The following is a 115,343-nucleotide window of genomic DNA, read 5'->3' as shown; positions in this document are numbered from 1 at the left end:
CAATTTCCTCTGAACAGACGGTGTCCACCGATTCGCAACAGTTCGTGGCGTCGCGACACGTGGTTCACTATAAGGCAGAACACCTCTTCACCCAGGAAGACCGCACCGAAACCGACGGCATCACCCAGTTGGCAACGGTAGAAGCCAGCACCAACCGAGCTAGTTGGGCTGGACTACCTCCCGAGGTGCGCAGCCGTTGCGACAAAGCCGAACGCTACATAGTGGTTTCCACCATCACCAAGCCAGAAACCCACACGTTCACCTTCGATGTCACCGAGGCCGAGAAGTACGGGTGCGACTCGTGCTTGGGTGGAACCTGGGTGCTCGACAATGAAACTTTCGCTAACGCCATTAATCAGCTGGTGGCGGCGGAAGGCTTGCCACCAGGAGCCTCAGCGCGAATGGAACTGATTGGCGACTATTTCTATCGTTTCGACGGTGCCGGTAGTGCTATTGCCTGGCGGGACAATTATGAAATTCGTAACCACGTTTCAGCCTCGGGCATGAACATGACCCTCAGTGTGTTTGTCGATTCGATCGAAACGTCACAGTACGGGGCTGATGGTGAACGCTTCACTGCTTGGGATGCTGTGACCGTAGATTATTTGTCACGGATGGAGATGCCCGGCATGGGTATCGGGGTGGCCGTGTCGCCAGATGAAAGCGTAATTTCCGCTTTTGGGGGAACCTTTTCTGGCCCTGGCGGTGGGCTCGACCCGGCTCAGCGTGCCGGTGGCACCTACACCTGTACAAAACAAAGCTTAGAGCTGGTGCTCGACGCATTTGCCGACGCTCCAATTCGCTTCACCCGCGTGGCAGCGCCACCAGAACCACCGGTTGTCCTCGCCCCATAGCAACAGCACCTAGTGCGCTAATAACCCAAGGTGACAGGCTTTTGTGCCGATACTGTCATAGCTTCATCGTAGAATGGGTTGAAGCTAGAACCTTAGGAGGACGAATGGTCACAGTTATTGAATTCGACGAAAAAATGGCTGAAATCAAGGCTATCGTTGTGAAAAACGGGCTAACGCTGGAGCGGTTCGCCGAACTGGGGGCTGCTGATGAGCTGGACAACCCGGTACTGCGCGAATTATGGCTCGCTTGGGATTATCTCTTCGATAATTCTGACGACAAGTAGTCCATGCCAGCAGTCCTAGCTGAATTAGCGGAATCGCTTAAGGCCGAGCTTGCTTCATTAGTTGAGTTAGCTATCGGCATCAAAGATGCGTTTGCTTTGGAGAGCGTCGCCGGGCGGGCTGATTATGTAGATTTACGAACGCGCAATGCTAAGAGCTCCAGCAGCAACCTGCGGGATTATTTGCCTTTGAGCAGAAAAGAAGACGAAAACTCGGGTCCGTATTTATTTCTAAAAGCGTCTTACAAATTGAGCATGGATGATGAAGGCGAACATCTCATGGTCGAAACGTCGAGTTTTGGGTTATGGACGACACTCCGCAAGAAGAACCAGCCCGTGCCTGTTTTCCGAGTTGAATATGACCGGCGTGCAAGACAGAAACCGAATTCGCATGTGCATATTCATGCGGAATCCGTAGAACTTGGTTGGGTATACGGTAGCGCCGGTCTGCCGCTTCGTAGACATGAGGAGATCCATTTTCCTCTTGGGGGTCATCGTTTCCGACCAACCTTTGAGGAACTTTTATTATTTTTAGACCGTGAAGATTTGTTTCGGGACTGGTCCAGCAAAGACTGGAAAGCACATGTCCAAGAATCACTAGAACGCTTTCGGGCTAACCAAGCAAAGGCAACGGTCCGGCGATATACAGATGAGGCGATCGAGGTACTTAGAAGCGCTGGCTATAAGGTGACTGACCCTGCATCACAGCCTTAGAAAACGACCGGAAACGAGAACCTGCTAGCTGTGTAAACCAAGCGACATTTAACGGTCGGCTCCATTGTTGCTGAATACGCTCATTCGCATCTAGGGATTCTCAACCTTCGTCTATGAGATGGTGCCTTTTCATTTGCAGTGTTTCGTACCAAGCGAACACGGTAACCGCGGTCGGCATGTCACAGGGCGGGGGCATAATTGGTTGATAGTAAGGTACGGGCCAAAGCATAGGAAGTGCAGTGGTTTTGGGGTTTAACCAGAAGCGAACCATTCCAACAAAGCGGCACCGTCGGCCACTAGTGGCCTTGGCCACCTTGTTGGCCGCCATTTTGGCAGTGCTTAGCGCCAGCCCGGCCAGCTTCGCCGACACCGACGACAGCCCAATTAACGCCGACACCGGAAACGATCCGGCTTCCTCACCGAACGTCCCCACCTTCACAAACTCCATGGTGCCCATGGCCGACGGCGCACCCACCCTGGTAATCCCCGACGTGCGCTTCGTTCCGACCTCACGCCGTCAGGTTTCCCTTGGTGTGGAGCACGTGCATTTCGCCCGGGCCGCACCCGCCGCGCAAGTAGATGTGGCCATAATCAGCCCCGAAGCTCGCAGTCGCCTAAGGGTGATGACCGCCCGCAACCAAGTAGCGGGCTGGCGTGAAACCGTAACCTCAATGTGCGCCCGCATCTCATGTTCGGTCGCCATCAACGGTGACTATTGGGATTCACAAAACCGCCCCAGCGGTGGCGTTGTAGTCGACGGCGAGCTGTATCAATCACCCCCACCAAACCACGCCTATTTCACCATCGACCAAGCTGGCACCCCCAGCACCAACGCCTTCACCTGGACCGTGCAGTTAGCACTTGAAGGCGGCCAAATCATCCCCATCGATGCCGTGAACCGACCAGCCGACCCGGGCCAAGTAGTGCTTTACACCGCTCGACGGGGTTCCACCACCAAAACACCCGACGATACCCGTGAACTGGTGTTACAGATTCTGGAACAGCACTCTAGCGGAAGCTACCGGGTGAAAATTGTCGATCAGCGTACCACCGGCAACCTGGGCATTCCCCCCGGCATGCTAATTCTGGCTGGCCGAGACAGCGCCGACGCCGTTCTTCAAGAACTAGGCACCCAAGCTGCTCTCGGCAACGACACCGGTACCATCACCATTGACATTGGCACCACCGAATACGCCCTTGGTGGCTCACCCCGACTAATCCAGAACGGCTTCTACGACTTCCCCCATCTCGACCCCGCCGCCATTGGCCGCCACCCACGCTCAGCGGTGGGATTCACCGCCACTGGCGAAGTGCTGCTGGTCACCGTTGATGGGCGCCAACCCAACCGCTCACTCGGCCTGGGTTACCCCGAACTCGCCGAATTGTTGGCACACCTTGGTGCCGTTGAAGCCATTGCCCTTGATGGGGGAGGCAGCACCACCTTCGTGGTGGAAGCCCAGATGGCGAATCGCCCGAGCGACGCCTCACCCCGCGCCGTGGTCAATGCCCTGGTGGTCGACCCACCAACGGTTGGTTCGGCCCGCCTTTCGGGTGCTAACCGCTACGCCACCTCGGTGGTCGCTTCCCAAGCGGCTTTCCCCAACGGTTCACCAGGGGTGATCATCGCCAGTGGTGACAACTTCCCCGACGCTCTAGCCGGGGCCGCCGTCGCGGGTGCCACCAACATGCCGGTCCTGTTAGTAAGCAGTAACTCCATACCGGCCGAGGTGACCAACGAAATCCGACGCCTTGGTGCCCACTCAGCCATAATTCTCGGTGGTAATGCCGCTATTAGCCCACAGGTTGAAACTCAGGTGCGGTCGATGTTGCCCTTCGTGGAACGGGTTTCTGGTTCGGGGCGGGTTGAAACCGCGGTGGCACTTTCAAAGATGGTTTACCCCAACGGCGCACCCGTGGTTTACCTGGCCACCGCCAACACCTTCCCCGACGCCCTGTCGGCTGGGGTTGGGGCTGCTACCGAAGGGGGGCCCGTGCTTCTGGTTTCAGGCGACACCTTGGCACCGGCCGTGGCAAACGAACTGGCCCGCTTGGCCCCAAGCCGCATTGTGATTGTGGGTGGTACCCAAGCCATTTCAAACACCATCTTGAACCAAGCCAGCGCTATTGCCTCCACCAAACGAGTTTCGGGGGCTAACCGCTACGCCACCTCGGCCGCCCTGAACCAGTTTCTGTATGGTTCGGGCGGAGTTGTGGGCGCAATGGCTGGAAACAGCCAAGCCGTTGTGGCCACCGGCGCCGATTTTCCCGACGCGCTAAGCGGTGCCTGGCTGGCAGGTCAACGTCAACAACCATTGTTGCTGGTAGAGCCCACCTGTACCCCCGAACCTGCCTTGCGGGCCGCCGATACATTGGGGGTGAACACCATTACAATTATGGGCGGTCGTGCTGCGATAGGTGCGCCCGTTGAGCGCTTGGCCGTATGTGCGAAGTAGTTCGAAAATGGAAGTAGATAACGAATAGATGTCGCGGGTGGCAGTATTTTCCCAACGTCAAAGGTTGGGTTGGAAGGATAATTGTGAAGAAGTTTTTGGCGGCCCTATTTGCTGTCACCTTGGTCTTCGGTGCCGCCGCCTGTGGCAGCAGCGACGACAAAGATTCAGAAACCACCACCTCCGAAGCCGAAACTGAAAGCCCTAGCACCACCGATGCTGACGATGGGCCGGGGCGGGCCGTAGTAAATGGCAATTCGGGCGACGACGATTCAGACGACAATGGCAACAACTCCGGTGGCAACTCGGGCAATTCCGGTGGTGTGGAAACCGTTTCACCCGACCCGAATATGAAGCCCACCGAATCTGAAATCCCCATGTACGAGGGTTAATTTGCGCTGGCCGCGCCTCCTAACGCCATTAGCAGTCTTGCTATTGGCGCACCTGGTGTCGGCCCTCATAATTAAAGGCCCGGTAGCAGTACCCGACGTGACCGGCTACCTGGCCTATGCCCAATGGCCAGCCGGAGGGCTAGCCCCCTCTAGCCAACTGGGGTTCTTCCCCGCCTATGGGTTGTTGTTAGCCCCCGTAGCCATTGTGGCCAGCTGGTTTGGCACACCGGTGAACGAATCATCGGGGCTGTTGCAAACCTCGGCTTTGGTGCTAAACGCATTAGCCGCGGTTGGCGCGGCTGGGCTGGCCCTATGGTTGTGGCATGGGCTAAGTGAGCCAACAAAAGAGCGGCCACAACCCCGTGAACCGAGCGGTGACAAGCACCTGCCACAGGTTGCGGCAACCGAAAAACACGTGGGTGGGCATAGCGGCTCGAACGAGATTGGCGAAGGCACTGCCGCCCCATGCGATCTGGCTGCTAGCCGCTGGTCAGGGTCACCGTGGTGGTTTGGCGTTGTGGCGGTGTTGGTCGCGTTGCACCCCTCGCTTAGTGTGGCCTCGAAAATTGCCTGGCCCGAAGTTTTGCTGGCCGCGTTTGTTTTAGGCCTATCGCTGCTAATGGCTCGACTCGATCGGCGCTGGCCAGCGTGGTTCATCGCAGGGTTCTTAGCTGCCATAGCCACCGGGTTTCACCCCCGAGCAGCGGTGTTAACACTTGGAGTGTTGGCAGCGGTTCTTCTCAAACCGCCACCTAAACGCGGTGAAACTATGGCGGCAGTGGTTGGTATCGGCGCAGCCGTGGTGGTGGTGGTTTTGATGTTGGCCACCCTGTACCAAGGCGAATCGCCATTCGGTCGACTATGGGCCATTGTCACTGGCAGTGGAACCGGTGGTGCTACCGCGTCATCGTCCGCCTTGGTGAACGGGCGTAGCGGCGTTACCTGGTACTCAGCTTCTGGTGGCCAGATATTGGCGCTCGCCACAAGCACATTCGGTTTAGCGCTCGTTGGCCTCATCGCTGGGGCCAAAGAAACGCTGAGCGCCACTCGAAGCCGTCTATCGCCAATGTTGCGTGGCCGCCGTGACCAAACCAATCTTCATGGCGAAACCGGTTCACCACACCAAGACGACGCCAGTAACCGGGTGGGAATATTCCTGTTCGTCTCGGCCCTAGCGGCTCTCGTTTTAGCCTCGCTTTCTCTTCAAGGCTCGAACCGTGCCGACGTGTGGGCCTATGGCCGCTACCTCGACCCCTACGCTGTAGCGCTCGCCATCTACGGATTGTACGCACTGACCCGCCAACGCTCACGCCTCTGGCTGCTTGTGGGCGCAGCAGGCACCCTCGGTGTGGCGACCATGGCTTCGGTTGCCACAGTTGACGCCGCTAGGCGGTCACCGCTTCGCATTATGGGATTAGGCAACGACCAGTGGTGGACGATAGCTAACCGGCAGGCCCCAACGGCCCTCATTGTTTTGACCGTAGTGGCGGGCGTGGGGTTAGTACTCTTGGTGGCAGCCAACCTTTTGGGTAGGTCGCGGTACCGAGGGCTGGTTTGGGCGGTGTTTACTCTGGGGTTGGCAGCGTCTGTTGGCTGGGCGAATCTAGGTGGACTTCGCCATGTGCATTCCGTGGGTGAGGTGGCTACCCGCCAATACAGCACTGCCGCCGTGGTGGCAGAACGTGCGAAGAACGATCCGGCCATCACATGTTTGGCCCATGACACCTACGAAGTGCGTAGCTATGCCCGTTGGATGTATCAACTAGCGCTACCTAGCCTGCGCCACCAAAGAATTTCGCTAGATGACCAAAGCCAAACCCCATGTTCTGCGCTGATAATCGCCACCACCAAAGGTGACCACATGGTTAAACATCAAGCCGAGCTTATTGGTAAAGAACCCGGTGCGAGCTGGGGCCTTTGGCGACTGCCTGCACCCCACTGAGCCGTTTCACAGGGGCTAAACCTTTGAAGCGTAAATCTCGTTTCAGAGGCTTAGACACGGTTGGCTACCGAGCGAGAACACGGCGTTGTTGAGCTGATTTGAGAGTGCTCTTACGGTGAACTGGGGTTGGTGCCACCCGGTAAATAATGTCGAGGTGTAATACCGGCTTCTATTTCTAAACGGCGGGCGTGTTCTAGCACTTTCTGGCTAACAGCACGATGGGAAGCAATCAGATCAGCCAAAATGGCCAGCACCGCCATCAAGAACGCCACAATCACAAAAATGGCCCCTAACACCACCGACTGTAAGTGACCGGAACGGCTGCCGTTCACCAGCCAATCCCAGGTGAAGGGGGTAAAAGCGGCTGCGGCACAAAGCACAAAAACTATGGTCAATACACCAAAAAATTTAATTGGTTGGTAAGCCGCGAACACTCGAATAATCGTTAGAGCATTACGCCTTATATAACTCCAGTTGCTGCTAAACAACCGAGAATCACGAGTCTTCGGATTTGTTTCAACTGGAACGTGTGTGATTGCTAAACGAGAAGCCCCGGCTTGGATGATCGACTCGATGGTGTAGGTGTAGTGGGTGATCACAATGAGCGACAATGCGGCCTCACGAGAATAGGCCCGAAACCCAGAGGTGGCATCGGGAATGTTGGTGCCCGACACGATGCGCACCACCCAACTGCCTAAAACCTGCAAACGTCGTTTCAACCACGAAAACTCGGCCACCGAACGCACATCACGATCGCCCACCACAATGTCGGCTTGACGCGCCACGATAGGCGCCACCAAATCGTGGATACTGGCACCGCAATACTGGTTGTCAGCGTCGGTGTTAACCACCACATCGGCCCCCAGTTTTAACGCGGCGTCTAGTCCGGCTTGAAACGCGAAGGCCAAGCCCCGGTTTCGGGGGAGCGACACAATGTGGTGCACGCCTAGTGAGCGAGCCACCTCAACGGTGTTGTCGCTCGATCCGTCGTCGATCACCAAGAACTCAACCGTGTCGAACCCCTCCACCTGAGTGGGTAGATCAGCCAGGGTAGCTGGCAGCTGTTTTTCTTCGTTCAAACAGGGTATTTGGATGATTAACTTCACAAATAAAGGGGTTTCTACCGGGGGAACTTAGTGATTTAGCCATCAGTCGGTGTTTGCTACGAACACCGACTGGCACTTGGAACGTTCGACACGTATTACTCAGCTGGCCTCACGATAACACTTAGCCGAAGGGGCTCTTGGCCAGGTTCGCTAAACCAACGGAAACCTTCTTGTAACATTTCAAGTCCAAGAACGTACTCGCCCGGAGGCAAGGGCTCACCATGGTCGTTAATGGCGTAAATAGCAACTGGTAAGACTTCCGAATCCCCAGCCCACATATAGTGGGGTATCGGTACCCGGTACGGTGCCTCAAAGAGTAGAGCGCTAGAACCTTCAGTATAGGTTTGTGAAGATAGCCATCGAAGTCCCATGCGGATAACCCCGGGTGCAGGCCATGTGGAATCTGCAGGCCAGGCAAAATGGGTGTCGGAGTTGGTAACTTGAACGCATAAACCCACCCAGCCACCGCTTGTTACTTCAATGATTTGGGGTGGGGACTCTCCTCTAGCAGGTTGCGAACAATCGATAGGTGCTACAACGGTGGGTTCGCCAGCCCAAGCAGGTGATGATCCTGAGCCGAATGACGATATCACGCTAATTTCAGCCATCATGTTGTCGAGTGGACGCTCTGTCATCCAACCCTTTGGCAATAGTGCACCTTCTTGTGCCAATTGTTCATATATTGGCCCTGGTCTCACCCATACTGCCTGGTTGTTTAACCCGTCTAATGCCACTACAGCAGAGTCCACCCATTCGTCAGCCTGCTCATTGTGGAATGGCACGACATCTGGTTTAGCTATCGCCAAATCTACGTCATACGCTGCTTCTGGCCCGCGTATTCGTTTGCTGAGCACAACTTTAGGTATCCAATAACCATAGGAATATTCGGCCTGGTGTGATAATTCAAAGCTATCCACCCCAATAACCTTTACCTGGGTGGTATCTACGGCACGTTCTAATTCAGGAATGAAATGCCAGTTATTATATACTGATGCAGTAAAATGTTCTAGAGGTTGAACTGTTAATAGTCCAAAAGCAATAAATAAAACAATGATTAGTGAACTTGCAAGAGTGTAAGCCCCGTGTGTTATTAGGATATACAGCGATATAAGCACTGCTATTGATAGTAACACTGCACCAATAACGATAACTTGGCTTCCAAACAGCCAAAAATGCGGATATAGGGATAAGACCATGTTCCAAACGATCTCCCCTTTGAACAGGTTGGTGCCGCGGGCTGCTATTAACGCTACATTTAAAAAAATACTACAGATAATAGTTGCGATTAGAAGTGTGCGTTGTGCTGATTTTATCGCGAACAGTGTGGCTATTCCAATAGCAACTAGGATAGGTACAAATGATTCGTTATACCTACCATAAATAAGGGTGTCGGTTCTTGGATTGTTGGTCACAAATGATAGGACTGAAGTGGTGAATAACGCTGATAAACCAATAAAGATAGTCGTAAGTGTTAAGCGTCTTCTGCTGCTCAAGGGTGTCTCTCGGTGAAGGATCAACCAAAGAATTGCCAGACCCCCAACTGTGGCTAATCCCAATGAGCCAATTGTGAGATACCAGCCTTGGCCCACCATGCCTGCCCCGGTTTTAGGTAGATAGGACGGTGTAATAAGCCGGTGAATTAGTTCCTTGCTGGTTCCTTCGTCAGCATTTTTGTCGGGCCATCGTGCGGCTACTACCCACGCACTAATTAAACGGCTTCCAAACCAGCCCAATAGCAAACCCGCTATACCAAGGGTGGCAACTCGTTTGGTAACCCACCCGAAACCTGCTGCTACTACAAAACCGACTATACAAAGTACTAGAACAACTAGATAACGAGGGTGGGCAGCGTGAAGAAATAGGGTGGTAGGCACTATTGCTAATCGTTGCCAAATTGGCCGCTCTTGTTCATCTAGGGTTAGCCATACTGTGATGGCCCACCAAATGGTAAGAGGAATCAAAAGATTCTCTGACCAGGCAGAACCTGAGGTAACGAGGATTGATGGATAGAGCGCGCTGATTACAGCACCTTGTAGTGACGGCTTTGAACCAAAACCCAAAACCCTATGTAGTAGTAGCCATGCTAGAGGTAAAACAGCAGCCATCAAAAATGCATTTAAAACCTGAGCTCCCTGAAACAGCGCGGCTGGATTGTTTCGTACAATCCAAGCAATTGGTGCCAATAGAAGTGAGTAGCCCCAGGCGTATACTGGGCCAGCTAACATTTCATCTGCTGGCCGAAAACCTGCCAGAAAACTGGCGTTACCTAGGTATCCGGTTTCATCCGGTGTGACGATTGGTCCAGGTATATTCCTGGCAAACCACAGGTGAACTCCTATCAAGAGTACAAATCCTACGGATAGCCAAACGGCAGGATTAGGCTGGCTGCTTGCGTATGGGGCTAAGTCTTTATCTGGCAGGCCTCTCATAGCAGGCTTTTCACAAATATAGAGGTGACCCTCCTCGCCGCTGCGCTTGTTCATAGTCGGCAAAGCCTAGTGGCAAATGATGTGGCCTAGATACTCAGGGCGAACGTGTTGGCGTAGTATCAAACAGGGCCACTTCATTGGCCTAATTTTGTCATGCACTTTCTTGCCGAGCCCTCCGCCGAGACAGAAACCGCCCCATCGCTGGGCCCCACCGCGCCTGCCCCTACCAAGATTGAACGCAATCTAAACATTGCGGCTTGGGTTTTGTTGGGTGCGGTAACGGCTTGGGTTTCTTGGCAAAGCCTGAAACACGACTTCCGCACCGAAGCGCTAGTAGGCGACCAAGCTTCGTTCTACCTACAAATCTTAAGCTTGGCCCACGACGGCCACGACCTTTCCTACAACGCTCTCGACTACGCCCGCTGGCAAGTTGTGGAATGGCGCCCTGTTCCCTACGGCCTTTACTTCCAGGCCTTCAGCGGAGGATGGGCCTTCGCCAAACCTTACGGCTATTCCGTCCTAGCAGCTCCCTTCTATCGCTTGTTGGGCCCCATCGTGGGCGTGGCTTTCACCAACACGGCACTAATTTGGGCACTTTTAGGTACCAGCATTGCCATTTTGCGCCAATGGTTACGAGGTGCTGTGGTGCCGTTGGTAACCCTGGCCTTCGTGTTCGCGTCGAATGCTTATCTCTACGCCTACCCGGTGGGAACCGACCTGTTCTTACCCGCCTTGGTGGGTGTGTGCGCCTATCTGGTGGTGTATGGAACGAAACACAACCAGTGGTGGCCCGTTGCTTTAGCCGCCGGGGTTCTAGCGTTTTTGGTGGCTGAAAAGACCACCATGTTGGTGGCCTTATTGCCCTTGGTTGGTTATGGCTTTTGGCAGGTTCGCAGCTGGCAAAAACGGGTGATGGTGGCGCTCGGCTTTGTTATGGTACTGGCAGTTTCGATTGTGCCGTATCTGCATTATTCCGATGGGAAGTCGTGGAACGCCTACGGCGGCGATCGTTATTACGGGCGAGTGCAAGTACCGTTTCAACCCCTCGAACCAGGTGAAGAAATGGTGCTCGATCCGGTGGCCACCGACGAAAATTTCACGGTTACCTACATCACCAACTCGATACGACACAACATTCCCGAAGCTTTGAAGTCGGCCTTCTATTTTCTCTTCGGACGCCATGTTGGCCTGCTTGTTATTTACCCAATAGCGCTTTTTGGGATTGGTCTAGCGCTGTGGCGAGCAAAAACCATGTCACCCGAAGCCATTGCTGCCCTGGTCGGCATCATCCTTTACGTTGGTCTTTACCTGGTTCTCTTCCCCGACAACTTTTGGGGCGGCGGCCAAGCCATCGGCAACCGTTATTTCCTCCAAATTGCACCCTTAGCGCTGGTAGTCATTGCAGGCACCAAAATTCCCTCGCGATGGTTGGGTGGCGCAGCCGTATTAGCAGTGGCGTGCAGCCTGACTTTTCAGTGGCACGCCCACCAACACCCTTCAGAAACCATGTACAAGCTGTGGCACCAAAGCCCGGCTCAAGCGTGGTTACCGTTCGAAACTAACCAAGACGGCCGGAATTATTGGAACTGCGGTGCCTACATCTGTGACGACAACAACCCCAAGTTGGCCGAAGAAGAATATAAGGCCTGGTTGTTAACCCAAGAAGACTCTAAATCCCAAGAAGACTCGAAATAATGCGGAATCGAAAGCTGCTGGTCACGGCTTTTGGCACGCTGGTGGGTCTGGTAGCAGCAGCTTTTGTGGTGCGCACCCTATTGGTGGAATGGGATGGCACCAAAGAGGCGTTATCGGGTGCCTCTTGGTCTTGGATGTTTCTGAGCCTCATACTGGCGACGGCAGCCATGGTGGCCGTGGCCTGGGTTTGGGCTGATGTTGTTGCTGCTCTGGAATCACGCCACCACAACCGAGGCGATTTCGTTGCACGCTACTTTGTCGGCGAACTCGGCAAGTATCTTCCCGGTGGAATTTGGACGGTAGTCGGCCGAGCCGAACTGGCCCGGCGAATTGGAATACGCCGCAGCGTGGCCTACGGCAGCGTGGCGCTTTCTCTCATCACCTTATATTTAGCCGCGGCGGGCCTAGCCACCGCCTTGTTGCCCTTCAGTCTGGCCAGCTCAAATAGTGAAGGCAGCGATCTACGGGCCATCTTCGGTATAGGAATTGTTTTAATCGGCGGGCTAGTGGTGCTTCACCCCAAGACGTTGAACTATGTGGTGGGCATTGCGGAGCGAATTGGTAAACGCCCCATAAACGTGGCTATTCCGCCCGGGCGGACCATGACCATATTGGTGTTGCGTTATGTGCCAGCGTGGTTGGGTATCGCGGCATCTAGCTATGCCGTGGCCAGGGCCTTAACTCCCGAAGTTTCCATGCCCAAAGTGGCCTTAGCTACCCTGGCCTCATGGATCGCCGGGTTTATTGCCGTGCCTGTACCCGCTGGCGGAGGGGTACGCGAAGCGGTATTCCTAGCATTGTGTGGTCTACCAGCCGGTATAGGGGCCGCGGTGGCCTTAATTTCCCGTCTATTATTTGTAGTGGTTGACGCCATCGGCGCCGGTGCCGGTTCGCTTATGTTGCGCCGTAGCACCACACCCAGCCCGCTATCAACGGAGCAGTTTTGACTAGTCGTATTGAGCCCCCAGACGCCACAGCGCAGCTGCCACGGCGTGAGGTAGCCGTGTTGTTACCTTCCTACAACGAAGCCAACAACCTGGTAGAAGTGGTGCCCGAAACTTTGGCCATCTTGGAAGCAGCCGGACTCGACTACGAGGTGGTAGTGGTTGACGACGGCTCGACTGACGGCACCCGTACCGTAATGAAACCCATGATCTCGCCACGCACTCGTTATCTACGGCTGCGGCGAAACTCGGGTAAGTCGGAAGCTCTTCGAGCCGGGCTCTCGATGATCGACGCCGAGTTTGTGGTTTTGATGGACGCCGACGGCCAAGATGACGCCACCCAAATCCCCGCTTTGGTGGAACGCTTGCGTAACGGTGAAGCAGACCTGATCACCGGACGCCGAGCGCTGCGCAACGACCGTTTCATCAAACGCAACACCTCGAAGATTTATAACGCCGCCACCGCCAAAGTTACCGGTGTGGAAGGCCGTGATTTCAACAGTGGTCTCAAGGCCATGACCGGAGATTTAGCTGAATCGCTAGAGCTTTATGGCGAACTACACCGTTACATTCCGGTGTTGGCTCACTGGAGCGGTTTTCGCACCTTAGAAGTGGATGTTGACCATCACCCACGTCGCCATGGCACCACCAAGTTCGGCAAAGCCCGGTTTTGGCGAGGTTTCCTCGATCTCATCACGGTGAAATTCCTGACCACCTACACAGCCCGGCCCTTCCATCTCTTTGGGGCGCTGGGAGTGGTGTTAGGTGGGGTAGGTTCGGCGCTGTTGGCGTGGATGCTGGTTTTAAGAATCCAAGGCAACACCGTAGGCGACCGGCCCGCCCTATTAGCGGGAGTGTTGTTAGTGATGGTGGGGGTGCAGATGGTGAGTTTGGGCTTAATCGGTGAGCTAATTGTGCATTTACGTCGGAATCGTCAACTCGATCGGGAATCACTAATCGAGGTGCGCCAATGAGCGACGATGAAGCCCACGGTGGCGGGCCAAAGAGCACGGCGGCTGGTGGTGGGGATGGAATAAAGCCAGCCAGAGAAGCACGGCGAACCATTGGCTTAGCCCCAGGCGCGCCCGAGGCGGCCGCTGGACAAGACGCCAAGAAATATTCGACCTCAAACCCAGTGGTGCTACGCCTATTCAACTCGTGGGCCAAAGATTTGATCAATGCCCTCGACCTCGACTCGACCAAACCCGACGTGGTGGTTGATGTTGGAGTAGGTGAAGGTTTGGCCCTAGAGCGCGTTATTGGCACCAACCAGCCAATAATCGGCGTGGAATACCGCCTCGACAAACTAAGTCTCGCCACCAGACGCTTACCGGCCCTAGCAGGTGTGGTGGCTGATGCCGGCATGGTGCCCTTAGCCGACCACAGCGTTGATCTGGTGAGCTCAATTGAGGTGCTTGAACACCTAACGCACCCTGAATTGGCGGTGGCTGAATTCGCGCGTTTGGTGAAGTCGCGAACGGGTCGGGTGGTGGTTTCAGTCCCGTGGGAACCGTGGTTTCGGCTAGGAAACCTAGGTCGAGGCAAAAATATTGCCCGCTTTGGGAACGACCCCGAACACGTTCAACAATTCAACCCCAAGCGTCTGGGCTCATTGCTGCAGGCTGACTTCGAACAGGTGCAGGTGAAACCATCGTTTCCTTGGTTAATCGCGGTGGCCACCAAACCGCTACATTAAACGCGGCGTGGCCAACCAAGGCAGTGTGTTGGGTACCAGGCCTTATACCTCGCTGGGGTGCTAGAAAATTTAGTTAGTGTCGGTGTTGGTTTTCTTACGCCCAAACCAGCTGGCACCACCGAGAAACACTAGCTCAAAGGCGAAATCCCAAGCCCGTAACAATACCGCCAGTGCCGCGGCATCTCCAATACCAAAGCGGTCAGCCAAGACAGTGGCAATTACCCCTTCACGAATTCCGATTCCGGCTGGCGTTATGCCAATCATCCCAGCTATGACGCCGGTAAAGCTGGCACCGAGAAGAAGCGGAATGTCTTGCCAACGCATAGGCATTAGTGCCGCTGCAAGGGCCAACATCTGAGCAGAGCGCAGAACGGTGTTTAGGCAGAACAGGGCGGTTGCTTCAAGCAGTACGCCTTCTTGTAGAGGGTAGTCGGCTAGAGCTCTGAACCCCGGAATCCGCTTTGTGGCGAAGCCCATAAGCCAAGGCAGACCCACCAGGCCGATCGCTGCGCCAATGCCAAGTATTAGACGGATTAAACCGGGAACCACCGAAGATGGAATGAAGATGGCACCAAAGAGTGTTGTCCACCCAAGTAACAACACTGCCTCTAGCACAAACGAAGCGCCGGCCACGCTGCGAGGAACCCCTTCCGCAGCTGACAGTGACAAGCGCGACGCAACTGCCATGGCCCCGGTGGGTAGATAGCGGGTGGCTTGCGACAAGAACCAGGCCCGAATAGCCCGTCTGGCATTAACCTCCCAGCCATAGGCCAGCAACAGGCCTCGCCAAGCCATAGGCAGAACCAACCCGGCAGCTACGGTAAAGACCGCCGCCGGAATCAGCCACAACGGCCGAAGATGCAGGTCAACCTGGCGCAGTTCGCTGGCTTGGCCAGACCCAACTTTCACCAACATGGCCACCGTGGCAATGCCCACCAACCAGCGCAATGCCATAAAAAGCTGGGAGCGCCAACCTTTCTTGGCTGCCCTTGCCGTAGCCGCAGCCGAACTGGTGGCACCATGCGCATCGCTAGTACCAGCTGTAGCGGCTTTACTGGTCGCATCAGCTGCACCAGCCGACTCAGCAGCATTGGCCCCATTAGACCTGGGTGTGTTGGAGGAAGCTTCTAAGCCCATACCAGCCATAGGTTTGTTCGTCGAAGCATCACCCGCCATAGCGTAGTGTTCAGCGGGCCGCATCTGGCAATGTCACTTGGCGCGTCTAACCTGTACCAGCGTGGCAAGCAGCTCTAGTGATGAACTCACCGAAATCTCTCGTCGTCCAAACCCCTTCCAGCGGGCGGCCTTGGTATGGGAGTACCGAGAACTGCTCGTAAACCTGACCCGCAAAGACTTGAAGGTTCGTTACAAAGACTCATTCCTAGGCTTTTTGTGGTCGTTGCTTAACCCTATTTTGTATCTAGTAATTTTCTCGCTGGTTTTTGCAGAAATTCTGCGGGTAAACATTCCAGATTTCGGGATTTTCTTGTTGTCAGGGCTATTGGCCTGGAACTTTTTTACTGGTGGGCTTAATGGTGGGGCAGCGTCGATCGTGGGCAATGCCGCCCTGGTACAAAAAGTGTGGTTCCCCCGCGAGATTCTGCCACTAGCAGCCATTGGTTCAGCGCTTGTGCATTTTGTGTTGCAGCTTTCGGTGCTAGTGGGCGCCTTGTTGATCATGTGGCACGAACCCGACTGGTCGGCCCTGGTAGCGGCACCGTTCGCGCTCTTGGCGCTCTTGTTGCTCACCACCTCGTTAGGCATTGCATTTTCAGCCATCAATGTTTATCTGCGTGACACCCAACACCTCTTGGAACTGGTGACCTTGGCTTGGTTCTGGCTTTCGGCGGTGGTTTACAACTACCAATTGGTGGCGGCACGGCTGGGAAACAAGGCCTTCTTACTGCTTTTGAACCCCATGATTCCGATCATCACCACCTTTCAACGCATCATTTACAACCCACCAGAATGTGGCGACTTGCCCGTCGAACAGTGCTCGCAAATTTTGGCCCCTAACGCCAGTGTGGGCTGGTACATCCGCAACCTCACGTTTGTTTCGGTGGCCTCGGTGGTGCTGTTGATTGTGGCGCTGTGGATCTTTGGTCGCCTCGAAGACGACTTCGCCGAGGAGATCTGAAATGGCTGGTAAACGGGTAATCGAAGTTGAAAACGTTTCTAAAAGTTTCAAGCTCTACGCAGCTAAACCCACTTCGCTAAAAGAGCGTGTAATTGGCCTCGGCCGCACCCCCTATGAAGAGTTCCACGCCCTAACCGACATTTCACTTCATTTGGAAGAAGGCGAAACGCTGGGCCTTGTTGGCCACAATGGTTCTGGGAAATCGACGCTGTTGAAATGCATTACGGGAACCTTGCGACCAACCTCGGGAACAATTCGAACCCGAGGCAGGGTAGTGGCGTTGCTAGAGCTGGGGGCAGGTTTCCATCCCGATTTAACCGGACGAGAAAATGTGTATCTGAACGGCTCGATATTGGGGCTCTCCACCCGGGAAATCGACAATGTTTTCGATGACATTGTGGAGTTCAGCGAACTAGCACCCTTCATCGATAACCAGGTCAAGCACTATTCATCGGGTATGTACGCCCGGCTGGGTTTCGCGGTGGCCGTAAACGTTGACCCCGACATTTTGTTGGTTGACGAAGTGCTTTCGGTGGGTGACGAAGCCTTTCAACGCAAGTGTCTTGATCGCATAAAATTGTTCCAGCGTGAAGGTCGTTCCATCATGTTGGTTTCCCACGCCGCCGATCTGGTGCGACAGATCTGCGACCGTGCCGCGGTGCTAGACCAAGGCCAGATGATCACGATTGGCGACACCTCAAGTGCTGTTCGCACGTATCGCGAAACCTTGGCGGCACGAGGCATTGAGCTAGCGGCGGCCAACTTCCGCGAACTCACCCATGACATACGCATTAGTCATGTGAAAATGGACAAGCCAGACCCAGGCCGTGACTGGTTGAAACCAGGTGAACCCCTAACCATTCGGGTTGGCTATGAAACGACCGAAGCGGTGGAGGAACCGGTCTTTGCCATGGAAATTCACGATCGTGAAGGCAACCGACTGCTGGGAGTGAATACGGAAATACTGGGCCTCGACCTGGGCACCCTTGCCGGTAGTGGTGAAGTTTCATTCAACTTCGGTTACGTGCCGCTGCTCGACGGGGTGTTCGCCGTGAGTATCGGAATCCACTCGGTTGGTTCGTTGGTGGAGTACGACCATCGAGACCAACTTGACCACTTTTCGGTCGCTAGCCAAAGCGAAACTCAAGGCATTGTCGACTTCAATCTCACCGCTTCGCACAAGCCTGCCTAACCTCGGCTTTCTTGGGGGTGAAACTCACGCTGGAGGATTTTGGTGGCTGGCTTACTTTGCTAAGTACTGCTAGAGATCTGGGTTACGGGTTATATGTCCCGAAAGTTCGTATTGGAGCTGTTTAACTAGCACGACGAATGAGGGAGCTACCACATGATTGTGATTTGCGGCCGCACTTGCGTATTGGATGATAGGGCCATCAACCGAACTCGCTAGTTCCCATAGGATATTTAAGGCGTCGGTAGATATTTTGCGGGCATACGGATCGGCTAAGTGAGAGTTGAATCCAGCGACTAGTTGCGGTGTCTCGATTGCTTGTAATAACCGAAACAAGTCAAGTGAATCCTTTTCTCTTAGCCGGTCTAGATTTCGCCGGGCTTGCTCTCGACGCTCACTTATCTTGATGACTTTCGCGGTTATCAATGCGGCTGGACCAGCTACCCGCATCTTAAAGCTTCTGTTATCGGGACCATCTAATGCCCGTATCACAACTAGTTGGTTATCGATAAGCGCAGGTTCTAGCCCTCGAGTGATTCGAGCTGTTGATATGTGGTGAGGTGGTATTCGTGCAGCTCGAGCTCCTATTTTGGTGGTTCCGGATTGATGAGGTGCAACCATCAAATCCACAGCAACAGCATCTGCACTTAACCAACTGCCAGGGTTTGCTCCCGGTAGAAATCCGACATCTCGAAGGAGTTGCGAAATTTCGGGGCTTTGTGGAAGCTTTTCGGTATCTATGGCGACATCAGCGTCCGTAGTCGAGAGGGCCACATTTAGTTCAGTTTCGCCGGTGTGATGGTATACGGCTTGGGCACCAACCAGAATTAGGTGGTTGATGTGGCCTTGAAGCGCTGATAGAGCGTCTAACAGTACGCGACGTGCAGTGATATATTCGGGTGCGGTCATTGTCGGGTTCCCCAGGCGGGATCATGTTCGGCGAGCACCTTTATCAACTGGTCTGCCTCTGCGTCACCACGGCCAGGTAACGTGAGAAGGTCGACCAGGATTGACGCCACCGGAGCATTCTCCTCGTCTAAAATGTTGCTGTCTTGAGGGGAGGCAATCACGACGTTCGCTGTAGCAGCGTCAGTTAAAATTAAGTTTAGCGTTGTCGCGGTCTCTACAGGTGATTCAGCATAAAGAGCTAGCAGCCGCATGGGAAGAACGGGCGTTACATGGCCCGGTAACAACTGGCGTGCGGCGGCTGAGCCAGTGGCGGTAACCGGTATGTCGAAGTTGGCAATTTGGTCTTGGAGCCTTGCAAGGCCTCGTGGGGCTAGACAAAAAGTAACGGAACGATTTGTTTTTGTGAACGAGTAGTCCTGAACCCAACGTTCAATTAAAGCTTTACGATTTACCCGAACCACCCGACCCCGGTGGCCGCGGTCGATAATACCTTCGGCTGCCAATGTAGGTAGCAGTTTCGAGACGGAACCGGGAGATACCCGTGCCCAGCCCGCGAGTTCACGAACCCCAAATGGTGTGTTTCTGGTGCAAAGGGTGTTAATAATTCGGTTGGCTGCAACTCCGTTCAAGCGCTCGACGGTCTCCGACCTGCGTGAGGCCGGTGCGCGTATTGCTCCCTCGGTACTCAAAAGGATGAGTGGCGATTCTGAGACTAGCGATACCCATCCCGTGGTATCTGTAAAGCTGATTGCTGCGTCTGTAAGGGCCGAACGCAATGTGGGGCCGATGTATTCAGATATAAATAGCTGGGGTAACCGCCGACCTGCTGAACGATCCCGCAGTATTGCAAGCAGCGTTCTAACCGGTGTTCCAACTGGTCGATAAGTAACAGCAAAATCGGCTCTGTCGCCCATAGGGCCGATAATTGAAGCTGTCATATGTGGTTGATGTTTAGTATCGGATGCGCTTGCCGATGTTTCTAAGTGCCACGTTGAAGGAAGCAGAGCTGCAACATTGTTAAGTGCTGTCTGTACGCAGTCCGTTTCTGTTAATCGTTTGTTTCCCATGAAGAGAAACATCATAATTATCGAAACACACGAGTTCAAGGGGTGTAAGACAGTGCCATCCCTATGTCTAAAGACCGCGAAAAATTCTGGTTGACACCGCTAATTTCATAATTTGGCGCGCCGCGCGGTCGATATATGTAACAACCTGGGGCATAATATTGCCCGGGTGGGAGTGCCAGCCGTGTTTCGGCACGGCTCAACTCATGGAATTGCAACCAAGGACGTTTCCTGTGGCCAAAAATCCACCCGTCTCTGATGAGAAACCAGGTCTTAGCCGCCGCGCTTTTCTTGCCTCTGGCGGTAGCGCTTTAGCTTGGGTGTTGGTCTCAGGCTTGCCTCTGGCACCCCGAGGCTCGCAAATCCCCGGTCTCGAATCAGCCCGGTTGGCATTAATAGACCCCGTGGTCGGTTTTGCTGGTGGCAATTCGCCCACGGTAGGGCCCGGCTGGAGTACCCGGGTTGCGCTGCCCATCCCCGGCCAAATGGTTACCTTCCAATGGGAAGGCGCCTCGGCAGCCCGCTTGGCGATTCGCTCACACAAGGCCTCTGGGGGCTGGAGCGAATGGGTTATGGCTGACACCCACGACGATGAAGGCCCCGATCTCGACGGACGAGCGGCCTTTGGCGGGCACGGAATCGGCCCTATTTGGGTTGGTGAAGGCACCGACGAGATTGAAGTTCGAATTGAAGAGGGCCAACTGACTGGTCTCGAACTTGATACCTTGCGTGCCGAAGAACCTAACAACGGTGGGCTGTTTGGAATGGCCGCCGCCGGTGCTATTGGGTCACCCAATATTCAGCCCCGCTCCGCCTGGGGTGGAGGAGCGTGGGAACCCGGCAACCCTACTTGCACCGCTCAACCGGTGTTGGCCGATCGGCTGCGTTTCATCGTGGTGCATCACACCGTTTCCACCAACTCTTACACTGTGGCCGAGGGCAAGAAACTCATCCAGGGCGTTTACCACTTCCATGTGAACACCCAAAAATGGTGTGATGTTGCCTACAACTTCTTTATCGACAAATACGGCAACGTTTACGAAGGCCGCACCGGAAGTGGTGCTGGCCCGGTGGTGGGCGGGCATTCCGCTGGTTTCAACACCAACAGCACCGGCATTGCCCTTTTAGGCCAATATCACGCCGGAGCTTCACCTGCCGCTAGCTCGGTTAGCGTGGCCCAACAAAACGCGTTGCGAGAACTTATTATTTGGCTTTGTGGGGAATATGGCATCGACCCGCAAGCCAAGATCAATGTTGTTAGCCGCGGTTCAACCTCAATTCCTGAAGGGCAAGCCGTAAATTTAAGCACGGTGGCCATGCATCGTGACGTGGGTCAAACCTCCTGCCCTGGTTCCTATGCCGTACCCCTGTTACCCACCTTGCGTCGCCAAGCAGCGGAAACAGTGGGCTTTAATGCGCCTGCCAAGTCGCGCTGGGTCGGACAAAAAACTGGTCCGGCCATGATGACCCTCGATGTTTTTGGCGGATTACACCCCGCTGGCACCAGCCCCGCCATGCGATCACCTAGCCCCTATTGGAAAGGCTGGAAAATCGTGCGGGGCATGATGTTAAACGCCGATGGCACCGGTTATGTGGCCGACGCTTACGGAGGTGTTCACCCCTTTGGCGGTGCGCCTCGGGTCAATGTTTCCAAATATTTCTCGGGACAAGATTTAGCTCGGGGCATAACCACCGGGCCGCGACCGGGCAGCGGCTATGTGCTAGATCGAAGCGGTGAACTTCACCATTTTGGTGGTGCGCCAGCCACCAAAGTTTCATCAACTTGGCCCGGCCCATGGGATGTTGCCATTGCCGCGGTTTCAAACTCAAGTGGCACTGGCGGCTACGTGCTAGACGCTTTCGGTGCGCCTCATGCTTGGGGCGATGCCCCTAAAGCCACTGGGGTTAGTGGCTACTGGCCTGGCTGGCGCATCGCACGTTCAATCGCGCTACGACCCAATGGCACCTCGGGCTGGGTACTTGACGCCTACGGCGGGTTGCATCCTTTTGGAGGAGCGCCCCGGGTAAACATGCCGGCCTACACCCCAGGCGTTGATCGTTTTCGCCATGTGGTGGCCGACGCCAGCGGCAACGGCGGTTGGGTGTTGGCGCGTGACGGAGAAATTTATTCATTCGGTGGTGCACCTCAAGTAACGCACCTATCAACCTTTACCGGCCTTGGTATCGCAAGAACCTTTGCCGTAAGTCCTACAGACAGAGGAGCGGTGGCATGACAGCCAAACCCAAGTTGGCTTCCTTGGGCCGAATTATTCTGATAGCGCTGATCGCCTTGGCGATGATAGCGGCGTTGGTGTTACCAGCTGTGGCTGCAGAGGCACAAACAAACACCCCAACTGCTGATGAAACACCAGCTACTGCTATTGCTACCAACGAAATTGTGCCCATGTCTGGTGCTACAACCGAACTAGATGTGAAAGGCCGCGGTTGGGGTCACGGCATTGGTATGGGCCAATACGGTGCCTACGGCTACGCCACCCGCTACAGCTGGGATTACCGCCAAATTTTGGGCCATTTCTACGGCGGTACCACCATCGGCAACCGTGCCAATTCCGAAATGACCGTGCGACTAGTGGCGCACGACAATTCGTACACCTCGCTTTACCTGCAAGAGGGCCAAATGGTGATCACCACTTTGGCCGGGGACCCGATTGATGCTGGGGCAGGCCAAGCTATTCGGTTCCGTCGCATCGCCCCCGATACCTTTGCGGTTTGGGATGCTCCAACCTGTGCCGGACCTTGGACTCAACGCGACGGCGTGGAAATTAAGACCTCGACAATTAAGGTCAACCCGTCAATTCCAAACGGCACCAACGCACAGTCCTTGGCGGTGTGTTCAGGAACCTCAACCATGCGCTGGTATCGGGGTGAAATACGTGCCGTTGCCGACCCCCAAGGGATTCAACGCACCGTAAATGCGTTACCCCTCGAGAGCTACTTGCGCGGTGTCGTGCCCCGAGAATCGCCTGCTAGCTGGGGTAACGTCGCTGGTGGTATCAACGCCTTGAAATCACAAGCGGTGGCGGCCAGAACCTATGCGGTCGCTGAAAATCGTTACGCCTATGCTCGCACCTGCGATACCGACGCTTGCCAGGTGTACTCGGGCCGTTACTTCCGCCAAAACGGCAGTGATTCTTCCATGGAATACGCCAACACCGACCGGGCTATTGCCGAAACGGCGGGTGAAATTTTAGTGCGCGGCTCGTCGCCGGTTTACGCCATGTATTCCTCATCAACGGGTGGACATACAGTATTTTCCTCGTCAGCTGGTTTCCCGCCGGTGCCCGACTTGGGTGATGTGGTCAGCCCTCGCCATACCTGGACGACCAAAGTCACCAAAGCCGCTCTCGAAGCAAAATATGGCCGTGGTGAGCTTCAAAGCGTGGAAATCACGCAGCGAAACGGTCTTGGCGAAGACGGTGGCCGAGTACTGAATGTGCGGCTGACCTTTGCCAACGGGGTCGTGAATCGCACCGGTAATGAATTCCGCCGCGACTTCAATCTCTTTTCCGACTGGTTTACCGTGTCAGCATATTCAAATCCCACCGGACCGCCGGTCACGCCTCCGGTGCGTGAAAGCCTAAAAGAGCTGTGGAGCGCCGGTTGTATAGCCCCAGGTCAAGGCGACATTCAGCGTTTGTACACCGCCTTCTTCCTACGCTTGCCGGAAACCAACGGGTGGAACCATTGGGTGGCCGCCAAAGCCGGTGGACAGAGCCTCAGCTCCATCGCAGGTTACTTTGCTGGCTCAGCCGAGTTCGTCGGCAACTACGGCAACCTCACCAACGCACAATACGTAGACATGCTGTATCGAAACGTGTTTGGTCGAGCGGCTGAATCGGGTTCTGGTCCTGCTTATTGGCGTAACTTGTTAGACACCAAAGCCCAGGGTCGCGGGTCGGTGATGCTGAACTTCTCGAACTCGGCTGAATACCGTTCCTATACCGGAAACTGCAGCTAATCGCCAGCATTTTCGCCGGGCTCTAGTCAACTTTCGGGCGGTCCTTCTCAGGAGCACCGGCCTATTCAGAAGCACTCGGCTATTCAAAAGCACAAGTCTATTCAGGAGTACGAGCAATCACGGCGTACTCCTGGGGGCCAAAGAGCACCTGATTCAACCGTTCCAAAGCCGGATTGATGGCTTCGGCCACCCCGGCGGTTTCGCCTTCGGTCGGCACTAGATCGAGTTGATAGTCGGTGGCCGGTGCCCCATACAGTAATTCCACCGAGCGGAACCCGGCGCGTTCACACAAGAACGTGAAGAGCGACGGGTGAAGCGGCCAAACATGGGTTGGGTCCATGATGTACGAGTTGCCAAGCACCAACAGCGTGGCCGGATTAGGTGTTTCCGCAATAAAGAGACCGCCTGGTCGTAACCGTGACACCGACAACTCTAGGAACTCGACCAGGTCGTTGAGCTCAAGATGCTCAACCACATGGGTTGAAATAATGGCCCCCAGGCTGGCTTGGTCTTGGCGGCGTAAGTATTCGATGGCATCACCATGATGGGCGTCGAGACCCCGGCCTTTGGCTTCGGCGGCCATGCCCGAATCGAGATCAACACCAACTGCGGCGATGCCTTCATCGGCTAACATTTGCAGTAGCTCACCGCGTCCGCAGCCCACATCGAGTACCGGTTGATGTGGCCTCAACAATTCGAGGTAACGCTGGCGGACAATTTCCAAAATAACGGCCGGATCGCCCCGAAAACGCTGTTCAAAACCCACGTAATCAAAACCTGAACCACTACTGGTCTGTTCGCCATCGAGACGGCTATTAATGGCGTCATCTGGGTTGGAATTGTGTGCAGTTTCTCGAATGTCAGCGGTGGCCGTTAAGAGTTTGGCGTTGGTTTGGGCTAATTGGCGGACCCTGCGGTCAATGGCATTAACCCTTTCGCGCAGCTCGGCCATTCTGGGGCTGGCCCCCACTAAACCCGCCCCCGGGGCAATAGCGAAACCCAGCTGTTCAATGCGTTCAGAAACACCGCGCACTTCGCCCTTGATCAGCTCTAAGTTGGTGGCTAGTTCGGTGATTTTGTGGTCGAGGCCAGCAGCGCCCAAGGCATCGACCCGTAATCCCATCGACAGTACTTCGGAGCGCAACAATTCCATGGTGGCAAAGCGGCGATCAAGCTCGTCGTCACGCCGCCAAAGCCTTGCCATCACGTTGCGGGGATTAAAACGCTGCCATAGCCGCAGAGTTTTCCGTTTGTAAGGTGACAAGCGGCGTCGCGCTGAAGCGTTCAGCCCTACGACAGAATCACGCGACAGTAACTGGCGCACCGACTCACGCCCTGGGGCGCTAGCTGTGGAGGCCATAGACGTATCGGCGCTGGCCGTGGCCGGTGTTTGGGCATCATTGGCCGCCTGGTCGGGTGCGTCAGTCTCACCGGCACCTTGGGCCTTGACAGCCCTATCCCCGGCCGAAGGGCTTGCGCTTTGATCGAGTAGTTGACGCAGAGCCTGTCCACGTTCTGGGGTGAGATTCGGGTCGCTCATTACAGGCCTCCTGCCTGGATTTGCATGTGCAGCCCCCGCATTCGAGCTTCAAACTGCGATTCAATGGGGTGACCAGGCGGCGTGCCCAATTCACCCAGGCGAGCCGAGAAACGAGCGTTCACAGCGCTTGGCCACATAGAAGCCACCATTAATCCAAAGTGTTCCACCATGGCTTTGGCCACGGAGCGGGGTTGGCTGGCCTTGATCAGTTGACGTGCGGTCGTACCCAAAAGCGCTGTTTGGTTGCGGGGCTGGCCTTGGCTAGCGGGCCTGGTCTGACCAGTGCGTTTAGTTTGGTTGGCAAGTACTTCGGCCACGGTGTTCATCTCATGGGCTTCAGCTACCAAAACATGCTTATTGTGGGTCGCACCCAGCGCATTGGCAGTCGAAGCGTCGGTTACAACCGGTGCTGCTAATGCCATAGCCCGTGCCACAACATCACCCGAGGCCACCACCACACTGGCTACCCGCAGCGCTGTTTCAAGCTCGGCTCCACCCCAATTCGGTGCGCCCGGCCGACCCACCGAAATCACCAATGTTTCAGGTAAACCAAAGCGTTTCCGCAATGCTTCGCGCTGCGGTACCGACACCGGTAAGGGAAGTGGTTCTGGCAACGGGTTAGGGCTCAACCACAATACCTTCACCGCCGGTTGCACGGCTGCGGTATGGGTGTGCGCCAGCCCACTTTCTGGCCGCTCATCTTCGGGCTTCGCATCTTCTGGCATCTTATTTTCTGGCCAGTTGGCGCTTGGACGTCCGGTAGCAGCGAGTGTTATTAGCAGCCTTGCTGCCTGGGCGATTTCATGTTCCAAGTCATCTTGGTGGTGGATGACAACCGCCGCTGGCACCTCGGGGTGATCAAGCACCAGATGCGCGGTTGGGGCATGAACCGACGACACTAAACGTCCCTGCACTACCTGGTTGGCCTCGGGTGCAACCGGAGTTGCAAATTCGGCCAAAGCCTGCACCAGCGGGGCCAATTTGGTGCTCGAAGCGGCATCCATGCACAGGCCAATGGCCGGTTTGTGCTGGGCCGAGGTTATGGCGTGAAAACTCATTGCCAGCTTGGCCTTATTGCTCGCCGACTAGGGCCGCTACCACGTTCGACCATGACAGTGTGGCTACCTTGGCTTTGCCGGCTTGGCCCATGCGGTAGGCCATCTCGGGGTCAGCTGCCAAACGATTAGCGGCTTCGGCAATAGCGTGGGGAGATCCGTCGGTCACGAAACCGTTCACGCCGTCTTCCACCCACTCCAACACTCCGCCCGAGTCGACCGCAGTAATCACCGGCTTACCAGCACGAAAAGCTTGCAGCGTTACGTAGCCGTAATCTTCATCGTGTGGCGTGTAAATAACGCCGAGCGCCCCGGCGTATTCCTCAATCAGCTGTTCATCACTAACAAAACCCAGCAACCCCAACCGGTCAGATTCCCCCAAATCACTAGCACGAGCTGCTAATTGATCATGAAGTGAACCTTTGCCCGCAATGCGAACCGATAAGCCACTATCTAGGTGCGGAAGCGCTTCCACCATCAGCTCGGGCCGTTTGTTAGTTTCAAGGCGGGTCGGACAAAACAAATAGTGGCCGAAGGAACCTTCTACCAAACGATCGGCCAAAGGTTCAGGATGATAAAGCGGAGTCGCCGAGAGCCCATTGAAGCGTGCTAAACGGTTGGCCACCACGCCCGAGGTGGAGTAACGGCGCTTGGCTTCGCTAAGAGCCACAATGTCCCATTCGGTTAACAGCCGCTGAGCCTCAAGAGAAGCTTCATCATCGCCAAAATCGCTCCAAGCCGAACCGGCACCGTCATAGGCGGCCCGGTGTTGGTGCGCCAACCACACCACCTTGTTGGGGTGGCGTACGAAGTAGGAAGGAAAGTTGAGCGCAATCACCATGTCGGCATCCATGGGCACCAAACGCCAAGCCATAGCAGCATCGAAAATTCGGGTTTTATCCCAAGTCGAGGGCAGGCGAGCAATGTCTACGGTGTGGCCCGCTTCACGCAGGGCATTGGCCAAATTTTCGTAATGTAGCTCTACGCCACCCGACATAAAGGGCACTTGAACGCCGCAAACACAGATATTCATTAGCCACGAATCTAGCGGAGAGAACCCGGCGACTACGATTAGTTGAATGCTACGTTCGGGAACGATTGGGCTGGTGCCCCCGCGATACGGCGACGAAGTAATTGGCGGTGCTGAGGCGGTAATGGCCGAAATCGCCCATGGCTTGGCAGCTCGAGGCTGGCAGGTAGAGATCATCACCACCTGTGCCAAAGACCATTTCACCTGGGCCAACGAATATCCGGCGGGGGTGAGCCAAGATGGGGCCGTAACAATCCGCCGCTTCCCCGCTGAAATCACCACACCCCGAGCTGAGCGTGCCGAGCTGGGCGCTGCGATTCACCGTGGCGACCCGGTTGATATCACCGCTCAGCAGCGTTGGATGAACGACGATCTGCGCTCTTCAGAAATGTTTCATTATCTGCTCGACCACGCTTCGGAATATCGAGCCTTAGTGTTCGCTCCCTACCTGTTTTGGACCACCTTTGCCTGTGGTCAACTGGCACCTGAACGCACCATTTTAATGCCTTGCTTACACGACGAACCCGAAGCAGCTCTCGAACTTTTTCAACCGTTGTTTGAAGGGGCACGGGGAATATGGTTCCTTTCCGAACCCGAAGCCGAACTGGCGACCCGGCTGTTTAATCTGCCCGTCCAACAAGCCGTGGTGGGTGCTGGCATTGCCCCGGTGGGTGAACTTGATCCGCTGCAGCTGGCCGAGGTTCGGGAACGCCTGGGAATTAAAGAGCGTTACGTGCTGTACGCCGGGCGTCGAGAAGGCGGGAAACAGTGGCCCTGGTTGCTAAATGCTTTCGCGCGGATCCACACCGAATTACCACTCGACATGAAGCTGGTAACCATGGGAACTGGTGCTGTGGAAGTGCCCGAAGCGTTGACCGATAGGGTGGTTGACCTGGGGTTTGTTTCAGCTGATGACCACCCTTATGTGTTCGCCGGTGCCGACGCCTATCTGCAACCATCACCATATGAAAGCTTCTCGCGCAGCATTATGGAGGCCTGGCAGGTGGGTACCCTGGTCATAGCCAACGCTCGTTCCGAGGTGGTGAAGTGGCACACCGAACGAAGCGGTGCCGGGTTGGTCTATCGAGATATCCACGAGTTGGAACGGGCATTACGGTTCGTGGACAGCCAACCCGACCAAGCACGGCAACTTGCAGCCAGTGGCGCTGACTATGTGGCACGCCACTACAACCCCGAAGCCGTGCTTGACCACATTGAAGCCACGCTTGAGGAATGGTTGCCGCTAACCACTTCGAACCAAGGCGGTGCCCAATGAAAATTTTGATGGTCACGCCTTACCCGCCAATTCGTGATGGTATTGCTTCTTATGCCTTACAGCAGGTGAAAGCGTTACGGGCTGAAGGCCACGAAGTGCATGTGCTCTCGCCGCAGCCATCGGCGGCGCATTTCCACCTCAACCTATACAGTCCGAAAGGGCCACTGGCGCTACTTAAACGGGCCCGCAAGTACGACAAGGTAATAATCCAGTTTCACCCCGATGTTTTCTATGACCTCGGCTTTAACGCCGCGGAACGACTGCGAACTACGGCGGCCTTAGGGGTGTTGGCTCGCTCGATTCACAACCTAGAAATTGTGGCGCACGAAGTTAATTACGAAGCTGCGGCGCGCAAAAGTGCCGAGGGTTGGCTAACCAAATACTTTTGGCGCAACGTTGATCACATCATGGTGCACACCGCTGCCGAGCGGGCCCGAATGGCGGCCGCTTTGGGGTTGCCACTGGAACGAATTGAACTGTTAGACCATGGATCAAGCTTTTTACGGCGGGTTTATGTGGGCCAAAGCGAAGCCCGGCACCGCTTAGGACTTCCCGAGACCGGGCATGTGTTTTTGTCGATTGGTTTCGTACAGGAGCACAAAGGTTTCGATCGGGCGGTGAAAGCTTTTGCCAAACTTGGTGAAGCTTCGGCGGCTTCGATGTATGTGGTGGGTTCGGTACGGGTTGAAGAACCGCATCACCTGCAATATGTGGAAGACCTGCGCCATCTGGTGGAAACCACCCCCGGTGCCCACCTGAGGGAAAGTTATGTGAGCGACGAGCTTTTCGATCTGTGGTTAGTGGCAGCTGACACGGTTGTGCTGCCGTATCGCCACATTTGGTCATCTAGTGTGCTTGAGCGATCAGCGCTCTATGATCGCCAAGTGATTGCAACCCGCGTTGGTGGACTTGAGGCCCAAGCCCCATCTGGAACCATCTTTGTAGACTCCGACGCTGAGCTGGCCACGGCCATGCAGCACCGCATTTTGGGCACCGCAATCGACGCCGTAACACGTGCTCCGGCGGCTGAGCTTCTGGCCAGTGAATGGACCGAACTGCAGGGTGACCAGGTTGATCGTGAAGGTGTGATGGCGGCGGTAGTAGGTCAGGCAACACAGCGCCGAGGTCACGAAATTGTTGGCTTTGAAGACGAAATTGAAGGCACGACGCGCATTCGCCAGAGCCGCAGCGTTCGAAACGCTAAGAACGCTTTGGCCCGTTTCCAACCCCTAGAGCTACCACCGCCACGATCAACGCGGCCCGGGGTGGGGTTCGTGAAGCGAGGTGTGAGCAAGTTGACCAATTGGCAGCTGCGACCAATCGTGGAGCGAATCAACGACCTAACCCGTGCCACCGCCGAGGCTTTGGACGAATAACTATCGCCAAGAGGAAATGCCCGGATACGGTGCGGGAGGTGTTGTGTGGGTACAGAGCGTTCCTGGGCTCTCAACCGTTGTGCGGCTACGGCTACAGAGCGTTTCGTAACTGAAGAAGCACCAGGTCGGAAACCGCTTTGGTACCTCCAATGGCCACAATCTGGTTTGGCTTCAACCGTTTGATTTCCGCCAAAACCGAGGCCGGAGTGCTGTTAGGTTCCACCAACAAAACCGGGCTATTGGTGATGGTACCGAGTGGGCCAAAGGCCAAGGCGTCGGGGAAGTCTTGGCTGGTGGCCACATAAACCGTGTTCACCCCAGGTAAGAAATTGGCGGCCGAGAGGGCGACGGCCGTCTCGTGTCTTGTCTCACCTGAAATTCGCTGCACCGATGCCATGGTGGCCAACTCAGTGGCCACTTCAGGGCTGATAGCTTTAGCGCCGCCCAACACCACAATGTTGTTTGGAGCTAGTCGTTCCAGCTCGGCTCGGGTAGCGGCGGGCAACTTGTTTGCTTCTGCAAGTAAGACCGGGGCTTTCGATGATCCGGCCGGTGAGCCTGCCGCCACAGCGTCGGGGAAATTGGTGCCCAGTGCTACATAAACGGTCGTGGCACCAGCTGGAAAAGCTTGTTCCGACAACGCAGCGGCGGTGGCATAACGGTCAGGCCCGAAAACACGAGTGGCGTTCACCCCAGCAGCGCTTGACGCGGCGGCCATGGTGGTGTTGTCGATCGCCATTTCACCGCCTACCACGATGAGGTTCGTCACGTTCAACTGCGTTAGAGCGGCTTTGGTGGCGGAGGGTAGAGCATTGGGTTCGGTAAGTAGCACCACTCCGTTACTGGCACCAGCCGTGGCTGAGGCTGCCAGAGCATCGGGGAAGTTACTGCCCGTGGCTAGGTAGACAGTCAGCGCCGAGCCGCCGGATTGTGTGGCGATAAGGTTGGCCGTTTCTCTGGCAATGGCGGCGGCTGTTTCCCACCGGGTTGCTCCCGAGATTCGGGTGATGTTGCTGCTTGACAAAGTGTTGTCAACAATCCAATTTGAATGGGCGGCAACCCGGGTCATAACACCGGCAGTTGTGCCGCACTGGCGGTGACCCCGGCTGATAATACCGGCCAGAATGGTGTTGCCATTGCGGTCGGTGGCGTACATCGGTCCGCCGCTATCACCGTTACAAATACCGGTTCCTACCTCGCCGGCGCACAGGTCAAAACCTGGTTGGTACGACGACCCTATTTGGGCCAGACAGTTGGCATCGCTCAAGACGTTGACCGTTAGCTGCTGCAGAATCGAGGCGGGCGTGTTGGGCCCCGAGGTGTAGCCCCACCCTTGAAGTACGGCGGTTGGATTGGTAGACCAATTCGGTTCCGAAGCAGTAATGGCCAGCGGAACGGGTGCCACGAGGTTGGTTGGACGCTCTAGGTATAGAAGAGCCAGGTCGTTGTGGAGCAACGGTGAACCTGACCAGTCGGGGTGGATCCGCATAGTGCGAACGGGGATCAATTCGCCGCCGCTCTGGCTTAGGTTGGTGCGGCCAATGAGCACCATTAGGCCCTCAATGTCCTCGTCGTATCCGTTCTGTTCGCCACAGTGTGCTGCGGTGATTACCACATCGCGGGCAATCAGCGTACCAGCGCAAAACTGTCTCATCTCCGAGCCGTCGTTGGCCACCAATGCCACCGTGGCCGGGTACGCACCTGGTGTCGCTGGAACTCCGCCCAGCATGTAGGGAACAATGAAGCTGCCCTGTTCGTTGGGCGCCTGGTCGGTGCCACTTGGAGTATCGATGCCACTTGGATCGTCAACGCCGCTGAGGACGTCTGCGCGATCTGGAGTATCGCTGCCACCCAGCGGGTTCGCAGCGTCGATCGGGCCTGGGCTCATCTGGCGGTGTAACGCAGCGGCCGAGGCGGGTGATGCTAGTGAACCGACCAAAACCATGGCTGTGATGGCAACGGTGCCGAGCCAGAAACGTGACGAGTGAGAGCGCTTAGATTGAGAGGAGCGATTTAGTTCGGTCGACATGTTCCTGCGTCTTAATGGCCCGTGGGTGGATTGGGTGGGTTGGGTGGGCTGCCTGCGGATCCGTCAGACTCATGACCCCGGTAAGGATTGGGTGAGTTGCCAATGGGGTGATTGGTATTAAATTTGGTCTGACGCAGAATGGCATCAGCCCCTGAAGCGGGGGTTATTTCACCAGCTACCACTTGTTCCTCCACCTTGGCAATCGCTTCTTGTATAGCTTCGGTAGAAAGCAACCGGCTCATTAGCTCTTCGCGGATTTCGCTCCACATCCACGCCCGAGCCTGATCGGCCCGATGACGATCACGGTATCCGCTTGCGTGTGCCGAGGTGGCCATTTCGACGATGGCTTCCCAAACCTCAGCAATACCCACTCCTTCTAGCGCTGAAGCCAACAACACTTTGGCGGTATCGCCATCCCAACGGGGCCGCATCAGATGCAACGCATGGCCATAATCACTAGCGGTGCGACGGGCCACTTTCGCCATGTCACCGTCGGCTTTGTTCACAACCACCAAGTCGGCCAGTTCCATAATGCCGCGCTTAATACCCTGTAGGTCATCGCCACCGCCAGGGGGCACCAGCAACAAAAATAGATCGACCAGCTCGGCCACTGCGGTTTCCGACTGTCCAACCCCCACCGTTTCCACGATGATGACATCGAAACCGGCCGCCTCACACAACAGCAAAGCTTCTCGAGTGCGTCGGGCCAAACCACCAAGAGTTCCGCCTGAAGGTGATGGACGAATAAAAGCTTCCGGGGCGCGGCTTAGCTCTTCCATACGGGTCTTGTCACCCAAAATAGAACCGCCACTACGTTGGCTGGAAGGGTCGATCGCCAAAATTGCCGGCCGGTGACCTTGGCGAATAATTTCCAGGCCAAAAGCTTCAATGAAGGTCGATTTGCCAACCCCCGGCGGGCCGCTAATCCCAATCCGAATGCTGTTACCCGTTGCTGGCAACAGCTCTTCCACCAGCGCCACCGCCGCTTCACGGTGATCGGCACGGGTTGATTCGGCCAGGGTAATGCCCCTGGCCAAACCCCTACGGTTACCGGCTCTTATATCATCTGCTAAATCGCTCACACCAGCGTTTGAACCTGGGCCTTAGGCAGCTGGAGGAGTTGAGGTTAACAATCGCAGTACTTCACGGGCGGCAACTGGAATATTGGTACCGGGCCCGAAAATGGCGGCCACGCCAGCGCTACGCAAGGCCTCGTAATCTTGTGGGGGTATTACACCTCCGCAAACCACCAAAATATCGCTGGCACCCTGCGCTTTTAGTTCTTCAATCAGCTGCGGTACCAAGGTTTTGTGACCAGCGGCTTGGCTAGAAACACCGACTATGTGCACGTCGTTCTCGATGGCGTCACGGGCGGCTTCGGCGGGTGTTTGGAAGAGCGGACCCATATCGACATCGAAACCGATGTCGGCGAAAGCCGTGGCGATAACCTTGGCACCACGGTCGTGGCCATCTTGACCCATCTTCACCACCAGCATGCGTGGGCGGCGACCTTCAGCCTCGGCGAAGGTGTTGATTTCGGCCTGAATAGCCGCGAAATCGTCGTCGCCTTGATATGCAGAACCGTACACACCAGAAATACTACGCACTTCGGCCCGGTGTCGTCCGAAGACGGCTTCCATAGCGTCGGAAATTTCGCCCACCGTGGCCCTAGCTCGGGCTGCTTCTACACAAAGTTCTAGGAGGTTGGCGTTGCCTTTAGCACCCTCGGTCAAACGTTCTAAGGCCGCCTGGCACGCTGCTTCGTCACGGGCGGCTTTCATGGCTTCAAGCTTGGAGATTTGTTGCCGCCGAACTTCGGTGTTGTCGATGTCGAGCACTTCCACGGTTTCAACATCTGCCGGTTGATACTTGTTCACACCGACCACAACCTCTTCGCCCCGGTCAACCCGGGCCTGGCGCTTCGCCGCCGACTCTTCGATGCGAAGTTTTGGCATACCCGACTCGACGGCCTTGGTCATCCCGCCCAGCTCTTCAACCTCTTCAATGAGCGCCCAAGCTTTTTCGGCCAGATCGTTGGTCAAGGCTTCGATGTAATACGAGCCGCCGAGTGGGTCAACCACCTTCGGAATACCGGTTTCTTCAGCAATAATTAGTTGCGTATTGCGGGCGATTCGGGCCGAGAAATCGGTGGGCAGGCCGAGCGCTTCATCGAAAGCGTTGGTATGCAAGCTTTGTGTTCCACCTAAGACCGCGGCCATAGCCTCAACGGCGGTGCGAACCACGTTGTTGTACGGGTCTTGCTCGGTGAGCGACACCCCCGAGGTTTGGCAATGCGTACGCAACATAAGCGAAGTTTGGTTTTGCGGGTTGAACTGGCCCATTACTCGTGCCCACAACAAACGTGCTGCTCGCAACTTGGCGATTTCCATAAAGAAGTTCATGCCAATGGCGAAAAAGAAACTTAGGCGTGGAGCAAAAGCGTCGACATCGAGGCCTTGGCTCATCGCGGCACGCACGTATTCCAAACCGTCAGCGATGGTGAAAGCCAGCTCTTGTTCGGCGGTGGCCCCGGCTTCTTGCATGTGGTAACCGGAGATCGAAATGGAGTTGAACTTGGGCATGTTGGCCGAGGTGTAGGCGATGATATCGGCCACAATGCGCATAGAAGGTTCGGGCGGATAGATATAGGTGTTCCGCACCATGAACTCTTTGAGAATGTCGTTTTGGATGGTGCCCGCCAAGAGCGACTTGTCGACACCTTGCTCTTCACCAGCCACGATAAACGCTGCGAGCACCGGTAGCACCGCGCCGTTCATGGTCATCGACACGCTCATCTTGTCGAGCGGGATGCCATCGAAGAGCACCTTCATGTCTTCCACCGAGTCGATAGCCACACCAGCTTTACCGACGTCGCCCACCACACGGGGATGATCAGAATCGTAACCACGGTGGGTGGCCAGATCGAAAGCTACCGACACGCCCTGTTGGCCAGCGGCCAGGTTACGGCGATAAAAAGCATTCGATTCTTCGGCGGTTGAAAAACCTGCGTACTGACGAATTGTCCATGCCCGGTTGGCGTACATAGTGCCGCGTACACCGCGCACGAAGGGTTTAAAGCCTGGCAACGAGTTGAGGGTGTCGATATCTTCAAGGTCGGCCGCCGTGTACAGCGGCTTCACGGGGATACCCTCGGGCGTATCCCAAATAAGGTCGTCTGGGTCGCGCCCCTTCAGCTCTTTGGCAGCTAGGGCTTTCCAATCGTCGAGGCCTGGTTGGTCGCTCATGTATCACATGCTATGCGTGCCCTATGACACTCGTGAACTTTTTGGCTAAATGCTGGGGTCTTAAAGGCTTTCGTTTCTAGTCGCCATACCAATCCGGCGGGCGATTTCCCCCAAGACCGGGCGCGGGGTGGCCATAGCAATGCGAACAAAACCTTCTAGGCCGTCACCCAAATCAGTGCCCTCGTTCAGATATAGATTGACTTTTTCGGCTAATGCGGCCGCTGGCGCGTCGCCTAAACCGCAGTCACGTAGGTCAATCCAGCCGATATAGGTGGCATCAGGCACTCGCATCTTCGCAGCTGGGGCATGAATGGCCAGTTCGTCGACAAAATACTGGCAAGCACTTTGGAGGTACGCCAGAACCTCGTCAAGCCACGGCTCGCCTTCCTCATAGGCTACGGTGTGAGCAACAACACCCAGATTTGCCGTTCCCCGCGTGGCTTTGGTCGGCAACGTCTCCCACTTGGCCTGATCAGCGTGGTTCGTGACAATGGCTTGGGCGCATTTCAGACCCGGCAAGTTCCAACCCTTAGAAGCCGAAACCCCGGTGATGGAATGATTGGCGGCAATATCGCTGATTGAGGCGTAGGGGACATGGCGACGACCGCCGTAGATCATGGGCGCATGGATTTCATCGGCGAAAACCCGGGCCCCAGCGGCTTCTACCACCTCGGAAACGCCTCGAAGTTCTTCCTCGTTGAAACTAACGCCCAACGGGTTCGAAGGGTTACACAAAATGAGTAGACCGCCACCTTTTGCGAAGGCTTGTGCAAGCCCATCCAGGTCGAAACGGTAGGTCTGGCCATCTTGAATCATCGGTACTTGGATGACCTCACGCCCTAGCTGCGGCGGCACCGATAAAAAGGGCATGTAGGCAGGCGTGGGCACTACAACCGCGCTTTGTGGCGCTGAGAAATATTCGATGGCGACCATCATCACCGAAATCACATCGGGCATCTGGTGTACGAAATCGGGATCAATTTCCCAGCCATAGCGGCGCTTCGACCAGTCTGCGGTAGCGACTTTCATCCGCTCAACCCAAGGGGCAGGCAGATAACCGAAAATACCGGCATCAACCGCTTTGTGCAGGGCTTCGGTGATCACCGGCGCCGGGCCAAAATCCATCTCGGCTACAAAAGCCCCTAACGCACCGGGATGTTTCGTCCATTTCACGCCAGCTGCTGCCAGCTGTAAATCACGGATTGAAGGAGCGTCGAATCGATGGTCAAATTGCACAAAACCACCCTAACGCGCCTCGGTGACATTGAGCAGAGGTAACTTTCGCCCGCCTGTAATAACAGGTACTAAGGCGGGTCGCATAGTTGGAGCGTGTGCCAGGTGGCCAATGGCGGGTTAGTCTCGCAACATGGCCAAACGTATGGTGATAATTGGTGCCGGACCAGGTGGGAGCGAGGCCGCGACGCTAGCCGCACGGCTCGGTGCCGAAGTGATCCTGATTGAGCGGGACATCGTTGGCGGTGCCGCCAATCTTTGGGACTGCATCCCCTCGAAGGCCATGATCGCCTCGGGCGGGGCACTGCGTTCAATGCGACAGTCGTATCAAATGGGTCTCGGCGAGGCGCAGGTTTCTCTCGATCACCAGGCGCTGGCCGACCGGGTTAGCCGAATCGAAAGCCAGCTTCACGCCAGCTTGCGTGAACTTTTGGTCAGCCAGGGCGTGCAAATTGTGAACGGGTTTGGCCGCATGGTCGACGCCCACACTGTGGTAGCCGAAACCGACTACGGCGAGCGACGTTTCGAGGCCGATATTGTGGTGCTCGCCACCGGAAGTAACCCTAGGGTTCCGTCGTGGGCGCCGATTGATGGGCGCAGAGTGCTAACCACCCGTGATGCCTATCCGCCGCCCGAGTTCCCTTCACACTTGGTAGTGGTCGGCTCGGGCGTTACCGGAGTTGAGTTCGTCAATATGTTCACCAGTTTCGGCAGCAAAGTTTCGCTGGTGGTGAGTCGCCAACAGGTACTTCCTCAAAAAGACCCCGAAGTGGCGGCGGTACTCGAAACCGACTTTTTGGAACGGGGAGTGCGCCTGTTGAAAGGTGCCCGCGCTGAGCGAATCGAGGTCTCGCAAAGCGGCGAGGCCGTAACCGTATTTTGCGATGACGGCCGGTCGGCCACCGGATCACACGCCTTATTGGCTATTGGTTCCGTACCGAATTCCGCTGGTCTCGGACTAGAAGAGGCCGGCGTAGAAGTGGACGAGGGCGGATATGTGGTCGTGAACCACAATATGCAGTCGTCGCAACCGCATATCTACGTGGCGGGCGACTTATCGGGCAAGTTGCCGCTGGCGTCAGTGGCCTCGATGCAGGGCCGCAAAATTGCCGAGCATGCGCTAGGGCTTCACCAGCGTCCACACCGACACATCGACTACAACAAGGCCGCCTCGGCAATTTTCACCGATCCAGAAATTGCTGATGTCGGCTTGGCCGAGGCCGATGCCTTTGCCGAAGGACGCAAGATTCAGGTGATTAAGGTACCGTTCTCGTCTAGTGCTAAGGCCCTAATCAACGACGATTCACGAGGTTTCGTGAAGCTGATTTCTGACCCGGCCACTGGTGTGGTGTTGGGAGGATCGATCGTCGGAGCACACGCTGCTGAGCTGATCTCGGTGATCGCGTTAGCCGTGAATGCTCGCCTAACGGTGACCGACATCGCCGAGAGTGTGTTGGTGCATCCGTCATTGGCTGAGGCTCTAACCTACGCCGCCCGCTGACCCTGCGCCTGGCTAGGCCGCTCGCCGACCCCATGCCTGGTCACGCCGCCCGCTGACCCCGTGCTGGTCACGCCGCCCGCTGACCCTGCGCCTGGCCTTCGACTGTCGCGCTGCGGCCGGCCTCATCCCGATCTTGTTATGAGTTTTGTGCGGTAATCGGAGAAAACTCATATCAAGATCACAGGCAGCTTCGAAGATGCACAATTCACCCACACGCTTTCGTACTTGGTGTCGGTAGATGGTTGTGCACAGCGCAAAGCCGCTGCTCTGATCTAGTTTTGCGCTATGGACCACAGCGCAGCTTCTCTCACCAAGTCTGCCAGGCAGCACGTAGCCGACAGTCATGATCTAATCCGGGTGCAGGGCGCTCGGGAAAACAATCTCAAAAACATAAGTGTCGAAATACCAAAACGCCGCCTCACCGTGTTCACCGGTGTTTCCGGCTCGGGCAAGAGCTCGCTGGTTTTTGGCACAATTGCTGCCGAGTCGCAACGGATGATCAACGAAACCTACAGCTCATTCGTGCAAGGTTTCATGCCAACTCTGGCACGACCCGATGTTGATGTTCTTGAAGGTCTCACTACCGCAATAATCGTGGACCAAGAACAAATGGGTGCCAACGTTCGCTCTACCGTGGGCACCGCCACCGACGCCAATGCCATGTTGCGCATTCTCTTTAGTCGGTTGGGAAAACCTTATATCGGCAGTTCACAAGCCTTTTCATTCAACGTTGCTTCGATTAGCGGCGCCGGTGCCGTGAAATTTGAGCGTGCCGGGAAAGCAGTACGAGAACGGCGCCAGTTCACGATTACGGGTGGAATGTGCCCACGCTGCGATGGCCTTGGTCGTATCAGCGACTTCGACCTGACCGCCTTATACGACGATGAAAAATCGCTCAACGAAGGTGCCATCACGGTTCCCGGTTACAGCATGGAAGGCTGGTATGGACGCATCTACCGGGGTTGTGGCTTCTTCGACCCTGATAAACCGATACGCAAGTTCACCAAAACTGAGCTGAACGACCTGCTTTACAAAGAACCTACCCGCCTAAAAATCGAGGGCGTGAACCTTACTTTCACCGGTCTTATTCCTCAGATCGAAAAGTCATTCCTGAGCAAAGACCGCGAGGCTATGCAGCCTCACGTTCGTGCCTTTGTCGATCGGGCGATTACTTTCCAGGTATGCCCGGAATGTGACGGCACTCGCCTCACCGAAGCAGCTCGTTCCTCCAAGATTAACGGGCTCAGTATTGCCGACGTTTCGGCCATGCAAATAAGCGACGCCGCTGAATGGGTTAGCACTCTAGAAGACCCGTCGGTAGCGCCGCTTCTCGCCACCCTGCGGCATACGCTCAACTCGTTTGTGGAAATTGGTCTTGGCTATCTCTCGCTCGATAGACCCGCCGGAACGCTCTCAGGTGGTGAGGCGCAGCGCACCAAGATGATCCGGCACCTTGGTTCGTCGCTGACCGATGTGACCTATGTCTTTGATGAACCAACCATCGGTCTGCACCCCCATGACATTGAACGAATGAACAACCTGCTGCTGCAGCTTCGTGACAAGGGCAACACTGTGTTGGTGGTGGAGCACAAGCCCGAGACCATCGCCATTGCCGACCATGTAATCGACCTCGGACCTGGTGCTGGCTCGGCGGGAGGCGCTGTGTGTTTTGAAGGCACGGTTGAGGATCTTCGGGCTTCCGACACGCTCACCGGGCGACATCTAGACGATCGCGCCACGCTTAAAGCAGAGGTTCGTTCGGCTAACGCCATGCTGCCCATTCGTGATGCGTCCACCAACAACCTCCAAGCAGTCAATGTGGACATACCCCTGGGAGTGCTGGTGGTAATCACTGGCGTGGCGGGTTCTGGCAAGAGTTCACTAATCCAGGGCTCGGTGGAAGGCCAAGAAGGTGTGGTGTCGATTGGTCAAGATGCGATTCGAGGCTCACGGCGCAGCAACCCTGCCACCTACACCGGCCTACTCGATCCGATCCGCAAAGCATTCGCCAAGGGCAATGGGGTGAAGCCCGGCCTTTTCAGCGCTAACTCGGATGGAGCGTGCCCCAACTGCAAAGGCGCCGGCGTGATCTACACCGATTTGGCCATGATGGCCGGCGTGGCAATTCCATGCGAGCAATGTGAAGGCAAACGATTTCAGCCTGCGGTGCTCGACTACCACTTGGGCGGGCGTGATATCAGCGAGGTGCTCGCCATGTCGGTGGATGAGGCCGAAACTTTCTTCAGCGACGGTGAGGCACGAATACCCGCGGCTCATAAGATTCTACAGCGACTTAGTGATGTCGGCCTGGGCTACCTGAGTTTGGGCCAGCCTCTAACCACGCTCTCGGGTGGTGAACGCCAACGGCTTAAACTAGCGACCCATCTAGGCGAAAAGGGCGGCATCTTTATTCTCGATGAACCGACCACGGGGCTTCACTTGGCCGATGTGGAACATCTGCTCGGCCTGCTTGACCGGATTGTCGACTCGGGCAAGTCGGTGATCGTGATCGAGCATCACCAGGCCGTAATGGCGCACGCTGATTGGATCATCGATTTGGGCCCCGGTGCTGGTCATGATGGCGGCCGAGTGGTGTTTGAAGGCCCGCCCGCTCAGCTGGTCGAAGCGCAATCTACGCTAACCGGTCAATATCTCGCAGCCTATGTGTCCCAGGGTTAGGCATTAACACCACTCCCGATCTTGTTATGAGTTTCAATCGGTATCCGAAGAAAACTCATAACAAGATCGCTCACGGCCAATCAGCCGCCGGCACCCATGGCGGAATCACATAGTATTTGACATACTTTCATGTATGGGCAGATGGCATCGACTGGATGTGGTTTCTAAAGCACTCGCCACGGATGGCGTCTTAAGCGTGAAGCAAGCCCACGACCACGGCTTGTCTCAATCGCAGGTCCAACGTTTGGTCGAGACAGGTCTCTTCGAACGTCCTGCACGAGGCGTGTTGCGTCTTAGCGGGTCGGAATCGACGTTCAAACAGGCATTACGCATAGCGGCGCTTCGTGTTGGTGAGCCCGTCATGGTCTCGCACAGCGCAGCGGCCTTTGTCTGGGAACTGGACGGTTTCGAGCGGCCCAAGATTGAGCTAACCGTGCCACGACGGAATCAAGTGCAGCTCAGTTCAGCGATCATCCACCGAACGCAGCGGTGGCGGGGTAGTGATGCCCGGCGAAAAGCCGGACTGCTGATTACTACACCAGAACGGACCTTGATTGATGTTGCGTATCAGGTGGGAGAAGATCGTCTGGAGATTGCACTGGACGATGCGCTTCGCCGACGCCTTACCACCACCGCACGGCTTGAACGCCTTTGTGGGGAGCTGCAAGGACGTGGGTTCCGAGGTCCCGGGCGAATGGCCGAACTAATGAATCGACGGCACGATATTGACGGGCAGACCGATTCAACCTTCGAAACGTTGTTGTTGCGGGAGCTCCGCAAGCGAAAGTTAGCGGTGCCGGTGATTCAGCATCGCATTGTCGAACCAAATGGCGAGTTCATCATGAGAACTGATTTCGCTTATCCATCGAAAATGATTGCCATTGAAGCTGACAGTGAGCGTTGGCATATGAATCGTGCAAAGTTCAACAGTGATCGGTACAAGCGGGCCAAAGCCGAGTCAATTGGCTGGCGAGTACTAGCGTTCACCTTTTCGCAGCTGAAACAATCGCCAGAGGTGGTTGTTGCGATCATCGAGAGTGCTCTGACCCATGGCACGCGAACGATGCTTCCCTAATGATGTGACGCTGATGTTGTCGCAAGGACGGCACGCGAACGATCTTGTTATGAGTTTCAATCGGTATCCGGAGAAAACTCATAACAAGATCGGGAAGGCGCGTGCCTAGTGACCGAATCGCCGGCCGAACGGCTTGCTAGTCGATTTCGGCCACGATGTCGCCGCTGCCCACCGAGTCGCCCACCGCTACCTTCACTGAGGTCACGGTCCCGGCCTTCTCGGCGGTGATGTTGTTCTCCATCTTCATGGCTTCCAACACCACGATCGTGTCACCAACCTCTACGGTCTGGCCTTCTTCCACCTTCACCTGCACGATGGTGCCCTGCATTGGCACGGTGACCTGGCCAGCATTGGCACTAGCGGCTGCTGCTTTGGCGGCCGAGGAACGACGTGGCCGTGATGACCCGTTCGCTTTGGTGCTAGCACCAACGGCAACCGAAATTTGGCTCTCGGGTACGAATACCTTCACCGAGAAGCGGCGGCCGTTCACCTCAACGTCGACGTCTCGCTGAACTTTGGCTTCTGGTGTGCCGTCGTCGCCATCAATACTGGTGCCTGCCACCGTAGCTGGGTCGGCCGCTACGTCGGAGAGGTCGAGCACCTCTTCCACCCATTTTGTGGAGTGTTTGGTTTCAGCGAAATCCGGATGCGACAAGATAGCTATGTCGGCTGGCACTGTAGTGGCGATGCCCTCGATTTGCAGTTCACGCAAAGCCCGCAGCATCCGTAAACGTGCCGTCTCGCGGTCGCTGCCCCAGACACAAAGCTTGCCCACCAGGTTGTCGTAATATTGGCTAACTTCGTCACCTGATTCGTAGCCGCCATCCCAACGCACACCGAACCCTTGGGGAACTTTGATTGACGTCAAACGCCCTGGTGAAGGTAGGAATTTACCGCCGGCTGGGTCTTCAGCGTTGATACGGCATTCAATAGCGTGACCGTTAATTACGATGTCATCTTGGGTGAAGCTCAGTGGCAATCCGGAAGCGACCCGAATCTGTTCGCGTACCAGGTCGAGGCTTGAAACTAGTTCGGTTACAGGGTGCTCAACCTGCAAGCGAGTGTTCATTTCTAGGTAATAGAACTCGCCGTCTTGGAACAGGAACTCTACCGTGCCTGCGTTTACATAGCCGCAGCCCTTGGCCACCGCCACGGCCGCTTCGCCCATGGCCCGTCGCACATCGTCGGGGAAGTCTGGTGCCGGGGCTTCTTCAACCAGCTTTTGGTGTCGTCGCTGGGAGGAACAGTCGCGTTCGCCAATCCACACGCAGTTACCGTGACTATCGGCAATAATCTGCATCTCGATGTGCCGAGGCCAGGTGAGGTAGCGCTCGAGATAGATTTCGTCACGGCCAAAGTAAGCGAGTGCCTCGCGCTGGGCCGATTCGATGGCGGCTTCAACCTCGTCGGGGCCTTGAACAACTTTCATGCCTCGACCGCCGCCGCCATAAGCAGCTTTAATAGCAACTGGCCAGCCGTGTTCGGCGCCAAAGTCGAAAACCTGTTGTGAATTTGTCACCAACTCGGTCGACCCGGGGACACCAGCTACACCTACCTTTTCGGCGGCTTCACGAGCAGAAATTTTGTCGCCCATGACGTCAATAGCTTCGGGTGGTGGACCAATCCACGCCACTGTGCCCGAGTCGATGATGGCACGAGCGAAGTCGGCGTTTTCCGAGAAGAATCCGTAACCGGGATGCACGCCATCAGCGCCACTTCGACGTACCGCGTCGAGAATGGCCTCGGTATTGAGATAGCTTTCGGCGGCGGTCTGGCCGCCTAAGGCGTAGGCCTCATCGGCTAGGCGCACGTGCAGCGCATCACGGTCTAGTTCGGAATAAACCGCTACGGTTGCGATGCCGAGTTCTTGGCAAGCACGGATAACACGAACGGCGATTTCGCCGCGATTAGCAATCAAAATCTTGGTGAGCACAACATAATGGATACAGCCAAGCGGGGTGAACATGCCACCCAAGCACTAAAAGGTTCTCGTTTCCGAGAGGTTCGTTGGGTGGAAACTGTTGGTTCAACCAACACCGATCTCATGGCCAAAGCGGTTTCAGGGGAAGCTGGTGGGCTGGTGTTAGTAGCCGATTACCAAACCAGTGGGCGTGGTCGGAGGGAGCGCGTTTGGGAAGCTCCACCGGGAGCATCTCTGCTGTTTTCAATGCTGTTGCGACCCGAGAATTTAACAGAACATGCGGCCTTGGTGACGATGGCGGCGGGCGTGGCTTCGGTTGAAGCTTGCCGTGCGGTAACTGGGGTGGTGCCGAGGTTGAAATGGCCCAACGACATGCTGGTCGAGGGCAAGAAGCTCTCGGGTATGCTCTCAGAAACCGTGGTGGCTGGCACCGAGATCACGGCACTGGTTATTGGCATTGGAATCAACACAAATTGGCCCCCCGACTTACCGGTGGAGCTAGCCGAAACAGCGACCTCGCTGAACTTTCACTTGCCAAGTGAGGCATCTCAGCTGCCCCGTGATCAGCTGCCCCGTGAGGCGGGAAAGTTTGGACGTGAGAAGCTGTTCGCGGAGGCTTCACCCAGTCGTGAGGCTGAACCCAATCGTGAGACTGAGAACCTCGAGTTCCTCGCGATGGATCGCCAGAATGAGGAAAAAGAGCCGGTTGATCGAGTGGCCCTGTTAGTGGCCCTGTTGCGCAGCATGGATGAACTGGTGCAGCTGATCGAAACTGAAGTTGGCCGAGCGGAATTGTTGGACCGCTACAAATCGCACCTAGGCACGCTGGGTCGTGAGGTGCGGGTTGTGCTGGCCGACAGCAGTTTCACCGGCACCGCGCTTGACGTTGATTCCGCGGGGAGCTTGTTAGTGCGGAACGATGAGCAGGAACGATGGGTTTCAGTGGCTGATGTGGTGCATCTGCGTTAGAGCCGTCTTTGTGCGCCAGGCTAAAAGCTGATGTGGCGCGTCTGTTCGGGCGAGACCTAGGCAGAAGCGAGTTACCCAGCGTGGGTGCCGCGAATAGCGGCCGGGGCGGCCAGAGGGTGATTGCCGAAGTGCAGTTACGGGTCGCTGGTTTGAGCCTCGAGTCGGGCCAGCGCATCGGCTGCCGCCTTGGTGAGCGGACCGGGTGCTAAATCGAAGACGTGGTCGTCAACGGCGCTAATGGCCTGCACATCGCGAATAGAGGAACTGAGGAACGCCTCATCGGCTTCGAAGAGCGCTTCGAGTGGCAGATCTTCTTCCACCACGTCCACCACTTCTAAAATCAGCTCGCGAGTTATACCACCAAGCGGTCCGGCCGACAGTGGCGGGGTTACGAGGCGGCCGTCGATGCCGACAAAGATGTTCGAGCCGGTACCCTCGCAGAGGTTGCCCACCGTGTTGGCAAAAATTGCCTCCGAGGCATGGCGTTCGTGGGCGTAGGCCAACGCCAAAACGTTCTCGGCGTAAGACGTCGACTTGATGCCAGTCATGGCCCCTCGCTCGTTTCGAGTCCACGGCACGGTTACGACTTTGGTCACACCGCTATAGAGGTGAAGCTCGGAAACCGCCACCAACAAGGTCGGTTCGGTCTGATCACGGTTCGACCCTAATGGACCTAAACCGCCGGTCAGGGTGATGCGCAGACGTGCGTCCACTGCCTGGTTGGCCTCAAGCACGCTCGACACCGCTTCTCGCACCCGATCTAAGTTCGGTGCGGCTAGACCCAGACCTGTGGCCGAGGTGTGCAACCGGCGCAGGTGTCGACTGATGGCGAAAGGCTCTCCGCCAATCACTTTCAAGGTTTCAAACACTCCGTCGCCCACCGTTAGGCCATGGTCGAAGGGCGAAATGCGGGCGCTGTCGAGGTCGACCAAGGCACCGTCTAACCAGAGTTGGTTGAACCTTGCGGGGCCGGTACCGCGTGATGATGGCGAGCCTGGCGCGGTTGAAGCTTGCGAGCCTGGCGAGGATGATCCTTGCGAGGTTGATGCTGGCGAGGTTGAAGCTGGTGCCATCTTCGAAGCGGATGTTGGCATAGCTTTTGACGACGCTTTTGATACGGAGTTTGAAGGTTCGGCCGAAGAGCTCACGGCGCGAGCATACTACTCGACCCGATCTCCAGTGGAGCGGGCGTTTCGCTAGACTTATGGCGTGTCTCGTACGTCTGCTTCGACGCGATGGCGTCGAAGTTGGACCCAGCGTCTGGTGTTATTTATCAATGTCTCCTTGGCCCTGGTGGCATTCGTAGTGGCGGCTTCGCTCAGCTATGGCTACGAAAAGGTGGGCCACCTACCACGGGCATCGCTTAGTGCGGGCATCTTGACGAGCGCCGATCCGGCTATTTCAGACGAACCTCTAAACGTGCTGCTCGTGGGTACCGACTCGTCCATCAACCTTGATCCAGACGACCCCATCAACGTGGGCCGTGACCCCGGCAGCGACTTAGCCGATGTGCTGATGGTGTTGCGCCTTGAGCCAGCGACAGGCGAAGTTGCGATTCTGTCGATTCCTCGTGACTTGTGGGTGCCAATTTCAGGCACCAACATGCAAAACAAGATCAATGCTTCCTATGCCATTGGTGGCGCTCCGGCATTGATTTCCACCATCCAGGACTACCTGGAAATTCCGATCCATCATTTCGTGGCGGTGGATTTCGCCGGTTTCAAGAAAATGGTTGAAGTGATAGGTGGGGTCGACGTGTACTTCCCTTACCCGGCACGCGATGCTGGTTCGGGGCTTAATATCACCGAGGCTGGCTGCAACCACTTAAACGCTGACACCGCGTTGCAATATGTGCGTTCTCGAAAGCTGCAGGAAAATATCGACGGGCGTTGGAAAAGTGACGGGCAAAGCGATTTTGGTCGCATGCGCCGCCAGAGGGAGTTCATGCAACAGGCGGTTTCAACCGCTATTGAGCGGGGTGCTCGTAATCCGGCCACCCTCAACGCTCTGATAAATGCCGTCACTGACGCGGTGGTGGTTGATGATTTGCTGACCCCTGGTGGAATGTTTGACATCGGCAATGCTTTTCGCATGTTTAACCCTGATGACCTGCTGCAATACAGCTTTCAACGCTATGTTTCCGACGACTGGCGTGGTGGTCAGATGGTACTAATTCTGAACCACAATCGCTCCGATGAGTTGCTCGACCCTTTCCGAGGCCTGGCACCGCTAAATGCTGGCGCGATTGCGAGCGCTGACGGCGGAAACACCGGCTCGACTAACGGCAGTTCAGGATCAAATAGCAGCGGCGCAGGTGCGATTGGTGAAAATGAAAGTGGGGTCGGAGCAGAGGGTGCTACCGGGGGTAGCTCAGCCACGTCCTCGGTCGTAACCAGCAGCACCATTTCTGACGACGGCAACATAGCGACGAAGGCATGTTAGGAACGATCTAAAAGTTGTGAGACAGACGGCGAGCGGAATTGTGCCGCTTAGTTGAAATAGCTGGCGGAGCGTAGGGTAGTGCCACCGCTAAATGTGTGAATAGCACGGGAAATGTGAGCAGAAGCAATCTGAATAGCGCGGGAAATCTGAACAGCAAGGTATTAGAGACGATGGGTAAACCGGTAAATCACAATCACCACCGAGGCACCACGCTATGAGCACCATTGCGGTAATTGGAACCGGTTATGTGGGTCTCACCACTGGGGCTTGTTTTGCCTCGCTCGGTCATGATGTCATCTGCGCCGACATCGACGAAGACAAGATTGCGGCGCTGAATCGAGGCGAAATTCCGATTCTGGAAGAAGGCCTGGATCGACTGGTTTCAGAAGGGGTTCGTGCTGGTCGTTTGAGTTTCGTGGTGGGTGCCACAACTGCGGCTGCCAAGGCCGAATTTGCCTATTTGTGTGTGCCGACTCCGCAAGACTCCGACGGTTCGGCCGACTTGTCATACATTGAAGCGGCCGCTCGCGAGATAGGCCCGGTGTTAGAAGCTGAAGCCGTGGTGGTAAACAAATCTACGGTTCCGGTGGGCTCAACCCGAGTCGTGGAACGAGCGCTGGGACGAAGCGACGTGTTCGTGGTTTCGAACCCCGAGTTCCTGCGAGAAGGCAGTGCGGTTAGTGACTTCCTGAAGCCCGATCGCATTGTGATCGGTGCCGACAGCCAGGCGGCTGCCATTCGAGTAGCGGCACTTTATGTTGGCATTCCATCACCCATCATGGTGACTGACCCGGCTTCGGCCGAAACCATCAAGTACGCAGCCAACGCCTTTTTGGCCACCAAATTGTCATTTGTGAACGCCGTGGCCGCCATTTGTGAAGCCGTCGGTGCCGATGTGAACGACGTGATGTTGGGCATCGGCTACGACAAACGTATCGGCCAAGAATTCTTGAAGCCTGGCCCTGGTTGGGGCGGTTCGTGCTTTCCTAAAGACACGCGGGCGCTGGCAAACATTGCCGAAGAAGCGGGCTACGATTTCCGGCTATTAAAGGGCGTTCTGCAGGTCAATGACGAACAGTTTGATCGGGTGGCCGCAAAAATCGCCCGCTTGGTAGGTGGGTCGCTTGAGGGGCGCCGTGTAGCGGTTTGGGGTCTCACCTTCAAGGCTCGTACCGATGATTTGCGTGAATCACCCTCGCTCGAGATCATTGATCGTTTGGTGCGGGCGGGTGCCACCGTCGTTGGGTACGATCCGGCCATCTTCAAAGCACCAGCTGGAGTTGAGCTAGCCTCTGATGCCTACGGTGCGGTTGAAGGTGCCGACGTGTTGGCGGTATTGACTGAATGGGACGAGTTTCGCTGGCTCGACTTCGATAAGGTCTACGAGCTGATGGCCACTCCGGCCATTTTAGACGGTCGAAATCTGCTTGATCGGGCGGCGTTGAAGCGTCGTGGTTTTGCCTATGACGGGATTGGTCGCAGCTAAAAGCAGTTTTGGTGGTTAGTGCAAGAGTGGTTCTCCGGCATCGATTGAAGTAGTCCGGCGTCGAATGAAATAGACAGGCAGATGGCACGAGTAGTGATCACCGGCGGTGCCGGATTAATAGGCTCTACCATAATTAAACGGTTACTTGACCAGGGCGATCAGGTGGTTTGTGTCGACAATCTGGTGACTGGCTCGTGGGACAACATTGCGGCGTGGGTTGAAGCTGGCGACATCGAATTCATAAACCACGACGTTTCGAAACCGTTTTATCTTAATAGTGCCGTCGATGTAGTTATGCACTTCGCCAGTCCGGCTTCGCCCAAAGATTTCTCCGAGCTGCCCATACAAATCATGAAAGTTGGCGGACTGGGCACGCACAATACCTTGGGTTTGGCCCGCGCTAACAACGCGCGCTATCTGCTGGCTTCCACCAGTGAAGTTTACGGTGACCCGTTAGTTCATCCGCAGGTGGAAACTTATTGGGGGAACGTGAACCCGATCGGACCACGTGGCGTGTACGACGAAGCTAAGCGTTTTGCCGAAGCGTTAACGATGGCCTATCACCGCCACCACGGCCTTGACGTGCGCATCGCCCGTATTTTCAACACTTATGGTCCGTCGATGCGGCTTCTTGATGGGCGGGTGGTGTCCAATTTCCTGGTTCAGGCCCTCCAAGGCAAACCGTTAACGGTCTACGGCGACGGTCAACAGACCCGTAGTTTTTGTTATGTCGATGATGAGGTGGACGGTCTCCTACGTCTGTTGGACTCGGACTATGTGGGGCCCGTGAACATTGGCAATCCGGTGGAATTTACCATGTTGGAACTGGCGCAAGAGGTAAATGAAGTGACCGGTGCCGATGTTCCTGTGGTGTTTCAACCGCTACCCGTTGACGACCCGGCCCAGCGCCAACCCGACATTACGCTGGCAAAAACTTTGCTTGGTTGGGAGCCGAAAACCCGGTTACGTGACGGGCTAAGCCTAACGGCAGAGGCCTTTGCTAAACGCTTAGTCCGATAGCTGCGAGCTGACAGATGCTAGCGGTTGCGGTGAACAAGACCGTTGATAACGGTGTCGAATTCGGGCAGGGTGGCAGCATCGCAATAGCTGGTTTCAAAAGCGTGGCGCGCCGCTTGAGCTAAATGCTCGCGATAAGCCACGTCGGTGCTTAGCTGCTTCACCGCGGCCACTAATCCTTCAACATCGCCGTTACGAAGCGACACGCCACAGCCATGACGTTGGATAGCCTCGTCAACATTGGTACCCGTTGGGCCCACGTAGATAATGGGCAGACCTGCCGCCAGAGCCGAATGCAACTTGGAGGGGCTCATCAACCCCCAGGCGCGATCATCAAGGGTGATCAGCGATGCCATGGCTCCGGCGAACACGCTCGGTACTTGCTCGCGACTCACGTAATCGTAAAGCACAATGGGAGCACCACGGCCCTCGGCCAGAGCCAATGCTGCGGTTTCTAAGGTTGGCCGTCGTACCCCGCCTCCCACAAATAAGAACGCCGCATTTTGGTGGGCCAATCTACCGGCGGCCTGGATGACCGTGTCGAAACTATGACCAGTCCCGGTGTTCCCCAAATACGCCACCACATCACGGTTGGCTAGTTGCGGGTTGGTGGAATATTCCGCCCAAATCTCAAACGCCGTGCTCGTGCCAGGTGCTTCGCTGTGAGTCGCTGGATTAGGAAAGCTAGCCAGCGGTTCCCAATTGGGAATAATGGTGGTAGGGGGACGATCTGTCGACCCATATTGTCTTTGTAGAACTTCGCCCATGGCCGAATCGAGCACCACCAAATGATCCAAACGAGGATAAATCCAGGTGTTGATGCGACGTAGCAGTTTCGATACCAATGAACCGCGGCCAAGCTGGTCGAAAGCTTCGGCGGTGTCGGGATAAACGTCCATGCTCCAAAGCACAATCTTGGTGCGCCGATGAAGAAGGCGATGCAAGAAGGCAGCCAGCACAATATAAGGCGGAGTGGTCATCGAAACGATGACATCTTGTCGAGGTAGCAGTGCCAAGCGAAGCCACGCGCCAGCGGTGAAACCGCCATAGCCACCTAAGCGGCTGCGAAGCGAGGATTTGCCCCCTCCAGGAATAGCCAAGCGTATGACGCGAACCTCGCGCTGGGATTTAGTAGCCAGCCTTCCCCTCGACGACGCCGAGTTCCGGGTCCTGTAGGATGAGGCGCTGGTCGCCGCTTCGGATCTCTCGCCACTTAGATCCGAGGAATCTTCGCTTTGGCCAACGACTTCATTCCAGCGGGGTGATTCCACGTAGCCAGCGTTGCTCGTTACTACGGTGACTTCGTCACCTTCGCCAGCACGGTGGTTGGCCAGCGAGGCGGCCAAGTGTGCGGTCGGTGACAGATCGGGCAGATAGAACTGGTTAATAATCGTGATTCGCACGGGCTTGGGCAACAACCTGATCTTAGTTATTTAGCAACTCGGTGCTGCAGAATCGGGCATTGTGTCGAGGCGGGCAATAGCAGCATCAACCATTTCATCCACAATTTCACCCAGGCTGTATTTCTGTTTCCAATCTGGAAAATGGGCACGAAACTTCGACATATCGGTGTAATAACAAATGTGGTCACCAATTCGAGCTTCATCGTTGAAACTAAGGGTTGGACGACGCCCGCACCGATTGGCAATCAGCTCCACACACTCTAGGTTGCTTGCAGCATTAGCCTTGCCGCCACCAAGGTTGTAGGCCTCACCGGGCCGTGGATTTTGAGCGAAAGCCCAAAAGGCCGAAATTACGTCATGAGAATGAATTTGGTCACGGACTTGCTTACCTCCGTAGCCGATCATCGTGTATGGACCTTCGGTGACAGCCTGGTGAACCAAATAACTTAAGAAACCATGCAGCTCAACCCCCGAGTGGTGGGGCCCGGTCAAACAGCCACCTCGAAAGACACCAGTCTTCAAACCGAAGTAGCGGCCGTATTCTTGCACCATCAAATCGGCAGCCGCTTTCGAAACACCAAACAGCGAATGAAGGCAGTTGTCGAGCGACATTTCTTCGGTAATGCCGAGCTCACTCAGACCCATCGGGGTTTCGCCCGGGGTGTAGTCGTAACGAGTTTCGAGTTCGACCAGAGGCAACCGGTTGGGGTTATCGCCGTAAACTTTATTGGTGCTCATATAGATGAACACCGCTTCAGGGGTATGGGCTCTGGCGGCTTCCAAAAGCGCCAAGGTGCCACCGGCGTTTACATCGAAATCGTCGAAAGGCCTGGAAGCGGCTAGGTCGTGGCTCGGTTGGGCAGCGGCGTGAATGATGAGCTCGGGCCGAAGCTGTGCGAAAAGCGCATCCACCGCTTCGCGGTCGCGGATGTCCAGGCTGTGATGGGTGTATTTAGGGTACCTGGCACTCAGGCGGTCACGATTCCAGGTGGTGTCACCCTGTGGACCGAAAAAATCCTGGCGCATGTTGTTGTCGATGCCGGTAACTGCAAACCCCATTTCGCTAAAGAATTCCACGGCTTCAGAACCAATGAGCCCGGCACTACCAGTGACAAGAACGCGCATGAACAACAACACTACCCCGGCCTGCTTCCCCCATGGCAGCCGCCACATGCGAGACTAGAAGATATGCGCGTTGCCGTAACTTTGGAACAGTGCTGGCATCGAGTGCCCGGCGGAATTGCTAAGGCCGCTATCGAACAGGTGAAGGCGGTTGAAACCCACGGCGGAGTGGAACAAATTGGCGTAGCAGCCAGGCATCGTCATGAACCCGAAGCTGCATGGCAACCACCAATACCAGTGCGCCATCTGCCGGTTTCCCGCCTAGCAATGTACGAGGGTTGGCACTATTTGGGTTGGCCCAAGGTTGAACAGGCCACCGGCCCCATCGATGTGATCCACGCTACTGGCACTGCGGTTCCGCCACGCTCGGTACCGCTGGTAGTTACCGTGCATGACCTGGCCGTACTACACAATCCCGAGCGATTTACCAGGCGTGGCGTGAGCTTCATTCGACGTGCCCTCAAACTGACAGCCGAACGGGCAGATTTGGTGTTGTGTTCGAGTGAAGCCACCTTGAGTGACTGTGAGGTAGAAGGTTTTGACCCCGAACGGCTTCGTTTGGTGCCGCTCGGGGTGGACCAGAGCAAAGCCACCGCCGAAGACGTTGATGAGGTGCGCCGCAGGTACGGGCTAGACGGACGTTACGTGCTTTTTGTAGGCACCTTAGAGCCACGAAAAAACCTGCCTGGTTTGGTGCGAGCCTTTGGCCACCTAATGGCCGAGCATCGATACCACGACGTGCGGCTAGTGCTGGCCGGGCCCGATGGCTGGGGAGAAGAAATCGAAGGCCTTTTGGCACCACTGGGTGACACCGTGCAGAAACTCGGTTTCGTGCCCGAAGCCGACTTACGGGCGCTTTATGCAGGCGCTGAAGTGTTTTGTTATCCCAGCTTGTTAGAGGGTTTCGGCTTACCGGTGCTTGAGGCCATGGTACAGGGCACCCCGGTGGTTACTTCGGCGGGAACAGCTACCGAAGAATTGGTGCGCCACGGTGGCGGCATTGCTGTTTCGCCCCGCGATTATCGTGCCATCGCCGAAGCGCTGGCCGAAGTGCTTGATGACTCGGAGCACGCAGGAGCTATGGGGGCCACTGGTGCCGCGGTGGCGGCCGATTACACCTGGCAACATACCGCTGAGCTGTGTGTTTCGGCTTACCGAGAGTTGGCCTAGCACCAGTTGGCCTAGCACCAGTTGGCCTAGCACCCGTTGGCGTAGTCCGAGCTGGCGTATTACGCCTTACGCTCGCATTCTTGGTGGTCCCGTCTGATCTTGTAGTGAGTTTTGTGCGCGATGCGGAGAAAACTCACTACAAGATCGGGGAAACACTAAAGGTTGGGGTTGGCCTTCATCCATTCGACGGTGATGTTGGTGGCGTCTTCCAGGCTAAACGGCAGCTCACCAGCGATTTCTTTCACCGGTTCTAGGTCAAACACCGTTTCGGTCAACATGTTGCGCAGGCGATATGAGGTGAGGGGCGGATGTTTCCAGCCGAGCAAACGCAGAACATCGCCACCCACGGCCGCGGCTCGAAGCGCCAATGTGGGCACTTCTCGAATTGGGCCGCTACCAAAGGCTTGGGACGCCAGCTGGGCCCACTCGTAAATGGGATACGGCTCGTAGTCGGATATGTACAACACCCGTCCATGTACGGCAGCGTCGGAGGCGAAGGCAATCTTGTCGATTTCATGAACGGCGTTGCCCACAAACCCGAATGACTTACGCACCCGGTGCCCTTTGGGGTGAACATAATGACCGTCGCGAACGCTCCGCAAAAAGGCGCTGTAAAGAGGGCCGAAGTGCGGTCCCCAAATAGAGGTGGGTCGTAACAACACCCATGTGAAACCACCGGGTGCAGCTTCCCTAGCCCCGGTGCCGTCCGCCGCGGTAGCTGTGGCCGTGCCAGTTATCTGCGCCACGTCAGATTCACCATTTTCAGTGGAACTGCCCAGGGTTTCCTCACGGCTAGGCGGGGTGCCCATCATGGTGCGAACCAGCTGTTCGCCTAATACTTTGCTTTCGCCGTAGGCGTTCGGCGGGCTGAAATCAAACTCGTCTTTGGGCTGGTGTCCGGGTGTGCACACCAGTTGTGACGAGGCGAAAAGTACTCGTCGTACTGACGGAGTGTTCTCGGCGGCTTTGACCAGGTTTGCCACGCCAATAGTGTTGGCGTCGTAGTCACCGATAGTGCTGCCATCAAGGTCTACTCGGGCTGCGAAATGGCAAATTATCTCGGGGGCAAAGGCGGCTACGGCGGTCGACAAGGCGGTGGCATCTCGAATGTCAACCTCCTGCCATGGACAGAGATTGTGAATCTGCGGTGGCGCGATGTCGAGATTTAGCACTTCATGTCCAGCCGCGATGAAATGTTTCACCAGGTTCGTGCCAATAAAACCCGATCCGCCGGTCACCAAAATACGGGTTGTGTCACTAGCACCGCCCTGTAGCGTGCCACTCGCTTCGTAGCTCACCCCGCCACCTCTTCGTAGACTCGGTGTGTTTGTTGGGCGGCCATATTCCACGAGAATTCAGCGGAGTTGGCGACACCCTTTTCCACCAGGGTGGTGCGCACCGTTTCGTTGGTGAGCACTTCTATTAAGGCTCGGGCCATGCTGTTAACGCTGGTGGGGTTGAAGAACATGGCACCGTCCCCAGCAATTTCGGGGAGCGAAGCAGCATTCGAACTGGCCACTGGCACCCCCACACTCTGGGCATCAAGTATCGGCAAGCCAAAGCCTTCATATAACGATGGAAAACAAAACGCATCCGAGCAGCCGAGCAGCGACATCACATGTTCATCAGGTATATAACCGGTTGTTATGATGCGATCTTGCAGCCCGAGCGAGCGGATTTGGTTGGTGATGGCCGAGCTTTCGGCCAGATGCCCTACCAGTACCAGCGAATGGGGAACTTGAGTCGCTATCTGGCCAAACGCGTTCACCAATCGAGGAATGTTCTTGCTGGCGCTGGGGCTACCAAACGCCATCAGATACGGAGAGTTAATGCCGTAGTGGCCAGGTACCGACGCATCGGGCCGCCAACCCGGGGGCACTTCCCGCCCGGCTTCATGCACAACCGTGATTTTGTTCTTGGCGGCTGGGATATCGGCTTCTATTTGCGAACGCGAAGCCTGTGAAACGGTGATGGTTCTGGCTGCGCTTCGTACTGTTCCACGTACAAACAGCTGCAGCGCAGCGCGGCGTAACCAGGGCATATGGTCTCTGAAGCCCACATAAATTAGGTCATGCACGGTCACTACATGGGGCATTTGGGTGCGCAAGGGACCCACATAGCCCATGGAATGAAGCACCTCTAGGCGGTGACTGGCCGCCAGCTGCGGTAACCGGAATTGCTCGTAGGCGTAGCGCAGCTCTCTACGGTCACCCGAAACCTCGGTTTCAACCGCCAACAAGCGGGGAGTGTCCGGCAGATCAAGAGTGGCGAGTTGTCGGTACGCGATCTTGTTCAGGTACACCACAAACTCGTCGTCGGGATACTGGTCAACCAGCGAGTTTATAAGTGAGGTGGCGTAGGTTTGGGTGCCGCCCACAACGCCTGGAAGTAGATAGAGAAGGTTAATGCCTATGCGCATTATCTCGTGTGTTCGGGTCGTGAAAGCATTGTGTGCGAGGATAGCCTGGCTAGCTTGTAGTTAGTGGGTGGCTAGCCAGTGAATGAAGCCACGTCAGCTTAGAGCCAGTGGAATAGGGCTAGAGACTTTATGGATGCAGTAATTTTGGTCGGCGGATTTGGAACCAGGCTTCAGCCGCTCACCTACACGGTTCCCAAACAAATGCTGCCAATCGCGGGTGCCACCATGTTAGAGCGAGTGGTTGCGCATTTGGGCAGCCACGGCGTGACTCGTGCCATTCTGGCTTTGGGTTACAAACCCGACGTTTTCATCGACGAATTCCCCGATCAGCGTTGTGCCGGGGTTGAACTAGTTTACGCCGTTGAGCCAGAGCCGCTCGATACCGGTGGTGCGGTGCGTTTTGCGGCACTAGCTGGTGGGGTCAGCGATACTTTTGTGGTGGTGAACGGTGATGTTCTCACCGATCTAGACGTGAGCGAGCTCATCGCCTTCCATCGTTCAAGCGGGGCCGAAGGTACCATCGCGTTGACCAAGGTTGACGACCCTTCCCGCTATGGCGTAGTTCCTATAGAACAAGACGGCCGGGTGAAAGCTTTTATCGAGAAGCCTCCCGCCGACGAGGCGCCCAGCCATTGGATCAATGCTGGTACCTACGTGTTAGAACCAAGCGTGCTCGACCGAATTGATGACGGTCGACGAGTGTCTATTGAGCGTGAAGTATTTCCCGCCATGGTGGCCGACAGTGCGCTGTACGCCATGGAACGCCAGGAACGCTGGGTTGATGCTGGTACGCCAGCTACTTATCTGGAAGCTTCACTTGGTTACATCGATGGCACAATTGCCAACGAGCCTGTGATTGCTGAAGATGCTTGGGTTCATAACGACGCCGTGGTGTTCGAGTCGTGGATCGGGCCAGGAGCGGTGGTGGAAGAAGGAGCCGTTATTGAGCGCTCGTTAGTGCTGGCAGGGGCACGCATTGGGGCTCGTGCGGTGTTGAAAGAAGCGATTGTGGGGCCCGCCGCTGTGGTAGGTGCGGGCGCTAAACTGCTTGATTTAACGGTACTGGGAGAAGGGGTGGAAATTCCCCCGGGCGAAGAGTTGATCGAGGCCACCGTCGCCTCAGTAGAAGACGAAAGCTAGCCCCGATCAGGCAGGTCGTATTCGGCCATGTAGTACGGGTAATCCCGATCAAATACGGTCAGTGGTTTCGGGTTCTCTACTCTGCCGATAGGTCGAACGTCGTTGCCTTCGCGTTTGAGACGGGCATCACCCATAGAGATACGGGCTAACTCGGCAAGTTCTTCTAAGCGGGCCACGACATTGGGGTGTTGGTCGATGATGTTGGTGGTCTCACTCGGATCATTTACCAGGTCATATAGTTCGAAGATTTCCTGGCGGGCCTTAGAAAAATGCAGTTTATAACGATGATCTCGCACGGCTTCAAGGTCTTTGCGCGAGTAGTAGTAGAACGCGTCATGGGGTGACGTGGCGTTTTCGTCAAACCACAATTCACTCACGTCGCGGCCGTCGATAGTTCGATCAACGGGCATGGTAGCGTCGCATAATTTGGCCAGGGTGGGGAACAAGTCCATCGACGTGACCAACTCGTTGGAAACTCGGCCGGGTGTGATACGACCTGGCCAGCGCACAATAGCCGGTACCCGTAAACCGCCTTCCCAGGTAGTGGTTTTATTGCCCCGCAAGGGTAGGTTGCTGCCCCCGTCTCGTCCTAGCGAACCGTTATCACTAGTAAAAATAACAATGGTGTTGTCGCTAAGACCTAGGGCATCGAGCTCATGTAGAAGCACGTCAGTCGCCCAGTCGATCGACTCGACGGCGGCGCCATAGGGACCATTTTGTGAAGCACGAGCGAAACGCTCTTGCACATAGATGGGCAGGTGGACATATAGGTGCGCCAGGTATAAAAAGAAGGGTTCCTTCGCGGCATCTCGCATAAAACGGACTGCTTCGTTTACATAGCGTTCGGTGAGCTAGGCCTGGTCGGGCTGGGCTTCAAGCACCTCATCGTCTATGAGGAGTGGCAACGGCGGGTAGTCAAAGTATTGTTCCCCCGACTGCAAACCCATGTCGTTGCTGTACGGCAGACCTAGATAATGATCGAAGCCATGGTTGGTAGGTAGGAACTCATCCTGGTCTCCACAATGCCACTTGCCAATCATTTGGGTACGGAAACCAGCGTCGGAAAGAAGCCGCCCTAAGCTGATTTCCGTGGGAGGCAAACCAACCCCTTGGCCCGGAAACAAAACTGGTAGACCATCGAAACTGGCAAAGCCTATTCGCGGCGGGTAGCAGCCGGTTAGCAAGGCACCCCGAGACGGTGAACATACCGGCGACGCTTGATAGAACGAATCGAACCGCAAGCCTTCCGAAGCCAGTTGGTCAAGCGCCGGGGTCTTGTTGAGCGGTGAACCGTAGCAACCCAAATCGCCGTAACCCAGGTCGTCGCAGTTGATAAGCACCACGTTGGGTTGCCCCTGGCGTGGCTCGCGAGGTGAGGGTTGATGGCGACTGGGCGCAGACGGATTCATGCTGGTCATGATTAAGGGTTTACCACACGCGTACTGCGGTCTCGATATGGCAGTCACATGGCTGCGACAAGTTGTTGCTACAGCGTTTCAACCTGCTCACGAAGCGCCAAAGCAGAGGCCTGAGAACACGCCATGCCCGAACGCCACCAGCTAGCGGAAAAGATCTTCGTGGGGCTGACGTACCACTTCGTCGTGCACGTTACCCTCACCGAGCCAGGCCGGGTCAACGCCGCGGATAACGGCCGCCGCGATGCCGGTAGCTTTGCCCATTACCAAATCGGCGGCACCGGTCAGCTCGTCGGCGATACACACTTCGGTTACTTCCAGAACTCGACCGTGCGAATCTTCGGTGCCCCGCAAGTCGATTACGGCCTTAATTCCGGCCACACCCAAAGCCACATCGGTCAGTCCACGCCGCCAGACCCGGCCAAAAGTGTCCGACACGATGATGGCTACCTCTACCCCGGCCTTGGCACGTATTCCGTCGCGCAAACGTCGGGCCGAACGGTCGGAGTCTTCGGGCAGCAGCGCCACGTAGCCTGAATCAACATTGGAACGGTCGATTCCAGCGTTGGCACAAATAAAGCCGTGTTTCGTTTCGCTGATAATCAAATCGCCCCGGCGTCGCAGAATTCGAACCGATTCTTGTTCCACCAGCGGTTTGTGCGACAGCGGATCGTCGGGGTCGACAGCCACCAACATGTTCTCGGCTTTTGAAACTACCTTTTGGGTCACCACAATCACATCGCCATCTGCCAACGCGGTGTCGGGGTTCGAGGCGGCGGCCTCGGCAATCATTAGTGCCAAGTCGTCACCGGGGCGAACCTCGGGTACTCCTTCGATGGCGAACACCTCAAGACGTGCCACTGCAATCCTCGTTTCTAGTTCTCATAGTGGCTCTAGGCCTATGGTCAGGGCACCAAAGCCAAGATGGCTGTGGCGAGTGCCGCAGCCACACCAGGTTCTGACATGACCGTCGGCACGGCTAGTGCGGCCATGCCGGCAGCTTCAACTTCGTTCGCAAGTGGTTCGTCAACCGAATCGATCACCAAAGTGGCCGCCAGCTCGTGGTAAAGCTGTGCCACCCCACCAACCGTGGAAGGGTGTCCAAGCTCGCGCATCATTCGATCGGCCGGGCCTTTCAACGCCGCACCGCCCACTATGGGCGAAACCGCCACCGTCTGGGCACGCTTGGCTACGACCGCTTCTCGCACTCCTGGCACTGCCAAAAGTGGCCCAATAGAGACCAACGGATTAGACGGTGCAATAACCACCAAATCGGCGTGGTCAATGGCGTCGATTACCCCCGGTCCAGGTGTGGCCGCACGGGCACCGTTGAAACGGATGTTCGAAACTTCCACATTGTGCTGGCGGCGCACAAAGTATTCTTGAAACGTAATTTCGCCTTCATCTACCACGGTCACCATGGTTCTTAACAGATCGTTGGTAACCGGCAGTATCGCCAGATCTAATCCCCACGCCCGGGCAATTTCGGCAGTCACCACATCAAGGGATGCCCCTTCGCTCCGGCGCTGCGTGCGGAACATGTGGGTGCCCAAGTCTTGATCGCCTAGGTTGAACCAGCCGATCCCGCCGTAGCGTTTAACCATCTCCATGGCCTGCCACGTTTCGTTGGCTAAACCCCAACCCCGTTCAGGGTCGATCGCATCGGCCAGAGTGTACACCAACGTGTCAATGTCGGGGCTGATGTGTAAACCGTGCAGCTCCACATCGTCGCCGGTGTTAGCGATCACGGTTATTTCGCGCTGATCCATCACTGAGATCAGGCCTTTAAGAAAGCGTGCCGCACCAACCCCGCCCGCTAGAACCGTGACCTTCACAAGCTATCCTTCACGAAATCGATCGCAGTTTGCCCGACAGCAGGTCGATGTCGGCATCAACCATCATGGTCACCAAATCTTCAAACGGGGTTTTGGGTTCCCAACCAAGCTGTTTGCGTGCTTTGGCAGGGCTGCCAATTAGCAGATCAACCTCAGCGGGACGGAAGAAACGCTCATCAATGGTGACGTAGTCTTCGTAGTCCAAATCGACATGGCCAAAGGCCACTTCGCAGAACTCACGCACCGAGTGGGTTTCACCGGTAGCAATCACGTAGTCGTCGGGTTCATCTTGTTGCAACATCAGGTACATGGCTTCTACATAGTCGCCAGCAAAACCCCAATCTCGCTGGGCTTCTAGGTTTCCAAGCGCCAGTTTGTCGAGCATGCCCAGTTTGATTTGCGCCACGGCGTGGCTGATTTTGCGGGGAGCGAACTCTAGGCCCCGGCGGGGACTTTCGTGGTTGAACAAAATACCCGAACTGGCGTGCAGGTCGTAGCTTTCCCGGTAGTTAACTGTGATCCAGTGGCCGTAAAGCTTGGCTACCCCATAAGGGGAGCGTGGATAGAACGGGGTTTCTTCCCGTTGGGGAACTTCTTGCACTTTGCCGAACATCTCGGAGGTGCTGGCCTGATAGAAGCGAATTTTCGGGTCAACAATCCGAATGGCGTCGAGTAGCCGAGTCACACCAAGGGCAGTTACCTCGCCGGTAAGTACAGGCTGGGCGAACGAGGTTTGCACGAACGATTGCGCCGCCAGATTATAAACTTCTTCGGGCTGATGATCACGCAAAATATTGATCATCGACACTTCATCCAAAAGGTCGCCAGGCACCAGTGTTATTTGGTCTTGGATATGAGCAATTCGTTCAAAATTAACGGTGCTTGACCGGCGGACCATGCCGATCACTTCGTAGTTCTCGCGAAGCAGGAGTTCGGCGAGATAAGAACCGTCTTGCCCGGTGATACCGGTGATAAGGGCACGTTTGGACATAGTTAAGTTCTACGCTCTTTCTCTCGATTTGGCTATTTAGGTTTGGGCGTTAGGTTTCGGCACTTTGGCAGCGCTGGCGTGCTTCGTTAAGTAGCTCGGCCAAAGTTTGGTTTAGAGGAATTTCGGGCTGCCATCCGACGTCGTGGCGGATTTTAGAATTGTCTCCACGTAAAACCGGAGTGTCGACCGCTCGTTGCAGAGCCGGGTCGACCTCCAAAGTGAGGGGCTTGGTGGACAGGCTCAACAAGCCCTCGGCCAGGTCTCGAATAGCCAGATCTACACCTGAGCACACGTGATAGGCCTCTCCGGAGCGTCCGCTGACCATTAGCAAGCGATAGGCTCGCACAACGTCGCGTACGTCGGTGAAATCCCGGCGGGGAGTCACGTTACCAACCTCGATCGTGTCGGTATTTCCGAGCTCGGCTAGCGCTACTCGTTCGGCCAGCGCGGCCGCCACGAAACGGTTCGACTGTCCGGGGCCCAAATGGTTAAACGAACGGGCACGTATGGTTGGAAGACCGTGGCCTAACCAGGCTTGTAACGCCAAAAAATCGGCCGCCACTTTGCTGGCTGCATAGGGACTAACGGGCCGCAACGCTTGGTTCTCGCCTAAGGGCAGCTCATCGGTGGTTACCACGCCATAAATGTCAGCCGATCCCACTACCAGAACCCGTTCCACGTTGTGCCGTCGTGCTGCTTCTAGCAGGTTCAAGGTACCGGTGGCGTTGGTGGCAAAGGCGCTGGTGGGGTCATCCCAAGAAGCACCAACGTCGGCGAAACCCGCCAAATGATAAACGACTTCCGGTGCGGTATCACCCACGAAATCATCTAAGGCGGAAGCATTGGTCACATCGACCCCGCTAGAGCGGTCCAACCCGTAAACGTCGTCGCCACAGGAACGCAAATGTTCCACCAGGTGATGCCCTGCAAAGCCGCTGGAACCCGTGACTAATGCCTTCATCGTGATTTGGCCCTTGGTTCTTATCTTGGTTTGTGCTGGTGATGATTGAGGGTGAGATTGGCGTAAAGCTGGCTGAAGCTGGCCGCCGTGGCAGCCCAGCTGTAATTCGATGCTTGGGTAATGCCTGCTGAGATTAGTCGCCGTTGCACCTCGGATGAGTTCAAGACCTGATCGAGTGCCTGAGCGAGCGCCGAAACGTCGGTTGGTTCGACCAGCCACGCGGCTTCACCCAAGACCTCGGGCAGCGAACCAACGGCCGTTGCCACCACTGGAGTGCCGACTGACATCGCTTCAAGAGGCGGCAGCCCAAAACCTTCGTAACGAGAGGGATACGCCAACACTGTGGCACCCCGCAAAAGCGCCCACCGTTCGGTCTCGTTGACCCAGCCCAAACGCCGAATACGGTGCCGGTAAGCAGAGCGTTCTAGCGCGCGGCTCAAAGCCTCGCTGCCCCAACCGTCGGGCCCGGCAATTACTAAGGAAACTTCGGCATCGTTGGCAGCGACTTCGCTGAAAGCTTCCACCAAAGTTGGTAGGTCTTTGCGTGGCTCAACAGTGCCGAGGGCCAAGATGTATCGTTTGTTGCCGGCTAAATACCATCCGAGTGAAATCTCGCCTGGGCCCGCCGTGTTCACGCCTAATGGAATGGTGACCACCCGCTCGGGTGAGGCCGAAAACGCCGTTACCACCTCGTCGGCCACAAAGGCCGAATCGCAGTGGACCCACGCTCCACGCTGCAACGCCCGCTTAATCAGATCGGGGTACTCGAGCGTCGCTGATTGTGACATTTCGGGATAATGCAAAAAAGTAAGATCGTGAATGCTCACCACGCAGGCCGCCCCATTGGATGGCGGGACCACAAAATTGGTGCCGTGAACCACATCAACCTTGCCGCTCCACCACTCGATCGGGGGCCAATCTCCACGGGCCCACATACGACGTAACGGTCGGGCAGCTTGGGGCCGTTTCGACCACCCCACGCCGGACGGAAGTTGGGAACGCAGCTGACCGCGCCCTCGCCAAGAAGTGGCATAGGCCACCGGCGCTACGCCCTGGACGGGTAGGGCGCTCAGCAGTTCATGGGTGAAAACCCCAATGCCGGTTCGGTGCCCAAGCAGGGGCGTAGCATCGATCGCGACTCGCAATGCCATGAATCAAGTATCTGAAGAGTGGTCGAGTGGGCTACAGAACAATCGCTGCACTTCACGACGTAGTACTTGCACGCGATTAACACCTAGTACACCAAGACCTACCGCGATAGTGGCGGCTTCAGTTACGCCTCGATGAAGCTGGCGTAAGGCATCATTAACGTTCTCTTCGGCATTCATGGCGTCTCGTTCCTTTAAACGACAAGTTCAATATTACGAGGTGATGACAACTTGGGGGTGTTCAAGCATTAGCCTGGCGGCATCGTGGATGTTGAAGACGAGTACATAAGTGAAACCCAAATTGGTGTTTCCGAGGACGAAGAGCAACTCTTCGATGTGCTGGACCTCGACGCCAAAGACCTAGGCGATGCGCCTGCTGTCACCCTACTTATGGTGGCCCACAACCCGGGGCCCTGGTTTGTGGAATCGCTCACGGCGGTGGCCGAACTCGACTATCCCGATTTAGAAATTGTGGTGGTTGATTCGAAAAGTAACGTCCCGGTGGCACCACAAGTTGCCGAATTGTTGCCCGAAGCCCAGGTGATTCGTTTAGACGACAACCGTGGCTTCGGCCGGGCCGTGAACGCCGCGTTGAACCAAATATCGCCCGCCCCGCTGTTGTTGTTGGCACATGATGATGTGGCACCGCAGCCTGAAGCACTGCGCCACATGGTGGAAGAGGTTTTCCGATCTAACGCCGGGGTAGTCGGGCCCAAGGTGGTGCGCTGGGATGACCCGACCCGCATAATTTCGGTCGGTGAAGGCGTGGACAAGTTTGCTTATCCCGTGGGATATGTTGAGCGGGGCGAACTGGATCAGCAACAGCACGACGCCGTTCGTGACGTTTTCAACCTGCCCGACGGATTCACCTTGGTTCGCACCGACCTACTGGCGGCCGTGGGTGGCTTCGACGAAGAAATGCGCTTCTTCGGTGACGACCTCGACATGTGCTGGCGGGTTCATGCCGCTGGTGGTCGTGTGGTGGTGGCCCCCAACGCCGTGGTACGGCACCAAGAAACCTTAGGGGCACGAAGAGGTTTTGACGATAGACGTCGTCACCAATTCCGGGCTCGTCTTCGAACACTATTAGGAACCTCGCAACGCTTCACTCTGGCCAGAATTTTGCCCCAGCTCTTGGCGGTGAACCTGCTGGAAGCCATCTTGGCGGTGATTTTGGGTCGGCCGCGCCAAGCAGCTGATGTTTTGGGGGCATGGCCCTGGAACTTGCGTCGCCTTAGTTCGCTGCGAGAACGCCGCAGCGCCCTAGAACGAATTCGAAGTGTGCCCGACTCGGAAATTCGTGCTTTACAGGTGGGAGGTAGCGCTCGCGTCTCGGCGTTTGTGCGTGGGCAGTTAGGGGCAGGTGAAAGTGGCGTTGACGGTCCGCCCACCCTCAGCGAACGACTGGTGCAAATGGCGACCGGGCATGGACGACGTTTCGCACTATTGGCCTGGTCGTTTGCTTTGTTGTTGCTACTGGCGGGCTCTCGACACTTGCTAACACGATCAGTGCCGCTGCTGGGTGAATTCGTGCCTCTGCCCGAACAGGTCGGACCGATTTTTCGTGGTTGGTTCGACTCGTTCCGCGATGCGAACGCCACTCTGGGTGGTTACGGGGCAACCGGAGAGCTGCTTGGCGCGACGACAGTCAGTATCTTTTTGGGTGCCGCCGGATTTGCCCGCTTGGTTTTGGTACTGGGTTTATTCCCCATGGGTCTGTATGGAATGTGGCGTCTCGCCATGCCGCTTGGTTCGCTACGAGCCTCGGTTACCGCTCTGCTGGCTTATTTAGCAGTGCCAATCGGTGTCATCGCCCTAGGGAGCGGGTCGTGGCGGGCTTTGGTGGGTTACGGCTTGAGCCCTTGGATCTTGGCCCGGATGTTCAGAGCTAGTGGCAGCGTTCCCTTTGGTGTTGGTGATCCGCATCTTGATCCGAGGGGTCCTATCAGCCCTGGACCAACCATCCCGCCAGCACCGCTGTGGCGACAAACCCTTACTTTGGGTCTGGTTATCGGACTGGCCACAGCCTTCGATCCAATTTGGGCGCTGGTGCCCTTAGCGTTGTGGTTGGCCATGTTGCCGGGTTCGCTGGTGGCGGGCTATTTGGGTGGTTTGGCGCGCATGTTTGTGGCGGCCGCCGGTGCTTTTGTGGTGGCTGTGGTTTTGAATGCGCCCTGGATTTTCGAGGTACTGGCCGGGAGAGCAGATTTTTCGGTGTTGACCGGTGGCCGCTCGGCTTCGCACGTTGGTAATTCCGCGTTAGAGCTGCTGCGATTTGAAACCCATGCTGGGGTCAGTTCGTGGCTCACTCTTGGTTTGGTGGTGGCCTCTGGGTTCGTGCTGTTGGTCGGACGTCGTTGGCGTTTGGCGGTGGCGGCGCGGTTGTGGTCGATCCAGCTTTCAATCTGGGCTGCTGTGTGGCTGATTGGTCGTCAAGATTGGGGGGTGGCGCTTCCGCCCACCGAATTGCTTTTGGCGCCGGTGGGGGCGTGCATTGCCCTCTTAATCGGCTTGGGCGACGTGGCTTTCGATGTTGATGTGCGTCGCCGTGGTTTTTCGTGGCGTCAATTCGCCTCATTTGGCACCGTGTTAGCTTTGGCTGTAGCTCTGATTCCGATGGTGGGAGCAGCCATTGGCGGCCGATGGGATATGCCCCGTGGTGATTTCCACCAATCCCTAAAATTCTTGGATTCTGAAGCTCGTGACGATCCCTTTAGGGTGCTTTGGATTGGCCACCCCGAGTCGCTACCGCTAGTTGGGGTGCCGTTAGCAGACGAAATGGTTTATGGCATCACCAATGGTGGTTTACCCAAACTCGCCAATCTGTGGCCTGGGGCACCGCCGGGGGACGACGATCCGTTGCGACGAGCACTGAACCTGGCTTTAGATGGACGCTCAACCCGTGTGGGTGAAGACTTGGCCACACTGGGTTTTCGCTATGTCGTGTTGGTTGACCAAGTGGCGCCGGCACCGTATGTGAGCCGGTCTCATCCGGTTTCTACCAATGTGAGCCAGGCTATGAGCCAACAGCTCGATCTAGAACCAGTTGAAGTGAACCCAGCCCTGCGCTTGTATCGCAACGTGGCTTGGACCCCAGTCGAGCTGCCCGCCTTTGGAATGAAATGGACAGAGCCGTGGGCTACCAAAAGTGGCTATCAGGCGGCATGGCTGGTGCAAACGGTGGGGTTCGCACTGCTGATCGTGTTGTTGTACAAGACACGCCTAGAGCGGCGTGCACCAACCACCAGAAGTGAAGTTCGTAAGGCGGCACGCGAGCTTTCTGGCCGCTCACGCCGTCGCTATCTGGAGCGACGTAGCGGTGCCCGTCGAGCTAGCGCCGGTGAGGCCCTGGCATGATGAATCCACGTTGGCGTGTGCTAGGGGTAGTGGTGGCGTTGTTAATTGCGGCCATTACCGTTGATGCTCGAAACCCGATCCTTCGAGAAATAACCCCGGTGGTAGGGGCTTTGAAAGTGCCGCTGGTGGCGCCAACGGATGCTGCTTCGTCGACTTGGTACTGTGCTGCGGGCACGATTGGTGCTTGGTTACCGCCGGTTTCTGAGGAAGAAGAAGAGGCGGTTGAAACCTGGGAACCCGAAGTTGGGGTTGAAGGCGAAGACACCGGTGGAGCGCTCGACGATAACGACGTCCGCGAAACCGATTCTGAGGGTGAAGCTGGCCTCAATGGCGAAGCTGGTGAAGCCGGTAAGGGTGAAGCTGGCAATGGCGAAGATGCGGAGGCTGAGCAAGCGCCGCCCGAGGTCATCGAAGATGTGGCTGCCGGACCGATTGAGGCCAATCAAACCTTAATCTTGGCTAATCCCACCTCTGACGAACGACAAGCAGTGATTTCAATTTCCGTCGCCACCGAGCCCGTGGTGGTGATCGAGCGTACTTTGAAACCCTCGACGGTCGAGCGGGTAAGCCTTGGTGAATACGGTGACGCCACGATCAGCGCGGCTCTGGTAGAGATCGACGGTGGTGGTGTGGCAGTGAGCCAAGCCCTGGAAGGACCACTTGGAAAAGAGTTAGGAGCTTGTGTTTCCACCACCTCAGATGTTTGGTATTTCGCCGACGGAATTACTACCCGTGATTCACGCTATGTGATGTCGCTATTCAACCCTTTCCCGGGTGACGCCGTGGTAGATTTTACGATTCGAACCCCCGACGGTGTGCGTGAACCGAAAGGTTTAACCGGCGTTATTGTGCCAGGCCACAGTGTGGTGGCCGTCGATGTTGGTGCCGAGGTCACCCGACGAGAACACCTTGCCACCATGGTGCGCGCCCGTTCGGGTCAAATCGTGGCCCAACGATGGCAAACCTTCAATGGTGCTTTAGGCCACCGTGGCATATTGATGCAGCGCGGTGTGGTCACCGCGCCGCTAGTGAACGCCTTTGCTCTAGGTCGAAAGGACGACAACTACCGCCAAGATCTGATGGTGTATAACCCCACCGAACAAACCGCTCAGGTAGATGTGTCCATTGTGGATACCCCCGAGACCGCGGGTGCCATCGATCCCTTTGAGCTAACCCTGGAACCCGGTACTTTTAGGGTTCTGAATTTGTCGGAAGAGCCGCGAATTCTAGACGCTATTGGCGCTGATTCAGCGGAATTTGCGGTGATTGTACGATCCGTAAACAACGTGGCGGTGTTAAGCGAACTAACCACTTTTGCCAATGATCCTGGCGGCGTGAGTTCCAGTTTGGGTAGCCCAGGGGTATCCAGCCAGCAGCTGGTGTTAAACCCGGGCTCGTTGAGTAGCCGCTCGAATCGCTTGCGGATCTTTAACCCTGGTAACGCCGAGATCGACTTCAGCATGGAGCTTGTTGAGGGCGGGTTATGGCGGTCATTACCCGAAGCCCAAATTTCCATTGCTCCAGGTACCCGAGCCACCGTAAACCTCGACGAACTGAATCTGGGTGCTGCAGTGTTTGTGCTAAATGGCAGCGGGGGTTTTGTGGCCGAGTTAGTAACCACGGTCACCAACGAGACCGACTTGTTGGTGCGAGCCCCCATTCTCACTGAAGCCGGTTTAGAAACCCTGCAGTGAACCAACCCCAAACGGCCTTGTCTGGCTCTCAGGTACACTTCCGAACCAATTATCGGGCACACTCTAGCTATGGAGCGTTTAATCCTAGCGGTGGTATTGGTTGGCGTGGCGGGCGTGATTGCGGCTTTGATTCAGCGCCGTGAGCCTGATGCGCCTACAGCTCCGCCCACCACTTATCGGGTTCCAACCCAAGTCGACCGGGCCGATTTCGTCCGTAGTGAAAGCCCGTGGCTGGTGGCAGTATTTACCTCAGCTACCTGCAATTCCTGTGTCGGAGCGATTGAAAAAGCAAGGGCTTTGGAATGTTCCGAGGTCGCAGTCCAGGAAATCGAGGTTGGTGCTCAACCTAAGCTGCATCAACGCTACGAGGTGGAAGGCGTTCCGCTAACCCTTCTAATTGACCACGAAGGCGTGGTAAATGCTTCTTTCGCCGGTGGCCCGATTGCTGAAGAGCTTTGGGCCACCTTGGGGAAGCTTCGAGAAGGCGAGTCGGGTGAAAGTTCCTGTTCAGGCGACTGTGCGGCCTGTGCCGGTTTCGGCGGCGTAAGCGAAACCGCGGCCAGCTTCGGCGGTGAAACCTCGAATGAAGCTTCACCGACCGATTAGCTATCGCGGGTCAATACCACAAACCGGTATCGGTTCCCCTATGAGTTACCTGGCTCTGTGGGCAATCTAGGGGCTGTCTAATACCGACGCGGCCCGTTCGCGTTCTTCTCGCTCTACCAGGTCACGAGTTTCAGCGGAATGGGTTTGCGTGAGATTTTCAAGTCGGCCAGCGCCAATTTCGACCAGACGAACAACTTCATCGCCGTCAATGGTTTCGTGTTCGAGCAAAGCTTCGGCCACGAGCTCTAAACCACGACGATTTTCGGTTAGCAGATTGGTGCAGCGGGCTTCTTGGCTGCGAAGAATGTTTTCTACTTCTTCGTCAATCACTCGTGCTGTTTCATCGCTGTAATCGCGACCGTGCATTAGGTCTTCACCCAGGAAAACCTCTTGTTGAGAACCCCAAGCCATGGGGCCCACCCGGTCGCTCATACCCCATTCTCGCACCATTTTGCGGGCCAGCTCGGTAGCACCAACTAGGTCGTTGTTCGCACCTGTTGAAGCCACACCGTAAATGATTTCCTCGGCTACCCGGCCGCCCATGCGTACCACCAACGAATCTTCGATGTAGTCCTGGCGATAAAGGTGACGCTCACCAACAGGTAGCTGGTGGGTTACACCTAAGGCCATACCCGAAGGAATGATGGTGACCTTGTGCACCGGATCGGCGTGAGGCAGGAGCGCCGCGCAAACAGCGTGGCCCGCCTCGTGGTAGGCGATGGCCTCTTTTTCTTCGTCTGAAAGTGCCAGAGTGTCGCGCTTTTGGCCCATGAGAATACGATCACGGGCCGCTTCAAAGTGTTTCTTGGAAATGGCATCGTCACCGGCGCGAACCGCTAACAACGCAGCCTCATTGACGAGGTTCGACAAATCGGCACCACTCATGCCCGGGGTGCCCCGAGCTACCACATCGAGGTCAACATCGGGTGCGACCCGCTTGTGGCGAATGTGCACGTCGAGAATTTCACGACGGTCGCTCAAGCTAGGCAATGGCACCACGATCTGGCGGTCAAAGCGACCGGGTCGCATCAGAGCCGGGTCGAGAATATCGGGCCGGTTAGTAGCGGCCATCATTACAATGCCTTCGGAGGGTTCAAAACCGTCCATCTCGTTCAGCATTTGGTTCAGCGTTTGTTCACGTTCGTCGTGACCCCCGCCTAAACCAGCGCCTCGTTTGCGTCCGATCGAGTCGATTTCGTCGATAAAGATAATGGCTTTGCCTAGCTTGCGAGCAGTTTCAAACAAGTCGCGAACGCGTGAAGCGCCAACGCCGACAAACATCTCCATGAAGTCAGAACCACTGACCGAAAGGAACGGTACGCCAGCCTCGCCAGCCACAGCGCGGGCGATGAGGGTTTTACCGGTTCCGGGAGGGCCAACCAACATGATTCCCTTGGGAATGCGGGCGCCGATCTCACCAAACTTCTGCGGGGTCTTCAAGAAATCAATGACTTCGGTGATTTCCTGTTTAACGCCGGGATAGCCAGCCACATCTTCGAAGGTGGTGCCAGGGCGTTCCGTGGAATAGGTTTTGGCCTTCGACCGACCAATAGACATTATGCCGCCCATCTGGCCTTGGGCCCGACGGCTCATCCACATGAAGAACAGCACTAAAAGCCCAATCGGCAACAAAACCGGAATGAGCGAAGCTAAAAGGTTCGGTTGAGGTGTCTTGAATGAAAGTTCGGTCTTCTCATCAAAGAGAGCGCGGTCGGCATCGGAGAGCGGTGTGGGCCCTGTAGTACGGAACTCGCTGCGGTCTTCATCGACATAGCTACCGGTTACGTGGCCATTGTTGTTGTTGTACTCAACGGTTTTCACTTCGCCAGCAGCAACGGCTTTGCGTAGCTCTTGAAACGAAATTTCTTCGCGGTTGTCGTTTCCAAAAGCCAAAGACCAGGCAAAAGCTAGAAGAATAAGAGCCCCAAGCGCGCCAAAAGCCCAGCGGGGCATGCGCGCTTCAGATTCGTTGGTACCGTTGTCAGATGATGGACCACTACGGCCGCTGCCTCCTTGACGGCGGGGTGGTGGTGGCGGTGGGGGCGCCTTGGGGGTTCGACTCATACCTACATGCTAGGAGGTTATGGCCGCGAACCTTGACCCCTATCCCCGAAGATTCTTATTTATAACTGTATTCTTAACTTCCATGCGACGTTCTTGTGCCCGTACGGCTTGTTCGAATCAGCCAACGGCAACATTGTCATATGACTATGCGAATCGAATGGTCTGGCTTGAGGTCTTGAGCGCCGAAGCACATCCCATGACACACGACCTTTGCACTTCGCACGCCGATCGGGTTTCGGTTCCGCTTGGTTGGCATCTAAGTGATCATCGTGGCTTAGGTAAGGTTGTGCCATTGCCCTTTGCTCAAGCGAGTTGAAGCACCCTGAGTATTAGCAGCTGGCTGCAGCCGCTCAACCAAGAAGAAGGCTCGGTCGATCCGCCAGCGGTTGGTTGGGGTGGCGCTCCGCATGCCAATTCAGCCGCCTATCGCTCGGGGCGTGCCACCTGGGGGCTAAGCGATGCCATCATTGGTTTCGTCATCGCCCAATTGGCGGCCATTGTCGGCGGAGCTTTGGTGCTGATAGCGGCTGGCTACACCGAGGGAGACGCCATTGATGTAGCTCCGCTTTCGGTGTTGTTCCTGCTGCAGATTCCTCTGTGGCTTGGTTATGGCGGGGTACCTTGGTGGGTTAGTCGCACCAAAGGATTTGGTCTCACTTACGATTTTGGATGGAAATTCACCAAACAAGATGTGTTCTATGGGTTGGGTTTAGGGCTAATCATCCAACTATTCGTAATTCCTGTCATCTATATACCCATCTTCTGGATTTTTGGGGAACACGACGTCTCGGAAGCAGCCCGCCAACTTACCGACCGAGCCACTACTCCGGTGGATGTAGCCACCTTGGTCCTGGTAGTGGCGATCGGCGCGCCATTTATTGAAGAGCTTTTCTTCCGCGGGCTGTTCTTACAGTCGGTGCGCAAACGGTTTGGCAATGCCATAGCCATAGTGGCTACTGCGGTCATATTTGGTGCGGTGCACCTTCAACTGCTGCAATTTCCGGCCTTGGCAGTTTTTGGGGCCATCGTGGCCTGGCTCACTATTAAATCTGAGCGTTTAGGCCCGGCTGTGTTCACCCACATGGGGTTCAACCTGGTCACTGTGGTGGCGTTGTTGATCAGTGCATCGTAATCAGTCGGCAAAACATGGCACGATGGTGAGCGCATGATGCCCACTCCGCCTGAAGTAGAAACCCGCCAATCGCGTCTTTCTCGAGCTGAGAGTGCGCTTCGCCGACGCCGAATTGAAGCGATCTTGACCACTATTATTTTGGTGGCCTGTGTGGGTTTTGTGTTCCTACAGCTTCAACCCCGGTTGATTCTCACCAACAACACCCCTGCCGGTGGAGACATGGCAGCGCATGTTTGGGCACCCGCGTACCTGCGCGATCATCTGCTGCCCCATTTCCGCCTCACTGGCTGGACCCCCGACTGGTATGCCGGTTTTCCGGCCTTACGCTTTTACATGGTTCCACCCATGTTGGCGATTGTGGTGCTCGACTGGATTTTCGCCTACGGGGTGGCCTTCAAGCTGGTAGCAATCTCGGGTTTGTTGGCTTTGCCACTTGCCGCCTACGCCTTTGGTCGCTTGGCCAACCTGAAGTTCCCAACCCCGGCGCTCCTAGCCGTATCCACCCTGCCCTACCTCTTTAGCCGGTCTTACAGCATTTACGGCGGAAACATTCCCTCCACCTTGGCGGGTGAGTTCGCTTTCTCGATCAGCTTGGCTTTGGCTGTGGTTTACCTGGGCTTGGTCATTAACGGCCTTAGAACCGGGAATTATCGGGCGTTGGCCGCCGTCACCGTGGGTTTATGTGCCCTCACCCACGTCATCCCGCTCATTTTTGCCATTGTTGGTACCTTTGTGGCCTTAGCGATTTGGCCGTCCAAGCGGGGCCTGAAGTGGCTCGCTACCACTACACCAGTTGGCGCCTTGTTGGCAGCTTGGTGGCTATTGCCGTTTTGGGGTCAGAGGGCGTTTCTAAACGACATGGGCTGGACCAAACTGGTACCACCGGCCACGGCGGGGACGGCGGAACAGATTGGCTTCTGGCTGACGGGAATGTTCCCGGTTGATGCCCGTTGGGCCGCTAACTTGGCCCTGGTTGGTTTGGTCGTGGCGCTCTTTAGGCGGGAACGAACTGGTTTCTATCTGGCGACGTTAATTGTGGTGGGCGGCCTGGGCTACGTGCTCGTGCCTCAAGGGCGACTCTGGAATGCCCGTTTGTTGCCTTTCATTCATCTGCTGACCTTTATGTTGGCGTTTTATACGGTCGGGCAGATTCTTCGCTGGATCGGTGAGAACCAAGAAACAGTGGCCCATGGTATACGCAAAGCGGGTGCCGGCGGTGCCGATTGGATTCGTGCGGGCGGTGCCATTGTGGCGCTACTAGCCACGCTAATTTTGGTGGCTCTACCGCTTAGGGTTCTGCCTTTCTTTGGCAAAACTAGCGACGACGGCACCTATTCTTGGCTGTTTCTAAGCACCCGTGATTCCAGCTATATTCCGGGTTGGGCCCGTTGGAATTTCACCGGCTACGAAGGCAAAGCCGAATGGGTGGAATACGACAACTTGGTGCAAACCATGGCCGGGGTGGGTGCTGAATACGGCTGTGGCCGAGCCATGTGGGAATACGATCGAGAAGCCCTCGACCGTTTTGGTAGCCCGATGGCGTTGATGCTGCTGCCGTTTTGGACTGACGGTTGTATTGGGTCAATGGAAGGTTTGTATTTCGAGTCTTCCACCACGACGCCGTTTCATTTCTTGAACCAATCGGCGTTATCAGCCAAACCTTCGCGGGCCCAACGCGACATGCCCTATGGCGATTTCGACATCAACCTTGGTATCGCGCAGCTGCAAAAGCTTGGGGTGAGCTATTACATGGCGCAGTCAGATGTCGCCATTGCAGCGGCTAATGGTCATCCCGACCTTCGTGAAATTGCACGGTCCAATAACTGGATCATCTACCAGGTCGCCCATTCTGAGCTGGTAGAACCACTTCAGTATCAGCCGGTGGTGCTAAGCGATGTTCACGATGCCAGCCACGAGTGGTTGCCGGTGGTGGCACCCTGGTTCCAAGATCGTGGCCGTTGGGACGTGCTGTTAGCGTCAAGCGGCCCGGAGAGCTGGCAGCGAGTGGCCGGGGTTGATGAGGCTGGGAATCCCCTCGATCACATTGACACCGAACTAGTGCCTTTGCCGGAAGTCGAAGTAACAAACATTGCTTCAGGCGACGACTGGCTTTCTTTCGATGTTTCCGAGCCCGGAGTGCCCGTTCTGGTTAAAACCTCGTATTTTCCCAATTGGGAAGCACGAGGCGCCGATGGACCTTGGCGGGTGTCGCCTAGCTTTATGGTGGTAACACCAACGAGCACCCATGTGGAGCTGCACTACGGCCGCTCGGGGGTAGAAACCGCCGGATGGGCCTTAACCATCGCGGGCCTGGTTGGTTTGGCAGTACTAGTACGTCGAGGTCCGATCGCCCCAGTTGATCGCACCGTGGCTTCACATTATGTGGCAGGTAATGCGGCCCTTGCGCCACGTCTAAGTGTGGTGGTTCCTGCCTATCGTGAAGCTACTCATATTGGTCAAACCATCGCTCGGCTGCGTCAAGAACTACCGCAATACACCCAAGATCAGGGCTCGCTTGAGATTGTGGTAGTTGATGACGGTTCCGGTGATGACACCGCAGAACAGGCGCGCTTAGCCGGGGCCGATCAGGTGATTTCTTTCGCAGCTAACCAGGGTAAAGGTGCTGCCGTGCGCGCTGGAATGGTGGCTGCAAAGGGCCAGGTAGTGGCTTTCACCGACGCCGACTTGGCGTATTCACCCACCCAGGTGGGGCTATTGGCCAGTGGGGTTGAAGCTGGCACCGCGGCGGTCGTGGTGGGGGATCGTCACGTCGAAGGGTCGGTAGCTGAGGTTGAAGCCGTGGCGCTACGGCGTTTCGGAAACAAGGTTGTTAATCGAATTGTGCGCTTGGTGGTTGGATTCCAGGGTGACACTCAGTGCGGTGTCAAAGCTTTTTCACATGAAGCAGCCCAAGCCATCTTTGGTCAGAGTCGAATCGACGGTTTTGGTTTCGACATTGAAGTCTTTGTACTGGCCCAGCGCTACGGATATTCGGTACAGGCCCATCCGGTTCGGGTAATCAATTCAACAAGTTCCACTGTGAAGGTGGTGCGTGACGGGCTTCAGCTGGTCTTTGACTTGCTGCGGGTGGCGTTTTGGCGTACCACCGGCGGCTATCCACTTCCGGGTGAGGTGCGGGCGCAACTTCAAGCCACCATGCCCCGCCCGACTAGCGTAGATTCCATGAGCGAGCTCGACACGATAGTAAAGGCCTACGACATTCGAGGCATCGTGCCCGATCAGCTAAACGCGGAGGTGGCTGAAGCTCTTGGTGTGGGGTTTGCCAAGTTCATATCTGAAAGCGAATTCGCCCGAGATCGAATAATTGTGGCCCGTGACATGCGACCTAGCGGACCCGAGCTGGTAGAGGCCTTCACCCAAGGTGTTCTCAGCCAAGGTCTAGATGTGGTCGATATTGGCCTTGCTTCCACTGACATGTTGTATTTCGCTTCGGGCTATCTAGACGCGCCGGGAGCAATGTTCACCGCTTCGCACAACCCTGCCGAATACAACGGAATCAAGCTCGCTCAAGCCGGGGCGCGCCCGGTGGGCGAATCGACGGGATTGGCCGATATTAAGGCTTATGTGCTTAATCCGCCGTCACCGGCCACCCGCCTCGGTCAGCTCACGAGTCAAGATTTGCTGAGCGAATTTGTGACGCATGTGCATTCTTTCGTCGATGTTTCAGCTCTGAAGCCGCTAAAGGTGGTAGCCGACACCGCAAATGGCATGGGAGGACTGGTAGTACCAGCCGCTTTTGCCGGTTTGCCGATAGATCTCGAGGTTATGTACCCAGAACTAGACGGTACTTTTCCCAACCATCCGGCCAATCCAATCGAAGTGGAAAACTTGGCCGATCTACGCCGGCGTGTCGTTGAAACTGGTGCTGATTTGGGTCTGGCCTTCGACGGTGACGCTGACCGGGTCTTTCTGGTCGATGAACATGGCGAGCCAATCTCTGGTTCCTTAACCACGGCTCTCATCGCCATTGGGGTCTTAGAGCGCGACCCCGGTGCCAAAATAATCTATAACCTCATTTGTTCGGCCGCGGTGCCCGAAGTGATTGCGGAACACGGCGGCCAGGCTATTCGCTCGCGGGTGGGCCACTCTTTCATTAAACAAGTGATGGCTGAAACGGGTGCCGCCTTTGGTGGTGAGCATTCGGCCCACTATTACTTCCGTGACAACTGGCGAGCCGACTCGGGCTTGATTGCCGCTTTTGTGGTGTTAGAGGCTCTCAGCAAATCGGGTGGAACATTGTCGCAGCTCATCGCGCCCCTCGACCGTTACGCCGCCTCGGGCGAAATCAACACTCAGGTTGCTAGCCCCCAGGCCGTTATTGAACATGTGGCGTCAGTTTATAGCCAGTGGCCCCAAGATCGTCTCGATGGACTTACCGTTACTGGCGATGGTTGGTGGTTCAATCTGCGCCCCTCTAACACTGAACCATTGTTGAGGTTGAACCTTGAGGCCCAGACACGCGCTGAATGTGATCGTATGGTGGCCGAGGTCAAGAGCCATTTCGCTGCGGTTTAGTACCGCTTCGCTAGGTAGGGTGTCACAGCTTCCTATTAGGCTTGGCCCAACTGTCTCATTTCATTGACTAATTGTCAGAAAGATTTATCTATGGCTTTAGATGCGCAGCTTCTGGAGATACTGGCCTGCCCTGAAGATAAAGGGCCGCTGCTTTATTTCGAAGATGAAAATGTGCTGTATAACCCTCGCTTGAAGCGGGCGTATTCCATTGTTGACGATATTCCGGTCATGCTGATTGACGAAGCAAAAACGATTGAGCAGGAAGAACATGATCGTCTTTTAGTTAAGGCCGAATCGCAGGGCATTAAGCCAACTTTTGAAGGTTGAGGGCCATGACAACCGGTTCTTTGAGCGGTATTGACACCATTGAGCTGCGCCAACACATCATGGAACGGCCCGAGCGTACACTGCGCATTTTGGATCACGTTGGTTCCATAGCAAACCTGCCAGCTGCACCTTCCATTTCAAACATCGTAATTTTGGGCAATGGTGAAGCGGCCATGGCGGGCGACATGATCGTGGCGGTGGCTGGGCCTTTTATGTCGGTGCCAATCATGGTGCATCGTGGCTACGAACTGCCCTCTTTCGTGGGGCCCGATAGTTTGGTTATCGCGCTTTCAGCTTCTGGCGAAACTGACGAAACAGTGGAAGCCACCGAAGCTGCATTTGAAGCCGGTGCCTTCGTATTCGCGGTAACCGGCAACGGTGGATACCTAGCCAACTTGGGTGAAACATGGCAGATACCCATGGTTATTTTGCCGGCTGATGTCCATCCCCGCATGGCCACCTCACCTTTAGCGGTAAGTGCATTGTTGGCTCTGGAAGAAATTGGTTTCTACCCGGGTGGGCGGGAATGGGTCCGTGAAGCAGCCACGGCCTTGGCTAAACGGCGCGACGAGATGAACCAAGAAACCAATATTGCCGCCACGGTCGCCAAAATTATTGGGCGAACTTTTCCGCTAATTTATGGAGCAGGCCCGGTGGGAACCACAGCCGCCTTGCGTTGGAAACATCAGTTCAATCTCAGCGCCAAAATTCCCGCCTTTAGTAATTCAATTCCTGATATGTGCCACAACGAGATTTCGGGTTGGGGCCAACACGGCGATGTAACCAGACAGGTGTTCACCCGCATCGATCTGCGCCACGACGGTGAACACCCCGCCGACCAAGAACGGTTCTTGCGAGTGGCCGAGATGACCGAGGAAGTTGTGGCCGACATCGCTACGGTCACCGCATATGGTGAAGGTACGCTCGCCCAATTGTTAGATCTGATGTTTGTGGGCGACCTTTGCGCCGTTACCTTGGCTTTGGCTGAAGGGGTTGACCCTGGGCCTATTCCAGCGGTTGAGGCCTGTCGCATCACCGTCTCATAATCCAACGTGTAACACTTCACGCGTCTCAAAGTTCCCACTAAATCCCATTTACGCCTCGGTGTCTGGTATCGCTTATCGCGTTACGGCCGCCGTTTATGTCACAGAAATCTATGGAGAGTCCATGTCGCAGCTAGAGCTGAAACCCGATGTTTCGGGTGATCTTCAATTCAAGGTGGCCGATTTGGCCTTGGCCGATTTCGGTCGCAAAGAAATTCGCTTGGCCGAGCATGAGATGCCCGGCTTGATGGCCTTACGAGCCGAATATGTTGACTCGGCACCGCTAGCTGGGGCCCGCATTGCCGGCTCGCTGCACATGACCATTCAAACCGCGGTCCTGATTGAAACCTTAGTTGCCCTCGGAGCTGAAGTTCGGTGGGCCTCGTGCAACATTTTTTCCACCCAAGACCACGCCGCGGCGGCGGTGGCCGTTGGGCCAACGGGCACTGTAGACAAGCCCGAAGGGGTACCAGTTTTTGCTTGGAAGGGCGAAACACTCGAAGAGTACTGGTGGTGCACCGAACAAATTCTGCGCTGGCCCGATGGTGCCGGACCAAACATGATTCTCGATGATGGTGGCGACGCCACCCTACTCGTGCACAAGGGCGTTGAGTTTGAAGCCGCCGGAGCAGTGCCAGGCCCCGAAACGGCCGACTCGGAAGAGTTCGAAGTAGTGCTCGCAACCTTAGGCCGTGTTTTTAGCGAAGATAACCAGCTCTGGACCCGCACTGCGGCTGGCATTACCGGTGTCACCGAAGAAACCACCACCGGGGTACATCGCCTCTATCAAATGCACGAGGCCGGCAACCTTTTGTTCCCAGCCATCAACGTTAATGACTCGGTTACCAAGTCGAAATTCGACAACTTGTACGGCTGTCGCCATTCATTGATTGACGGCATCAACCGGGCCACCGACGTGATGATTGGCGGTAAGACCGCCGTGGTTCTTGGTTATGGCGACGTGGGTAAAGGTTGCGCCCAAGCGTTGCGTGGTCAAGGGGCACGAGTAATCGTGACCGAGATCGACCCAATATGTGCGCTTCAGGCCGCCATGGAGGGCTACCAGGTGAGCCGTTTGGAAGACGTGGTCGAAACTGCTGACATCTTTATTTCGGCAACTGGCAATAAAGACATTGTGACCGCCGAGCACATGGGTCGTATGAAGCACCAAGCCATTGTTGGCAATATTGGTCACTTCGATAACGAGCTGGATATGGCTGGTTTGAACAAGCTGTCTGATGTCCAGCGCATCAACATCAAGCCTCAAGTTGATGAGTATGTTTTCCCCGATGGTCACTCAATCATTATTTTGGCTGAAGGGCGATTGCTAAACCTGGGTTGTGCAACTGGGCACCCCAGCTTCGTTATGTCAGCCAGCTTTAGTAACCAGGTCATTGCCCAGATCGAACTGTTCAACAATCCTGAAAACTATGAGCTGGGCGTTCATACCTTGGCTCGCCATTTAGATGAGAAAGTAGCTCGGTTGCACCTGGAATCCTTAGGTGTGCGTTTAACCGAACTGACCACCGACCAGTCAGAATATTTGGGTATTCCGAAGTCGGGTCCCTACAAGCCCGACCATTACAAGTATTAAAAACGTCATTGTGGTTCACCAGACCTAGTTGCGTTACGGCGTAAGTGCGCCGCGCAACTAGGTTGTTTCTTTCTAAGTTTGATTAAAAGCGTCATTTGGGGGGCGAAATGGATTCTTTCGAGAACAAGGTTGCGGTGATCACGGGTGCTGGTAGCGGTTTAGGCCGAGCCTTTGCCCGCCGTTTTGCTGCGGCGGGTATGCATTTGGTTTTGGCCGATGTCGAAGAACCGGCACTTGTGGCCGTAGTGGATGAATTGAGCGGCGGTGGCACCCAGGTACTGGGCGTTCCCACCGACGTTTCTGATGCCGACTCCATGGACCGACTGGGTGAGGCCGCCTTCGAGCGTTTCGAGCAGGTGAACGTGTTGTGTAACAACGCTGGGGTAAGTGGGCCTTCACTGCCGGTAGCCGAGCTTTCCATTGCAGATTGGCAATGGGTAATGGGGGTAAACTTGTGGGGAGTGATACACGGGCATCGCGTGTTTCAGTCGCACATAATGAGCCACGGTGATGGCCATATTGTGAACACGGCATCCATGGCGGCTCACACGGCTTTTGCTGGCCTAGCGCCTTATCACGTCACCAAGCACGCTGTTTGGTCTCTATCAGAATCAGTTTATAACGAGCTAGCCGCGGCCAACTCAAGCGTGGGTATTTCGGTGTTGTGCCCAGGTTTTGTGAATACCCGTATCGCCGAATCCGACCGTAATCGTCCGGAGCAAGCCGGGATGGCCGGATTGGCCGACCCTGAAGAAGCGGAACTGATTCGTTCTATGGTGCGTGAATTTTTCGACGCTCAACAAAGCCCCGAACCGGTGGCTGAAGCTGTTTTCCAAGCCATCGTGAATAAACAATTTTACGTCTATACCGATGACGTTTGGATGCACGCCATCAAAGAGCGTCACGAAGACGTGCAACTGGCCCGTAATCCTCGACCCAAAGGTTCTATGACCGAAGAAGCCATGCGCATCAACGGCTAAAGCACTTCGGTTTGTCGGCTGCTTGAGGGCGGCAGGCTGAGGCGTTCCAAGAAAAACTGGACGTTTGGGCCAATGGTAAGAGCGATAAGAATCGTGCCGATACCAACCGTACCGCCTAGGGCAATTCCAATGGCCAAGGCCGTTAGTTCGATCAAGGTTCTTACCATTCGAATCGACATGCCGCGTTTGGCCAGAGCGGTCATCAATCCGTCGCGTGGACCCGGCCCTAAGCCAGCACCGATGTAGAGCCCCGACCCTGGTCCGAACAAGAAAACGCCGACCACCAAGAACGCCAAGCGTACCGACATTTCTGTAGGTTCGGGCAGCACCATCAAGGTGATGTCGGCCACCACCCCAATCAAAATAACGTTGGCTACCGTCCCAATGCCGGGGCGTTCTCGAAAGGGTAGCCAGGCCATGAGCACCAAGAACCCAACGCCTATGTTTACCGTGCCAATTGGTAGACCAAGGTGATTAGACCCGCCCTGGTGGAGTACATCCCATGGCCCTAAGCCCATATTGGCCTGCACCATAAGGGCAATTCCCCAACCGCAAAACACCAAGCCCGCCAGCAGCTGGGCACCGCGGCGGATCCACAGTTCGTCAGGACCTATTGGTGTCGTAAAGGGTTTCGTGGGCTCCATGGACTCGCGAAACTCTAGCGTTGGTACTGGCGGGCGCGACTAAAGCGGAACTAACAAAATGTCACTGGCTGTATTCATACTTAGGTTATGAGTCGGCGGCGACAATGTTCTATTTGTGGTAGCGATCTTGGCAATCCATGCCTTGAGTGTCATGAACTGTTGCTAAGCGCCCCATTGTTACCCCACCAAGATTTTATTAACGAGGTGCCGCCGGTGTTGGTAGAGCTGCACGCAGCATTGATATATGAAGGGGTGGGCCGATTACTAGTGTCTCGTTTGAAGCATGAATCGGCTAGATCGAGTGTGTCGTGGCTGTCTGAAGCCATGGCGCAGCGTGCCTGGCACATCAAGACGCCCATCGATGTGGTGAGTTGGGCACCAACCTTGCGTTCGCATCGCCAGAAACGTGGGTTTGACCACAGTCGCTTGTTGGCCGTGGGCGTGGCGCGTCGTCTTGGCGTGGCGTGGCATCCGCTCCTGCGCCGGCATGGTTCAACCAGCCAAACCGGCCTTTCTGGTCGTGAGCGTCGCCAACTGGTCGAACAAGCACATCGAACGTTTTCACTTGCGGGTCGAGCTCGCGGGCTTAACGTTTTGCTCATTGACGATGTTGCTACCACCACCTCAACCCTCCAAGCTGCGGCGTCGGTGTTACAAAGCGGTGGGGCGTCCTCGGTAATTGGTTTGGTTGGGGCCATCACGCCCAAAGCTAAACAGTTATAAGGAAGGCGGTAGGGTCATGCTTGGGCCGCTCCGCCTATTAAGGTTTGGCCGCACTAGATACACTGGGAAGCCTGATGGGAATGTTCGACAAGATCCTTCGCGCTGGCGAAGGCAAAAAGATCCGGGCTCTTTCGAACCTGGTTCCAGAAATTAATGCGCTTGAAGCCGAAATAGAGAAGCTCGCTGATCACGATCTAACCGCTAAAACGGTTGAATTTCGGAATCGGCTCGACAATGGTGAGGCCTTAGACGACCTGCTAATCGAAGCTTTCGCGGTGACTCGCGAAGCCGCCAAGCGGGTCATTGGCCAACGCCATTACGACGTGCAGCTAATGGGCGGCGCAGCGTTGCATTTTGGTTGGGTGGCTGAAATGCGTACCGGTGAAGGCAAGACCTTGGTGTCAACCTTGCCCGCCTACCTAAACGGCCTGACCGGCAAAGGCGTTCACCTAGTCACGGTTAACGACTATTTGGCTAGCCGCGACGCCGAGTGGATGGGTCGTGTTCACCAATTCTTGGGTCTCAACGTTGGTCTCATCATTCCCGGCAACCACGATTCAGCCTTTAAGCAGCAACAATACGGCTGCGATATTACCTATGGCACCAATAACGAGCTTGGCTTCGACTACCTGCGCGACAACATGGCCATGTCGCTTGGTGCCAAAGTTCAGCGTGGTCACAATTTCGTAATTGTTGACGAGGTCGACTCGATTTTGATTGACGAGGCCCGTACTCCTCTTATTATCTCTGGCCGTTTGGCCGACGCTGCACAGGTGTATTACCAATTTGCGGCCGTCGTGCGGGGCTTAACTCGTGACGAAGACTACGAGGTCGACGAAGAAAAGCGCACCGTCTCGCCGCTGGAAGCTGGTATTGAACGAGTAGAAAACGCTCTTGGGGTGGAAAACCTTTACGACGAGGTTTCGAGCAACTTGGTGCACCACCTAAGCGCGGCACTTAAGGCCAAAGAGCTTTACCGCCGCGACAAGGACTACATCATCCAAGACGGCGAAGTGAAGATTGTCGATGAGTTCACAGGTCGGGTTTTGGAAGGGCGACGTTGGTCTGAGGGTTTGCACCAAGCGGTGGAAGCCAAAGAAAACGTGAAAATTAAAGAGGAAAATCAAACCCTCGCCACGATCACGCTGCAGAACTACTTCCGTCTCTACGACAAAATTGCTGGCATGACCGGTACGGCGGAAACAGAAGCTGCCGAGTTGATGAATACCTATGGCCTCCATGTGGTGCCCATCCCCACCAATAAGCCAATGGTGCGTCTCGACCAGGCCGATCTGATCTATAAAACCGAACAGGCCAAGTTTGATGCTCTGGTAGAAGACATCATCGAACGCAATGCGGCCGGTCAACCAGTGCTAGCTGGTACCGCCTCGGTAGCCACCTCGGAACGGTTATCGTCGCAGCTCAACAAACGCGGAATTAAACACGAGGTATTGAACGCCAAGCAGCACTTCCGTGAAGCTGACATCGTGGCCCAGGCCGGTCGTCCGGGCTCAATAACGGTGGCCACCAACATGGCTGGGCGAGGCGTTGACATTCTTTTGGGAGGTAACCCCGAAGGTTTGGCGTTGCGTGACGTCAAAGCTGAAGGTCTTGACCCCGAATCGGAAGAGGGTTTGGCTCGCATTGAAGAGCTGACCAAGAAATACAAGGTTGAAACTGACCGTGATGCCGAGCGGGTTCTGCAACTCGGCGGGCTTTATGTGTGTGGTACCGAGCGCCACGAAAGTCGACGTATCGACAACCAGTTGCGCGGTCGTGCCGGACGCCAAGGTGATCCCGGTGAAAGCCGTTTTTACCTTTCCTTAGAAGACGACTTGATGCGGCTCTTCGCTACTGGCGCCATGAACTGGGTTATGGGCAAAGCCCTGCCAGAAGATGTGCCCATCGAGGCGAAAATGGTTTCCAAGGCCATTGAACGGGCTCAAAGCACCGTTGAACAGCGCAACGCCGAAATTCGTAAGAACGTGCTCAAATACGATGAGGTCATGAACGAGCAGCGCAAGGTTATCTACCAGCGCCGCGACCAGATTTTGGAAGGGGCCGACCTACGAAACCAAGCACTCGAAGCTCTAGCCGAAGCGGTTGATGCCATAATCACCGGCTACTGCGTGGCCGACTATGCCGAAGAGTGGGATCTTGAGGGTCTGCTCACCGAAGTACAAACTTTTTGGCCCACCAAACTGGGTATCGACGACTTGAGCGGCGCAACCTCCACCGATGAGCTCTACGACGCACTGATGGGCGAAGGCACTGCTTATTACGAATCGCGTGAGGCCGAACTTGGTGCCGATCTGATGCGTCAGATTGAACGCCAGGTTATGTTGCAGATCATCGACCAGCGTTGGCGTGAGCATCTCCAAGAGATGGACTACCTCCAAGAAGGCATCAACCTGCGTGCTATGGGTCAACGTGACCCGCTCATGGAATGGCAGCGCGAAGGTTACGACATGTTCGGCACCATGATGAGCCTGATCGACCAAGATTTCGTGAAATACATCATGCACGTTGAGGTCGCTCGCCCCAAGCTCGAACCTCAAGCCATGCCAATGCGCGACGTGCAGTATTCTTCCCCCGACGATCAACCCGCACCTTCGGTGGCCGCAGTTGCCACCGGTGAAGAGGCAGCCTCGGGCGGTTCGGTGGCCACCGCAGTGCAAGAAGAGGCCGTTCAAGCCCCAATCGTGAAGAGCGACTGGGATAAGACACCTCGGAACGCGCCGTGCCCGTGCGGCAGCGGTAAGAAATTCAAGCTCTGTCACGGTCGGTAGCCAATGCGCGACATAAGCGACGATTTGAAAGCGCTCAAACGTCGCCTGGAGGAAGCAGCTGGCTTCTTAAAGGTCGACGACTTGCGTGACCGCCAGGTTCAGTTAGAAACCGAAGCTTCGCGACCTGACTTGTGGGACAACCCCGATAAGGCCCGCCAGACTACAGCTGAGCTGGCCGGTGTTCATGACGACTTAGAACTATATGACCAGCTCGCTTCGGCCATTGATGACGTGGCGGTGTTGTGGGAAATGGCTAAAGACGAGGGTGACGATTCGCTGGACCAAGAAATTGACCAGTCCCTGGTGGAGCTGGTGGAGCGTTTTGATTCCTTAGAGTTGCGTTCGTTGTTTTCCGGTGAGCACGACGAAGCTGATGCTTTGTGTGAAGTGCATTCGGGTGCCGGTGGAACCGAATCCCAAGATTGGGCCGAAATGCTATTGCGCATGTACTTGCGTTGGGCCGAAGAACAGGGTTTCACCGTCGAGCTGGATTCGGTTAACCCCGGGGGAGAAGCGGGCATCACCTCGGCGTCATTTATTGTGCGGGGCCGTTACGCCTATGGGCTCTTACAAGCCGAGCGGGGTGTACATCGGTTGGTACGAATTTCCCCGTTTGATTCCAATGCCCGGCGCCACACCAGCTTTGCTTCGATGGCGGTGATTCCCTTTCTGGACACCGATGTTGAAGTGAACATCGACGAAAAAGATTTGCGGATTGACACTTATCGTTCCAGCGGTGCCGGTGGTCAGCACGTGAACGTCACCGACTCGGCGGTGCGAATCACCCACCTGCCAACCGGGCTGGTGACTTCCTGTCAAAATGAGCGTAGCCAGCGTCAAAACAAAGAACGTGCCATGGCGGCCATGGCTGCGAAGCTGGCCGACTTGGAACGACAAAAGAAGGCTGACGCCATGGCCGCTATTGCCGGTGAGCAGCGTGAGGTCGCTTGGGGGAGCCAAATCCGTTCCTATGTGCTTCACCCATATCAGATGGTGAAAGACCTCCGTAGCGACTTCGAGGTTGGCAACCCCGATGCGGTTCTTGACGGTGAGGTCGGTCCGTTCATGGAGGCCTACTTGCGGTGGCGTCGCGGCCAGGAACTAGACGCGTGATACGTTCTCGATGTCGAGGGCGAGTAACCTGATTGAAACATTCGAACACTTGCTTAAGTTGTTTGTCCTAGGTCTTTCGCCTGGGCTGAACCGATCAACGACGTTGGGAGCGTCCACTACGTGATCAAACTGGAAAACGTCACCAAAACCTATAAGGGCGAGGTGGTGGCTTTGCGGAACGCTTCGGCGAACATCGAAAAAGGCGAGTTTGTATTCTTAGTGGGGGCATCTGGGTCGGGGAAATCTACCTTTATCCGGCTGCTCAACAAGTCTGAAGAACCCGAGAGCGGCAAAATCTGGGTTGCTGGTAAAGATATTGGCCAGCTTTCGGGCTGGAGGGTTCCGTACCTGCGACGCAACATCGGTGCCGTTTTTCAAGATTTCAAGCTGTTAAACAACAAAACGGTCGCCGAAAACGTGGGGTTTGCTCTTGAGGTTATTGGTCGACCCAAACATGTTGTGCGCACCCAGGTGCCAGCCATCCTGGAACTGGTGGGCTTGCAGAACAAAATGAATCGTTATCCGAACGAGCTTTCCGGTGGTGAGCAGCAGCGAGTTTCAATCGCCCGGGCTTTCGTGAACCGACCGCTTATCTTGTTGGCTGATGAACCAACTGGAAACCTCGACCCTTCCACCTCGGTGGGAATTATGCGTCTCTTAGATCGCATTAACCGCACCGGCACCACGGTGGTGATGGCTACCCATGACCGTGGCATTGTAGATACCATGCGTCGCCGAGTTATCGAGCTTGACCAGGGCGATATTGTCCGTGACCAATCCAGGGGCGTCTACGAGTAGTTATTGTGGCCAAAATTGATTATGTAGCCCGCGAGACCGGGCAAAACCTGCGTCGAAATTTAAGCCTTACCTTGGCCTCAATGGTGACCGTGGCGGTGTCGTTGTCACTGGTTGGTTCGGCATTGTTGCTTCGCCAAGGGGTAGAAAACGCAACCTCTCGTTGGCAAGGTGGCATCGAGTTCATCATTTTCATCGAAGCTGATGCTTCAGCCGAAGCAGGCCAAGCCATTCTCGACCGGCTTGAAGGCTCGCCAGCGGTGGAAAGCTTCACCTATGTGAACCAAGAAGCCGCCTATAAAGAGTTCGTGGAAATGTTTAAAACCACGCCTGAGCTGGTGGAAGCCGTAGAGCCTTCCGACTTGCCACCCTCTTATCGGGTGGTTCCCCTAGACCCCCATGCCGACGCTATTCGGGCCTTAGGTTCTCAGTTTGAGAAAGCGCCCGGGGTGCACAAAGTGGTGTTTGCTTTCGACACCGTCCAGAAAATCCAAAAACTATCGAGGGTGCTTTCGGTAGGTATTTTGGTGGTGGCCGTAGTGCTGCTCTTCGCCGCCGGTCTGTTAATTCTGAACACCATCCGCATGGGAATGTTCGCGCGACGGCGTGAGATCGAGGTTATGAAGTTGGTGGGTGCCACCAACTGGTTTATTCGTATTCCATTCATGCTCGAAGGTTTCGTACAGGGCATCGTGGGTGCCATTGCGGCTGTCGGTTCGGTTGTGGTTCTAAATAACTATTTTGCTCGGTTCTTATCGAACCATGATGACGTCTTTGGGGCGTTCGAGGGTTTCGCCATCAGCACTCAAGAGGTAGTGGGAACCAGTGTGTTCATCTTCCTAGTGGGCATGTTGGTAGGCGGCGTGGGCGCTGGCATCGCGGCCAGTCGTTACCTCGACGTTTAGACCAAATCGACCTGTCTGCTGGCTTCTAAAGCAGCGCCCGGGTGAGCGCGGTGGCCGCCGCCGCCACCACCAAAACCACGATAAATGGTGCCTTACGCCAGGCAGCCACAGCGCCTGCCGCCAGGCCCACGGCGCGGGCATCAAGTACCAGCGAATCATCGGTGGCGAAGGTTTGCACCATGATGAGCGCCCCTAAAACTGCGGGGGGCAACAAACGAATTGTGCTTAGCAGCTCGGGCGAAGGTGGTTTGGCGTCGAAAGCCAAAAGCCCCAGGGCTTTAAAAGCATAAGAGCCGGCCGCCAAAATCAAAATGGCGCCCCAGCTCATGGGTTGTCCTCATCGCTTGGGTGACCCTCATCTAGGGCCACTTCACCGCTTTGGTTTCGGGTCCAGTAGCGATAACCCAATCCGGCTAAGGCCCCCAGTGACGCCACCAAAATAGGTGCCCCGACTGGCAAGAGCGGCACAGCAGCTAAACCAATTACAGCGCCTGCCAAAGCCGCAACTCGACCTTCACTGGAGCGAACATGTGGTGCGGCCAAGACAATGAAACCGGCCGGAAAAGCTGCGTCTAAACCCCAAGTTTCGGGATCGCCCAATACCGTGCCGCCCATGGCCCCCAACAAGGTGCCCAGATTCCAAAATACGAACACCGATAGCCCAGCGGCCCAAAAAGCTGCCCGTGACGCTTTCGGGTCGTCTTGTCCGAGAGCTAAAGCGGTTGACTCATCAATGATGAACTGTGCGGCGAAAAGCCGTTTAGCCACACCACCACTTAGGCGGCCGTGAAGCGCCAAACCGTAAATACCGTTTCGCGATGCCAATAGCAGTGCTGAAGCCACCGCCGAGACTGGTGATCCTCCAGCGCCGATGACACCCACGACCGCAAATTGTGAGGCCCCGGTGAAGACCAATAGCGACATGGCTGAGGCCTGAGCAACATTAAGTCCGGCAGCTACCGCCAGCACACCAAAAGTAATGCCGAATAGGCCGACAGCGGCCCCCAGAATTACGCCATCGCGCACATATGACGGGATTTTTGTGGGCCTAGCCATGGTCGATGCGCAAAAACTCCAACGGTGGGTTGCCAGATAGGCAAGAATGGCACAGTAGTGGTTGTCTAGCAGAACGGTGTGACAAGTGAACTACGAACAGATCGAATACGAAGTGTCGGATTCGATACTGACGATTACCCTGAACCGCCCTGATGCGCTGAACGCTTTTACTCATCAGATGATGTACGAACTACTTGATGCCTTCGACCGTTCGGACGCTGACGATGAAGTGCGGGTGGTCATCGTGACCGGCAAAGGTCGTGCATTTTGTGCTGGTGCCGACCTCGCTGGTGGTGCCGATACCTTTGATGCGCAGAAACGATTACGTACCGCTGATAGCTCTGGCCAAGACGAAACCGAAGACGCTTCGTTACCTAAGGTAGTTCGCGACGGTGGCGGCCGTGTTTCGCTGCGTATTTACGAATCGTTGAAACCGGTGATCGCTGCGATAAATGGCCCGGCGGTTGGCGTCGGTTCCACCATGACCTTGCCCATGGATATTCGGATGGCGTCACAAAGCGCCCGAATGGGTTTCGTCTTTGCACGTCGCGGTATCACGATGGAAGCGGCCTCGAGTTGGTTCTTACCCCGCTTGGTGGGCATGAGCCAGGCTGCCGAATGGGTGCATACCGGACGAGTGTTTTCGGCGGATGAGGCTTTAGCGGGTGGATTAGTCCGTTCTGTTCATCCGGATGATGAGCTAATCGACGCCGCCACCGCCTTAGCGCGGGAAATCGCCGACAATACTTCGGCGGTGTCAGCCGCTCTGAATCGGCAAATGTTGTGGCGGATGGTGGGCGCGGATCATCCGATGGAGGCCCATAAGGTTGATTCTCGAGCGATTTACGCCATGGGCTCTTCGGCCGATGTTCGCGAGGGCGTTGTTTCCTTCCTCGAGAAGCGAGCCCCGAAATTTTCCATGCGACCCAGCCAAGATATGCCCGATTTTTTCCCCTGGTGGGATGAACGACCTTTTGAGTAGGTAGTCCGCACCTTCAACTTTGCTGGTAATTTTTCATATTATTCGCCTCACTCACATTAAATGACAGGGAAAGCCTTATGAAGCAGTTGGTAGTTGGTTTTGCAGACATTGACACCGCCAAAGTCGCGGTTAAAGAAGCCGCTAATTTGGCTAAAGCTCTCGGTGCTTCGCTCCATGTTGTTACGGCTTTGGAATCAGACGATACCGAGGTGGTGCGGGTCGGTAGTGACGAGTGGCAGCTAAGCGATAGCGACGCCGCCATTTCCGTTATTCGCGACTATATGAGCAGCCTGAAGGTGGGCGTTGACTACACAATTGGGGTGCTGCGGGGTGCCCCGGCCGATGTGTTACTGGCAGAAGCGGAACGTTTAAATGCCGATCTGATTGTGGTTGGAAACGTGCGTATGCAGGGCATCGGACGAGTTTTGGGCAGTGTGGGCAGCGGAGTTGTACACCATGCTCCATGCAGCGTATTGATAGTAAAGACCAGCTAGCAGGGGTTTTTACTAGACTCACTAGAAATATAGTTTTAGAGTGGAGAGCGCAGCACAATTTCGCAGCTATTGAGAATTGTGCGTGTGGCGGCGCTGCGTTGGCAGCGTTTTGCCTATTTCCCTTTCTATTTACCTGGAGAATGAAATGGCTTTGATCCCGGCTGAAACTCTGATTACTGATACCCCTGAAGAAGGTCGTGCGCTGGCGCTTATGATTGCGCGCAAAACCATTGCTGCTATCCAAGGCGACGCCGATGTGCGGGCCGGTCTGCGCCCAATGTACGCCAATAACCCTGATTCATTAACCGCGGCGGGTCATGTGGTGGCCATCGAGTTCGCAACTATTGCCGCTGCTAACAACTACTGGCGCTAAATGTCATAGCCTTGGGGCACAATCTCAACATAAGCCCGATGCAAGGTTGGTGGTGTAGTTGAGGCAGTCCGAAGCTAAACACAGTGATCCATCCCATACAACCCCGCGGCGAGGTGCAACACTTTCGCCTCGATTGTTTGGGATGGCAACTTTTGAACCCGAGGGTTCTGGAACCGCGGGGATGGCGTTAGACGCACCGTACGCCGTGCTTGATGTGGAGACCACCGGTTTCAAAAGTTATGAAGATCGTGTGGTGGAAGTAGCGGTGGTTCAAATCACCAAACACGGTGAAATCAGTGGCGAGTGGTCGAGCATCGTACATGCTGATGGTGCCGATGGGGCATCAAATATTCATCACCTGCCGCCAAGCGCCCGCGCCCATGCCCCCGGCTTTGGCGATATCGCAGACGAACTTTTAAGCCAACTTTCAGGTCGTGTGGTTGTAGCGCATAACGCCAGCTTCGACGAGGGTTTTCTGGCGGCCGAACTTAAACGTGCCGGTAAGGCAGTACCTACCTTGCCCGCGTTGTGTTCATTGAACTTGGCCAGGCGGGCTTTACCAAAACTCGGTCGTCATAAGCTGCCTGATTGCACGGCGGCCCATGGTATTGAGGTGACCGATGCCCACACCGCACTTGGTGACACCCGCGCCTTGGCACAAATTCTGATACCAATGTTGGCTCGAGTAAGCGCACCAAGGTATCCAGTGGCCCCGGTGAAATTTGACGCGGTGGCAGTGTCCCAAGCCCAATCACGTTAAGCCACTCACTTTGGTGCCGGTGTGTTGGGGTGCGCGTTCCGTGGTGTTGTCTGGCTGGCACGATCGGCACGGCCAATGCTGTTGGTGAGACTAGCGTAGAGCCAGGTTGCCAATCTAGGAGGCATAATGGCGGTTACAACCAAGGCTGAAGGCCGTACGTTAGTGGTTACTATTGATCGGCCCGAAAGTCGCAACGCTATCGACGGCGCGACCGCGACGGCGTTGTATGAAACATTCTTAAGCTTCGACACTGACGATAATTTCGACTCGGCGATCTTAAGTGGCGCCAACAGCACGTTTTGTTCCGGCGCCGACCTCAAAGCCGCTGGCAGTGGGGCGGGCAACCGTGTACACGACGACGTGTCTAAGCCGGGCCCGTTGGGCTGCACCCGCATGTTGTTGTCGAAGCCCGTGGTGGCCGCGGTTGAAGGCTATGCCGTGGCGGGTGGCTTAGAGCTAGCACTTTGGTGCGATTTACGAGTGGCTGCTACCAACACCACATTTGGCGTTTATTGTCGTCGTTGGGGTGTGCCTTTAATCGACGGCGGCACTATTCGGCTCCCCCGACTGATCGGCCAAAGCCGTGCTATGGACATGATTCTTACCGGGCGTGGGGTGGTTGGCAGTGAAGCTTATGACTGGGGGCTGGCTAATCGTTTAGTGGAACCCGGTGAAACGCTTTCCGCGGCCATTGAGCTGGCTCAATCGTTGAGCGCGTTCCCCCAAAACTGCTTACGAAGTGACCGTTTGAGTGTACATGAACAGTGGGGGATGGATATTACCGCGGCCTTGGCTAATGAAACCCGCCACGGCCTGGCCACCATTGCTACTGGTGAAACCCAGGCCGGGGCCCAACGTTTTGCTGGTGGAGCTGGCCGCCATGGCGAAGGCGTATAGCGCCGAAGAGTTGTTAGTGACTTAAGGCCATTCGTGCCAAGCAAATTTTCAAAATTCTCGAAAGCTGTCAACAATTAGATAATTACTCGGGGTTGTATAGGGAGGAAGATTGGCTGTCGTTGCGCAGAGCACCCAAAACACCTATGAGCGCATACGCCAAGCCATCGTTGAAGGCGAACTTTCTCCTGGACAGCGTCTGGTAGAGCAGCGTCTGGTCGAACAGTTTGAGGCTGCTTCTAGAACACCAGTGCGTGAAGCGTTGCGCCGGCTGGAGGCCGAAGGTTTGATTGAGGCCGAACCTAACAAAGGGGCCCGTGTTCGTTCTTTGTCGATGGCCGAGATAGACGATCTCTACGAGCTGCGCGCTCGCCTTGAAGGCTATGCGGCCGCCCTGGCGGCAGCTCGTGCAAGCGAAGAACAAATCGCCGAGCTGGATCGCTCGATTGAGCTTTTTGCTGAAGCTATAAATTCAGAGTTAGACCTGAGCGCCATCCGAAAGCTGAACACCGCGAACCAAACCTTCCACTACACGATTGTGGAAGCAGCCAATCATGCCCGTTTGGGTCAATTGTTGTCGCGTGCGGTTGATGTGCCGTTGGTGTTTAAGGCCTTCCAACGCTTCTCACCCGAACAGGTGGAACGCTCTTTCCTGTTTCACCAACTAATTCGAGACGCCGTAGCTGCTGGTGAAGCGGCGCGGGCTGAACGTCTAACCCAAGAGCATATTTTGCAAGGTCGTGATGTGTTACTTGGCTATTTAGACGGTGACCTAGAGAGCACCCTCAAAAATGGCACGGATGGCGGCACTAACACCGAAGCGTAAGCACCGCCATCCTTTCACTAGTACCGCTGCCAAGAAGTTTACGTCTCGGCGGTAGCGGTAGCGGTGGCGAGGGTTAGTCCTCTAACCAAACCTGATGGAAGCGAACGGTAGCGTCGGGGGTGCCTTCACCTGTGGAACCGCTTGGAAGCTGCCAATCGGCCACCCCGTTAATGGAATCTTTGTGGCCCACAACCGCTGGGGTAACAAAGAACCAAATTAAAGGCACGTCTTCGGCGGCTATGGTTTGGATCTTTTCGACCGCTGCGTAACGTGTGGCGAAGTCGGTGGTTTTCTGCAGGATTTCAAGCTGCTCATCAATTTCGGGGTTGGTGTAGTTAGTGATGTTGCTTGGGCTAGTGGCAACCGGGCCAAAGAAACGACGGAACACACTCAGTGGATCATCGGCACCGCCACCTTGTTCCGAGCAGTTGATTTGGAAGCTACCCTTGAAAGATGGATCGGTGTCGGCCGAACCCACCAAGCGTTCGGTCATGGCGGCCAGTTCCACACTCTGAATTTCAAGCTCTACACCAAGTTCGCCCCACACCGCTTGTTGAACCTGAGCCAAGTCCATGAGAGCCGGTACCGCGACACAGGAATAGGCCAAAGTGACCTTATCACCAGGAGTTTTTTCATCGGATCGGGCTGGATCGTTGATGTAGGCGTCCATCAGTTCTTTGGCTGCGTCCATATCGACACCGTCGAAGGTGGGGCTGGCTTTGGCAGCTTCAAGTGAATACCAGGGGCTATCAGATGAGTAGAAGCCGGTCAGTGTCTCGGCGGTTTCCCAGGCACCCATAATTTTTATGGCCACATCTCCGTCGGTAGAAAGAGCCAAGGCAGTGCGTCACCATTTGGTGCTTTGAACCAGTAGTTGTCGTTGCGGGCAACCACCGTGCGGTCGTCGCGTTTCCATTCCTTCATAACAAAGTGCTGCTGCTATCTCCACTTCCGAGAGTGGTGGAGGTGTTGGCGGTGTTCTCAGAATCACTACTACAAGCGCCCGCAATTAGTGATACTGCAAGCAGAGCTAGCAGCAATCGAATGATTAATTTGCGTTTGTGCATCTTGATTTGGTTCCCCTCTGTCGGGTTCAGGCATTGCTGAACTAGCCCTATTGGCATCAGGGCTGTGAATTACTGCTGATTTGGTGGTAGGTGTTTCTAGTTTTGGGCTTTGGTTGTTTCGCTGGTGAGCACGTTGATGAGGCCGCCCAACATGGCCGTGTTTTTTAAGAAGTGGTGACGATCAAGGACGTTGTGTGGAAATTCTTTTTTCCAAAACTGATGACCGATCAGGGTGGTGGGAACAATGGTGGCCGCCAGTAATAGCGCCGACTTTTTTCGAGCTATGCCGGTGGCTAGCCCGGCACCGCCAACAAGCATGGCAACGGCGTTGGCCTGCACTAAAAGCTCGGTATTTGGTAGTTCGACGGCACCTTTAACCATGCCCACCCTGGGCCCAGGGTTCTTTAATGCTTCATAGCCACCCCACACGAACATGGAGGAAAGCGCAATGTCACCCAAGCGTTGAAATAGTTTGTTCTTAGTCATTTCTAGGGCTTGCTTTCATTGGGGTTCGAAGACATGAGAGGCTTGATTTGGGGGCTTGTGGCAGTGTGGGTTAGCGGGCTGGGGAAATTTCCAGCTCGGGCAACACCACCGCCGATGCTGCGACCCAGTTCTTGGCCAAACCAGGGAACAATTTCTAATAATTGGTTTAGGTTTACTCCGGTGTCGTAGCCCATGCGGCCCAAGGTGTAGGCCACATCTTCGGTGGCTACGTTCCCAGTGGCAGCCGGTGCAAAGGGACATCCGCCCACGCCACCGATTGAAGTGTCGAGGGCCACGGCACCGGCTTGTAGGGCGGCCACCGAATTGGCTACACCAGTGTTGCGGGTGTCGTGGAGATGACAGCGCACCGCGGTATTAGTGAGTTCACGTACCTGGCCCACCATCTCGCTCACCTGTGAGGGCACGCCAACCCCAATAGTGTCGGCCAACGAAATTTCTATGGGGTTAGCTTCTGCAACCTGTTTCACCAGCTCAAGCACACTGTTGAGGGCTACTTCGCCTTCAAAAGGACATCCAAAAGCTGCTGATATGGTGACCCCAGCACGGATGCCCGCACTGTGAGCACGATTAGCCAATCTTAACCAATCAGCTACCGCTTCGGCTCGGCTCATTCCTTGATTTCGTTGGCTGAAGGCTTCGGTTGCTAGCACCACCATGTTTATCTCTGGGGCACCGATGGCAAGGGCACGATCTAGGCCTCGCTCGTTTAGAACCAAGGTGGTCATTCGCAGGTTTGGTAAGTGGCGTACCGCCTCGATCACCGCTTCGGCATCCGCCATTTGCGGTACGTGTTGAGGGTGGGCGAAGCTTGCCACCTCTATCCGTTGCAGGCCTGCTTGAGCGGCTTTTGTTATCAGCTCAACCTTGGTGTGCGTAGACAGCACCGCTTCTAGTTGAAGGCCATCACGGGGGGAAACTTCAACAAGTTCAACTTGGGGTGAAGCTGGTGAACTGGGTGACGCAGCGGTTGTCATGTGTACCTGCGGATGCACTGGTTAGAAACGGCCATTTCGGTAGTCAAATGCTTATTCCTGAAGGGAAATATCGGCACCCACGTCGCGGGCCAGGCTGTCGGCAGGGCCAGGAACCTCCACGATGGGCTCATCACGGTCGTCGAATTCCAGCTTGAGTGCACGAGACATTACGGCGTGCATTTCGTACAACGCCGTGATGTAGGTGAGCTCGAGAATTTCCTCATCGCTAAGGTGTTTTTGTAGTTCAGCAAAAAGTTCGTCGGCCACCCGTCCGCCGTCGTAAACCAAGGCGTCGGTGTAGGCCAACACGGCTCGCTCCACCTGGTTGAAACAGGTGGCTACCTGCCAATGGGGCACCGCTTCAATGCGCTCTTCGCTTACGCCCAAGGCGCGCAACGATTTGCAGTGCTGTGAATAGACGAATTGGCTGCCGCGGGTCCATCCGGCACGGGTTTGTCCTAGTTCGCGAAGTACTGGGTCGAGTAGGCGAGCTGGGTCGCGGTAGAGGCCAAAACCCTGGACCGCGTGCTTCATCACGTCGGGAACTAGCGCGAACACCGTCCACCAATCGCCTGGAGTTCCGGTGGCGGTACCGGGTTCGGCAACTGGGTCGCGGCCTTCGAACAGCCGCTCATACATGAGGGCCGAAATGTCGTCTTTAACTTCGGCTTTTGGCACTTGGCGCAAACGGGGCATGAGCAGTCTTCCTAGACGGCCGCTGGTGCGGTAGCGGGCTTGGCGGTGGCTGGTTCATGACGTACGTCATCGGAGGTAAGCTCACGAGTCCAAGCGGCGAACTCCAGCAAGATCCCGTCGGGGTCGAAGAAGTAAACCGATTGGATGAAGACCCCTGGGTGCATTTCTAGGGTGACGCCAATTTCCGAGTCGTCGTGGTTCATGACCACCGTGTGCTCCACGCCGTGTTCGTCGAGCCGTTTGGCGTACTCTTCGATCTTTTCGGGTGAGACATCAAAGGCCACGTGGTTCATTGACCCAATTGCCGATTCCAATGGACCCGCGCCGGGCAAGAATCCGGCTGAGGCCACCCCGGGGGCGGCTTCTGGTGCTTCTGGGAACCAGAAGAAAGCCACCGCGTCGCCACCACCGCAGTCGAAGAAGAAATGTTGTCCACCACCGGGTATCTGAATCGTCTTGATCAGAGGCATGCCAAGAACCTTGGTGTAAAAATCTACGGTTTTGGCCATATCGCGGCATACGAGCGCCAGGTGGTTGATGCCCCCGTATTCAAGCTTCTCATCTGACATTTTATTGCCCTCCCAAGGATTGGTTACTGGTGAATCCGGTTGTTGGTGCTACTTCAAGTTGTTGCTGCTATTGCTGGTTATTCGTGGCCACAATCCCTTGATTTATTAGATCGTGGAGTTCCCGAGAACTAAGTTTGGCTAACCCTACAAGCACGTCGTGGGTGTGGGCACCAAGGGCGGGGCCCGAGTGTTCAACCTGGCCGGGAGTGCGTGAAAACTTGGGCACAATGCCAGCTGCTGGCACCTGAATCCCCGTGGAGTTGGTGAGGCGGAGAACCATTTCGCGCGCTGCGTATTGAGGGTCGGCCAACATATCGGGTGCGGTGAAACTACGGCCCACTGGGACGCTGTGTTCATTTAGCTTGGCTAGAACCTCTTCGGCAGGCATGGATGAGGTCCAGGTGGAGATAATTTCATCAAGCACAACCGAGTTTTCACCCCGGTTCTCATGTTCGCCAAAGCGCGGATCCCTAGCTAGTTCGGGTTGGCCCATAGCTTCGGTAAGACGGGTGAAAATAGCATCGGCGTTAGCGGCGATCACTAAATCGGCACCATCGGCGGTGGGGTAAACGTTGGAAGGGGCTACTCCGGGTAAAACGGAGCCAGTTCGAGTGCGAGTGATGCCGGCGAGTTCATAGTCGGCCATGGTGGTTTCCATTAATGCCGCCACGGCTTCGTAGATGGCGACGTCAACTTCTTGGCCTTTGCCGCTGCGGTCGCGTTCAGCCACTGCGGCCAGAGTGCCAATTACAGCAAAAAGCGCGGCTAATGAGTCACCCAAGCTGATGCCGGTTCGAGCGGCGGGGCGGTCGGGGCTGCCAGTGGTGTGGCGAATTCCACCCATAGCTTCGCCGATACTGCCGAACCCGGCCTGGGAGGCCATGGGACCGGTTTGGCCGAAGCCTGAAACGTGCGTGATTATAAGGCCAGGGTTACTAGCCGAAAGTTCTTGGTAGGACAGACCCCATTTTTCTAAGGTGCCAGGGCGGAAGTTTTCGAGAATTACGTCAACCTCATTGGCCAGACGGCGAATGAGCTCTCGTCCTTCTTCCCGACGAAGATCGATAGCCACCGAGCGCTTGTTGCGCGCAATGCTGGGCCACCACAGGCTTTCGCCGTTTTGCACGACGCCCCATTTGCGCATCGGATCACCGACTTTCGGAGGCTCAACCTTGATGATCTCGGCACCGAGGTCGCCTAGTAGCTGGCCCGCAAAGGGGCCAGCGATGAAGCTACCCAGCTCGAGGATGCGCAGATGGGACAAGGGGGGAACTTGCGGTGAAGCCTCCATTGTTCAGATTGTACACAATTAAGGGTATTGCACAAGGTCTAAACCGTGAAACGAGGGAAAACTCCGCTCAATCGTATGCAATCGATACTATTGGGATAACGAGTATCCCCAGGCGTATAAGTTAGCCCCAGCATTAACCAGTGGCTCAATGGTCGGGATTTCCAATGTCATAGTTACTGCCTCAGAGATGTGGCCTGCTGCGCCTGCCCCGAGACCTAGATCTCCCGTTGCAGTTACATTACCGTTCAAATTATTCACGCTTACGGTTGCTCCACCCGAAGTTCCAGCACCGGCCATACCACCAGTCACCGTTGATGAGCTGATTCCGGTCTTGAAGTCACCGGTTGATACCCCGGCATAACCGTGGACCGATCCCGCGACCAAAGTACCGGCGGACTTGCCCCAACGAGCGGAAAGCTGAATACCCGATTTTGATCCACTTGAAATGATTCCAATCGACGCGCCGACGCTGCCATAAGATGCTTTGGCACCGGCTCGAGCGCCGGTTACGAAGTTAATTTGCGTGTTTGGTTCTGCTGGGCCGCTACCACTCGGGTCGGCATAATTGATGGGGTCGCCGTAGGCAAATTGGTAGAGGTTGGTTTGACCGCCGTTAAAGAGAATGGGGTCAATGGTGGTGAATCGGCCTAGTGCGGGGTCGTAGTCGCGAGCCCCGAAGCGAACCAGGCCGCTTGATTGGTCGACCAGACCGCCTTGGAAGCCAAACGGGATAGCGGCGAAACCCGAAGCAATGTCGTTGCCAACATCGGCATTGGTAATCGCACCCCACTCGTCGTAGTTGAGGCGTTGTTTGATGGTGCCATCTGGTGCCACAACTAGTCGAGGGCTGCCTCTCCAGTCACTAACTATCAACAGGTTCTCATTTTTGTGTACTAGATAGTCAGCCGTAGAGCCCGACGCCCCATAAACAAAGCGTGACACCAAACTTTCGTCGTTGTTGTATTCGGCAACAATCCGGCCGAATTGGTCGTACAGCCATACCGTTTCGAGGTTTCCACCAACCTGACGCCCCACCCGACGGTCGAACCCGTCGTGTAGATAGCTGGTGGCTGGTTCCGTACCCACCCGCACCTCACGCAGCAACCCGGCAGCATCGTATTCAACCTGGGTCTCACTGCCAGAGCTCGGGCTCATGGTTACAAGGTCGCCAGCATCGTTGAAGGTGTAGGTAACCTCGCCTCGCTCGAGGATACGATCTCGCGCGTCGTAAGAGGCGCTGGTGCTAGCTCCTGCGGTGCAATCGGCTTCACCATTGCTGTCTTGCTCGGGCGATGTACATATGAGGTTGCCGTTTTCGTCGTAGGCGAAGTAACGGTTGGTGTCATCTTCGCTAACCCGGCTCAGCCGGCCTCCATCGTCGTATTCGTACGTCCATATTGTTGCTGGCTCATTACCCAGTGTTTCGGTGCGCTTGGTGACCCTATCCGCAAGGTCACGTTCAAGTTCTTCCTTGAACACAGGCATCTCATTGTGTTTAGCTACCGTCTCGCTCAGGTTGCCAAAACCGTCGTAAACGTGCTCGACGGTTAGATCGCCCAAAGTCCGTTTGCTTACTCGACCTGCAAGGTCGTAGGTGAACTCCATAGCACCAGCTTCGGCCAGCAAACCGGTGGTGTAAGAGAAGCTAATCTCGTCTGTTCCTAAGGTTTCTTGGTTAATGCGACCGTGAGAATCAAAGGCATAGGCAACGTTTCCAAAGTTCTGGCTGTCTATCGTCAAGGCCGAGTCATTGAGGCGGAAACCGTCGTAATCAAAGGTGGTAGTAACCTCATCGTCGCTATGAACCGAGCCCACCCGACCTTGGTTGTCGTAGGTCAAAGTGCTATCCAAAACGCTGTCGCCCGAGCGGCCGCTGTAACGGCGGGCAGCATCATGGGTGAAGGAAGTAGCACCCTCGCCTGGACGTTGCACCCCAGTAAGTAGCCCGTTGGTAAACGACCGATTGGTGGTTCCGCCTGTGTCTGCAATCTCAGGGAACCGGTATTGGGAAAGCTGGTCTTCCAGGTTGAATGCAAAGCTGTGTGCGTCGTTCCCCGGGGTTGTAAGTGACTCCATACGACCAGCATCATCAAACGCAATAGCCGTCTCTGTGCCATCGGGATTTTGAACGCCGGTTATCCGGCCAATTGCATCGGTAGCAAAAGTTGTTTTGTCCCCCAGCGGATCGGTGATTGAAACCAGATGCCCGGTGGTGTCATGCCACTCGTATTTCCAAACTCGCTCTGTAGCGCCGTTGGCGGTTTCCGTAACCGTGGTTACGCGGCCCTGGGTGTCGTATTCCAGGCTGGTGGTGGGCATATCGGTGCCACTTGTTGAAAGAACACGACCAAAGTTGTCATAAACCGTGGTAAGTGTGGCCTCGTTGGGCAGTGTTACTACCTGGGTCTTGTTACCAACAGTAAAGGTACTGGTGGTTTCCTCACCGTTTCTAGCGGTGGTTTCGGAGAAGCTCACCAACTCGTCGTTGTCGAAATCGGCGGTACGACTCACGGTGGTTAACACCGGATTTTCCTCACCGGGCGTTGTTAGCGAAGATTCGGCCGCAAACGCGGCGATCGTGCCAAACCCAGGTCGAGGGTCAACACCTGGGGTTCTCACTTCAACGGTTCCATTCGGCATGGTTGTTTTAACCGAACCGTCGAATTGAGTTTCACTCACAACGGTGAGGTTGGCTTCGTTAGTAAAGGTGCGCTTCATACCTCCGCCTGGCAATGCTTCAACCGTTGCAACCTGGGTGGTTGTTGGGTCGCTAGCTCGGGTGGCGGTGTAGGTGCTCTTCTTACCGTTTGTGGTTTGGCTATAGGTGATCGTGCCACTTTCTGGCCGAGTAGCCGAGGTGAGCCAACCCCGATCGTCATATCCAAATTCGTAGATTGTGTCTGGAACAGCTCCAGTAACCTTGGTTAGCTGTCCACCCTCGTTAGTTTCGAAAGTAATCGTGGCGGCAGTTGGGTCTTCAACGGATGCTAACCAACCCGCGTCATCAACTACCAGCTCGGTACGATGCCCGTAGGGGCCGACAATGGCAGTTGCTAGGCCCTCCCCGTCGCGCTCAATCGTGGTTACCAAGCCATCTCCCGGCTGGCTGCCGTCTAAGCGGCCCGCGAAGTCGGTGAAACTCACGAGAGCATTATTCATAGGATCGTAGTTGAAGCTATAGAGAGTTCGCCCGCTAATCGCTGACTCGGTGCGCAGATGCAGCCCACGTGAATTAAAGACGTGGAGATGTTTGCCCCCGCGATCCGGTACCACCAGCTCATCGGAACCAAATCCCGGCAGTGGTGGTGCGATCGCCAGAATGCGGGTTGGGTTGTTGTTGTTGAAGTTGTTGGTTGAACTATAAGCTACGAGGGTCGTTCCATCGGGCAGCGATGAAATGAGTGGAGCAACAGAGTGGTTCACACTCGCCAACACGCGAGAACCCGCCTCCGGGAAAGCAGCCGTAGCCGCGGTATCGTCCCACCAAGGTACAACGGTTGAGATAACACCGTCGTTTCCGATACGGCGAACGCCAGGGTTTTGACCGGCGTAGCCGCGAACACTTACCAAGGTGGCACCGGTTGGTGATTTGGTAAGACGATAGGGAGCTATCGGAACTTCGGTGCTCGCCAGACCGTCATCAAAGCTCACCTCGGTGCACAGAGATTGCTTGTCAGAGCCAGCTAGCCAGCTGATAGCGCCGCCTGGGGCCAGCGCCCACACACCACCTTGTGAGTCGCAGGTGTCGTTCATGTTGGTTGGACTGCCATAAGAAAAGACCAATGTTCCGTCGTCTCTCACCAGAAGATCGATGTCAGCTGGCCTTACGGACGGACCCGTCGAAGTCTGGGTGGAGCTCAATTTACTCATTCCCGGCTGATACGGCCCTCGTACCAGTTGACCCTCATTGAAGCTGGCAGACGACCCGATAACTGAGTCGTGAACACAGGGCTGAAGGTCGTCGGCTAACTTATAGAAGCCTTCAAGGTTGTCGGCATATAAGGCAGTTTCGATATAACCATCGGAACCAACCCGTCGAATTCTGAATTCGTTTCCATGAGTCACAAACAGGCTGTCATCAGGTGCCAACGCAATTCGAAGAGGTGGGCAGCTTAGGTTCTGATCGACCGCGTCTCGGGCACCCAAGCGTGCTTGATTGGCTGGCCCGCCATCCCCACAAGTTTCGTCTTCATCGTAATTACAGGCTTCACCAGTACCGACGTAGTTGGCGATTAGGCCATCGGAGGTGACTTTACGAACTCGGTTGGTGAACAGGTCGGCAATGTAGACACTGCCGTCACGACCAACGGCTAGATCTGATGCTTCAAAGATGGCGTTTAGGGCGTCGCATGGCCCGGTTGTGTTGTCGGGTGTGTCGCATTCTTCCGCTGGGACTTCATCAAAAGTGCCTCCTCCTTTACCCGCAAATGGGTAAACCTTGCCGTCGTTAGGGTCGATACGGCGGATACGGAAACCTGACTGGTCGGCAATGTAGATAGACCCGTCGGGCCCAACATCGATAGCGATGATGTTCTCAAAGATGGCATCTACGGCCAGCCCACCGTCGCCGCAGTGGTTCGTATCTTCGTGGTATTCGATCCACGGTTGACATTCCTCGTCACGTGGATTGGCCCCACCTACTAGTTGGTATTCCCCACCCGCCAAATCAGCACGGAACGAGGTTCCGTCGCCGTAGTGCAACAATCCTGTACGCGGGTCATAAGCGTGGTTAAGAGAAACTCCCCAACCACCGAGGCCAAGGCCGGTAGCATCCCAACTGGCGCTGGTCACTGGTACAAGGGCGCTTGATCTCAGATACGTCGGTAACCGGCTAGGAACTAGGGTTGTTGGTTGCCCGGTGGGTGGCACACCGAAGGATCTAGCGGCGGTAGCGCTCGGAATCTTGTAGTAACCCTGATACGCATAGACAACAGATACGTGTGCTGTTTGGCTTCCCACCAACAACCGCCCATATCGATCTCGACCGTCCCAAACTACGGTGGCGGTCATGTTTGGCTGTAACTCGGTAGCGCTAAAGCGCTCGCTAGTTAGTGTTCGCCCCGCGATAGACACCTCGGCCCAGGCTTCTATTAGCTCTTCGCCCATATCAGCTGGGTTGCTGTCTCCCCAGATCGGGATAGTAATTTCAGCAAAACGACCTGGTAGGCGATCGCTAGTGTGAACAAGTGAGACCGGGGTGCCAGGGATTGGTAGGTTTTCTACCAACGCGCCCGATTCGACCCGTACAGTTCCGTACCCCTCTTGTGGGGTCTCGTCGTTAATTGGGCCGTGGAAGGGTTGTTCCTCGGCTTCCACTGTGGGTGGCCCCACAGCACCTTCGGTGGGTGTGACGGGGTAGTTGATGTCGCCGGGTGAGAAGTGGGGCATCTGAACCCGCCAAAACTCATTGCCCACACTAAACAGTTCTGCAACTGCTGCTAGCTCGGCGCTTCTTAGCGTTTCATCACTCGGAAAACCGGCCTTGATAAGTTCTTCTTCAGTTGCTGCACGGTTTTCGCCAAGATCTATTTCAATTGAGGTTCCGTTCTGTGAAAGAACCTTCATAACTGAGCCGTCAAGGGTTGGAACCCAAACGGCAACATCGCGTTCGTAGATAGCAAACGGAGCACGAGTACCAACCGGAAACTGCAAAAAGTTGTCTAGGTAAAGCGATGCTGGAATAGACAGATCAACTCTGTGTGCCCCAGCAGCATCGGCTTCTGCTACTGATACTTCGGAGGCGTAGGTGTATTCGATTGATGGGGGTAGATCGCCCGGCATGGCAGCTGGGCCCGCTTCTCCCACCGTGTATTCGGTGATCGAAAGGGTCATCTTGGAAAGAGTCTGTCCATTTTGGGTACCGCCAACCATGGTGGCGACCGTGCCGGGGTGGATATAGACACGACCAGTACGTGTACGGTCGTTCTCGACAACCGGACTGGCTTTGTGATAACCACCCTGGGTGGAATCAACGAGTGTGCTCTTAGGGTCGCGCTGAGTTAAAACTACGTCATCAAGTGCGAGCCAAGCGCCCCAACCCAGATGGAATCGTCGTTGTACGGGTAAATATCCCTCTTCATCAAGACGGAACTCGAGCACCACCTCAGAGCCACCATTTAGGGCAATTAGGTATTCACCCTCATCGGTAGTGGTGGTGTAACCCAGATCGGCTTCCCCTGCCACCGTGACTGTAACGCCACCTAGTTCGGTGGTCTCGTTGGAAAAGGCTTGGCGTCCGAATACTTTGCCGCTGACAAGCGCCACACGTCGTTCATCTAAAGCATCATTTTCAACACTGTTTTGACCCCGGTTCTCACCGGTTGTCCATGAGGTCGCAATATCTGCCGGGTGGGTAACCTGACCAGGGACTGGGACACCTAAACCACTGAACCCGGTAGGAGGTTCGTAGTCTGAGTTGCCACCGTCACCATCCCCGGTACCGTCTCCGTCGCCATCTCCAGGATCGGTTGTGGGGACAGTGGTCGATGTTGTTGTGGGGACAGTGGTCGATGTGGTCGATGTTGTTGTGGTTGGAGGAGTAGAACCACCGCCGCCGTTGTCACCACCACCTGGGGGCGTGCCATCTGGATCGTCGGCTTCCTCGTCACAGCTCAGGAGAGCTTTAATTGCCGCTTCGACCGAGGGGTTAATCGCCGACTCGCCGCCCAAAATCACAACTTGATCGGTGGTTTCACAATGGTCTTTCAAGTACTGCACCAGCTCGGGGACTTGTGCTGCAAGGCGGTTTGCCGCTGAGCCGCCACCATCGGCGACCTTGGAAGGAACGAGCAAGAGAGGTGCACCTAGCCGTTGGGTCAACGCTCCAGCTACCACGCTGTCGGGATAACTATCGCCTCGGGCCACAATCAATGTGGATGGTGCACTTGAGCCGTTCTCCATGATTCGTGCCGCCGCAACAGCGGTAGCGTAACGAGTTGCGCCCTGTACTCGTGCCGTGGCGTTTGAACGGGCGGCAATTTGGCTGTAAACGCTGGCGTTAACCGCTTCTGCACCACCCATGACCACAGCGTTGGTGGGTTGAAGGTTTACAAGCGAAGCAACCGTAGCGGCTGGTAATCCATTGCTTTGGGTTAGCAATGTGGCCAAGGTGTCGCCCTTCATGCCTAAGGTGGCGGCGGAAAGTGCATCCGCGAATCCTTGGGGGCCCCAACCCAGCGAAACGGTTACGTCGCCACCTCGGTCGATAACCTCATTTGCTACTGCTCCAGCCGTGGCGAAACGGTCGTCACCAGAGAGCCGCGTGACATGAAGAGACCGGGTGGAGAGTGCTGTTTCTAGCTCGGCTGAAAGTGCCTTAGTCCCCCCGATTATGACCACTTTGGATGCCCCCAGCCGCTCAATTTCACTTGACACGCTGGTTGGTAAAGCGTTGGCTGGACTTAACAAAATTGGGGCATTGAGCTTACGAGCCAACGGACCTGCCGCTAAGGCATCGGCATAGTTATCCGCCGTCGCCAAAATCACCGTCGAGGCGGCTGGAAAGAACGTGTTCGACACCGACACCGCGGTTTCAACCCGGTTCGACCCCGACACTCGATTGATACTCAGCCGCGGTGTAGAAGATTCTGCATCAACTGGCGAGGTCAACAAGCCAGCGACCAATGCCAATGCCAGAAAAGCTATGAGATGTACGCGTGCACGAGTGAAAACAGCCATAGGGCCACCGTCACATGCCTAGCGCGAACAAAGCGCGAGTGGTGCCCCCGTCAAGGTTGAGGCACCACTCGACAATTAGCTACCAGCGAGGTCCGAAGTCGGCATTGTATGAATCCAAGGCGGCTTGTTGGGCTCCTTCTACCGGAGAAAACTCGGGGCCGGTGATGGTCAAGGTTGCAGATTGGGAATAATGGCCTTCGGCACCGAGGACTGCACCGGCGCTAGTGGTAATGAGCTGGTCGCCGGTAGTGGCATCAACGCCATAGTCGACGCCACCCCCGAATCCACCGCCGGCGGTTGCTCCCACGTTGTTGGCGAAGCCGACGCCATCGGAAAGTTCGCCTTGACCGGTGCCGAGGTAACCGGTTACCCCAGCCTCAGCACCGGTAGTGGCAAGACCGGTACCCCAGGACACAGTCACCTGCACGGCGGGTCGTTTACCGTCGCTCGCCACGCCTACCTGAGCACCTCCGTTTAGAGGACCGAGTGAGCCACCGAGACCAACCCCTGCCGTAGTGATGTTCCACGGTTTACCCCCACCAGAGCTTTGGTTAGGGCCAAGCCCCGATAGATCCGCTCGGTTAATGGGGTCGCCCTGGGCGAATTGATAAAGGTTGGTTTGTGCTCCGTTGAAATAGATCGGGTCGCTGGTGGTGAAACGCCCGAGAGCGGGATCGTAGTCACGAGCTCCGAAGCGCACCAAGCCCGTCGCTGGCTCAACCAAGCCTCCTTGAAAGCCAAAGGGGATAGGTTTGTATACGTTGTCGGTGGTATCAACAACGTGATTGGTAATGGCACCGAACTCGTTGTAGTCGAGCCGTTCTTTAATTTCGCCGTTGCTGCCCACCACTAGTCGGGGGCTGCCTCGCCAGTCGCTCACAACTACAAAGTTCTCACCACCCTGAACTAAGTAATCGGGAGTGTTGGGCATGACGCCATATACGAAATGGCTACGAACGGCACCGTCGCTGCCGTACTCAACTACTGGGCGTCCGGCCAGGTCGTACAACCAGGCTGCGTCCAATTGGTCGTTGACGACTCGTGCAACTCTCCGATCTAGGCCGTCGTGAAGATATTCAACGGTGTCGCTTCCATCATCTTGACGGGGAACGTCGAGGCGCCGTAGTAAGCCAGCCGCATCGTAGGTGAATTGGGTGGCTTTTCCATTTACAACTTTCGTATTCAGGTCACCAGCAGCATCGAAGGTGTAAGTGTTCCCGCTGTAGGTCTGTAAACGATCTCTGGCGTCATAAGTGCCAACGGCGCCATTCGGACCGCTCACCAAGTTGCCATTTCGGTCGTATCCGTAGCTGCGAGTGTCACCATTTTCCGTGGCGGAGACCAGTTGGCCCAAGGGGTCATACGCGTAGCTCCAGGTGGTGGTCACCCCGTCCACGGTTTCGCTACGGCTAACGACGCGTCCTCGCTGGTCGCGGGTAAGGGCTTCTTTGAAGAGCTCTGTATTGTTGGCGGTATCGGTAGCGGTAGTCGATTCCAGTTCACCAAAGCCGTTGTAGTCGTAGGTAACCGTTATATTGCCGATGGTACGACTGGTGATTAACCCCGCATTATCACGAATGATGGTCTCTGCTCCGCTAGAGATTATCAAACCATTGTCATCATATGTGTACCCGATGTTGAGTCCAGCAATACTGTCTTGGCTGGGACGAAGCTGAGAGTCATAACCGTGGGTAATTATCCCGGTAATCGGCGTGCCTGACGTGGGAAGTGTATGCGTTTCACTGCTTAGCTGTTTGCCCTCATAGCTAAAGGCGACCTCAGCACCGTCATCACTGGTAGCCCCAGCAAGTTGACCGGCCGAGTTGTAGGCCCAAGTTGTTCCCAGTGCTTCGCCCCCACGGTTAGTGAAGCGACCGTTGTCGTAAATATAGGTGGTAGATGCTTCCCCCGGTCTAGTGATTGACGACAACAAGCCAGCCGAGTTGTAGCTGCGAAGAGCTGTGGCATCATCGCCGGTATCTGGGGTAGTGAAACTAGCCAGGCGATCTTCCAGATCAAAGCTTTGAGCAAAGACAGTGTTTTCGGCGGTGGTTAGAGCCACTAGTTGGCCGGTTTCATTCAGCGTTACGCCAATGTGGTTTCCGTCGGGGCGAGTAATTTTGGTTACACGTCCGTTGGTATCGGTCACGAAGGAAACAACTTCGGAAGCAGCATTGGTCTCCGACACCAGGTGGCCAGTGGACGAATCCCAGCTTCGGGTAATCACCCGGGCAGCACCGCCGCCGACCGGTGTCTGCGAGATGGAGACAATTCGCCCATCACTATCGCGGTCCCATGTTGTCTTCGGCTGAAGTGATCCGTTCGTTTCGAGCACTCGACCAAGATTGTCGACTGCGATCGTACTCTGGTATCCGTTGGGTAACGTCACGGTATAAGTTCGGCTAGCTGGATCAAAGACCGAGGTTCTGGTCTGTCCATCGCGGGTCACAGTTTCGGTGATTATTCCCGTGACGCTATCGAAGCTGCGGTTGTTAGACAGGGTCTGGGCCGGAGAGTTGGATTCAAATTGGTCGGCGTTGCCAAACATGGTGGAGGTGGCAACGTAAGGGACTGCCAACCCGAAACGAGGGTCGGCCGCAAAGCGGTTCACCGTGATCGTGCCATCGGGTTCAGTAATCTTTTGCGAACCATCAGTCATGATTTCGATCGCAGTGACCAAACCGGAGGGTGTGGTGGCCTTTCTGCGAATGGTCCCATTCGATAGCGCCGTGACCTCCACTGAACTCACCAAACCATCAGGGGCGGTCAAGGTATGTTTCGTAGTTTGGCCTGCCCTAAGGGTGGAGAGTGTGGAGCTGCCAGTTTCAGGTGAAGAAGCTGAGGCCAGACGGCCCAGGGAGTTGTAGGTAAATGAATATTCTCGTGGTCCGGCGGTTGTACTAGCACCAATAACTTTAGTGAGCTGTCCGCCAGCGTTGGTTTCTAGGTTGGTGGTCGCCCCAGCGGGTTCGGTCACCGCGGCAAGCCAACCGTCACCTCCAACTGAAAGCCCGGTGGTGTGTCCGTATGGACCGACGATTGAAGCTGGCTGATCGTCTTCATTCCTATTGATTGTGGTTACGCGGTCGTCGCCGTCGGTGATGGTGCTTAGGCGGCCTTGGCCGTCATAGGTGAAGCTAACGATACGGGCACCGGTTGAGGCCGAATTGGTACGTAAATGGCGGCCGTGATGGTCAAAGATCAGAAGGTTTTCGCCATCGGGTGTAGGCACCACTAGTTCGTTGGCTCCGAAACCTGGGAACAGCTCGCCCAGGGCAAAGACACGACTGGCGTCGCCGCCATCATCAGACGGGAAACTAGAGGTGGGGTATCCGACCAAGACAGTTCCATCGGGTGCCACCGCAGGCAAGACTGGTTGGAAGTATCCGGTGGCGGTGAGGGCCGACTGTCCCGCTACGGGCAATTCACATATACCTAAATCCCAGGGGAGAAGAGTGGTTAGGGTACCGTCCGAGTTGATTCTGCGCAGCCCGTAGTCACAGACTCCTGTTTCGTCGTTGCCTGCTTCACCGTCTTGGTGCCAGTCGCTGCTTAGGCCACTGACCGGGTGACCGCTAGCTACCAAAATTGAACCGTCGGGGGCTTCGGCCAGATACATGGGGCGTAACGCTGAGGCTGCTGCTGCTCGACCGTCATCGTCTCGACTCTCTTGGTCGCAGCGGGCACCGTCGGTACCGCTCTGTTTGCCTGCAAATAGGGTGACTGAACCTGTCGGGCTTAGAGCCCAAATAGCCGGGCAACGCATGGACGACCAATGAGCGTCGGTGAAGAGCACTGTGCCATCTGCTCGTACCAAAAGGTCGGTTATAACGGCCGAGGGCTTGTTGGTGACAGCGTCGCCAATGTTGGGGAAGGCCACCGGCAAGGTCGCCGTTGTGCCAGTCGGATTAGCTTTCTGGCGTCCCTTATCGGACAGGCCGTGATAGCTCATGGATCCGACATCGCTACCAAAGCAGGGTTTACCGCCAGGGGCCGCGAAGATAGTTTCTATTATGCCATCGGCACCTACTCGGCGAATGCGGTTGCGGCTGCCATGCTCAACGTAAAGTGAATCATCGGGCCCAACCGCAATGTTGAGCCGCTCGGGGGTGAAGCAGCTAGAAGGCGCCCAACCCAGTTCGGCTTGAGTGGCGAGTCCACCGTCACCACACGGGCCGGTATCGGTACAGCGGCTTTCGGCAGTAATGTCACCCACCACATTGGTGATGATGCCTGTAGCAGGGTCGATTTTGCGAACTCGGTTGGTCAGACTATCGCCGATATAAACGGTGCCGTCACGGCCAAAAGCAAGGTCGGTGGCCTTCATAGGGGCCGCGAGGGCCGACCCCCCGTCTCCACACGGGCCAGTTAGCCTACTCGGGTAGCCACCACCTGGGAGGCAATAGTCGTCATCGTTAACTTGACCGTAGTTAGGGTTGTGGACGCCAGTTCCAGCAAAGTGGCTGATATCACCGGTTTTAGGGTCAATCCGGCGGATATAGGAACCTCCCATATCGAGTAGATAAATCCACCCGTCGGGGCTAACACCAATACCTTGGAAATTGTTGACTGAGGCAGCCGTGGCTTGGCCACCGTCGCCACAACCATCCGTTTGGGCGCTGACATCTTTATCGCCGCAGTTTTGCAGATATTTGGCACCGGTCACCAGCGACAACTCGCCGCCCAAAGGAGCCGCCTGGAACATACCACCATCACCCAACATCACGGTACGAGAAACTGGGTCATACACGTGGTTTACAGAGATACCCCAGCCACCTAGTCCGATACCGGTCGCATCCCACATTTGGGCACTCAAAGTAACCCTAGACAAGCTGGTTTTCTCAGCAAAACGACGGGCTTCAGGTGGCACCGGCAGCTTGGCAAAAGTTTCGCTACCGTCTGGGGTAACTCCGAAACTGCTGGCCACTCCGGCTGGGATTAGATAGTAGCCACGGTAACGGTAGGTCACCTTCACCAGCCCTTGCTGCGAGCCCACCATTCGATTCCCGAAAGCGTCGAGTCCGTCCCAGGTAAAGGTCACGCTCCGAGCCCCGTCCTCGCGGACCTTGTCAATAATGTCGCCCGAGTCGATGGTACGGCCAGCGATCAATAGCTGTGCACTGATTTCTAGAAGCTCGGGATCATTGAGGGCTTCCTCGCTGTCGGTCCATACAGGAACTTCGAGTTGAGCATGATGCCCGGGCAGCCGGTTGGTCACATGGGTGAGTGAATAAGGTGTGCCATAAATCGGTAGCGATTCACTCATAGCAGCGGATTCCAACATGATGGTGCCGTAGCCGTTTTCGGTAGGTTCACCTGCAGTGGGAGAGCCGGGTGGCGACTGAATGGGGTTGAGGTTCGGTGGTTCTACGAGGCCGTCCTCATTGGCGGGACCAACCGGGTAGTTCAGGTCGGGCGACGAGAAGTGGGGTAGTTGTACCCGCCAGAACTCATCGCCAGTGCTGAACTGGTTAGCAATAGCCACTAGTTCTGCTTCATCGATGCCGATAGCATCGAGCTCGCCAGGCGTGGCGGCATGACCTTTACCCACCAAATCCAGCTTGATATCTCCGCCAGAGTTAGTGAGAACTTCAATTACCAAACCATCCGGTGAAGGTACCCAAACCGCCGGGTCGGTTTCATAAAAACCAAGCGGAACTGCGGTACCGACCGCAATGTTAAGGAAATTATCGAGATACATGGAGGCGGGCTTCGAGAGATCAACCCGCGCCGCGCCTTCAGCGCCCTCTACGAAAATTTCAGCGGCGTAAGTGTAGCCAATTGCTGGGGGCAAGTCACCGGGCATAGCGTTAAAGCCCAGCTCACCAGCGGTGTATTCGGTGATATGCAGATGCACCGGGTTAATGACTGTACCCGGGTTGCTACAGGGTGTGGTCAAATCGGTACAAGGTGTAGCCGTTGTTCCGGCTGGCAGATAAATACGAGGCGTACGGGCTGTTCCTTCATCTCCTTCATCAGCCGGAGTTTCATCGCCTACATAAACGGTGCTGCCGTCATCTAGCGATACTTCTTGGGCCAGCCCGGCCCGTTGCAATAGCACCACGTCATCGATCGCTCGCCACTCACCCCAAGCCAAATTGAAACGACGTTGCGATGGTAAGTAGCCATCTTTTTCAAAGTGGAGCACCACCTCGGTGCCACCATTGAGCGCAATTAGATAGTGGCCGTTCGATTTGGTTTTTGTGCTTCCTAGATTGGCCGAGTCGACCACGCTTATCGTCACACCTTCTAGCGCCTGGCCGGCCTGGTCGAGCACTGTGCCATTCACCAACGCCACACGGGCTGGATTCTCGAAGGCGTCTGAATCGACACCAGTCTGGCCGTCTACGGCTGAGGTCCATTGGCTGGCGATGTCGGATGGGTGGGTCACCCGGTTGCCTTCTGGGGGTGTCAAATTGAAGCCGGTAATCGGAGCTGAGCTATCGGCCACATAGATGGTTAGACCATCGCCGACATTCGGTCCAGGACCATCGTCGTCATCGTCTCCTCCGGCTTCGGTTGTCGAGGTCGTCGAGGAAGTGGTGGTTGAGGTCGTAGAGGAAGTGGTGGTTGAGGTCGTCGAGGAAGTTGAGGTCGAAGAGGTTGTAGAGGTAGAGGTAGAGGTGGACGAACTGGTTGAGCTTGAGGTCGTAGTGGAAGAACTGCCGGTGCTTGATGACGGTGTCCCGCCACCGCCTCCACCACCAGGGGTCTGGTCATCTTCGGCCGAATCGCAGGTTAGAAGTGCTGTGATGGCCGCGCTCATGGCCGGGCTCACAGCGTTCTCACCACCTAGAATTATGGCTTTGGTGGTGGGTCCGCAGTGGTCAATCAAATAATCAGCGAGTTCCGGTAAAGCTGCTTGGAGCCGCGCTACGGCGCTGCCAGTTCCAGCAGGAACATCGGAAGGTACGGTGATCAGCGGAGCGCTCAACCGTTGCGTCAGCGAACCACCAACCAAAGAATCTGGGAATGCCTGACCGGTAGTAAAAATTAGTGTTTCAGCCTTATGCCCAGCAGCTTGTTCCACCGACTTCGCGACCGCAATGGCCGTTGCGTAGCGGTTCAACCCTCTAATGCGGTTTATGCTTGGGCTAAAGCTGGCGACGAGTCCATATACCGAAGGCGACACAGCTGCATCACCACCAACCACCGTGGTTTTGGCTGGTTTCAGACTTGCAAGGGTGCTGGCGGTGGCTTGAGGCAACATGGTTGGCGTGGTGAGTAACGTGGCTACCTTTGTTCCACTCATCCCCAACGTCGAAGCGGCCAAAGCATCGGCAAAGCCACGTTCTTGGGCTGCGGCACCCGCATTGGTGCTAGCGGTGTCGCCAACTCCGCGCACTATTGCCACTTCACCTCCGACCGAAACTACCTTGGAGGCCACGGCGGCTGCGGTAGCGTAACGATCGGCACCAAATAGTCGCTCTACGTTCAACCCTTGGCCGGTCAGTACCGAACTGACTGAATCGGATACAGCTTGCGTGCCACCAATGATCGTCACCTTGGTCGCCCCTAGGCGTTTGATTTCAGCGGTTACCTCCGCTGCTAACGAGGATTCCCGAGTCAGCAGAATCGGAGCACCGTACAGCCGGGCCAACGGTGCTGCCGAGAGGGCATCGGGGTAGGTCTCGGCAGTAGCCAGCACCACATCGGTAGCTCCGTCTGGGAAAAATTCCTTCGAAACCTCAACCGCTGTAAGCAGGCGATTTGCTCCATAAACCCTTTTGACACTGATGGGTGAAGGGTTCTCGGCGCTGGCGGTAAAGGGGCTAAAACCGAGAAGGGGTGCCAGCAACGCCAGCGCCAATAATGCTACCAAGGCTGTATTTTGGGTTAGATTACGCCGCATTTTGGCAGATTAGAAGGGGCGGCGCGAGAAAAGCGCGAACGAAATTTTGGTGTACGAGGTACCTGCGCGAACGCCGTTGCCGCCAGTTCGCTATTTCACCCGTTCATGCTAAATTTCGAGTAACACAACAGAGCTATACCCCGGGCGTAAAATGGAGAGGCTGTCAGCCCAACCCCTAGAAAATCGCACCCCCGCCCCGACCGTGTCGGCGGAAGAGAAGCCAATGGAAACCGTTTTCATAAGCCTTTGCGGTGAAGTGCAAATCGGAGTTCCCGATGGCGTACCAGTGGCCGTTCGAGGCAGTCAACCGGCAACAATTCTGGCCTTTCTGGCTTTAGCAGAAGCTCCAGTGCTGCGCGATGGTCTAGCCCATGTTCTTTGGGGTGACGATCTTCCAAAGCATTGGCAGGGTGCTTTGCGAGGTGTGGTCTCTAAAGTTCGGGCGGCTTTTGTGGAAGCGGGCCTTGGTCCAAACAGTGTTTATTCCCAAGGCGGGCATGTTGGTTTCTCACCGAATCTACAAGTAAAGACCGATATCCGACGGGCGAGAGACGCTTTCGAGCAGGCCAAAGCTGATTTCATGTCTGGGCGACACCAAACGGCGGCTGCTGCCTGTTTGGAGGCCACTGATATTTTGGAACGCCCATTTCTGCATCGCGATGGCAGCCAATGGGCTGTGATCCAAAGGGTTCGCATCCAAGAACTGGCCACCCAAACCAGCCATCTCCACCTCGAAGCCCTAAAAGCTTTGCCTGGTGCCACCGCTTCGGCCATCGACCGCGCACGACAGCAAATTTCACGTGACCCGCTGGATGAAATTGCATACCACCAGCTAATCGAAGCCTTGTTGATGAGTGGCCAACGTACCGCGGCTTTAGAGACCTATGAAAAACTAGCCAACATCCTGCATTACGAGTTGGGCATCGACCCCGAACGCAACACCACGGTCTTAGTTGAAGCCATAAAAGCCAGCGTGGGTACCCCCGACGGTTCCACACGCAATAGCCGTTTAGTCGACCTCAAAACCCGACCCATTGAACGAACGCTGCATCCATATGACACCGATCCATTCGTCGGCAGAGTAACCGAGCTGGCCCAACTGAATGAGATTTGGAATGACGTTGTATACAAGCAGGCACCTCAAATCGTGCTGCTTGAAGGTCCTGCGGGTGCTGGGAAAACTCGCTTAGCGAGCCAATTTTGTCATTGGGTTGCCGGTGCTGGCACTGGCATCGTGTGGGGACGCAACCGCGAAGGCTCGAATGCTGCCTACGGCGCTTTATCGGAAGCATTGGCTATGGCTATTGACTATGTTCCAGCGGTAATTGAGCGCCTCGGCCAAGCTGTTGCCCCCCTGGCCTCGGTCTTCCCGCATCTAGCATGGCAGTTCGACTACTACGACGCTCCGAGCGACCCAGCATTGGCTCGAGCCCAGCTCTACTACGCCTTTCGAACAGTGGTGGAAGAGCTGGTTACCCAGCCAGCAGTCTTAGTGCTAGACGATCTGCACTGGAGTTCCCCCGACACTCTTGACCTGCTGGAATACCTGTTGGGTTTGGCGCAGGTTCCTCTGTTGATTGTGGCAACGGCGCGGGCCTTGCCAGCACGGGTGCACGGCAGTTTGGCCGCCTTGGGGCGTTTGGTGCCGGTAACAAAAATGTCGTTGCCTGGTCTTAGCGTGGGTGAGTTAGTGGAGCTGATTAGTTACGGCTTCGACGTGCCAAGCGCCGATCGACAAGCGAACTCGGCCGAGCTAGCAAGCCT

Annotated in this window: 84 protein-coding genes and 2 pseudogenes (2 of these 86 cut by a window edge); 49 read left to right on the top strand and 37 right to left on the bottom strand. The window is 55.8% G+C overall.

Features of this window, described 5'->3' with window-relative positions:
• The 6 genes from WC184_08445 to WC184_08420 form a co-directional block, all read left to right on the top strand.
• A protein-coding gene (locus tag WC184_08445; protein MFA7477910.1) for a hypothetical protein crosses the window boundary here: on the top strand, window positions 1-854 show its end. The gene continues 1,456 nt to the left of window position 1, outside the view; only the last 854 of its 2,310 coding nucleotides appear in the window; its start codon lies beyond the left edge, outside the window; it ends in the stop codon at window positions 852-854.
• Window positions 855-958: 104 nt separating this feature from the next.
• Window positions 959-1,138, top strand: coding sequence for a hypothetical protein (locus WC184_08440; protein MFA7477909.1), 180 nt, complete (start codon window positions 959-961; stop codon window positions 1,136-1,138).
• A 3-nt stretch (window positions 1,139-1,141) separates the two neighbouring features.
• Entirely contained in the window at window positions 1,142-1,849 is a 708-nt protein-coding gene (locus WC184_08435) for a hypothetical protein (protein MFA7477908.1), read from the top strand.
• 299 nt (window positions 1,850-2,148) lie between these two features.
• Complete coding sequence (locus WC184_08430) at window positions 2,149-4,302, top strand: cell wall-binding repeat-containing protein (GenBank protein ID MFA7477907.1); 2,154 nt, start codon at window positions 2,149-2,151, stop codon at window positions 4,300-4,302.
• Between the two features lie 83 nt (window positions 4,303-4,385).
• Window positions 4,386-4,691: a hypothetical protein gene (locus WC184_08425; protein ID MFA7477906.1), complete on the top strand. Its 306-nt coding sequence runs from the start codon at window positions 4,386-4,388 to the stop codon at window positions 4,689-4,691.
• A gap of 1 nt (window position 4,692) precedes the next feature.
• The gene (locus tag WC184_08420; protein ID MFA7477905.1) at window positions 4,693-6,633 is read left to right on the top strand and encodes a hypothetical protein; all 1,941 of its coding nucleotides are present in this window, start codon (window positions 4,693-4,695) and stop codon (window positions 6,631-6,633) included.
• A gap of 110 nt (window positions 6,634-6,743) precedes the next feature.
• Here WC184_08420 and WC184_08415 read toward each other — a convergent pair whose 3' ends face one another.
• Complete coding sequence (locus WC184_08415; GenBank protein ID MFA7477904.1) at window positions 6,744-7,712, bottom strand: glycosyltransferase family 2 protein; 969 nt, start codon at window positions 7,710-7,712, stop codon at window positions 6,744-6,746.
• Window positions 7,713-7,834: 122 nt separating this feature from the next.
• The gene (locus tag WC184_08410) at window positions 7,835-10,222 is read right to left on the bottom strand and encodes a hypothetical protein (GenBank protein ID MFA7477903.1); all 2,388 of its coding nucleotides are present in this window, start codon (window positions 10,220-10,222) and stop codon (window positions 7,835-7,837) included.
• A gap of 99 nt (window positions 10,223-10,321) precedes the next feature.
• On the opposite strand from WC184_08410, the gene WC184_08405 reads away from it, so the two are divergent.
• Genes WC184_08405 through WC184_08390 form a run of 4 tightly spaced genes read left to right on the top strand, consistent with a single transcriptional unit; the run spans window position 10,322 to window position 14,503 of the window.
• Entirely contained in the window at window positions 10,322-11,863 is a 1,542-nt protein-coding gene (locus WC184_08405; GenBank protein ID MFA7477902.1) for a hypothetical protein, read from the top strand.
• Entirely contained in the window at window positions 11,863-12,810 is a 948-nt protein-coding gene (locus WC184_08400; protein MFA7477901.1) for a lysylphosphatidylglycerol synthase transmembrane domain-containing protein, read from the top strand. The genes WC184_08405 and WC184_08400 overlap by 1 nt, the downstream gene beginning before the upstream one ends.
• Window positions 12,807-13,781 (top strand): glycosyltransferase family 2 protein, encoded by a 975-nt coding sequence (locus tag WC184_08395; GenBank protein MFA7477900.1) that lies wholly within the window; start codon window positions 12,807-12,809, stop codon window positions 13,779-13,781. The genes WC184_08400 and WC184_08395 overlap by 4 nt, the downstream gene beginning before the upstream one ends.
• Window positions 13,778-14,503, top strand: a complete 726-nt coding sequence (locus WC184_08390; protein ID MFA7477899.1) for a class I SAM-dependent methyltransferase — start codon at window positions 13,778-13,780, stop codon at window positions 14,501-14,503. The genes WC184_08395 and WC184_08390 overlap by 4 nt, the downstream gene beginning before the upstream one ends.
• Window positions 14,504-14,572: 69 nt before the next feature.
• Here the strand turns inward: WC184_08390 and WC184_08385 are convergent, their stop codons facing one another.
• Window positions 14,573-15,703, bottom strand: a complete 1,131-nt coding sequence (locus tag WC184_08385; GenBank protein ID MFA7477898.1) for a lysylphosphatidylglycerol synthase domain-containing protein — start codon at window positions 15,701-15,703, stop codon at window positions 14,573-14,575.
• 37 nt (window positions 15,704-15,740) lie between these two features.
• Here WC184_08385 and WC184_08380 point away from each other — a divergent pair, with 37 nt between their 5' ends.
• Window positions 15,741-16,640 carry an ABC transporter permease gene (locus tag WC184_08380; GenBank protein ID MFA7477897.1) on the top strand — a complete coding sequence of 300 codons (900 nt, stop codon included), beginning with the start codon at window positions 15,741-15,743 and terminating at the stop codon, window positions 16,638-16,640.
• A 1-nt stretch (window position 16,641) separates the two neighbouring features.
• A complete protein-coding gene (locus WC184_08375; protein ID MFA7477896.1) occupies window positions 16,642-17,832 on the top strand; it encodes an ABC transporter ATP-binding protein in 1,191 nt (396 codons plus the stop codon).
• A 69-nt stretch (window positions 17,833-17,901) separates the two neighbouring features.
• Here WC184_08375 and WC184_08370 read toward each other — a convergent pair whose 3' ends face one another.
• On the bottom strand, window positions 17,902-18,738 hold the full coding sequence (locus WC184_08370) for a hypothetical protein (GenBank protein ID MFA7477895.1): 837 nt from the start codon (window positions 18,736-18,738) through the stop codon (window positions 17,902-17,904).
• Entirely contained in the window at window positions 18,735-19,676 is a 942-nt protein-coding gene (locus WC184_08365; GenBank protein MFA7477894.1) for a hypothetical protein, read from the bottom strand. The genes WC184_08370 and WC184_08365 overlap by 4 nt, the downstream gene beginning before the upstream one ends.
• Before the next feature lie 359 nt (window positions 19,677-20,035).
• Between WC184_08365 and WC184_08360 the strand changes: the two genes are divergently transcribed.
• Together WC184_08360 and WC184_08355 are read left to right on the top strand one after the other, a co-directional pair.
• Window positions 20,036-22,036 carry an N-acetylmuramoyl-L-alanine amidase gene (locus WC184_08360; GenBank protein MFA7477893.1) on the top strand — a complete coding sequence of 667 codons (2,001 nt, stop codon included), beginning with the start codon at window positions 20,036-20,038 and terminating at the stop codon, window positions 22,034-22,036.
• Window positions 22,033-23,781: a SpoIID/LytB domain-containing protein gene (locus WC184_08355; protein MFA7477892.1), complete on the top strand. Its 1,749-nt coding sequence runs from the start codon at window positions 22,033-22,035 to the stop codon at window positions 23,779-23,781. Before WC184_08360 ends, WC184_08355 begins: the two co-directional genes overlap by 4 nt.
• Before the next feature lie 97 nt (window positions 23,782-23,878).
• Here the strand turns inward: WC184_08355 and WC184_08350 are convergent, their stop codons facing one another.
• Genes WC184_08350 through WC184_08340 form a run of 3 tightly spaced genes read right to left on the bottom strand, consistent with a single transcriptional unit; the run spans window position 23,879 to window position 27,409 of the window.
• On the bottom strand, window positions 23,879-25,321 hold the full coding sequence (locus WC184_08350) for a class I SAM-dependent methyltransferase (GenBank protein MFA7477891.1): 1,443 nt from the start codon (window positions 25,319-25,321) through the stop codon (window positions 23,879-23,881).
• Entirely contained in the window at window positions 25,321-26,379 is a 1,059-nt protein-coding gene (locus tag WC184_08345) for a hypothetical protein (GenBank protein MFA7477890.1), read from the bottom strand. Before WC184_08345 ends, WC184_08350 begins: the two co-directional genes overlap by 1 nt.
• 13 nt (window positions 26,380-26,392) lie before the next feature.
• Window positions 26,393-27,409: a glycosyltransferase family 4 protein gene (locus tag WC184_08340; GenBank protein MFA7477889.1), complete on the bottom strand. Its 1,017-nt coding sequence runs from the start codon at window positions 27,407-27,409 to the stop codon at window positions 26,393-26,395.
• A gap of 46 nt (window positions 27,410-27,455) precedes the next feature.
• Between WC184_08340 and WC184_08335 the strand changes: the two genes are divergently transcribed.
• Window positions 27,456-28,682 carry a glycosyltransferase family 4 protein gene (locus tag WC184_08335; GenBank protein ID MFA7477888.1) on the top strand — a complete coding sequence of 409 codons (1,227 nt, stop codon included), beginning with the start codon at window positions 27,456-27,458 and terminating at the stop codon, window positions 28,680-28,682.
• Complete coding sequence (locus WC184_08330; protein ID MFA7477887.1) at window positions 28,679-30,058, top strand: glycosyltransferase family 4 protein; 1,380 nt, start codon at window positions 28,679-28,681, stop codon at window positions 30,056-30,058. The genes WC184_08335 and WC184_08330 overlap by 4 nt, the downstream gene beginning before the upstream one ends.
• Before the next feature lie 91 nt (window positions 30,059-30,149).
• Here WC184_08330 and WC184_08325 read toward each other — a convergent pair whose 3' ends face one another.
• From WC184_08325 to WC184_08310, 4 genes are read right to left on the bottom strand one after another with little or no spacing between them, the layout of a single operon-like run.
• Window positions 30,150-32,087: a cell wall-binding repeat-containing protein gene (locus WC184_08325; protein ID MFA7477886.1), complete on the bottom strand. Its 1,938-nt coding sequence runs from the start codon at window positions 32,085-32,087 to the stop codon at window positions 30,150-30,152.
• Between the two features lie 11 nt (window positions 32,088-32,098).
• Window positions 32,099-33,169 carry a methylmalonyl Co-A mutase-associated GTPase MeaB gene (meaB, locus tag WC184_08320; protein MFA7477885.1) on the bottom strand — a complete coding sequence of 357 codons (1,071 nt, stop codon included), beginning with the start codon at window positions 33,167-33,169 and terminating at the stop codon, window positions 32,099-32,101.
• Between the two features lie 21 nt (window positions 33,170-33,190).
• Complete coding sequence (gene scpA / locus WC184_08315) at window positions 33,191-35,332, bottom strand: methylmalonyl-CoA mutase (protein ID MFA7477884.1); 2,142 nt, start codon at window positions 35,330-35,332, stop codon at window positions 33,191-33,193.
• Between the two features lie 60 nt (window positions 35,333-35,392).
• Window positions 35,393-36,568 (bottom strand): aminotransferase class I/II-fold pyridoxal phosphate-dependent enzyme, encoded by a 1,176-nt coding sequence (locus WC184_08310; GenBank protein MFA7477883.1) that lies wholly within the window; start codon window positions 36,566-36,568, stop codon window positions 35,393-35,395.
• A gap of 130 nt (window positions 36,569-36,698) precedes the next feature.
• On the opposite strand from WC184_08310, the gene WC184_08305 reads away from it, so the two are divergent.
• The 3 genes from WC184_08305 to WC184_08295 all read left to right on the top strand — a co-directional run bounded on the left by WC184_08305 (window position 36,699) and on the right by WC184_08295 (window position 41,820).
• Window positions 36,699-38,066: an FAD-dependent oxidoreductase gene (locus WC184_08305; protein ID MFA7477882.1), complete on the top strand. Its 1,368-nt coding sequence runs from the start codon at window positions 36,699-36,701 to the stop codon at window positions 38,064-38,066.
• 285 nt (window positions 38,067-38,351) lie between these two features.
• On the top strand, window positions 38,352-40,745 hold the full coding sequence (locus tag WC184_08300; GenBank protein ID MFA7477881.1) for an excinuclease ABC subunit UvrA: 2,394 nt from the start codon (window positions 38,352-38,354) through the stop codon (window positions 40,743-40,745).
• A 133-nt stretch (window positions 40,746-40,878) separates the two neighbouring features.
• The gene (locus WC184_08295) at window positions 40,879-41,820 is read left to right on the top strand and encodes a type IV toxin-antitoxin system AbiEi family antitoxin domain-containing protein (protein ID MFA7477880.1); all 942 of its coding nucleotides are present in this window, start codon (window positions 40,879-40,881) and stop codon (window positions 41,818-41,820) included.
• Between the two features lie 136 nt (window positions 41,821-41,956).
• Here WC184_08295 and WC184_08290 read toward each other — a convergent pair whose 3' ends face one another.
• On the bottom strand, window positions 41,957-43,753 hold the full coding sequence (locus WC184_08290; protein MFA7477879.1) for an acetyl-CoA carboxylase biotin carboxylase subunit: 1,797 nt from the start codon (window positions 43,751-43,753) through the stop codon (window positions 41,957-41,959).
• A gap of 6 nt (window positions 43,754-43,759) precedes the next feature.
• On the opposite strand from WC184_08290, the gene WC184_08285 reads away from it, so the two are divergent.
• Complete coding sequence (locus WC184_08285) at window positions 43,760-44,710, top strand: biotin--[acetyl-CoA-carboxylase] ligase (GenBank protein MFA7477878.1); 951 nt, start codon at window positions 43,760-43,762, stop codon at window positions 44,708-44,710.
• A 134-nt stretch (window positions 44,711-44,844) separates the two neighbouring features.
• Here the strand turns inward: WC184_08285 and WC184_08280 are convergent, their stop codons facing one another.
• Window positions 44,845-45,642, bottom strand: a complete 798-nt coding sequence (locus tag WC184_08280) for an aminodeoxychorismate lyase (GenBank protein MFA7477877.1) — start codon at window positions 45,640-45,642, stop codon at window positions 44,845-44,847.
• Between the two features lie 22 nt (window positions 45,643-45,664).
• Here WC184_08280 and WC184_08275 point away from each other — a divergent pair, with 22 nt between their 5' ends.
• The 4 genes from WC184_08275 (at window position 45,665) to WC184_08260 (ending at window position 49,658) form a co-directional block, all read left to right on the top strand.
• Window positions 45,665-45,910 (top strand): hypothetical protein, encoded by a 246-nt coding sequence (locus tag WC184_08275; GenBank protein MFA7477876.1) that lies wholly within the window; start codon window positions 45,665-45,667, stop codon window positions 45,908-45,910.
• Between the two features lie 9 nt (window positions 45,911-45,919).
• Window positions 45,920-47,152 carry an LCP family protein gene (locus WC184_08270; GenBank protein MFA7477875.1) on the top strand — a complete coding sequence of 411 codons (1,233 nt, stop codon included), beginning with the start codon at window positions 45,920-45,922 and terminating at the stop codon, window positions 47,150-47,152.
• A 214-nt stretch (window positions 47,153-47,366) separates the two neighbouring features.
• A complete protein-coding gene (locus tag WC184_08265; protein ID MFA7477874.1) occupies window positions 47,367-48,638 on the top strand; it encodes a UDP-glucose/GDP-mannose dehydrogenase family protein in 1,272 nt (423 codons plus the stop codon).
• Between the two features lie 81 nt (window positions 48,639-48,719).
• On the top strand, window positions 48,720-49,658 hold the full coding sequence (locus WC184_08260; protein MFA7477873.1) for a UDP-glucuronic acid decarboxylase family protein: 939 nt from the start codon (window positions 48,720-48,722) through the stop codon (window positions 49,656-49,658).
• Window positions 49,659-49,675: 17 nt separating this feature from the next.
• Here the strand turns inward: WC184_08260 and WC184_08255 are convergent, their stop codons facing one another.
• Together WC184_08255 and WC184_08250 are read right to left on the bottom strand one after the other, a co-directional pair.
• A complete protein-coding gene (locus WC184_08255) occupies window positions 49,676-51,070 on the bottom strand; it encodes a glycosyltransferase family 4 protein (GenBank protein ID MFA7477872.1) in 1,395 nt (464 codons plus the stop codon).
• Window positions 51,071-51,088: 18 nt separating this feature from the next.
• The gene (locus tag WC184_08250) at window positions 51,089-52,183 is read right to left on the bottom strand and encodes an NAD-dependent epimerase/dehydratase family protein (GenBank protein MFA7477871.1); all 1,095 of its coding nucleotides are present in this window, start codon (window positions 52,181-52,183) and stop codon (window positions 51,089-51,091) included.
• A gap of 63 nt (window positions 52,184-52,246) precedes the next feature.
• On the opposite strand from WC184_08250, the gene WC184_08245 reads away from it, so the two are divergent.
• Window positions 52,247-53,350, top strand: coding sequence for a glycosyltransferase family 1 protein (locus WC184_08245; protein ID MFA7477870.1), 1,104 nt, complete (start codon window positions 52,247-52,249; stop codon window positions 53,348-53,350).
• Window positions 53,351-53,505: 155 nt separating this feature from the next.
• On the opposite strand, the gene WC184_08240 is transcribed toward WC184_08245, so the two are convergent.
• Entirely contained in the window at window positions 53,506-54,648 is a 1,143-nt protein-coding gene (locus WC184_08240; GenBank protein MFA7477869.1) for an NAD(P)-dependent oxidoreductase, read from the bottom strand.
• On the bottom strand, window positions 54,645-55,769 hold the full coding sequence (locus WC184_08235; protein ID MFA7477868.1) for a glycosyltransferase family 1 protein: 1,125 nt from the start codon (window positions 55,767-55,769) through the stop codon (window positions 54,645-54,647). Before WC184_08235 ends, WC184_08240 begins: the two co-directional genes overlap by 4 nt.
• Before the next feature lie 129 nt (window positions 55,770-55,898).
• Here WC184_08235 and WC184_08230 point away from each other — a divergent pair, with 129 nt between their 5' ends.
• A complete protein-coding gene (locus tag WC184_08230; GenBank protein MFA7477867.1) occupies window positions 55,899-56,909 on the top strand; it encodes an NDP-sugar synthase in 1,011 nt (336 codons plus the stop codon).
• Here WC184_08230 and WC184_08225 read toward each other — a convergent pair.
• The 7 genes and pseudogenes from WC184_08225 to WC184_08195 all read right to left on the bottom strand — a co-directional run bounded on the left by WC184_08225 (window position 56,906) and on the right by WC184_08195 (window position 63,439).
• A pseudogene (locus WC184_08225) lies at window positions 56,906-58,318 on the bottom strand (sulfatase). The gene WC184_08230 and the pseudogene WC184_08225 overlap by 4 nt on opposite strands.
• Before the next feature lie 150 nt (window positions 58,319-58,468).
• Window positions 58,469-59,185 carry a coenzyme F420-0:L-glutamate ligase gene (cofE, locus tag WC184_08220; GenBank protein ID MFA7477866.1) on the bottom strand — a complete coding sequence of 239 codons (717 nt, stop codon included), beginning with the start codon at window positions 59,183-59,185 and terminating at the stop codon, window positions 58,469-58,471.
• A gap of 44 nt (window positions 59,186-59,229) precedes the next feature.
• The gene (gene cofD / locus WC184_08215; GenBank protein MFA7477865.1) at window positions 59,230-60,159 is read right to left on the bottom strand and encodes a 2-phospho-L-lactate transferase; all 930 of its coding nucleotides are present in this window, start codon (window positions 60,157-60,159) and stop codon (window positions 59,230-59,232) included.
• A gap of 10 nt (window positions 60,160-60,169) precedes the next feature.
• Window positions 60,170-61,150 (bottom strand): GDP-mannose 4,6-dehydratase, encoded by a 981-nt coding sequence (gene gmd / locus WC184_08210; protein MFA7477864.1) that lies wholly within the window; start codon window positions 61,148-61,150, stop codon window positions 60,170-60,172.
• A gap of 49 nt (window positions 61,151-61,199) precedes the next feature.
• Window positions 61,200-62,111, bottom strand: a complete 912-nt coding sequence (locus WC184_08205) for a GDP-mannose 4,6-dehydratase (protein MFA7477863.1) — start codon at window positions 62,109-62,111, stop codon at window positions 61,200-61,202.
• A 20-nt stretch (window positions 62,112-62,131) separates the two neighbouring features.
• On the bottom strand, window positions 62,132-63,262 hold the full coding sequence (locus WC184_08200) for a glycosyltransferase family 1 protein (GenBank protein MFA7477862.1): 1,131 nt from the start codon (window positions 63,260-63,262) through the stop codon (window positions 62,132-62,134).
• Between the two features lie 3 nt (window positions 63,263-63,265).
• Window positions 63,266-63,439 carry a hypothetical protein gene (locus WC184_08195; GenBank protein ID MFA7477861.1) on the bottom strand — a complete coding sequence of 58 codons (174 nt, stop codon included), beginning with the start codon at window positions 63,437-63,439 and terminating at the stop codon, window positions 63,266-63,268.
• Between the two features lie 84 nt (window positions 63,440-63,523).
• On the opposite strand from WC184_08195, the gene WC184_08190 reads away from it, so the two are divergent.
• The 3 genes from WC184_08190 to WC184_08180 all read left to right on the top strand — a co-directional run bounded on the left by WC184_08190 (window position 63,524) and on the right by WC184_08180 (window position 68,916).
• A complete protein-coding gene (locus WC184_08190; GenBank protein ID MFA7477860.1) occupies window positions 63,524-66,616 on the top strand; it encodes a glycosyltransferase family 2 protein in 3,093 nt (1,030 codons plus the stop codon).
• A complete protein-coding gene (locus WC184_08185; protein ID MFA7477859.1) occupies window positions 66,613-68,310 on the top strand; it encodes a DUF5719 family protein in 1,698 nt (565 codons plus the stop codon). Before WC184_08190 ends, WC184_08185 begins: the two co-directional genes overlap by 4 nt.
• A gap of 69 nt (window positions 68,311-68,379) precedes the next feature.
• Window positions 68,380-68,916: a hypothetical protein gene (locus tag WC184_08180; protein MFA7477858.1), complete on the top strand. Its 537-nt coding sequence runs from the start codon at window positions 68,380-68,382 to the stop codon at window positions 68,914-68,916.
• Window positions 68,917-68,982: 66 nt separating this feature from the next.
• On the opposite strand, the gene ftsH is transcribed toward WC184_08180, so the two are convergent.
• Window positions 68,983-70,980, bottom strand: a complete 1,998-nt coding sequence (gene ftsH, locus WC184_08175) for an ATP-dependent zinc metalloprotease FtsH (protein ID MFA7477857.1) — start codon at window positions 70,978-70,980, stop codon at window positions 68,983-68,985.
• 19 nt (window positions 70,981-70,999) lie between these two features.
• Here ftsH and WC184_08170 point away from each other — a divergent pair, with 19 nt between their 5' ends.
• The 8 genes and pseudogenes from WC184_08170 to WC184_08135 all read left to right on the top strand — a co-directional run bounded on the left by WC184_08170 (window position 71,000) and on the right by WC184_08135 (window position 80,592).
• The gene (locus WC184_08170) at window positions 71,000-71,296 is read left to right on the top strand and encodes a DUF3499 family protein (protein MFA7477856.1); all 297 of its coding nucleotides are present in this window, start codon (window positions 71,000-71,002) and stop codon (window positions 71,294-71,296) included.
• A 171-nt stretch (window positions 71,297-71,467) separates the two neighbouring features.
• Window positions 71,468-72,112, top strand: a complete 645-nt coding sequence (locus tag WC184_08165; GenBank protein MFA7477855.1) for a type II CAAX endopeptidase family protein — start codon at window positions 71,468-71,470, stop codon at window positions 72,110-72,112.
• 33 nt (window positions 72,113-72,145) lie between these two features.
• A pseudogene (locus WC184_08160) lies at window positions 72,146-74,905 on the top strand (glycosyltransferase).
• Window positions 74,906-75,295: 390 nt separating this feature from the next.
• A complete protein-coding gene (manB, locus tag WC184_08155; GenBank protein MFA7477854.1) occupies window positions 75,296-76,648 on the top strand; it encodes a phosphomannomutase/phosphoglucomutase in 1,353 nt (450 codons plus the stop codon).
• 90 nt (window positions 76,649-76,738) lie between these two features.
• A complete protein-coding gene (locus WC184_08150) occupies window positions 76,739-76,975 on the top strand; it encodes a Trm112 family protein (protein ID MFA7477853.1) in 237 nt (78 codons plus the stop codon).
• A gap of 5 nt (window positions 76,976-76,980) precedes the next feature.
• Window positions 76,981-78,021: an SIS domain-containing protein gene (locus tag WC184_08145; GenBank protein ID MFA7477852.1), complete on the top strand. Its 1,041-nt coding sequence runs from the start codon at window positions 76,981-76,983 to the stop codon at window positions 78,019-78,021.
• A gap of 121 nt (window positions 78,022-78,142) precedes the next feature.
• Complete coding sequence (gene ahcY / locus WC184_08140) at window positions 78,143-79,612, top strand: adenosylhomocysteinase (protein MFA7477851.1); 1,470 nt, start codon at window positions 78,143-78,145, stop codon at window positions 79,610-79,612.
• 107 nt (window positions 79,613-79,719) lie between these two features.
• On the top strand, window positions 79,720-80,592 hold the full coding sequence (locus tag WC184_08135; GenBank protein MFA7477850.1) for an SDR family NAD(P)-dependent oxidoreductase: 873 nt from the start codon (window positions 79,720-79,722) through the stop codon (window positions 80,590-80,592).
• Here WC184_08135 and WC184_08130 read toward each other — a convergent pair.
• A complete protein-coding gene (locus tag WC184_08130) occupies window positions 80,589-81,236 on the bottom strand; it encodes a hypothetical protein (GenBank protein ID MFA7477849.1) in 648 nt (215 codons plus the stop codon). The genes WC184_08135 and WC184_08130 overlap by 4 nt on opposite strands.
• A gap of 87 nt (window positions 81,237-81,323) precedes the next feature.
• Here WC184_08130 and WC184_08125 point away from each other — a divergent pair, with 87 nt between their 5' ends.
• The 5 genes from WC184_08125 to WC184_08105 all read left to right on the top strand — a co-directional run bounded on the left by WC184_08125 (window position 81,324) and on the right by WC184_08105 (window position 87,561).
• Window positions 81,324-81,959, top strand: a complete 636-nt coding sequence (locus tag WC184_08125; protein ID MFA7477848.1) for a hypothetical protein — start codon at window positions 81,324-81,326, stop codon at window positions 81,957-81,959.
• Between the two features lie 71 nt (window positions 81,960-82,030).
• Window positions 82,031-84,748, top strand: coding sequence for a preprotein translocase subunit SecA (secA, locus tag WC184_08120; GenBank protein MFA7477847.1), 2,718 nt, complete (start codon window positions 82,031-82,033; stop codon window positions 84,746-84,748).
• 3 nt (window positions 84,749-84,751) lie between these two features.
• Window positions 84,752-85,861 (top strand): peptide chain release factor 2, encoded by a 1,110-nt coding sequence (gene prfB, locus WC184_08115; protein MFA7477846.1) that lies wholly within the window; start codon window positions 84,752-84,754, stop codon window positions 85,859-85,861.
• Between the two features lie 120 nt (window positions 85,862-85,981).
• A complete protein-coding gene (gene ftsE, locus WC184_08110) occupies window positions 85,982-86,659 on the top strand; it encodes a cell division ATP-binding protein FtsE (protein MFA7477845.1) in 678 nt (225 codons plus the stop codon).
• Between the two features lie 5 nt (window positions 86,660-86,664).
• Window positions 86,665-87,561, top strand: coding sequence for a permease-like cell division protein FtsX (locus WC184_08105; GenBank protein ID MFA7477844.1), 897 nt, complete (start codon window positions 86,665-86,667; stop codon window positions 87,559-87,561).
• A gap of 25 nt (window positions 87,562-87,586) precedes the next feature.
• Here WC184_08105 and WC184_08100 read toward each other — a convergent pair whose 3' ends face one another.
• Both WC184_08100 and WC184_08095 read right to left on the bottom strand, forming a co-directional pair.
• On the bottom strand, window positions 87,587-87,889 hold the full coding sequence (locus WC184_08100) for an AzlD domain-containing protein (protein ID MFA7477843.1): 303 nt from the start codon (window positions 87,887-87,889) through the stop codon (window positions 87,587-87,589).
• Window positions 87,886-88,617, bottom strand: coding sequence for an AzlC family ABC transporter permease (locus tag WC184_08095; GenBank protein ID MFA7477842.1), 732 nt, complete (start codon window positions 88,615-88,617; stop codon window positions 87,886-87,888). The genes WC184_08100 and WC184_08095 overlap by 4 nt, the downstream gene beginning before the upstream one ends.
• Window positions 88,618-88,702: 85 nt before the next feature.
• Between WC184_08095 and WC184_08090 the strand changes: the two genes are divergently transcribed.
• The 6 genes from WC184_08090 (at window position 88,703) to WC184_08065 (ending at window position 92,946) form a co-directional block, all read left to right on the top strand.
• Window positions 88,703-89,599: a crotonase/enoyl-CoA hydratase family protein gene (locus WC184_08090; protein ID MFA7477841.1), complete on the top strand. Its 897-nt coding sequence runs from the start codon at window positions 88,703-88,705 to the stop codon at window positions 89,597-89,599.
• Between the two features lie 77 nt (window positions 89,600-89,676).
• Window positions 89,677-90,093 carry a universal stress protein gene (locus WC184_08085; protein MFA7477840.1) on the top strand — a complete coding sequence of 139 codons (417 nt, stop codon included), beginning with the start codon at window positions 89,677-89,679 and terminating at the stop codon, window positions 90,091-90,093.
• A 145-nt stretch (window positions 90,094-90,238) separates the two neighbouring features.
• Window positions 90,239-90,466, top strand: coding sequence for a hexameric tyrosine-coordinated heme protein (locus tag WC184_08080; protein ID MFA7477839.1), 228 nt, complete (start codon window positions 90,239-90,241; stop codon window positions 90,464-90,466).
• A gap of 142 nt (window positions 90,467-90,608) precedes the next feature.
• Window positions 90,609-91,226 (top strand): 3'-5' exonuclease, encoded by a 618-nt coding sequence (locus WC184_08075; GenBank protein ID MFA7477838.1) that lies wholly within the window; start codon window positions 90,609-90,611, stop codon window positions 91,224-91,226.
• Between the two features lie 126 nt (window positions 91,227-91,352).
• The gene (locus tag WC184_08070; GenBank protein MFA7477837.1) at window positions 91,353-92,123 is read left to right on the top strand and encodes a crotonase/enoyl-CoA hydratase family protein; all 771 of its coding nucleotides are present in this window, start codon (window positions 91,353-91,355) and stop codon (window positions 92,121-92,123) included.
• Between the two features lie 109 nt (window positions 92,124-92,232).
• Window positions 92,233-92,946 carry a GntR family transcriptional regulator gene (locus tag WC184_08065; protein ID MFA7477836.1) on the top strand — a complete coding sequence of 238 codons (714 nt, stop codon included), beginning with the start codon at window positions 92,233-92,235 and terminating at the stop codon, window positions 92,944-92,946.
• A 73-nt stretch (window positions 92,947-93,019) separates the two neighbouring features.
• On the opposite strand, the gene WC184_08060 is transcribed toward WC184_08065, so the two are convergent.
• The 8 genes from WC184_08060 to WC184_08025 all read right to left on the bottom strand — a co-directional run bounded on the left by WC184_08060 (window position 93,020) and on the right by WC184_08025 (window position 113,579).
• Window positions 93,020-93,784: a hypothetical protein gene (locus WC184_08060; GenBank protein ID MFA7477835.1), complete on the bottom strand. Its 765-nt coding sequence runs from the start codon at window positions 93,782-93,784 to the stop codon at window positions 93,020-93,022.
• Window positions 93,785-94,109: 325 nt separating this feature from the next.
• Window positions 94,110-94,499 carry a DoxX family protein gene (locus tag WC184_08055; GenBank protein ID MFA7477834.1) on the bottom strand — a complete coding sequence of 130 codons (390 nt, stop codon included), beginning with the start codon at window positions 94,497-94,499 and terminating at the stop codon, window positions 94,110-94,112.
• Between the two features lie 2 nt (window positions 94,500-94,501).
• Window positions 94,502-95,494, bottom strand: coding sequence for a hydroxymethylglutaryl-CoA lyase (locus WC184_08050; GenBank protein ID MFA7477833.1), 993 nt, complete (start codon window positions 95,492-95,494; stop codon window positions 94,502-94,504).
• Window positions 95,495-95,545: 51 nt separating this feature from the next.
• A complete protein-coding gene (locus WC184_08045) occupies window positions 95,546-96,190 on the bottom strand; it encodes a carboxymuconolactone decarboxylase family protein (GenBank protein MFA7477832.1) in 645 nt (214 codons plus the stop codon).
• An 11-nt stretch (window positions 96,191-96,201) separates the two neighbouring features.
• Window positions 96,202-96,759, bottom strand: a complete 558-nt coding sequence (locus WC184_08040; protein MFA7477831.1) for a VOC family protein — start codon at window positions 96,757-96,759, stop codon at window positions 96,202-96,204.
• A 67-nt stretch (window positions 96,760-96,826) separates the two neighbouring features.
• Entirely contained in the window at window positions 96,827-98,050 is a 1,224-nt protein-coding gene (locus tag WC184_08035; protein MFA7477830.1) for a CoA transferase, read from the bottom strand.
• Between the two features lie 87 nt (window positions 98,051-98,137).
• On the bottom strand, window positions 98,138-105,727 hold the full coding sequence (locus tag WC184_08030) for a cell wall-binding repeat-containing protein (protein ID MFA7477829.1): 7,590 nt from the start codon (window positions 105,725-105,727) through the stop codon (window positions 98,138-98,140).
• A gap of 79 nt (window positions 105,728-105,806) precedes the next feature.
• Complete coding sequence (locus WC184_08025) at window positions 105,807-113,579, bottom strand: cell wall-binding repeat-containing protein (GenBank protein ID MFA7477828.1); 7,773 nt, start codon at window positions 113,577-113,579, stop codon at window positions 105,807-105,809.
• A gap of 223 nt (window positions 113,580-113,802) precedes the next feature.
• On the opposite strand from WC184_08025, the gene WC184_08020 reads away from it, so the two are divergent.
• Window positions 113,803-115,343, top strand: partial view of an AAA family ATPase gene (locus WC184_08020; GenBank protein MFA7477827.1) — the beginning only. Its footprint extends 1,927 nt past the window's final position; only the first 1,541 of its 3,468 coding nucleotides appear in the window; its start codon is at window positions 113,803-113,805; its stop codon lies off the right edge, out of view.

The organism is Acidimicrobiia bacterium (assembly GCA_041676705.1).
Lineage (GTDB): Bacteria > Actinomycetota > Acidimicrobiia > Acidimicrobiales > SKKL01 > Actinomarinicola.
This window is presented reverse-complemented; position numbering and strand designations above follow the sequence as displayed.

Coding starts and splice junctions, on each gene's coding strand:
- WC184_08440 (MFA7477909.1), top strand. CDS start 959: ATGGTCACAGTTATTGAATTCGACGAAAAAATGGCTGAAATCAAGGCT.
- WC184_08435 (MFA7477908.1), top strand. CDS start 1,142: ATGCCAGCAGTCCTAGCTGAATTAGCGGAATCGCTTAAGGCCGAGCTT.
- WC184_08410 (MFA7477903.1), bottom strand. CDS start 10,222: ATGAACAAGCGCAGCGGCGAGGAGGGTCACCTCTATATTTGTGAAAAG.
- WC184_08405 (MFA7477902.1), top strand. CDS start 10,322: ATGCACTTTCTTGCCGAGCCCTCCGCCGAGACAGAAACCGCCCCATCG.
- WC184_08400 (MFA7477901.1), top strand. CDS start 11,863: ATGCGGAATCGAAAGCTGCTGGTCACGGCTTTTGGCACGCTGGTGGGT.
- WC184_08390 (MFA7477899.1), top strand. CDS start 13,778: ATGAGCGACGATGAAGCCCACGGTGGCGGGCCAAAGAGCACGGCGGCT.
- WC184_08385 (MFA7477898.1), bottom strand. CDS start 15,703: ATGCGGCCCGCTGAACACTACGCTATGGCGGGTGATGCTTCGACGAAC.
- WC184_08375 (MFA7477896.1), top strand. CDS start 16,642: ATGGCTGGTAAACGGGTAATCGAAGTTGAAAACGTTTCTAAAAGTTTC.
- WC184_08370 (MFA7477895.1), bottom strand. CDS start 18,738: ATGACCGCACCCGAATATATCACTGCACGTCGCGTACTGTTAGACGCT.
- WC184_08365 (MFA7477894.1), bottom strand. CDS start 19,676: ATGACAGCTTCAATTATCGGCCCTATGGGCGACAGAGCCGATTTTGCT.
- WC184_08355 (MFA7477892.1), top strand. CDS start 22,033: ATGACAGCCAAACCCAAGTTGGCTTCCTTGGGCCGAATTATTCTGATA.
- WC184_08350 (MFA7477891.1), bottom strand. CDS start 25,321: ATGAGCGACCCGAATCTCACCCCAGAACGTGGACAGGCTCTGCGTCAA.
- WC184_08345 (MFA7477890.1), bottom strand. CDS start 26,379: ATGAGTTTTCACGCCATAACCTCGGCCCAGCACAAACCGGCCATTGGC.
- WC184_08340 (MFA7477889.1), bottom strand. CDS start 27,409: ATGAATATCTGTGTTTGCGGCGTTCAAGTGCCCTTTATGTCGGGTGGC.
- WC184_08335 (MFA7477888.1), top strand. CDS start 27,456: ATGCTACGTTCGGGAACGATTGGGCTGGTGCCCCCGCGATACGGCGAC.
- WC184_08330 (MFA7477887.1), top strand. CDS start 28,679: ATGAAAATTTTGATGGTCACGCCTTACCCGCCAATTCGTGATGGTATT.
- WC184_08325 (MFA7477886.1), bottom strand. CDS start 32,087: ATGTCGACCGAACTAAATCGCTCCTCTCAATCTAAGCGCTCTCACTCG.
- scpA (MFA7477884.1), bottom strand. CDS start 35,332: ATGAGCGACCAACCAGGCCTCGACGATTGGAAAGCCCTAGCTGCCAAA.
- WC184_08305 (MFA7477882.1), top strand. CDS start 36,699: ATGGCCAAACGTATGGTGATAATTGGTGCCGGACCAGGTGGGAGCGAG.
- WC184_08300 (MFA7477881.1), top strand. CDS start 38,352: ATGGACCACAGCGCAGCTTCTCTCACCAAGTCTGCCAGGCAGCACGTA.
- WC184_08295 (MFA7477880.1), top strand. CDS start 40,879: ATGGGCAGATGGCATCGACTGGATGTGGTTTCTAAAGCACTCGCCACG.
- WC184_08285 (MFA7477878.1), top strand. CDS start 43,760: ATGGATACAGCCAAGCGGGGTGAACATGCCACCCAAGCACTAAAAGGT.
- WC184_08265 (MFA7477874.1), top strand. CDS start 47,367: ATGAGCACCATTGCGGTAATTGGAACCGGTTATGTGGGTCTCACCACT.
- WC184_08260 (MFA7477873.1), top strand. CDS start 48,720: ATGGCACGAGTAGTGATCACCGGCGGTGCCGGATTAATAGGCTCTACC.
- WC184_08250 (MFA7477871.1), bottom strand. CDS start 52,183: ATGCGCGTTCTTGTCACTGGTAGTGCCGGGCTCATTGGTTCTGAAGCC.
- WC184_08245 (MFA7477870.1), top strand. CDS start 52,247: ATGCGCGTTGCCGTAACTTTGGAACAGTGCTGGCATCGAGTGCCCGGC.
- WC184_08235 (MFA7477868.1), bottom strand. CDS start 55,769: ATGCGCATAGGCATTAACCTTCTCTATCTACTTCCAGGCGTTGTGGGC.
- WC184_08230 (MFA7477867.1), top strand. CDS start 55,899: ATGGATGCAGTAATTTTGGTCGGCGGATTTGGAACCAGGCTTCAGCCG.
- gmd (MFA7477864.1), bottom strand. CDS start 61,150: ATGTCCAAACGTGCCCTTATCACCGGTATCACCGGGCAAGACGGTTCT.
- WC184_08205 (MFA7477863.1), bottom strand. CDS start 62,111: ATGAAGGCATTAGTCACGGGTTCCAGCGGCTTTGCAGGGCATCACCTG.
- WC184_08200 (MFA7477862.1), bottom strand. CDS start 63,262: ATGGCATTGCGAGTCGCGATCGATGCTACGCCCCTGCTTGGGCACCGA.
- WC184_08195 (MFA7477861.1), bottom strand. CDS start 63,439: ATGAATGCCGAAGAGAACGTTAATGATGCCTTACGCCAGCTTCATCGA.
- WC184_08185 (MFA7477859.1), top strand. CDS start 66,613: ATGATGAATCCACGTTGGCGTGTGCTAGGGGTAGTGGTGGCGTTGTTA.
- WC184_08180 (MFA7477858.1), top strand. CDS start 68,380: ATGGAGCGTTTAATCCTAGCGGTGGTATTGGTTGGCGTGGCGGGCGTG.
- ftsH (MFA7477857.1), bottom strand. CDS start 70,980: ATGAGTCGAACCCCCAAGGCGCCCCCACCGCCACCACCACCCCGCCGT.
- WC184_08170 (MFA7477856.1), top strand. CDS start 71,000: ATGGCCGCGAACCTTGACCCCTATCCCCGAAGATTCTTATTTATAACT.
- manB (MFA7477854.1), top strand. CDS start 75,296: ATGAGCGAGCTCGACACGATAGTAAAGGCCTACGACATTCGAGGCATC.
- WC184_08150 (MFA7477853.1), top strand. CDS start 76,739: ATGGCTTTAGATGCGCAGCTTCTGGAGATACTGGCCTGCCCTGAAGAT.
- WC184_08145 (MFA7477852.1), top strand. CDS start 76,981: ATGACAACCGGTTCTTTGAGCGGTATTGACACCATTGAGCTGCGCCAA.
- ahcY (MFA7477851.1), top strand. CDS start 78,143: ATGTCGCAGCTAGAGCTGAAACCCGATGTTTCGGGTGATCTTCAATTC.
- WC184_08135 (MFA7477850.1), top strand. CDS start 79,720: ATGGATTCTTTCGAGAACAAGGTTGCGGTGATCACGGGTGCTGGTAGC.
- WC184_08130 (MFA7477849.1), bottom strand. CDS start 81,236: ATGGAGCCCACGAAACCCTTTACGACACCAATAGGTCCTGACGAACTG.
- WC184_08125 (MFA7477848.1), top strand. CDS start 81,324: ATGAGTCGGCGGCGACAATGTTCTATTTGTGGTAGCGATCTTGGCAAT.
- prfB (MFA7477846.1), top strand. CDS start 84,752: ATGCGCGACATAAGCGACGATTTGAAAGCGCTCAAACGTCGCCTGGAG.
- WC184_08100 (MFA7477843.1), bottom strand. CDS start 87,889: ATGAGCTGGGGCGCCATTTTGATTTTGGCGGCCGGCTCTTATGCTTTT.
- WC184_08095 (MFA7477842.1), bottom strand. CDS start 88,617: ATGGCTAGGCCCACAAAAATCCCGTCATATGTGCGCGATGGCGTAATT.
- WC184_08085 (MFA7477840.1), top strand. CDS start 89,677: ATGAAGCAGTTGGTAGTTGGTTTTGCAGACATTGACACCGCCAAAGTC.
- WC184_08080 (MFA7477839.1), top strand. CDS start 90,239: ATGGCTTTGATCCCGGCTGAAACTCTGATTACTGATACCCCTGAAGAA.
- WC184_08075 (MFA7477838.1), top strand. CDS start 90,609: ATGGCAACTTTTGAACCCGAGGGTTCTGGAACCGCGGGGATGGCGTTA.
- WC184_08070 (MFA7477837.1), top strand. CDS start 91,353: ATGGCGGTTACAACCAAGGCTGAAGGCCGTACGTTAGTGGTTACTATT.
- WC184_08055 (MFA7477834.1), bottom strand. CDS start 94,499: ATGACTAAGAACAAACTATTTCAACGCTTGGGTGACATTGCGCTTTCC.
- WC184_08050 (MFA7477833.1), bottom strand. CDS start 95,494: ATGACAACCGCTGCGTCACCCAGTTCACCAGCTTCACCCCAAGTTGAA.
- WC184_08045 (MFA7477832.1), bottom strand. CDS start 96,190: ATGCCCCGTTTGCGCCAAGTGCCAAAAGCCGAAGTTAAAGACGACATT.
- WC184_08040 (MFA7477831.1), bottom strand. CDS start 96,759: ATGTCAGATGAGAAGCTTGAATACGGGGGCATCAACCACCTGGCGCTC.
- WC184_08035 (MFA7477830.1), bottom strand. CDS start 98,050: ATGGAGGCTTCACCGCAAGTTCCCCCCTTGTCCCATCTGCGCATCCTC.
- WC184_08030 (MFA7477829.1), bottom strand. CDS start 105,727: ATGGCTGTTTTCACTCGTGCACGCGTACATCTCATAGCTTTTCTGGCA.
- WC184_08025 (MFA7477828.1), bottom strand. CDS start 113,579: ATGCGGCGTAATCTAACCCAAAATACAGCCTTGGTAGCATTATTGGCG.